This is a genomic window from Tardiphaga sp. 215_C5_N2_1, from assembly GCF_052076055.1.
GTDB lineage: Bacteria > Pseudomonadota > Alphaproteobacteria > Rhizobiales > Xanthobacteraceae > Tardiphaga > Tardiphaga robiniae.
The window spans coordinates 1,364,382-1,479,724 of the sequence record NZ_CP197240.1 but is presented as its reverse complement, the minus strand read 5'-3'; the positions used below and the strand labels follow the sequence as shown (position 1 = coordinate 1,479,724).

The following is a 115,343-nucleotide window of genomic DNA, read 5'->3' as shown; positions in this document are numbered from 1 at the left end:
GCTTTTCGTTGTTGCGTTGGAAGGCGCTTAGTCGCTGCCGAGGACGCGTGACCACCAGCCGGCTTTGCGCGGCTGGGCTTCGACCGCAGGGGCCGGTGCAGCGGCTGGAGCAGGTGCCGGCTCCGGGGCTGTAGCGACAGGCGCTGCCGCGGGCTGTGGCTCCGGAGACGTCGAACCGAAGTTGACCTTCTCGCGCACCGTCGAGCGACGACGTGCTGCAGCCTTGTCATCTTCCTGCGGTGCCGCGGCTTCCTGCACGGGGGGAGGTGCTGCGACAGGAGCAGGGGCAGCCGGCGCCGGCTCAGGCGCTGCCGGAGCGAACATCGGCACGGCGTTGTGACGGCTCTGTTCGGCCTCTGGCTGTGGTGCGGCATAGGACGTCACGGCGTCCGGAGCTGCGTGCTGGCGCGTGTCCTGACCTTCGAGATCGGCCACAGCATCGCTGGCTTCCGAGCTCTGCGTCGGTCCGAGTTCATCGGAAATCGATCCGGCGAGACCTTCGTCGTTACCACCACGCCGACGACGACCGCCACGACGACCACGGCGACGCGGACGTCGCTCGCCATCGGCCGGCTGGTCGGCGCGGGCTTCACGGGGCTGATCGTCGGCCTCGTCGTCTTCGCTGTCGTCGCCAACGGTTTCGACGTTACCTTCAACCGCGCCTTCAGCGGCGTTCTGGAGATCGCCGCCCTCGCGACCGGGAGCGCCGCCTTCGCGGGTTTCACCGGAGCGACCGCGACGGCGCCGACGGCGCTTGCGCTTGCGGCCATCGCCGTCTGCATCGCCGGTGGCGCTTTCACCCGAGGTCTCGTCGTCGGTGAGACCTTCGGTCTCCTCGGTTTCGATTTCGGCTTCCGTCTCGAACAGGTCTTCGTCGTCGAAGGGGTCTTCTTCCAGCGGCGGCGGGAAGGCCGCAACCTGAGCCGCGAGAAGCGCCTTGGCGGCTTCCAGCGTATGGACCTGTTCGCCGCGGTCGATCACGAAGGACTGCTGACCGCTGACATTCGGATCGGCGATGACGGCGAGCGTCACCTTGAAGCTATTTTCGAGATCGCGCAGATGGCCACGCTTGTGGTTCAGCACATAGAGCGCGACATCGGTGCGGGTGCGCACGATCAGGTTATGCGTGGCGCCCTTCATCAGGGTCTCCTCGAGGCCGCGCAGCAACTGCAGGGCTACCGACGAGACCGAGCGGACATGACCGCTGCCGCCGCAATGCGGGCAGATATCGGTGGAGCTCTCCAACACGCTGGCGCGGATGCGCTGGCGCGACATTTCGAGCAGGCCGAAATGCGAGATGCGGCCGACCTGAATGCGCGCGCGATCCTGGCGCAGGCAGTCGCTCATCTTGCGTTCGACAGCGCGGTTATTGCGCTTCTCGTCCATGTCGATGAAGTCGATCACGATCAGACCGGCGAGATCGCGCAGGCGCAGCTGACGCGCGACTTCCTCGGCGGCTTCGAGATTGGTCTTCAGCGCGGTGTCTTCGATGTGGTGTTCGCGGGTCGAACGGCCCGAGTTCACGTCGATCGAGACCAGAGCTTCGGTCTGGTTGATGACGATGTAGCCACCGGAGCGGAGCTGCACGGTCGGCGAGAACATCGCGTCCAACTGACTCTCGACGCCCATGCGCGAGAATAGCGGCTGGCCGTCGCGGTACTGCTTCACCGCGCGCACATTGCTCGGCATCAGCATGTGCATGAAGTCGCGCGCTTCCTGATAGCCGGCTTCGCCCGCAACCTGGATTTCGTCGATTTCCTTGTTGTAGAGGTCGCGCAGCGAGCGCTTGATCAGCGAGCCTTCCTCATAGACGAGGGTCGGGGCCTGCGACTTCAGCGTCATGTCGCGGACGGTTTCCCACATCCGGATCAGGTATTCGAAGTCGCGCTTGATTTCCGGCTTGGTGCGCGAGGCACCGGCGGTGCGCAGGATGATCCCCATGCCTTCCGGCACGTCGAGGTCCGACACCACTTCCTTGAGACGCGAACGATCCTGTGCCGAAGTGATCTTGCGCGAGATGCCGCCGCCACGGGCAGTGTTCGGCATCAGCACGGCGTAGCGGCCGGCGAGCGACAGATAGGTGGTCAGCGCAGCGCCCTTGTTGCCGCGCTCTTCCTTGACGACCTGCACCAGCATGACCTGGCGGCGCTTGATGACTTCCTGGATCTTGTACTGGCGACGCGGACGGAAGGCGCGCTCCGGGACTTCCTCGAGAACGTCGTCACCGCCGACGGATTCGACCTGATCCTCTTCGGCTTCTTCCTCGCCGTCGTCTTCGTCTTCCTCGTCGTCGTGTTCGTCGCTGTCAGCGGCAGCGGTGTGCTCGCCCTCGGCACGCTCTTCGTGGTGAACGTCCTCGGCATGCGCCGCGTTCTCTTCGGCGTGAGCGGCCTGAATCTGTTCGTCATGCGCGTGATCATCATGCGCCTCGGCGGCGACTGGCGCCGGCGTCTCCGCAACGGCTTCGACCGGAGCAGGCGAGAAGCCTGCCGAAACAGGCTGTTCGGTCACAGGCTCGGATGCAACGACCTCGGACACGACGACCTCGGGAGCCGCAGCTTCGGCAGCGACGCTCTCGGACGCGACCGGTGCGGCGGCATGATCGTGATGATCACGGTCGTGCGCATGATCGCCTTCGGCGTGCTCATGCGCGTGGGTGTGCTCGTGACCGTCATGGTCATGATGGTCGTGATCGGCAGCGTGGTGCCCGTCATCATGGGTATGGCTGTGGACCTCGAAGGCCGGATCGCGCGGCTGTTCGGCCTGCGACGGATCGATCGCCGTCGTATCGACGACATCGCTCTGCACCCGCTCGCCACGGTCGCGGCGACGGGAGTTGCGATGACGCGAGCGCTTACGGTTGGAGCGGTTTTCGGTCTCTTCCTCAGCTTCGCGATGAGCCCGTTCATCCGCCTCGATCAGCGCCTGACGGTCGGCGACCGGGATCTGATAATAGTCCGGATGGATTTCGCTGAAAGCGAGAAAGCCGTGGCGGTTGCCACCGTATTCGATGAAGGCGGCCTGCAGCGACGGTTCGACGCGCGTGACCTTGGCGAGATAGATATTGCCGCGGAGCTGCTTGCGCTGCGCAGTCTCGAAATCAAACTCTTCGACGCGATTGCCGCGAACCACGACGACCCGGGTCTCTTCCGGGTGGGTCGCATCGATCAACATTTTGTTTGGCATTTGGAAGCTCATGGAGGCGGACGGCGTGCGTGGCGGCAAGCGCGTATCGCGCAGCCGGGTGACGCAACGGTCCACCTGATTCGGGGGTGAGGGGAAGGCCGAAACACAGCCCTGAACGCCGTGCCGATCGCGAGGTCAGTGCGGGGCGACGCGCGAGGCTTGGGCCTCGCATCGGCATAGTTCCCACCTGGGTCTCGGTCGGCATCACAGTCTGGCGCATCAAGCGTCGGCCCGTCTGAACATCTTGGCGGCAAAGGCGCCGCCTTTTGCTGACGTCCGGCGCGCCGCAGAACGCGGTCACCGGCTGTCGCATACTCCGCCCGTAAGGCCGGAATAATCGGTCATGAAGTGTCTAAAGCCGCCCCGGGAGCGAGAAAGGACCTGGGACCGGACACCGCCTGGGCTAAGACCGCCTCTCTGGGCAACCGCGCGCTGCGCTGGTTGTAGAGAGGAGGCCGGAAAACGCTGGATCCACCGATAGATGGTCGGGGGAACGAGCGTTGCACCGGGAGGCTGAACGCGACACAACCGGGAGTTAAACCGTCAGCTCTTCGTACATACGAGGAATGGGGGTCGCATGCAAGGGAAGCGTCACAAGGCTGCAACACTCAGGCTTATTCGATATGGCCGACTTAAGCTCCGGTTAACCCTGCAATCCTATTGGGTTAATGAGGGGCTGCTTCGGAGGCAGTGGATTCGTTGACGAGCCGCGCAAATCACATCGTCAGGCTGGTCACGGTGCTCTTCAGTGCCGGTTTTGGGCTGTTTTGGTGCCCGAACTCCGCCCAGGCCGCCGGCGAGACGCCACGCGCGGAAGTCGAGGGCGTTTTCCCGATCGCCTCCGACGTGCGGATCGCCGGTGACGAGAAACAGACCCGTTTCATTCTCGATCTCGACCGGAAGATCCCGCTGCGGGCCTTTGCGCTGGCTGACCCGTATCGGGTGGTCATCGATCTTCCCCAGGTCAATTTCCATCTCGATCCCGGCGCCGGGACCGTCTCCCGCGGCCTGATCAAGGCGTTCCGCTACGGTCTGGTGATGCCGGGCGGGTCGCGCATGGTGTTTGACCTGACCGGACCTGCCAAGATCAAGAATTCCTACGCGCTCGATCCCGCCAACGGGCAGCCGGCGCGGATAGTGATCGAGCTCGAATCGGTCGATCGCACCACATTCGTACAGGCGCTGGCGGTTGAGAATCGCCCGGATCTGCGACCGGCCGTCGGAGCGACTGCTGCGGCATCTCCGGTTGCCACCAAGGTGGTCGCCAGCGCCGTGCCCGATGCCGCGCCGGACGCCCGTCCGGTCATCGTGATCGATCCCGGTCATGGGGGCATCGATAACGGCACCCAGGCCGGCGGTGAGAGCGAGAAGGGGATCGTGCTGGGCTTCGGTCTGGCCCTGCGTGACCGTCTGGAGAAGCTTGGCAAATACCGGATCGTCATGACCCGCGCCGACGATACGTTCATCCCCCTGGATGAACGGGTGAAGGTGGCGCGCAATCAGTCGGCTGCTTTGTTCGTCTCCATCCATGCCGACGCATTGCCGCGCGGCGAGGGCGATGCGCAGGGCGCCACTGTTTACACACTATCCGACAAGGCCTCCGACGCGGAGGCGGAGCGGCTGGCAGACTCGGAAAACAAGGCGGACGCCATCGCCGGCGTCAATCTGACGGAAGAACCAACCGACGTCGCCGACATTCTGATCGACCTGGCGCAGCGCGAAACCCGGACCTTCTCGAACCGCTTTGCCCGGCTTGTGGTGGGCGAGATGAAGACCACGGCGCGGATGCACAAGCATCCCCTCAAATCGGCAGGTTTCCGCGTGCTAAAGGCCCCGGATGTCCCCTCAGTGCTGATCGAACTGGGTTACGTGTCCAACAAGGACGATCTCCAGCAACTGATGTCCGAGAACTGGCGCTCCAAGACTGTCGGGGCAGTCGCCAAGGCGATCGACGGGTTCTTCTCCAAGCGGATGGTCTCTGCCGGCCCGGGAAACTGACGACCGGAACTGAAAATGACAAATCTTTCAGTACGAAAGCCTTGGTCTTCAGTATGAAAGCCCTAGTTTGGCCACAGCCGGCGCTCTATAAAAATTTCCGAGCGGCCGTCAGAATCGGTCAAGACTGACGGCCATTTCGGGTTGTCTCCTTAGCTGATTTTTGCCGCGGGACTTGTTGCTGACTTCGCGCCCATGGGGCCGCCGTATGCTATATTGCGGCACAGCGATTGAAACGGATCGTCGATAATGCGTCTGCTGGTACGGTTTCTGGGTTTCTTGTTCGCTGCAGGAACCGTGGTGTTCCTGGTGGGCGTCGCCGCCGCAGCAGGGCTGATCTGGCATTATTCGAAGGACTTACCAGACTATTCGCAGCTTCAGGATTATGAGCCGCCGGTCATGACGCGCGTCCATGCGGCAGACGGTGCACTGCTTGGCGAATACTCCAAGGAGCGCCGGCTCTATCTGCCGATTCAGGCCGTGCCGAAGCTGGTGATCAACGCGTTCCTCGCGGCCGAAGACAAGAATTTCTACGAGCATGGTGGCCTCGATTATTCGGGCATGGCGCGCGCGATGGTGCTTTACGCGCAGAACCTTGGCTCCAACCGCAGGCCGCAGGGCGCATCGACGATCACGCAGCAGGTTGCGAAGAACTTCCTTCTGACCAACGAGGTCTCCTTCACCCGCAAGATCAAGGAAGCCTTGCTGGCGATGCGCATCGAGCGCACCTATTCGAAGGACAAGATTCTCGAATTGTATCTCAACGAAATCTATCTCGGCCTCGGTGCCTATGGCATCGCCGCCGCCTCGCTGGTCTATTTCGACAAGTCGGTGAACGAACTGACCGTGTCGGAAGCGGCGTATCTCGCAGCTTTGCCGAAGGCGCCGTCGTCGCTGCATCCGATCAAGAACCGCGACCGTGCCATCGAGCGCCGCAACTATGTGGTTGATCGTCTGCTGGAGAACGGCTGGATCAAGCAGGCCGATGCCGACAAGGCGCGCAAGGAGACGCTGAGCGTCACCGGCCGCAACAGTTCGGGTCACATCTTTGCCGGCGAGTATTTTGCCGAGGAAGTGCGCCGCGACATCCTGGAACGCTACGGCGAAAAGAAACTCTATGAGGGCGGCCTGTCGGTCCGTACCACACTGGATCCCAAGCTGCAGGTCATGGCGCGCAAGACCATGACCAACGGCCTGATCAATTTCGACGAGGTGCGTGGCTGGCGCGGGGCGACCAACAAGATCGATATTTCCGGTGACTGGGGCGTGAAGCTCGCCGAGGTCAAAGCGCTGTCCGACATCGCGCCGTGGAAGCTCGCTGTCGTGCTGGATGTCAGTGATCAGTCGGCGCGGATCGGCTTTCAGCCGGGCCGTGAACTCGGCGGTGCCGTGCTCAAGGATCGCCAGACCGGCATCCTCACGTTGGATGGCGTGCGCTGGGCCAAACCCGCCGCCGGCCCGACAAAGGGCAAAACACCGACGGCCGTGTCGCAGGTTTTGGCCGCGGGCGACGTCATCTATGTCGATCCGCTCACAAACAAGGACGGCTCGGTCGTCGAAGGCCAGTTTCGGCTGCGGCAGTATCCGGAAGTGTCCGGCGCCATGGTTGCGATGGATCCTTTGACCGGACGTGTGCTCGCCATGGTCGGCGGCTTCTCGTTCGACCAGAGCCAGTTCAACCGCGCCACGCAGGCCTATCGTCAGCCCGGCTCATCCTTCAAGCCGCTGGTCTATTCGGCAGCGATGGACAATGGCTACACGCCGTCCACCGTCGTAGTCGACGCGCCGATCGAGATCGATCAAGGGCAGGGCGCCGGGGTGTGGCGTCCGGAAAACTATTCGACCGGCAAGTATTACGGCCCGGTGACGCTGCGTAATGCATTGATGCGCTCGCTGAACACCGTGACAGTGCGACTGGCGCAGGACGTCGGCATGCCGCTGATCGGCGAATATGCCAAGCGATTCGGCGTCTATGATGAATTGCCGAACTATCTCTCCTATGCGCTCGGCGCCGGTGAAACGACCGTCATGCGGATGGTGACGGCCTACTCGATGTTCGCCAATGGCGGTCGCCGCGTGAAGTCGACGCTGATCGACCGTATTCAGGACCGCTACGGGCATACGATTTTCAAGCATGACCAGCGCGAATGCCGCGGCTGCGACGCGCCGGAGGGTTGGAAGAACCAGGCCGAGCCGCAGCTCGTCGATCGCCGCGAGCAGGTGCTCGACGCCATGACCGCCTACCAGATCACCTCGATGATGGAAGGCGTCGTGCAGGGCGGCACGGCGACTGTGCTCCGCGAAGTCGGCAAGCCTATCGCCGGCAAGACCGGCACGACCAATGACGAGAAGGATGCCTGGTTCATCGGCTTCTCGCCTGACGTCGTGGTCGGTATCTATGTCGGTTACGACAAGCCCCGGAACCTCGGCAACAAGGCCACCGGCGGTGCGCTGGCTGCGCCGATTGCGAAGGACTTCATGAAGCTTGCGCTCGCCGACAAGCCGGCCGTGCCGTTCCGCGTGCCTGCCGGCATCAAGCTGATCCGCGTCGACGCCAAGTCGGGCATGCGCGCCGGACCGGGCGATGGCGGCCGCACCATCCTCGAGGCCTTCAAGCCGGGCACCGCGCCGCCGGACAACTATTCTGTGATCGGTGTCGCCGATGCGGACGGTCGTTCACTCTCGGTGTCGCCGGAAACCGACCGCAGTTTCATGCGACCGGGAACGGGCGGCCTGTATTGAGGCTCATCTGACCCACAGCAGATCCTTGCGGATTGCACTTTGCCGCGCACGCCGCTACATCCCGATCACCATTCGTATTGCGGCTGATGCCGCCAGATCAGAGTTTCCATGCGCGCTGAAATCGAACGCCTCGTAGAAGAGATCAAGCAGTCAGTCGGGCTGCTGAGGAGGCATCTTTGACGTCGATGCATCCACGGCACGACTTGCAGAGCTGAACGCTCTCGCCGAAGACCCCAATCTCTGGAACGACCCGCAAAAGGCCCAAAGGCTGATGCAGGAGCGCACCTCGCTAGAGGATTCGCTTCAGGGCATCGGCAAGGTCATGCGCGAACTCGACGATAATATCGAAATGATCGAGCTCGGCGAGGCCGAGGGCGATCAGGGCGTGGTGACCGAAGCCGAGAATGCGCTCAAGGCGCTGAAGAAAGAGGTCGCGCGCCGCGAGCTGGAGGCGCTGCTCTCTGGCGAGGCCGATCGCTTCGACACCTATCTCGAAGTCCATGCCGGCGCCGGCGGCACCGAGAGTCAGGACTGGGCCTCGATGCTGCTGCGCATGTATACGCGCTGGGCTGAAAAGCACGGTTTCAAGATCGAGTATCTCGAAGAGACGCAGGGTGAAGAAGCCGGCATCAAATCGGCGACCATCCAGATCTCCGGCCACAATGCCTATGGCTGGCTGAAGACCGAAGGCGGCGTGCATCGTCTTGTGCGTATCTCGCCTTACGACTCAAACGCCCGTCGTCACACCTCGTTCTCCAGCGTCGCGATCTTCCCGGTCGTGGACGACAGCATCAAGATCGACATCAACGAGTCCGATGTGCGCGTCGATACGATGCGTTCAGGCGGCGCCGGCGGTCAGCACGTCAACAAGACGGAATCGGCGGTGCGTCTCACGCATATTCCGAGCGGCGTGGCCGTGGTCTGTCAGGCCGGCCGTTCGCAGCACAAGAACAAGGCCCAGGCTTGGGACATGCTGCGCGCACGTCTTTACGAGATCGAGCTGAAGAAGCGCGAAGAGAAGGCTGCTGCCGATCAGGCCGCCAAGACCGATATCGGCTGGGGTCACCAGATCCGCTCTTACGTGCTGCAGCCCTATCAGATGGTGAAGGACCTGCGCACCGGCGTGCAGACGTCGGACACCTCAGGCGTGCTCGACGGCGACCTTGACGAGTTCATGGCGGCGACGCTGGCGCAGCGCGCCTTCGGCACGTCGCCAGGCGCCATCGACGACGTGGACTAAGCCATGCCCCAAGTTTTGCCCCATGTTGCGTTCATCGGTTTGGGACGCATGGGGCACGGCATGGCCGGCTGCTATCTCGAAGCCGGCTTCAGCGTTGCCGTCTGGAATCGCAGCAGGGCGAAAGCAGAAGATCTGATCGCACGTGGTGCACGCTGGGCAGCTTCACCGGCGGATGCAGCCGAAGGCGCCGATGCCATCGTCACGATGGTCGCCGATGACGAGGCTTCACAGACTGTGTGGCTCGGCATTGATGGTGCCGGGCGAACCGCGAAGGCGGGCGCGCTGGCGATCGAATGTTCGACGGTGTCGCACCAGCATGCGCTCGATCTTGCCAGGGCGCTGCAGGATCGCGGCCTGATCTATATCGATAGTCCGGTCACCGGTCTGCCGGATGCGGCTGCGAGCGGCAAACTCACGCTGCTGGTCGGCGCGGATGCTGCGGACCTCGACAAGGCCCGGCCGTTCCTAGCGCCGATCGGATCGACGATCCGGCATTTCGGCCCCGTCGGATCGGGTACGGTTTACAAGCTGATCAACAACCTGATGGGCGCAATCCATATCGCTGGGCTCGCCGAAGGTCTGGCCATCGCAGAACATGCCGGGCTGGACATGAAGCTGGTGCTGGAGTCCATCGCGAGCGGCGTCGCGGCAAGCCCACAGGTGCTGCGACATGCGCCGCGGATGGTGGCCCGCGATTATTCAGGTGCATCCTTCACCGCTGCATTGCGCCATAAGGATGCGGCCTATGCTGTGAGATTGGCGGAGCAGCTTTTGCAGGCGAGGCCCCTGGTCGGCGCGGCGGCTGTTGAAGCCTATGAAAAGGCAAAGGCTTTCGCGCCCGACGATGACGAAGCCAAAATGATCGAGCTCATCTCGCAACCGAGAGACGGCTGAGCAAGCTAACCGCCCGCCAAAGTCTGCGGCGTCTTGAAACAGTCGCGTCGCTGCGTGGCCGCTTCCGTTCTTCCTTTCACCCGATATCATCCCCATGCCGGAACTCAACATCCGGCGCTGGCTTATCCTGACGCCGCATGTCGCGGTGTCACGAATTCAACGGGGTGTGGGGCATGAACAAGATCATTCCAATTCTTGCTGTTGGCGTTGCATTGATGCTGGGCGGCTGCGGCCGCGATCCCGGACCAGCAGGTCCGAAGGGCGAAACCGGCGCGCAGGGGCCGGCCGGTCCGCAGGGGGCGCAAGGCGTTCAGGGCATTCCCGGCGCGCAGGGACAGGCGGGTGCACAGGGACCTCAAGGTCCGCAGGGCACGCCCGGCGCCAAGGGTGACAAGGGCGATGCGGCACCAGTGAGCTTCCGCGCGGTGCAGGCAGATGGCGCGATCAGCTGCGAGGCGACGGAGACGCTGGTGTCCGTTGTCTGCCCGAGTGGCGGCGCACCGGATGGCACCAAGTGCACCACGACGCCAACCGTTGGTCTCTGCCTGAAGAAGTAATTGTGTGGCAGATTGAAATCGGCTGCTAGCCAACAGGTCCCTCGCTCGCAGGTGAGCGAGGGCCTTCAAACTTGCGGACGCGTGCTAGGCCTTGCCGTCGCTGCGTCGTCCGTAACTCGGAGGCACCGAAATCACGAGGTAGTATTCACACCGGCGCGCAGTCTTGTTCTCGAACCAGTGCTCGACGTCGACTTCGAAATACAGCGAGTCACCCTCATCCAGAACCGTCTCGGTATCCTTGGTTCTCACGGTGACGCGTCCGTGGGTGGCAAGGACGTGTTTGGATGTGCCCTGCGGGTAGGCGGGCAATTTGCCGGTCGAGGTTTTCGGGGGCAGGTGATGCAGGACGACTTCCACTGCCATGCCGGCCATGACGGGCGACAGCAGGAAGCGCTCGAAGCCCGTCTTTGAATCGCGAAAGATCTGGCGTTGATCCTTGCGCACCACAGCGAAGGCGCGTCGTGGCGCGTCGTCGTCGCCCATCAGCGTCGAGAACGATGTTTCCAGAGCCAGCGCGATACGTCGCGCGACCCCGATCGTCGGGCTCTTCTCGCCGCGCTCGACTTTCGACAGCATCGCCCGACTGACACCGGACTGCTTGGAGAACTGCTCCAGGGTCAGGTTGGCCTGTTCACGCAATATGCGAACCCGATCGCCGAATGCGCGACTGACGGGGTCTTCACGAACGACCTTCCGCGTCGCCGGTTTCGCCATATCGGGTGCTGCTCCAATGTCATTCGCGGATGTAATCCGCCGGTGATTCCATCTTAGGCGCCGTTGCCCGCCATGTCACATCCTGCTGCGGCAGATGACCGCGTGCGTCTTCTAAAGAATAAATAGCCGGGATGATCAGCTTGCCAAAATCTTCTATCGAAGATAGGTGTATCTTTAGAAGATGCCGGCGATCCGGCCGACAAGCAGACATATCAGGAGGAAGAATGCACCTTGTTACTTTCCTGCATGAGGGCCGGGCCACGGTCGGCATTGCAGATCAGGCGCTCACTCAGGTCTCGCCGCTGCCGCGCGACGTTGCCCCCGATATGATTGCGCTAATTGCCAATTTCGATAGCCTGAAGGGTACGCTTACCGCTTCAGCGGGCGCGCCCCTTCCTATCGCCAGCGTTGAGCTTCTTGCGCCAATCCCGCGCCCGGCACGCAACGTGTTTTGCGTTGGCAAGAACTACCATGAGCACGCGAAGGAATTCGCGGGCAGCGGTTTCGACTCCTCGGCAAAGGAAGTCGTGCCGGAAGCGCCAGTCATCTTCACGAAGCCCTCGAGCACGGTGATCGGTTCCGGCAAGTCGATTCCGAATTATCTCGATCCGACCGACAGCACCGACTACGAAGGCGAGCTGACGGTCGTCATCGGGCGTGGCGGCCGCGGCATCAAGAAGCAGGACGCGCTGGCGCATGTGTTCGGTTACACGATCATCAATGACGTCACAGCACGCACGCTGCAGCACAAGCATCGTCAGTGGTTCATCGGCAAGGGCATCGACGGTTTCTGCCCGATGGGTCCGGCGATCCTGACCGCTGACGAGATGCCCGACCCGACGAAAATGCGACTGACGACATCCGTCAACGGCGAAAAGCGCCAGGATGCGTCGGTGACCGATCTCATCTTCGACATTCCGACGCTGATCGAGACGCTCTCGGCAGGGATCACGCTGGAGCCGGGCGATCTGATCGCGACCGGAACGCCGGCTGGCGTCGGCCTCGGCTTCACGCCGCCGCGCTTCCTGAAGAAGGGCGACGTGGTTACGATCGAGGTCAGCGGCATCGGCAAACTCGAAAACCCGGTCGGCTGATTAAGCCTACACGGGTTGCGGTTTTGATGAAGAGGCGCGGGGCATCATCTGCCCCACGCTCAATTCTGCGAGCTTCAGCAACTTAGAGCTTTGAGAGAGCTCCAGGGCGCCAGGCGCTGTCTCCCGAGATGGTGCGTCGTCCCCTGGATGCGACTGAAACCAATGAGTTGCTCAAAAACAAAACGGGAGACAAATATGAAACGTCGTGACTTCATTGCCGGCCTCGGGGGCTTGTCGACGCTCGCTTTGACCGGTCAGGGTGTAAGCGCGCAGGAAGCCTGGCCGAGCCGCAACATCACCATGGTCGTGCCATTTCCGGCTGGCGGGCAGGCCGACATCGCCGCGCGTCCGGTCGCGAGCTATATGCAGAAGGTCCTCGGCAAGCCGGTCATCATCGACAACCGCAGTGGCGCTGGCGGCTCGCTCGGCAACGCGACCGTTGCCCGCGCGCAGCCTGACGGGCATACGCTGCTGATGACGCTGTCGTCGCTTGCGGTTCTGCCCGAGTCGGATCGCATCTATGACCGGCCGGTCGCCTATGAGGTCGACCAATTGCAACCGGTCGCGCGCGTGCTCGCGGATCCGACCCTGTTCGCGGTGCCGGCCAGCGCGCCCTGGAAAACGATTCAGGAATTCGTCGCCGACGCCAAGGCGCGACCCGGAGCGATATCATACGGATCGTCGGGCCCGTTCGGTACGTTGCACGTCTCGATGGAGATGTTTGCGATCGCCGCTGGCATCAAGCTGCTCCACGTCCCTTATCGCGGCGCAACGCCTGCGATCAGCGATCTCCTGGGCGGCCAAATCCAGGCGCTGGCCTCGGCGCCGGGCACGCTCAAGCAGCATGTCGATGCCGGGACACTGCGTGTTCTCGCGAACTTCGGCGGTGAACGCCTCGCTGCCTTCCCGAATCTGCCGACGTTCAAGGAACTGGGCTATTCCGATGTCGAGTTCTACATCTGGGCCGGCCTGTTCGCGCCGAAGGGAATGCCAGCTCCTGTCGTGACCAAATTGCGCGAGACCATGAAGCAGGCGATGAGCGATCCGGAAGTCACGAAGACATTCGAGGCTGCCGGCAACATGCCCGCCTATCAGGACTCGGAAGAGTTCGCGGCGTTCGTGGCGAAGGACAGTGCGCGTCTGGTTGCCGTCGCAAGGAAGATCGGCAAGGTCTAATTGCGGCTGCGCGTCCACTCCGACAGCCAGGCCGTGAAGCGGCCGCTGTCGCGGGTGCCGCCATGCCAGGCGGCAGTCATCTGACCGTCGCTCGCAACCATCAGCACCACGTCGAGACCCGCCGAACGGCGCAGGGTCTCTACGGCCTGCTGCGGCGTCTGTGCGATCGGGCCAGCGACGTTGAATGAGGTATTCACCGAGAGCTCAACGCCGATATGGCGACCGAGCGCCTTGAGATAGGCATAGGTTAGTGGATCGTCCTCGGCGCGGACGATCTGGATACGGCCGGTGCCATCGGCATGGATAACGGCCGGAATTCTCTCCCGTGCATGAGGCTTCGATTGCGCCGTCAGCACCATGTAATTGTAGGCGTTGTAGTTCGCGTCAGACGCGCCTTCCAGCAAATCGAAATACTCGTGCGCCGCGTCAAGTGTCGCCATCGGCGCCAACGGGCGGATCGCCTCGCGATATTTCACGCGTTCATTGAGCCGTTCGCGCGTACCGGCGTCGCAGGGATTGGCGAGGATCGAGCGATGGCCGAGCGCACGTGGGCCGGTCTCCGCCGCGCCCTGATAGAGCGCGATGATACCATTCTGCGCGACCATGAAGGCCATCAGGTCGGCAATTGCATCGCAGCCCTCAGGCGTTGAGATATTGCCGATTGTCTGTGTCTTGATGTCATCAGCCTGCAGTGCCGCGGTGATGTCGCCCTGCGTCGGCGCATCACCGCAATAGAAAGCGTGCGTCATCGCGGCGCCGCGTGGCGCGCCGATGAGATGCGCGAACATCCAGGCCGCGCCGATAGTCACACCGGGATCGCCGGGCGTCGGCGGGATCCAGAGATGCAGTCGTTTTGCACGCCCCTGAGTCTGCTTGAACCAGTTCTCGTCGAAATGCTGCAGCAGTCGCATGTTGCCGAGCGCGTTCAGCGCCACGCCGCCGGTGAGCACCAGCCGATGCGCGCCGGTGGTGCGCAGTAGATGATCGACGACGTGCTTCATCGCGTCCTCGAACACAAGCTGCGTCGCTGCCGCTTTATCGAGACGGTCCTGCGTATCCGGCCGGTGCTGGATATCTTCGACGCGCAGCACGGCGTCCGGATTCCAGAGCTGATCTGGTTTGAGCGGCTCGCCGAGAATCTTGATCAATGCGGACTTATAAGGCGCCTCGAACGGGTCGCAGTACCAGTTGCCCATGGCGCGGTTGAGTTGGATCTCACCATTAGCACCGAAATGCAGCACCTCGCGCAAGCGTGCGTAATACGGATTGCTGGCGCGATCCATGTCGCCCCAGGCGGCCGCGCCCATATAGCGGCCCTCGCTGGAGAGCCAAGTCCAGCCGCCCTGGGTCGACGAGATGACGCTGTAGAACGCACCCAAGGAGTCGAAGACGCTGTTATTGCAATAGAGCCGCTGCATCTCGCCATGCTTGGTGACATATAGGGAGACCGAGCCCAGATCCCCTGTACCATCCAGCACGGCGATCGCGACCGGTTCGTCATCGGGGAAGGGCGATGCGGCAAAGGAGAACCAGGCGTGGTTGTCGTGATGGGGCACCATCAGCAGCGGGACACGCGCGGGCAGGCCGAATTGCTTGCGGAGCAGCTTCGGGGTCCGCGTCATCTGCTCGAGGCGCCGTGCGTCGAAGCTGACGGAGTTCTTGGTGCGCAGCAGCTTCAATCCGTCGGGCAGTTCTTCGACGATGCTTCGCACCAGGGTGCCGAGCAGATCGGGATAGTCCCAGGTCGTCAGCCATGCATCGATATCGGCGACGTCACGGCCCATCGCCTGCAGCGTGACGCGCATCGCATCGAGTGCTGCGCGGGGATATTGCGTAGTGTGCTTGTCGCCCGAGAAGCGTTCTTCTTCGTTGTTGACGATGAGGCGCGGGCCGAGAGCCTGCGTGACTTCGACCAGCGCCACGCCCGAATTGTGCGTGCCGGGCAGTCCGAGGCCGGCGAGCAGAACCGTCTCACCGCACGCAAGCTTGGCGCGGATCTCTACGATGCGACGGACCGTGAAATGGGAGTCGTTGGCGTGAAAACCTGCCAGCGTCATCGCCCAGGTCGCGACCCGTCGTGTGGCGCGGAAACAGAACCGGCCGAGGCGGGGGAAACGGGGACCGATGCGTCGGGGGGATTTCAACGGGCTGCCTCGGATTGACGGAGACCCGCTTCAATCACATCAGGGGCAGGGCAACAATGCCCCGCATGCTGCAATTAGCCTGCGTTGAGGCGCACGCCGGCACGGAGAAATTTCTGCGGGTCGACGGCCTCGCCGTCAATCCGGGTTTCATAGTGCAGATGCGGACCGGTGGAGCGGCCGGTCGAGCCCACTTGGCCGATCACCTGGCCGATCTTGATGATATCGCCGACCTTGACGTTGATCACGGACATATGGCCGTAGCGGGTCGACAATCCGTTGCCATGGTCGATCTCGACCATGCGGCCGTAACCGCCGGCATAGGCCGCGGAAACGACGCGGCCGTTGGCCGTGGCGCGGATCGGGTCGCCCGTGGCGCCGCGGAAATCGAGGCCCGTATGCATTGCGGGGCGGCCGAGGAACGGATCGCTGCGCACGCCAAAGCCTGAGGTGAATTCGACTTCGCCGACGACGGGCTTGCGATAGGGCACCAGCGCCATCGTCCGGTTGAGCTTGTCCATCTGCGCGCGGGTCACGTGGATGCGGTAGAGCTGGCGTTCGAACGGATCCGCGCTCGATGACAATTTGACCGGCACAAACGGGCCGCCCATGGGCGCGCGCGGTGTGGCGGATTCGAGTTTCGCCATATTCAGCCCGAGGTCCGAAATCGCGCCACGCATGCGGCGAACCTTGGAGTCCATGGATTCTTCAGCCGCGGCGAGTGTCGCAATCTGGCGGCTCTCGACCTGATCGAGCGAGGCCTGTAGACGACCAATCACATTGTCGACGCCGCCGAGTTTGGCGAACTGGTTAGGTTGCTGGGCGGTGAGCGCAGGCGTGCGAGACTCAAGCCGCGCTTCGCGATCCGGCGGCGCCACGAAGGTCACCGTGTCGCTGATCGGCGACGGCTTGGGGATCGATGTCGTAGGCTCGATCGCGGCGCCACGGGCCGGCGGCTTGCCGATCGAACCTGTAACAGACAGATCGGGCATGGTGCCGAGCGCCGTGGCGCGCGATTCCAGCGTGGTCTGCCGGCGCATGACCTGATCGAGCTTCTGGTCGAACTGCTCCTGGTCCAGCATCTGGCGGCTGGTGGTACGGTCGATCTTGGCGCGGAGTTCGGCGATGCGATCTTCGTAGGCATATTGCATGTCCGCCTGGCGCGCGATGAGCTTGGTCAGCACGTCGTCGCGAAAGGCAAAGTAAGTGGCTGTGGCCGCAGACCATGCTCCCAGCACGGTCACCGTGCCGACGACGATCCAGAACACCACAGGCCCGATGCGGACCTGCTTGCCGCCATGAGCAATCGTATAGTCGCTTTGATTGGCTTTCGGGGGCGGCGCCTTGACCGGCCCGACGCGGCGCGCCTGTGGCCGTCCATGGTCATGTGCGTGGTGCTGAGGGTACTCGGCATATTGGGTAGGGCGGTTCGACATCAGCACTCCTGATGCCAGCCGGAGACTCGTCGGCTGGCTCAACGGAGGCGATTTGAGCCCTTCATGGTTAATTTTGAGCAAATGACATTGATCAAATCCGACGTGCCTCTTCGAGCACCGCGTCTGCGTGTCCGTCCACTTTGACGCTGTGCCAGATCTTCGCAACGTTGCCTTTTGCATCGATCAAAACCGTGGTGCGAAGAACGCCTTCGAAGGTCTTGCCGTACATGGATTTCTCGCCCCAGGCGCCATAGGCTTTCAGCATCGATTGTGTCGCATCCGACAGCAGCGGAACTCCCAGCGCGAACTTGTCGCGGAACGACTCCTGAGCCTTTAGCGGGTCGGCCGAGACGCCAAGCACGGCGGCGTTGGCTGCCTGAAAGTCGGCGGACAGGCGGGTGAAGTCGATGGCTTCCTTGGTGCAGCCCGGCGTGCTGGCGCGGGGGTAGAAGAAGATCACGAGCTTCTGGCCGGCATAGTCCGACAGTGAGACCGTGGCGCCGCCATCGCGGGGCAACTGGAAGGCCGGAGCCTTGGCTCCCTCGGCTGCGACACTAGGCGCCGGTGCGATTTTCTCGCGAGTTGCTTTCGGTGCCGCCACGGAGGGAGGCGCAGGCTTCGCAACTGCTTTGGGCGACGCCTTCGCGGCGATCATCTTAGTCGCTGGAGCCTTTTTGGCGACAGGAGCCTTCGCGACTTTGGCGGCTGGCTTGGCTAGTGCCTTGGACACGGCTTTCGCCACAGGCTTGGCTTGCTTGGCGGCAGCCTTTTTGGCTGGGGACTTTGTCGCAGCCTTGGCAGGCTTCTTCGCCTTCGAGGGAGAAGCAGTCTTGGCCGTTTTCTTGGCGGCGGCCTTGGCGGGTTTCTTGCTGGCTTTCTTGGCCATGGATGTTCCTTTCTTCGCGTTCAGCGGTTCAATTGCGCGGCGCGCCCGACGAGGCGCTTGGCCGCAGTTTCCAGCGTCAATCCGGCTTTCGCGCCCGATGCGTTTTCTGCCACTGTACAGATGGCTCGTTTCGAGGGATTCTTGCGCGATTTCTTGGACATACGCCTTCCTTTCGTCGCTTTCAGCGGCTCAGTGTGATGACATTGCAAAGCACCGGCGATCGGGTGGCGGCACGTTGCGGTGCAAATGCGCTGGCCCAAATATGCTGGTCTCGGAGTATGGTTACAAAGGATTCGACGCAACACACGTTCCGTGCGCCATAGGGGCGCCGCAACGACCGCACGACGAGTTATAATTCAAACCGAGGATTGGCAGCGATGCCGGCAGAAAAGCGCTCGTCGGTTGTCGATGCGCGAAGGGCCGGTGACGATCATTCTCATAGTCAGCGCCAGCACCGAGAGGCAATGGCCAGAAATAAGCCGCCACAAGCGTATCGATCGCGCGCCGATGACGAGTCCTTGCAATGGGATGATGCCGATTGGGATCATCAGCATGACGAGGCCGGGCATCACCGTGCACGCCGCTTGCTGTCCAAGAAAGATAGTGGCTGGCACCGTTTCGGCGATCGACTCGTTGCGGTTCGCGATTGGCTGTTCGGCGGTCGATGGGTCAAGCGGATCGCGGCTGTTCTCGGCATCCTTCTGATTATTTTTGGCGTTTGCTTTGGCGCCTTGTGGGTCCGGCTGGGCGCAGGCCCGATCAATTTCGACATGGCCACACCGTGGCTGGTCGAGGCGATCCAGGACAATATCGGGCAGGGTAATACGGTCGAAGTTGGCGGCACGCAGATCGAACGCGCCGGGCGGGTCCGGATGGCTGTGCGTATCCGCGACATCGTCGTCCGCGATCGTGATCACGCCGTCGTGGCCAGTGCTCCGAAGGCCGAAGTCCGGCTCTCCGCTGCTGCCATGATGATGGGCCGCTTGCGCGCCGAAAGCCTCAACCTGGTCGATGTCGTGCTGGCTGTGCGCATTACGCCGGATGGGCAGGTGACCGTGTCGACAGGCGAGAATGCTCGCCCGATTGCGACGGGTGTCGCATCGCCGCGCACACCAGGGTCGTGGCTCGGTCCGGGCAGACAACCGGAACTGACCTTCCCGCGGCAGCCGCAGCCGCCGGTGGTCCAGATTCCGCAGCCCCCTGCTGACAAGCGCGAGGCATCCACCGGCTTGCTTGCGGGTCTCGATTGGCTCGACAGCCTGACCCTGTCGGGCCTCGACGGACAGAACCTCAACGAGATCGGCCTGAAGAACGGCAAGCTGGTGGTTGATGACCAGCAGCGCGGCAATACGTGGGACTTCAACAATATCAGCCTGACCCTGCGCCGACCGAGCGGCGGCGGCGTCATGATGACAGTGGGCGAAGGCGGCAAGGCCCCATGGACACTCGGCGTCACAGTCGGTGCGCCAGCCAATGGCGTGCGTGCGGTCAGTCTGCGGGCCGACAAGGTCTCGACCCGGAATATCCTGCTCGCGCTGCGCATGAAGGATCTGACTTACAGCGCCGATCTGCCGTTGACCGGTGAGTTGAGGGGCGAAATTGGGCGCGACGGCCTCCCGACCTATTTCCGCGGCAAGCTCACTGCAGGCGCCGGCAACATCATCGATAATGACACGCCGGATTATCCGATGCCGATCGATCAGGCGGAGCTGAGCGTCGAGTGGGATGCCGGCCGCCGTGTGCTGCTGGCGCCGTTCAAGTTCGTGTCCGGCGAGAACCGCGTCACTTCGCTTGCCCATGTCGAGCCACCCAATGGCGCGACCGACTCGTGGCAGGCAGGGATCAGCGGCGGCACCATCGTATTGGGTGGAGGTCCGGGTGAAGCGCCGCTGATCTTCAACAGCATCGACATCGGCTTGCGTTTCGATTCCGACAACCGCCGGGTTTTGCTGACGCGGGCGAATATCAGCAACGGCGAGATCGGCGTCGCCGGCACAGGCAGTATCGACTACGCCGGCGAGCCGCGCATGACCCTCGGCTTTGCGGGAACGCCGATGTCCGCCTCGGCGCTCAAGCGCATGTGGCCAATCCTGATCGTGCCTGAAGTGCGCGAATGGGTCACCGAACGCATCGAGGGCGGGCAGCTTCAGAGCATCGAGATCGGGGTCAATTCGCCGACCAAGAACCTGACACGGCGCGGGCCGCCAATCCCCGATGAGGGGCTGTCGGTGAAGATCCTCGCCAATGGGGTCGCGCTACGTCCGGTGGATGGCATGCCGGTGATCCGCGACGGCGATCTGCGCGCGCGCGTCACAGGACGGACCGCGACCGTGAGCATCGGTCAGGCAAACTCCGAGACCGCGGGCGGACGCAAGCTCAATCTCAGCGATATCGTGTTCGAAGTTCCGGATATGGCGCCGAAGCCATCGCCAGCTCGCGTGCGTTTCAAACTGGAGGGACCGGTGGCGGCGGTGGCCGATGTCCTCAACTCCAACCGTCTGAGCGAAGTCACCGGCAACATGCTCGACCCGGCGACCACAAAGGGCAATGTGACCGCTCAGGTCGCCATGGGCATGCCTATCCAGCACGAACTGACCAAGGCCGATACGACCTACAACATCACCGCGGATCTGACGGCATTTTCCGCCGACAAGCTGGTGATGAACCAGAAGCTCGAAGCCAATTCGCTGAAGGTCACAGCGAACAATCAGGGTTATCAGGTCAAGGGTGACGTCAAGATCAACGGGCAGGCGGCATCGCTCGACTATCGCAAGCCGACCGATGGCGATGCCGATGTGCGTCTCAACGCGACGCTCGACGATGCAAGCCGCGCGCGGCTCGGTGTGGACCTCGGACCGGCGGTGGTCGGCAATCTCCCGATCAAGGTTGTCGGCAAGATTGGCTCCGGGGACCGTGACAGCAAGCTCGGGGTCGACGCCGATCTGACGCCGTTGAAGCTCGACAACATCCTGCCGGGCTGGATGAAGCTGCCCGGCAAGAGCGCTCGCGCTGTCTTCAACGTCGTGAAGAAGGGCGACACAACGCGTCTGGAAGATATCGTCGTCGATGGCGGTGGGGCTTCGATCAAGGGCTCCGTCGAAGTCGATCAGAACGGTGACCTCGTCGGTGTGAATTTCCCGACTTATTCGCCGTCCGAAGGCGACAAGACGTCGTTGAAGGCAGACCGTGGTCCGGATGGCGTATTGAAAGTCACGATGCGTGGCGACGTGTTCGACGGCCGCGGCTTCCTGAAATCGGCGATTTCCGGCAAGGATGGGGATCCCAAGAGCAAAACCAAGTCGGTCGACTTCGATATTGATGTGAAGCTCGGCGCCGTTGCCGGTTACTACGGCGAGGCGGTTCGCAGTGTCGATGCCAAGATTTCGCGGCGCAACGGTACGATCCAGAAATTCTCCCTGAGCGGAAAGCTTGGACGCGACACACCGCTGACGGGCGATATGCGCGGACGCTCCCAGGGTGCCGGCCGTGACGTCATCTATATCGAGACCAACGATGCCGGCGCCTTCCTGCGCGCGACCGATACCTATTCCAAGATGTCGGGGGGGCAGCTCGCACTGGCAATGGATCCGCCATCGTCGGACGCCCGCGCCAAGGAAGGCCTGATCAACATCCGTGACTTCAATGTCAAGGGCGAGGCGCAACTGGCCAGTGTTGCCGGAGGCGGGCAGAACGCGGCGCAGAGCAGCGTCGCGTTCTCGCGGTTGCGTGCCGAGTTCACACGGCAGAACGGCCAGCTCACCATTCGGGACGGCGTTGTCAAAGGCCCGACCGTCGGTGCGACCATCGAAGGCAGCATCGATTACCCGCTCAACCAGGTTCGGATGAGCGGCACCTTTGTGCCGATGTATGGGCTGAACAACATGTTCGGCCAGATTCCGATTGTCGGACTGTTTCTCGGCGGCGGCAGCAATGAAGGCTTGATCGGCGTCACTTACGAAGTCGTCGGTACGCCCGGTGCGCCGGTGCTGCGCGTCAATCCGATTTCGGCCATGGCACCGGGCGTGTTCCGCAAGATCTTCGAATTCGGCACCGGCAAGCAGAACAATTCGGTCGAATTCCCGAACCAGAACAACAACAGCAACTAACGACGTCTGTGGCTCAAGCGCAGTGCTCGCCGCATTGGGCGGGGCTTAGCTTGACGCGAGTTCGGATGCGAATCTCTGTATCAGCTTCTGGATGATGGCTGCCGTTTCGGGACGCCGTGTCAGGCAGCGCGACGTCGGACCGGCAACCACCAGCGACAACCGGCGATGTTGCACCGGCAAGGGCACGGCGACGCCCGCAAGGTCAGCGATATATTCCGATGAACTCTGCTGATAACCGCGCTCGGCCGCCTCTCTGAGTTCGTCCTCGATCGCCTCTGCCGTTGTCGGTGTCGTATGGGAGAAGGCTTCGAACTTGATCTTGCGATAGATCGCCTTGCGTTCCTCGGGCGAATGCTGCTCGAGAATGGCGCGGCCCACCGAACTCGCATGGACCGGAACGCGGTCGCCTATCTGCGCGAAGTAGCGCACCGAATGCGTGGACTCGACGACATCTAGGAAGATTGCTGACGTTCCGGCGAGGGCGGCGACGCCGGTCGTTTCGCCGGTCTGGTCGGCGATTTCGGTCACCAGCGCATGGGCCGCGTCCGGGAGCGGCTCGGCATCTGCGACAGCGCGGGCAAGCATTAGCCAGCGGGGGCTGGGATAGTAGCCGTTGCGCGCACGGGGCTCATAGAGCCAGCCTTTGTCGGCGATGGTGCCGACGAGATTGAACGTACTGGAGCGTGGCCAGCCGAGGTCGTCCGAAATTTCGGCCAGCGTCGCGGGGCGTTTGCGCCGGGCGAAATACTCCATCAGTTCCAGGACGTTGGCAGCTTGTCTGACCAGCATTGAAATTCTCGTTCTTCCATTTGGGCACGCCACGAATGGCGAACTGTCCGCGTTTCCGCACGGTCTGGTTGGCCTCTGTATCGCTGAAATGGCTTTGAAAGCCATCCACATCGACAACGCTGGTCTTGACTTACAATTCACGTATAGGTCTTATAAATTCATAAACAAGAATTATTCACGTGATCGCTGGGCTGGCGTCTTGCCAGATGAATCATGGAATTTGTCAGGGGAGGAATAGATGACCATTCGCAATACTGTTGCCGTGTCAGCCGTGGCGCTGTCGCTCGGATTGCTGTCCGCGCAGATGGCGTCGGCACAGACGCCGGTGAAGCTCGGCGTCCTCGCCGACATGTCCGGCATTTTCTCTGATATCGGCGGTATGGGTTCGTTCGACGCCACCAAGATGGCTGTCGAGGATTTCAACAAGCTTCCGGGCGCCGACAAGTTCAAGGTCGAGGTGATCCAGGGCGATCCGCAGAACAAGCCGGACATCGCGCGCAACATCGCGCGCAAGTGGTACGAGACCGAAGGCGTCGACGTCCTCGTCGACATTCCGACCAGCGCCACCTCGCTGGCTGTCGCGCCGCTCACGGCGGAGCTCAACAAGGTCGCGCTGTTCACGGCATCAGGCACGTCGGACCTGACGGGCAAGGCCTGCACGCCGAACTCGGTGCATTGGACCTATGACACCTGGGCACTGGCGCACGGTACGGCCGACGCCATGACCAAGGCCGGCGGCAAGAGCTGGTTCTTCCTTACTGTCGACTTCGCGCTGGGCGCTTCGCTAGAGCGTGATGCTACAGCCGTCATCAATGCCAATGGTGGCAAGGTGCTCGGCAGCATCAAGCACCCGACCGATTCTAACGATTTCGCGTCCTATCTGCTGCAGGCGCAGGCCTCCAAGGCCGAGGTCATCGCACTGGCGAATGCCGGCGGCGATACCATCAAGGCGATCAAGCAGGCGTCTGAATTCGGTATCGTGCAGGCGGGCCAGAAGCTCGCCGGCATGCTGATGTTCATTTCGGATATCCACTCTCTCGGTCTCAACACGGCGCAGGGCCTGCAGCTCACTGAGGGCTTCTACTGGGATCTGAACGAGCAGACCCGCACCTTTGGCGAGCGGTTCGCCAAGCGCAACAACGGTCGCTATCCCAGTATGAACCAGGCCGGCGCTTATTCGGCGTCGCTCACCTATCTGAAGGCGGTCGCCAAGGTTGGCTCGCCGAAGGATGGCGCGGCGGTCGTGAAGGCGATCCGCGAGATGGGTACGTTCGACGATCCGCTGTTCGGCAAGACCACGCTGCGTGAAGACGGCCGCGTGCTGCACGACATGTATCTGCTCCAGGTCAAGAAGCCCGCTGAGTCGAAGAAGCCGTACGATTATTACAATGTTTTGGCGACGATCCCGGCCGACACGGCCTTCCGTCCGCTCAAGGACGGCGGTTGCCCGCTGATCAAGTAACGGCTGCAGCAACGAACGATGAGAACGCGCAGATGTCGGTGACCCCGCGCTGCGCGTTTTTCTTTTTCTGAACCGCGATATCAAAACCATCACAAGGACAACAGAATGCGTCTCGCCAATAAACTCGCCGCCGTCACCGCTGCTGCATCGGGCATGGGACGCGCCGGCGTCGAACTGTTCCTCAAGGAAGGCGCCAAGGTCGCCGCCATTGACGTCAATGCGGACGCGCTCGCGCAGCTCAAATCCGACATGAAGAAGCTGGGTTATGAGCTCACCACCATCCAGGCCGATCTGTCGAAGACCGAACAGATGAAGAGTTCAATCAACGACGCGGCTGCCGCGCTCGGCGGCATCGATATCCTCTGGGCCCATGCCGGCACGCCGGGTCCGGCCGGCGTCGAGAATCTCGACCTCACGGCCTATGAATTTGCGATGGCGCTCAACGTCACCTCGGCGACGCTGGCGGCCGGCGAAGTGATCAAGCACATGCGCAAGCGCGGCGGCGGCTCGGTGATCTTCACCTCGTCGGTGTCGGGCATTGTCGGCTCCATGATGAGCCCGATCTATTCGGCTGCTAAGTTCGCTGTGGTCGGCCTCACCAAGTCGCTGGCACAGGCATTCGCGCCCGAAGGCGTCCGCGTCAACGTGATCTGCCCGGGTCTTGCGGATACGCCGATGAAGCTCGGTTTCACCGGCCGCTCGGGCGTCGCAGCGGAAGCTGCGGCCAACGAGGCCAAGCTTTTGGCGGCGGTGCCCATGGGCCGTCTCTGCAAGGCCGAGGATGTGGCGCATGCCGCGCTGTGGCTCGGTTCGGACGATGCTTCCTTTATCACGGGCGTTGCGCTGCCAGTGGACGGCGGCTTCACCGCGCGTTGATCGGCAGTCACCCCTAAAATAGCAAAGGGCGCAGTCATTGCTGACCGCGCCCTTCGTGCTTGAGGGATATCTGCGTCAGGCGGCGCGAACGCCGGCGAGGAAGGTTTTGACTTCGCCGGACAGTTGCTCGGCCTGTTTCGACAGGCCGGTTGCCGCACTCAGCACCATGCCCGCAGCGTTGCCGGTCTCGTGCGCTGCCGAGCTGACACCGCCGATATTGGTGGTGACGTTCTGGGTCGCCTGCGCCGTCTGCGTCACGTTGCGAGCAATTTCCGCAGTCGCCGTACCTTGCTCCTCGATGGCAGAGCCGATCGTGGTGGCGATGGCGCTGACTTCTTCGATCGTGGCGGTGATGCCCTGGATGGCATCGACGGCTTCCTTGGTCGCGCTCTGGATTTGCGCGATGCGCGTGCTGATCTCCTTGGTGGCATCGGCGGTCTGCCCGGCGAGGCTCTTCACTTCGGTGGCGACCACCGCGAAGCCGCGGCCGGCATCGCCAGCGCGTGCAGCTTCGATGGTGGCGTTCAGAGCGAGGAGGTTGGTCTGGGCGGCGATGGTTTGGATCAGCTCGACGACATGTTCGATCTGCTGTGCGCCATCCGCCAGCGCCCGCACGATGGTATCGGTGCGGCGTGCGCTATCCACCGCGTGCGACGTGATCTTGGCGGACTGGGCCATCTGGCGGGCGATCTCGGTGATCGACGACGACAGTTCTTCGGCGGCAGATGCGACTGTCTGAACGCGTGTGCTGGCTTCGGTCGCAGCCGAGCTGACCATGGTGGCCTGCTGGTTGGTGCGATCGGCTGTGCCCGTCATGGACTGTGCGGTGGCTTCGAGCTCGGTCGACCCCGATGCCATCAGTCCGACAAGCTGGCCGACGGATGCGTCGAAGCGATTGGCAAGGGCGATCAACGCCTCGCGCTTCTCGGCTTCACTCATCTGCTTCAGCTTGGACTGCTCGGCTTCGAGAGACCGTGCCGTGAGTGAGGTCTGCCGAAGCATTTCCAGCGTTTCCGCCATGCGGCCGATTTCGTCGCCGCGATCGGTTTCCTCGACCTTGGCGTCGAGCGCTCCGTTGGCGATGTCATGCATGCGTGACTGCAACCGGCGAAGTGCACCGAGGATGTCGCTGGAAATGAGCCAGGACAACAGCGCCATCAGCGCGAGGACGCCAGCACCGATAGCGCCGAGGCGCATCAGCAGCGCATTCATGTCGGCATCGAGGTCGTCCACATAGACGCCGATGCTGATGACGACGTTCCACGGCGCAAATTTGCGCGCGAACACGACTTTCGGCCGAGGCTCATCCTGTCCAGGACGTGGATACAGATAGGTCGCGGTTGCACCTTCAGGCTTGCTGTTGGCGGCGGCGATGACGGCGGAGGCGATCAGGACGCCGTTGGAATCCTTGCCGTTGGTGATGGTGCCTTCGAGTTTCGGAAGCGTGCCGTGGACCATCACGGTGGAGTCGGCGCGATAGGCGAGCACGTAGCCCTGTCCCTTGTCGAACAACATGCGTCGGCTGCGCAGGCGAAGCTGATCTTCAGCTTCCGGCAGCTTCATCTTGCCCGCTTCAACTTCGTCCTGGAGCGATTGCGCGAGGCCAGTGACGAGATCGACGGCGGTGCGGAGCTGCAAAATCCGATCCTCCATCATCCGCTTCTGACTAAGCGAAGCGGCGACCGCGATGACGGCGCAGACCGCAATGGCAGAGACCGCGACCATGCTGACGAGCTTGGTGCGGATCGTGAAGTTACTGAGCAGACTCATCTGGACCTCGGCGTGAGAGTGACCAGACAATAATACCGTCAACCTGCTTACCAATGGTAAATCACGGGTTGCAATGCGCATCTTGAAGCGAGTTCAGCATGCGTCGCTTCGTCAGGTCCTGAAATGAAAAAGGCGCAGTCATTGCTGACTGCGCCTTTCATTTAATGGGGTTTAGTTCGTCATGCTTAGGCAGCCCGCACGCCGGCGAGGAATGTCGTGACTTCGCCAGACAATTGCTCGGCCTGCTTCGATAGGCCGGAAGCGGCGTTGAGCACCATGCCGGCAGCGTCGCCGGTCTCATGCGCGGCAGCGCTGACGCCGCCAATATTGGTGGTGACGTCCTGCGTCGCCTGCGCGGTCTGGGTGACGTTGCGGGCGATCTCTGCGGTCGCGGCACCTTGCTCCTCGATCGCAGAGCCGATCGTGGTGGCGATGGCGCTGACTTCCTCGATGGTGGCGGTGATGCCCTGGATCGCGTCGACAGCTTCCTTGGTCGCACTCTGGATCTGCGCGATGCGGGTGCTGATTTCCTTGGTGGCGTCGGCGGTCTGGCCGGCGAGGCTCTTCACTTCGGTCGCCACGACGGCGAAGCCGCGACCTGCATCGCCTGCACGGGCTGCTTCGATCGTTGCGTTCAGCGCCAGTAGGTTGGTCTGGCCGGCGATGGTGGAGATCAGTTCGACGACATGCTCGATCTGCTGAGCACCGTCGGCGAGGGCACGCACGATGGTGTCGGTGCGGCGGGCGCTGTCGACGGCGTGGGTGGTGATCTTGGCCGACTGCGCCATCTGACGCGCGATCTCGGCGATTGACGATGACAGCTCCTCGGCGGCGGCGGCGACCGTCTGCACGCGGGTGCTGGCTTGCAAGGCGGCAGTGTTGACGATGCCGGCTTGGTCATTGGTGCGGGCGGCAGTGCCACTCATCGACTGCGCGGTGGCTTCGAGCTCGGTGGAACCGGACGCCATCAGGCCGACCAACTGACCGACAGAGGAGTCGAAACGATCGGCGAGGGCAATCAGCGCATCGCGCTTCTCGGCTTCACTCATCTGTTTCAACTTGGCCTGCTCGGCTTCGAGGGAGCGGGCGGTCAGCGAGGTCTGGCGCAGCATTTCCAGCGTTTCGGCCATGCGGCCGATTTCGTCACCGCGATCGGTTTCGCCGACATTCTCATCGAGCGCGCCATTGGCAATCGCGTGCATACGAGCCTGCAGCCGGCGGAGTGCGCTCAGGATGTCGCTGGCCATCAGAAAGGACAGCAATGCCATCACAGCAAGGACGCCGGCGCCGAGCGAGCCGAGGCGGACGAGGAGAGCATTCACGTCGGCGTCGAGGTCATCGATATAAAGGCCGGTGCTGAAGGTGATATCCCATGGGGCATAGTAACGAGCAAAGACCATTTTGGCGGTCGGCTCGGTCTGGCCGGGACGCGGATAGAGATAGTAAGTGCTGCCGCCATTTGCGGTCTGGCGTGCGGCGTCGATGATGGCCCTTGAGATCAGAATGCCGTTGGAATCCTTGGCGCCCGTGTTCTTGTCTTCCAACTTCGGATTACCGGCATTTACCAACAGGACGCCGTCGGGCCTGTAGGCCACGAGATAGCCCTGCTTGTTGCCGAAGGTCATGTTGCGGGCGAGCTGGCGATAGCGCATCTGGGCGTCAGCCAGGGTGATCTTTCCGGCTGCAATTTCTTCCTGCATGCTGTCGGCCATGCCGACCATCAGATCGACGGCAGTGTGAAGCTGCTCCATGCGGTCTTGCTGCATGCGCTTCTGGCTCAGCGAAGCGGCCACCGCGATGATGGCGCAAATAGACGCAGCAGAGACCAGCACCATGCTGGTGAGCTTGGTGCGAATGGTGAAACGGCTAAGCAAACTCATGTCGACCTCTGATCGGAGCACTACTGGCAAAGAGATACCAGCGAGTCGCTTACCAATCGTGAAAGCTGACAAACTCAACGAGTTCGCTGCGCGAACGCGCGTGTAGCGATTTAGCGGCGCAATGCAGGGACGACGAGAAACGGGATCATGCCGATCACGACGCTGATCAAGGCAAAGGCGAGCAGCGCGTTATAGCTTTGGGTCCAGTCATGCAGCAGGCCGCCGGTCCATGAGCCAAGTGCCGCTCCGAGCCCGCTGCCGAAGGTGATCGTCCCATAAATGGTGCCCATCCGTTTGCCGCGAAAGATCTTCATGGCGGTCGCTGACAGCAGCGGGCCGCGCGATCCGATCATGCTGCCGAAGCAGACGACGAAGCCGGTGAGCAGCGCGTAGTTCGGATACCATTGCAGCAGCCACAGCATCACGATGCCGAGGATCGACATTGAATAACTGAACAGGATCGACGGCCGTCGACCGATTACGCCGTCGAGCCAGCTGACGCCGATCATGCCGAACAGCAGCGCTATGCCGCTGAAGCCCCAAGCCGTCGCTGCTTGCAGAGGCGGGAAGCCGACATCGACGAGATAGGCGACCACTTGCGGCGTGATTGCAAACATGCCGATGGCAGTGAAGAAGAATGTGCCGAATAGCGCCCAGAATGCGTGATGGCGCATGGCGCCGACCAGTGTCCATCCTTCGTCGAGGATGTCGTCGTGCTTCTCCGATTTATCGAGATGCGGCGACCCCGCGCTGATCTTACGCCAAGGTAGCAATATGGTGGGTACCAGCAGGGCCAGCGCGATCATGCCGAAGGTGCGGTAGGCGCCACGCCACTCGATGTGATCGATCAGAAGCTGGGCAAGCGGCAGCATCACCAGGACGCCTGCGCCGGTGGCGGAATAGAAAACCGACATTGCCAGCGGCAGTCGCTTGCCGAACCAGCGTCCCAGCAGCAGCGCATTCGGGACGTTGCCGATGCAGGCGACGGCAAAGCCGAAACAGGCACCGAGGGCGAGCTGAAACTGCCACAGGTGCTGGGCATAGGCGGCGGCCAGCAACGAAAGTCCAAGGACCGAAAGGCCGACGACGAATACCGTGCGCGGCCCCGAGCGATCGAACAGCCGGCCGATCAATGGAGATGACAGGCCGACGCACAGCGCCGTCAACGAATAGATCGAAACGACTTCGCTACGGTCCCAGCCGAATGATTGTGAAATCGGCAGCAGGAAGACCGAGAAACTCTCCTGCAGTCCCCGGCCGAACAGCGCAAAGGTGAAGCTGAGGCCGAGGACCGATAGTCCGATGCGTTGCGACGACTTCAAATCCATCTGGCTCTTCTTCACGGCGTTTGCGACAGCTGCGCCATGGAGCGCGTTTCACCGTGCATGAACAAGTGCGCTGGATGAATGTGGCTATGCAGGCTTGAGCAGGATGTGCCGCTTCTTCCCGAGCGAGAGCTTGATGACGCCTTCCGTCAGCAGCGCGGGAGTCAGCATCATCTTTTCGTCGGTGACCGCAACATCGTTGACGCGCAAGCCACCGCCCTTGATCTGCCGCCGCGCTTCGCCGTTCGACGCGACGAAACCGGCATTGACGAAGGCCGCGAGGACACCGATGCCTGCTTCAAGTTCAGCTTGCGGAATATTGACGGTCGGCAAGCTGTCGGCGAGCGCGCCTTCCTCGAAGGTCTTGCGTGCCGTCTCCGCAGCGGCATTTGCTGCATCGCGACCGTGCACCACGGCCGTCGCTTCGGTGGCGAGAATCTTCTTCGCCTCGTTGATCTCCGAACCGCTCAAGGCGGCGAGCTTGGCGATTTCGTCGAGGGGCAGGCGTGTGAAGACCTTGAGGAAACGGCCGACGTCTGCATCTTCGGTGTTGCGGAAGTACTGCCAGAAGTCGTAGGGGCTGAAGAGGTCACCGTTGAGCCAGACGGCGCCGGAGGCCGACTTGCCCATCTTCTCGCCAGATGACTTGGTGAGCAGCGGCGTTGTCAGCGCGTAGAGCTGCGGGCCGCCCATGCGGTGGCTGAGATCGACGCCATTGATGATGTTGCCCCACTGGTCGGAGCCGCCCATCTGCAGCAGCGTGCCGTAGCGGCGGTTGAGCTCGACGAAGTCGTAGCCCTGCATGATCATGTAGTTGAATTCGAGGAAGGACAGCGACTGGTCGCGGTCGAGGCGCAGCTTCACGCTGTCGAAGGACAACATACGATTGACCGAGAAGTGGCGGCCGACGTCGCGCAGGAATTCGACATAGTTCAGCTTCAGCAGCCAGTCCGCATTGTTGACCATCAGTGCGTCGGTCGGGCCGTCGCCATAGGTCAGCATCTTGCCGAAGATTTTCTTGATGCCTTCGATGTTCTCCGCGATCTTCTCGACCGTCAGCAGTTGCCGCTGGTCGTCCCGGAACGACGGGTCGCCGACCATCGAGGTACCGCCGCCCATCAGCGTGATCGGGCGGTGGCCGGTCTGCTGAAACCAGTACAACATGGTCACCGAGATCAGATTGCCGATATGCAGACTGGTCGCCGTGGCGTCATAGCCCACATAAGCCGTGACCGGTCCTTTGCAGCAGGCGGCGTCCAGCGCCTCGGCATCCGAGACCTGATGGATCAGGCCGCGGCTCTGGAGGACGTTGAGAAAATCGGACTTGTAGCTGGTCATCGGTTTACGGCTCGGTTCGGATAATTTTACGCTGTCTCAATGGATTGGCGGCAAGGTGGGGGCGTGCTGGCTGCCCCAAAGTGCCTGTGGCATTATAAGATTGGACGCTTCGACACAAGTTTTGACCGGAAATGAGGGCTTTGCCGTGTGCCTGATATGCTGACCGCGATCGGACTAATGAGCGGAACCTCGCTGGACGGGGTCGATGTCGCCCTGATCGAGACCGATGGCGAACGGGTCGGGTCGTTTGGTCCGTCGGGGTATCGGCCATATAGCGAGGCTGAGCGTGCCGTGTTGCGCCAGGCGCTGGCTGAGGCCGTGCAACTGAGCCGGCGCGATATTAGGCCGGGCAGTCTGGCCGAGGCGGAGCGGGTGGTGACATCGGCCCATGCCGAGGCCGTCGAGGCGTTTCTGACTGATCATGGCATCGCACGAGACAGCATCGACATTGTCGGCTTTCACGGCCAGACCGTGCTGCATCGTCCCGCCGATCGACTTACCGTGCAGATTGGCGACGGGGCGAGCCTTGCCGGGATGGTCGGCCTGCCGGTGATCCACGACCTGCGAGCGGCTGATGTGGCTGCGGGCGGGCAGGGAGCGCCGCTGGTGCCGGTCTATCACCGTGCGTTGGCGCAGGGACTGCATCGTGACGGGCCCATTGCCGTGGTCAATATCGGCGGCGTGTCCAATGTGACTTACATTGATGGCGACATCGCGTTGATTGCCTGCGACACCGGTCCGGGCAATGCACTGCTCGATGATTTCGTGTTGCGTGCAACGGGGCAGCCGTTCGATGCGGATGGCGCATTGGCGGCGCAGGGCCGCGTCGATGATGCGTGGGTCGCAAAGGGGTTGCAGAATCCGTTCTTTGCGGCAGCGCCGCCGAAGTCGCTTGATCGCAATCACTTCGTTGCATTGCAACTGAGCGATACGAGTCCGGCTGATGGTGCAGCGACACTGACGGCGTTCACCGCGGCGACCATCGCCAGCATTGCGCCGCTGTTACCGAAGCCGCCGCGCAGCTGGATCATCGCCGGCGGCGGCGCACGCAATCCGACGATGCTGCGCATGCTGCGGGAGCGATTGCCGGCCGCTAGCGTCGAGAGTGCGAATGACCTGGGCTGGTCGGCCGATGCGATGGAAGCGCAGGCCTTCGCGTTCCTGGCGGCGCGCTCGCTTGCGGGCTTGCCGTTGAGCTATCCGGCAACGACTGGTGTGCCGGAGCCGATGACGGGCGGTGTGAGAGCGGACTGCCTCGCGAGCTAGTGCGAAGTTCGTCATAGCTAAGGCGATTCGACTCACTCAACGAATCAGGTTGATCGCGAATAACGGCGTCGATGCCTGTGGTAGTCGGCAAGCTGCCGCGGACACGGATGCGTGATGGCATCATTAAATCTCGTGATAAGTTCGGTACGGAAATGCCGCGGCTTGCCGATTATGTTGCCGAAAGCACACAGCCGAAAAATGATGCTGCGACAATCGACCGCGCGCATTGTTTCGCAACATGATCTTCCACAACTCTGCCTCATGAATGGCACGCCCGGGGCAATCGCGCGTGCCGATACGATCGGTACGGAGGCGACATGATCACCATGATGAAGCAAATGATACTTGGTTCCGCAGCAGCGTTGCTGGCAGCGAGCACCGCCCAGGCGGCGGACCTTCCGGTGAAGGCCAAGGCTGTCGAATATGTGAAGATCTGCTCGATCTACGGTGCCGGCTTCTACTACATCCCGGGCACCGACACCTGCATCAAGATCGGCGGCGCGATCCGCCTCGATACGACTTTTAACGGTGGCCCGTACGACGCGCCGTTCTGGCAGGGCGGCGCCGGTGGCAACAATCTCTGGACCAAGGATAACTTCCTCACACGCGAACGTATCAACATTACGACCGATACGCGCACGGCGTCCGAATACGGCGTGGTGCGTACCTATGCGAACATGCAGCTCGACTTCACGCAGAACCGCGACAGCATCGCCGGCGGCTTCACGGAAGTGGATTTCGCATTCATCCAGTTCGCCGGCTTCACCTTCGGTAAGGCTGTCTCGAATTTCGATCCGCAATGGGCGCTGACCAAACCCTGGATCTCATCGGGCTTCCTTGCGGGTTCGAGCAATACGACCGGCATTCCCCAAATCGCTTACACAGCTGAATTCGGCAACGGCTTCTCGGGCACCATCGCGCTCGAGAATGCGTCGCCCTATCGCAATGCCGGCCTCTACAACACCGCAAACTTCATCGTCGCGCCGGGCGCGGGGTCGTTCACCGGTGCCTTCTACGGCACCAATTCGAACACGTTCTTCGGCAACGCCACGGGCGGCAACCATATTCCTGATGTCGTCGGCAACCTTCGGCTCGATCAGAAGTGGGGCTCGCTGCATTTCGCTGCGGCCATGCACACGTCGACGGCCGGCTTCTACGGGGCAAATGAATCCTTCGGGCATCCTGACGATGTCTACGGCTTTGCCGTCAGCGGCGCGGTGGAATTCAAGGTCCTGCCAACCGGTGCAAACGACAGCCTGAAGATCGAAGCGTCTTATGCCAAGGGCGCCGCGCGTTACGCCTTCACCGGCGGCTCGCTCGAAACCTCCGGCGGCGGTCGTTTTGCCAAATTCGATGGCAACACGGTTGGCTTCGGCTACGTGCTCGATGGTGTGTATTCACCGGGAAGCTCGATCCAGCAGAGTGATGCCTGGGAAGTCAGTGCCTTCTATGAGCACTACTGGAACACGGCATGGCGCACCTCGGTGTTCGGCAACTACAGCCATATCTCCTATGGCGATGCCGGCAACGCGATGCTCGCCGCGGCATTCAGCCCGGCCGGCGGTCGCCTGGGAACGAGCAGTTCGTCCAACCCGGGCTCTACGGCTGGCAGCATTACTGGCACGACCAACAATTTTGATTTCGGAATTGCCCAAGTCGGTACACGTACTGCATGGACCCCCGTCAAGAACCTGACCCTGTCGGCTGAATTCACCTATAGCCGCCTCGATCAGAATCTCGACGGCACCTATACCGGCACGGCAAGTGGCAAGCCCAATCAGGCCTACCAGATCAAGGATCAGAATCTTTACAACGGCTCGGTCCAGATCCTGCGCTCGTTCTGATCCCGATCAGGACCTAAAACTGAAACTGAAAAGCCCTCGGCCGATCCGGCCGAGGGCTTTTTGTTAGGTTGACATGAAGCGGCCGGCGTGAGGCCGATCGACGCCTTAGCGTACGTTGGCGAGGCGCATGTCGAGATAGCCGGTGACCGATTCCATCAGCGGCTCGAGCTTGTTATCGAAGAAGTGATTGGCACCCGGAATGATGTGCTGATCGATCACGATGCCCTTTTGGGTCTTCAGCTTCTCGACCAGCGTGTTGACGTCCTTCGGCGGCACGACCGCATCCTTCTCGCCGTGCACGATCAGGCCCGAGGACGGGCAGGGTGCGAGGAACGAGAAATCATAGAGATTGGCCGGCGGCGCGATCGAGATGAAGCCTTCGACCTCGGGGCGGCGCATCAGGAGTTGCATGCCGATCCAGGCGCCAAACGAGAAACCGGCAACCCAGCATGCGCGCGCTTCGGGATTGATCGTCTGTGCCCAGTCGAGCGCTGCCGCTGCATCCGACAACTCGCCGGTGCCATGGTCGAACGAGCCCTGGCTGCGGCCGACGCCGCGGAAGTTAAAGCGCAGCACCGAGAAGCCGCGATGCACGAAGGCGTAATAGCATTGGTAGACGATCTGGTGGTTCATCGTGCCCGCGAATTGCGGATGCGGATGCAGCACCATGGCGATCGGCGCGTTCTTCTGCTTGGCCGGATGATAGCGGCCTTCAATACGGCCTGCGGGACCGGTAAAAATAACTTCGGGCATAGTGATCCTTAGGTCCCGTTCTTGGCGTGATCAGCCGGTTTCGCGCAGGGCTCGGCGAGAATGGCTCGGAGGGGACCCTGCGAGGAAAGGGCGATCGGGCACCGTCAGGTTGATGGCGGGCGGCACCGGGTGAAGTTGAGGCCGCGTTCTACCATGAGCGCAGGGGCGAAAAGCAAGCATATTGAACGTGTCCGCGGCCGTGACATGCGTTGCCGCGGGCGCATTTGGTGAGCAATTGGGCTAAGAGAGACGGCGCGCGGCACCGGACGACGTCCGATGCCGCCAGCAGGGCTCCAAGTCCTTCAAGGTAAAGCAGAATTGGCCAAAGACCGGGTCTATCTCGACTGGAATGCGACGACACCGCTACGCCCTGAGGCGCGGGCGGCGATGGTGGCCGCATGGGATTTGGCTGGTAACCCATCATCGGTTCATACCGAGGGCCGTCAGGCCCGCCGGACCGTTGAGGACGCCCGTGCGGCGGTCGCAGGTGCCTTGGGCGCAGATTCGCGAAACGTCATATTCACCTCAGGCGGAACCGAAGCCAATGTGCTGGCGCTAACGCCCGGGCTGGTGCGCAATCCAGGCGCGGCCGTGCGGCGGCTGATCGTCTCCGCGGTGGAGCACGCCTCGGTGCTCGCGGGCGGGCGCTTCGCCGCGGAAGACCTCCAGGTGCTGGGCGTGGACCGCGATGGCGTCGTGAAACCGGATGAGTTGAGGGCGCTCCTGGCGGATGGGAAGCCGGCGCTGGTTTCCGTGATGTTGGCCAATAATGAAACCGGCGCCCTTCAACCGATTCCTGAGCTTGCGGCCATCGTGCATGACGCCGGCGGCTTGCTGCATGTCGACGCGGTGCAAGCGTTCGGAAAGATACCAACAAATATCAAATTATTGCAGGCTGATCTTCTATCAATTTCTGCGCACAAGATCGGCGGCCCAAAGGGCATTGGCGCGCTGGTCTTGGCCAATGGCGTCGCCGGGCTCAATGCGCTGCTCAGCGGCGGCGGGCAGGAACTGGGGCGTCGGGCGGGAACCGAGAATGTGCCCGCAATCGCCGGCTTCGGCGCCGCCGTGACGGCCGCTATCGCGTCGCTGGATGATATGAAGCGGGTTGACGAGCTGCGTCAGCGGCTTGAGGCGGGCTTGCGGCAATCCAGCAATGGACTTGTGTTCGCCCAAGATGTGCCGCGTCTGCCAAATACGGTCCTGTTCGGCGCCCCCGGATTGCGCGCCGAGACCGCCGTAATTGGATTTGATCTCGAAGGTATCGCGGTATCGTCGGGATCGGCCTGTTCTTCTGGTAAGGTACAGCCGTCTCACGTGCTCGAAGCCATGGGTTTCGGGCCGGAGCTGACCCGCGGTGCTGTGCGTCTCAGTCTGGGCTGGTCGACCACCGAAGCGGACGTCGATCGGTGCCTGGAGGCTTGGCGAAAGCTCTCGGGTACACTACTTAAACATAGCGACGAAACACAGCTTGAACGGTTCTAAGAGGGGTGATTTCCCCGCGGGAACATCGTAAAGAACCCCGACAAGCTTTGAGTTTCACGTTTCTGGATTGATCCACCGCGGTCCTTGAAACCGCGAGCGGAGGATAAAATGGCTGCCGTACAAGAGACCGTTGATCGGGTTCGCCAGATCGACGTCGATCAATATCGTTATGGATTCGAGACCATCATCGAATCCGAGAAGGCCCCGAAGGGCCTTTCCGAAGACACCGTTCGTTACATCTCCGCCAAGAAGAACGAGCCGGCATGGATGCTGGAATGGCGTCTTGAGGCGTATCGCCGCTGGCTGACCATGGAAGAGCCGAAGTGGGCGCGGGTCGAGTATCCGAAGATCGACTTCCAGGATCTCTATTACTATTCGGCGCCGAAGCCGAAGAAGACCATTGGCTCGATCGACGAGATCGATCCTGAAATTCTCGAAACCTACAAGAAGCTCGGCATTCCTCTCCGCGAGATCGAGGCGCTGGAAGGAGTCGTGCGTCCGGAAGGTGAGCGCAGGATCGCCGTCGATGCCGTGTTCGATTCGGTGTCGGTCGCGACCACGTTCCAGAAGGAGCTGAAGCAGGCTGGCGTGATCTTCATGCCGATCTCGGAAGCCATCCGCGAACATCCCGACCTGGTGAAGCAGTATCTCGGCACGGTCGTGCCGACCTCGGATAACTTCTATGCCACGCTGAACTCGGCCGTGTTCTCCGACGGCTCGTTCGTCTATGTGCCGCCGGGCGTGCGTTGCCCGATGGAGCTGTCGACCTATTTCCGCATCAATGAGCGCAACACCGGCCAGTTCGAACGAACGCTGATCATTGCCGACAAGGGCGCCTATGTCAGCTATCTCGAAGGCTGCACGGCGCCGCAGCGCGACGAGAACCAGCTCCATGCGGCTGTCGTCGAGCTCGTCACCCATGACGATGCCGAGATCAAGTATTCGACGGTCCAGAACTGGTACCCCGGCAATTCCGAAGGCAAGGGCGGCATCTACAATTTCGTCACCAAGCGTGGTGATTGCCGCGGCGACCGCTCGAAGATTTCCTGGACCCAGGTCGAGACCGGCTCTGCCATCACCTGGAAATATCCGAGCTGCATCCTGCGCGGCGACAATTCGCGCGGCGAGTTCTATTCGATCGCGATTTCGAACGGCTATCAGCAGGTCGATAGCGGCACCAAGATGATCCATCTCGGAAAGAACACGACGAGCCGGATCATCTCGAAGGGGATCGCTGCCGGCAAGTCGCAGAACACCTATCGAGGCCTTGTCACCGCGCATCGCAAGGCGACGAACGCACGCAACTTCACGGCCTGTGACTCGCTGTTGATCGGCGATCAGTGCGGTGCGCATACCGTGCCGTATATCGAGGCGAAGAACGCCTCGACGCTGTTCGAGCACGAGGCGACGACGTCGAAGATCTCCGAAGATGTGTTGTTCTATTGCGTCCAGCGCGGCCTGTCGCAGGAAGAAGCCGTCGGTCTCGTGGTCAACGGTTTCGTGAAGGACGTGTTGCAGCAGCTGCCGATGGAATTCGCAGTGGAAGCGCAGAAGCTGATTTCGATCTCGCTTGAGGGATCGGTGGGCTAAGTCCCGCCATCGCGGATGCCCGCACAGCGGCGCTTCCAGGATGTCGGCAAAATTGAAAACCATCCTTAGAGGCTCGCCGCGAATGGCGAGCACTCCAGGCTGAACCCAAGTGCGTTCAGGTGAGGATGACGATGATGATCAAAGGATAGAGACTGATGACCGCATTGCTTGAAGTGAAGGACCTGCAGGTTCGTGTCGAGGATCGCGAGATTCTCCATGGGCTGACGATGACCGTGAATGGCGGTGAAGTGCATGCCATCATGGGACCGAACGGTTCGGGTAAATCGACGCTCAGCCACGTCATCGCCGGCAAGCCCGGTTATGAGGTGACCGGCGGCGAGATCCTGTTCAAGGGTGAAGACCTGCTGGAAATGGAGCCCGACGAGCGCGCCGCCAAGGGCGTGTTCCTGGCGTTCCAGTATCCCGTGGAAATTCCCGGCGTCACGACGATGAACTTCCTGCGCACCGCGGTGAACGCGCAGCGCAAGGCGCGCGGCGAATCCGAATATCTGGTGCCGGACTTCCTCAGGAAGGTCCGCGAAGTTGCTGCTTCGCTGAACATTCCGATGGATATGCTGAAGCGCGGCGTCAATGTCGGCTTCTCCGGCGGTGAGAAGAAGCGCAACGAAGTGCTGCAGATGGCGCTGTTCCAGCCGAGCCTGTGCATCCTCGACGAAATGGACTCCGGTCTCGACATCGATGCGTTGCGCGTGGCTGCCGACGGCGTCAATGCACTGCGCAGCCCGGATCGCGCCATGGTCGTCATCACGCATTATCAGCGCCTGCTGAACTACATCGTGCCGGATCATGTGCATGTGATGTCGAAGGGCCGCGTCGTGAAGAGCGGCGGCAAGGAACTGGCGCTGGAACTCGAAGAGTCCGGTTATGCGCAGTATGAAGACGCGGCGGCCTGAGTGAGACAATCATGAATGTAGCTCTCGCAAAGACAACAACGGGCGCGGTGCTGGACGGCACATTCGCCGCTGCGCGCGGCCGGCTGCCGGGCGTCGGCACGGTGGCGGAAACGCGCCAGCAGGCGTTCGACGATTTCGCGCGTACCGGTCTGCCGACCCGGCGCATCGAAGAATGGAAATATACCGACCTGCGCAACCTGTTGCGTGACGTGGCGCCGCTGGCACCCGCGCCGGATCAGGCCGCGCTGGCCCAGGCCGCGAAGCTCGTCGAAACGCTTGGTACGGGTGATACGCAGAAGCTGGTCATCGTCGATGGCGTCTTCGCGGCAGGTCTCTCCGATCTGACGTCGGGCGGCGGCGTGACCGTGCATGCGCTCAGCGCCATGCTCGATGACGCGACCAGTGCGACGCGTGCCGACCTGCTGCGCTCGCGCATTGTCGATCCGATGATCGCGCTGAATGCTGCCTTTGCGACCGATGGCATGCTGATCGATATCGCGGACGATGCCGTTCCGGCCCGGCCGCTGCATATCGTGCATGTCGCGACACGCCCGAGCGTGGCCGCATTCACGCGGTCGCTGGTGCGTATCGGCAATCGCGCGCGCGTGACGCTGGTCGAAAGCTTCGTCGCGACAGAATCCGCGAAGGCGTATCAGGCCCATGATGCTGTCGTGATCTGGATCGGCGACGATTCCGATCTGCAGCATGTGCGCGTGATGGAAGACGCCGGCGATGCAGCGAATATCGCAACGGCCATCGTCACAGTCGGTGCGCGCACCAAGTTCAACACCTTCAGCCTGACCACTGGCGGTGGCGTCAGCCGCTATCAGAGCTTCATCACGCTGGCTGGTGTGGATTCGGAGCTGTCGACCAACAGCGTTCATCTGCTGCGCGACAAGCAGCATGGCGACTGTACCTTCGTGATCGAGCATGCGGCACCGAATTGCCTCAGCCGTGAGCTGTTCCGCGCCGTGCTCGACGATCGCGCGCATTCGGTGTTCCAAGGTCGCATCAACGTCCATCAGATCGCGCAGAAGACCGACGGCAAGATGATGTCACGGGCGCTGCTGCTGTCCGACGAGGCCGAGATCGACAACAAGCCCGAGCTCGAGATATTCGCTGACGACGTACAGTGCGGCCACGGCGCAACCATTGGCGCGCTGGATGACAGCCTGCTGTTCTATCTGCGGGCTCGCGGCCTGCCGGAGAAGGCGGCACAGGCGCTGCTGATCCAGGCATTCGTTGGCGAAGCGCTGGAGTCGATCGTGAATGACGATCTGCGCGACGTTGCGATATCGGCTGCGGAGCGCTGGCTGGAGACGCGCGCATGACATTGCATCCCGCGGTCTCGAACGGGTCATATGACGTCGCTCGCGTCCGCGAGGATTTTCCGGCGCTCGAGATGAAGGTCTATGGCAAGCCGCTGGTGTATCTCGACAGCGCGGCATCGGCGCAGAAGCCGTATGCCGTGCTCGACCGCATGACCGAGGCCTACAAGTCCGAATATGCCAATGTGCATCGCGGACTGCATTACCTCGCCAATGCCGCGACCGAGGCCTATGAGGGCGCGCGCATCAAGGTGCAGCACTTCCTCAATGCCAAGCGCCCCGAGGAAATCATCTTCACCCGCAATGCCACCGATGCGCTCAATGCTGTCGCGGCATCGTGGGGCGGCGACAACATCAAGCCAGGCGATGAGATCGTGCTCTCGATCATGGAGCACCATTCCAACATTGTGCCGTGGCACTTCCTGCGCGAGCGCCAGGGCGCCGTCATCAAGTGGGCACCAGTCGATGACGAAGGCAACTTCCTGATCGATGAGTTCGAGAAGCTGCTGACCGATCGTACCAAGATCGTCGCCATCACCCAGATGTCCAATGCGCTGGGTACGCTGGTTCCGGTCAAGGACGTGGTGAAGCTCGCGCATGCGCGCGGCATTCCGGTCGTGGTCGATGGCAGCCAGGCTGCCGTGCACATGCCGATCGACGTGCAGGATATCGACGCCGATTTTTACATCTTCACCGGCCACAAGCTGTACGGACCGACCGGCATCGGCGTGCTGTATGGCAAATATGACCGCCTGGTCGCGATGCGGCCCTATGCTGGTGGCGGCGAGATGATCCGCGAAGTGGCGAAGGAGTGGGTCACCTATGGTGATCCGCCGCACAAGTTCGAGGCCGGCACGCCGGCCATCGTCGAGGCCATCGGCCTCGGCGCTGCCATCGATTACGTCAATTCGATCGGCAAGGAGCGAATTGCCGCCCATGAGCACGACCTCCTGGTCTATGCACAGGACCGGCTGCGCGAGATCAATTCGCTGCGTATCATCGGCACTGCCAAGAACAAGGGCCCGGTGATTTCGTTCGAACTGAAGGGCGCGCACGCCCATGACGTGGCGACCGTGATCGACCGACAGGGCGTCGCTGTCCGCGCGGGGACCCACTGCGTGATGCCGCTTCTGGAGCGATTCAATGTGACGGCCACGTGCCGTGCATCATTCGGAATGTATAATACCCGCGAGGAGGTCGACCACCTCGCACAGGCGCTGATCAAGGCACGGGAGTTGTTTGCATGAGTGACATTGCAGAAGCCAAAACGCCGGACGCCACCCCCGAGGCTGAGAAGCCCGCTCACATGCAGACCACCTCGGCGCTCGATCCCGCCGAAACCGAACGCCTGGGCACCGAGATCGTCGCTGCACTGAAGACCGTGTTCGACCCGGAAATCCCCGCGGATATCTACGAGCTCGGCCTGATTTACAAGGTGGACATCAAGGACGATCGCTCCGTCCAGGTCGAGATGACGCTTACGACGCCGAATTGTCCGGCGGCCGAAGAGCTTCCGACCATGGTGGAGAACGCCGTGGCCAGCGTGCCCGGCGTCGGTCTGGTCAAGGTCGAGATCGTCTGGGAGCCGACCTGGACGCCGGACCGGATGACCGACGAGGCCCGTCTCGTTCTGAATATGTGGTGAGTTGCGTCCGGTTTGCTGAATACGCCCAAGTCGCTTGAATTCCTATGGCGGCCTTGAACCGCCGAAGGGACTGAACACATGACTGAGATGACACCGAACCCAACCATACCGGCTGCCAAGCCGAAGCCGCGACCCCGTCCGCAGGTGATGCGCCTGACGGATGCTGCCGCAACGCGGATCCGGGAGCTGACGGAGCGTGCGGATTCCGAGATCGTCGGCCTGCGCGTCGGCATCAAGAACGGTGGCTGCGCCGGCCAGTCCTACACCGTCGAATATGCCCACGACATCAAGCCGACCGACGAAATCGTCGAGGACAAGGGCGTCAAGATCCTGGTCGATCCTAAGGCCGTGTTGTTCCTGCTCGGCACCGAGATGGACTACAAGACCGACCGCATGCAGGCCCAGTTCGTGTTCAACAACCCGAACCAGATCTCGGCCTGTGGCTGCGGCGAGTCCGTGCAACTGACGCCGGCGAAGATCGACGGCTGAGAGTTGTCTTTTCGAAATTAAAACTCTGTCATGCCCGGGCAAAGCGCGAAGCGCGGCTTCGCTAGATGTCCCGGGCATCCATTTTTCTGGGCTTCGGTGAAAGCGAGGGAGACTGGATGGCCGGGTCAAGCCCGGCCATGACGTAGGGAGACGACGCGGACGGACCGCTTCCGCAATCGCGCGTCGCATCCTACACTTCCCCGATGGACCGCGAATTTCTCAGTGAACTTTTCGCCGGCTTTGGCCCGGTAACGATCCGCCGGATGTTTTCCGGCTTTGGCATTTCCGCCGATGGCATCAACTTCGCGCTGGTGCTGCGCGGCGCGGTCTATCTGCGCGCCGATGAAAACTCGATCCCGCGTTTCGAGAGCGAGGGCTCGCAGTGTTTTCAGTATGAGATGCGCGGCAAGCTGCGGATGATCGGATCCTATTGGCAGCTGCCGGAACGGCTCTATGACGATCCCGATGAAGTCACCGAATGGGCGAGGGTTGCGCATGCCGCTGCGATCCGTGCATCGCTGGCAAAAGCAGGCAAGAAGCGGACGGCGAAGAAAGCGAAGGTCGTGAAGAAGACCGCGGCGAAAAAGAGGGCCGCCAAGAAGGCTGCGGTCGGGAAAGTCGCTGGCAAGAAAGCCAGTAAAGCCGCAAAGAAGCGCAAATCCTCATCCTGAGTAGCCGTGCGCTTGCGTGGCATCGCCTTGCGAATGGTGAAGCCATTCGCTGGGGATAGCTACAGGAGCTGGCGCGCGAGCGCATGGTTCGAGACGCGCGAGGACGCGCTCCTCACCATGAGGACGGAGTGTGGGGCGTCACGCTACCTGAAACTGCAGCTCCGCCGAATACTCCGGATCGACTTCGCAGATCACGCGGTTGCGGCCGCTGCGCTTCGCGGCATAGAGACAGGCGTCGGCACGGCCGATGAGCGATTCCATATCGTCGCCGATCTGCAGCATCGAGACGCCGACGGAAATCGTGACGCGTCCCAGGATCTCGCCAGTCGATTTTTTCTTCAGCTCCTTTGACATCACGGCGCGGCGGATGTGATCGGCAACGGTAAGCGCCTGACGCAGCGGCGTGTTCGGTAGCACCACGGCGAATTCCTCGCCGCCATAGCGTGCGGTGATATCCTGGCCCTTGATGGTCTGCTTCAATGACTGGCCGACAAGACGCAGCACCTGATCGCCGGTGAGATGGCCGTAATTGTCGTTGAAGGACTTGAAGTGATCGATGTCGAGCATCAGGAGCGACAACGGTTCGCCGCGCTTCACCGCGGTATCGATTGCCGCCATCAGCGCACGGTCGAAATACTTGCGGTTACCGAGTGCGGTGAGGGGATCGGTCAGGCTCTCGGCGCGGATCGCCTCGAGGCTCTGTTGCAGCGTGTAGACCTCGCTCTTCGAGGACAGTAGCCGCTCTTCCAGCGCCTTGTTCGTGTCGTGCACTTCACGGGTAGATTTGACGAGACTCTCGATCACGGCTTTCACCGCAGCAGAATCGTGCGCCCGCGACAAATCCTTGCTGGCACCATCCAGACTGGCATTGAAATTCGTCGTCATGCCCAGAGCATCGGTGATGAGCGCCATCACGTCGTCGATCTCGCCGATGACGCGGGCGCCGACCTGATCGATGCGATCGGTGGTCCGAATCTGTGAGAGATAAGTGTCGTGGATCAGGTCGAGATCGGCTTCGGTCAGGCGGCCGTTGCGGGCCAGCGTCTCATTGATGACTTTGTTGAGCGCCGAATTGTAGCCAGTCGCGTAGACGTACCAGATCTCATAATTGCGTGGAATCGCCGTCTGACGCAGCGATCGGATTTGGCCCAGCGCGACTTCGGCAAAGGCCAAAGTCCGCTCTTGTTCGTCCAGGATGCCGGTCACGTTCTGTGCCCTCGTGGACTGCGGGTATACGCGGTCCTCTGAAATGCAAATTCGTTAAAAATATCGCATTCAGATTAGGGGACGAGAGTGAACGGCAAGTAAACGTTCGTGGCGCGATACTACCTATGCGCGTGCCCGGATCGGACGCAACAGAAAGGCCGGCAGGTGCGAATGATCCGCCGGTTCGTTGTCTTCGCGGCGCGGACGTGGCGCTTCGGCGCGGCCGATGGAGGGGGGACGCTGCGCCTGCGGGGCTGCCGCTGCCACGACCGGTGCTGCCAAAGCGGCTTCCGCGGGTTGCGGCTGCGGGCTGCGCTCGCCGCCTTCCGAACGACCACCTTCACGGCGTGGGCCACGCTCACGGCGCGGTTTGCGATCACGTCCGCCTTCGCGGGGCTGATCGTTGCGGCCGCCGCGCGGCTGTTCGGCATTGGCTTCGCGATTGCCGGTGCGGTTGCGCGACTGGCGCGACGCCTCAGCGGTTTCGCCTTCGACAGGCTCGGAGATCGCTATGGAAGTTTCGACCTTGGGGATCGACTGGCCGATCAGTTTTTCGATTGCCAGCATGGACTTCTGGTCGGACGGGCACACCAGCGAGATCGCGGAGCCGGTGCGGCCGGCGCGGCCGGTACGGCCGATGCGGTGCACGTAGTCGTCGGAATGATGCGGGACGTCGAAATTATAGACGTGGCTGACGGCGGGAATATCGAGGCCGCGGGCGGCGACGTCGGAAGCCACTAGGATCGGCAGCTCGCCCTTGCGGAACTGGTCCAGCGCAGCGGTGCGGGCCGACTGCTCCATGTCGCCATGCAGGGCGCCGACACTGAAGCCATGCTTCTGGAGCGACTTGGCGAGCAACGCGACTTCACGCTTGCGGTTGCAGAAGATGATCGCATTCTTGAGGTCGGTGGCTTCGCGGAGAAGGGCCCGGAGCACTTCGCGCTTCTCGTGCGGCTCGCGGCCGACGGCCACTTGCGACTGGGTCACGGTGACGGCGGTGGAGGCGGGCTTGGAGACTTCGATCTTCACCGGATTATGCAGGAAGGTCTCGGTGACGCGTCGGATTTCGGCGGGCATGGTCGCCGTAAAAAAGAGAGTCTGACGGGTGAACGGCACCAGCTTGCAGATGCGTTCGATGTCGGGAATGAAGCCCATGTCCAGCATGCGGTCGGCTTCGTCGATGACCAGCAATTCGACGCCGGTGAGAAGCAGTCCGCCGCGCTCGGTATGGTCGAGCAGGCGCCCCGGCGTGGCGATCAAGACGTCAACGCCGCGGGTTAATTTGGTATCCTGGTCGCCAAACGAGACGCCGCCGATCAGCAGCGCCACGTTGAGCTTCTGGCCGACGCCGTATTTGTCGAACTGTTCTTTGACCTGTGCGGCGAGTTCGCGGGTCGGTTCGAGAATGAGCGTGCGGGGCATGCGGGCGCGGGCGCGGCCCTTTTCCAGCATGGTCATCATCGGGAGAACGAAGGCAGCGGTTTTGCCGGTGCCGGTCTGGGCGATGCCGAGCACGTCTTTGCGCGCCAGCACATGAGGAATCGCTTGTTCCTGAATGGGGGTTGGGGTGGTGTAACCGGTGGCCGCAACGGCGGCGAGAACCTTGTCGGACAAGCCGAGATTGGAGAAGGACATTGAGCCTCTGTATGGGGGCATGATCTGATCCGGTATCCGGATGATCACCGTTCGGAATCACGCCTCAGGTCGAAACCGCCGCTTGGATTCTCGGGAAATACTGCAGCGCTTATCCCCGGAGCGGCACGCAAACATGCACGGAGACGCTGGGCGCTGACAGGCGGCTTACTCAAGATATCGCGTTTCGATACCGGGCCGCGTCGAGCCGGAACATAGGCTGGAATCGGCCAAAGTCAATCCGCCACACCCTGGAACATCCCAAAAAGCTTAATGTTTTAGCGGAAAAGGGCCAAAACCGGGATATTGGCGGGGGCTTGGGGCCCCGCCGGGCGGCCGCTACGCGACGTCGCGTGTGACGTCGATGCAGCGCTGACCGTTAATCGACCGGCCTGCGTTCGCGGCCGGGTGGACCGGCAATGGCGATGAGCGCGCCGCTCAGTAACAGCGCGGTCGAGATCACGGTGAACATCGCGATCGGACCGTGGCTGCCGAGCAGCGGCAGCAGCGCGATCGGTACCAGCGCCGATACGACGCGGCCGAGGCCCCATGCGCCAGCGGTGGCCGAGGCGCGCAGATGCGTCGGCAGCAGCTCGACAGCGTAGAGGCTAAGCACGGCGCTGTAGACGGCACTGGCGAGGTTGAACACGATGCCGGTGACGATGAGCGGCGTTAGCACCGTGCTGACAGCGAAAGTCAGCCCAGTTGCGATCATCGCCACGGCACAGGCGACCAGAGCGAGGCGCCGCGGGATACGATCGACGAAGGCCGATGCCGCCGCGATGCCGATCGATGGACCGAACATCGTAAGTCCCGCGAACAGCAGGGACTCGCTGACATGAAATCCCTTCTGCACCATCACCGCGGCGCTGAGCAGCGGGAAGCCAATGGTGGCCCAGGGTCCGAGTACATAGAGCGCGGCAAGGAGCGCTGTGCGCCGCAGGCTGATCCGATCGCGGGCGAGCGCTCGGAAGCCGCTGGATCTGGTCGCAATAGTTTCGGGAGCGGAGATCGCCGGCGGTGATGGCTGACGCGCGGATGCCTCGAAGCGGCGGCAGGCGGCATCAGCCTCGGCGTCGCGTCCGACCGATGCGAGCCAGCGCGGCGATTCCGGCACCAGGAAGAACAGCAGGGCTGTCAGGGTCGAGCACACGCTGCCGAAGATCAAAGCCCAGCGCCAGCCCTCGATGCCCCATGGCGCGATGGGCGTCAGCCAGCGGATCATCAGGATGATCGCCGGTGCGCCGAGAAAGGCGAGCGCGCCGCACAGCATCATCAAGAGGCCACGCCGCCGGGGCGGCAGCAGGTCTGACAGATAGGCCGAGGTCAAAGGCGGATAGCCGCCGATGGCGAGGCCGGAGATGAAGCGGAAGGCCGTCATCGTTGCCACATCGCGACTGGCGGCGACGGCGAGCGAGCTCAGCGCCAGGACGGCAAGCGCGCTCTGCAGCGCGATCTGGCGGCCATAGCGATCCGCAATCCAGCCGAACACAGGTGCACCAACGGCGCCGCCGGCAAAGACCGATGCCAACAACAGCGAGAGCTCGCCGCGCGAGATGCTGTAGGGCGGCGCGAGGAAGATGCCGGAAAAGGCATTGCTGAGCGCCACCTCGGCGATGTCTGCGAACAGGCCGAAGGCACAGAGCGCGAAGATGCCGAGGTGAAGCGGCGAGACTGGCAGCCCGTCCAGGCGTGCCGCAATAGTTGGTACGGCTGCGCCCGCTGGCGCCCCGTGCGTCCGCACCTGGTCGTTCATCTGACGCCCCGCATCTCATAGCGGCAACGCAATGCGCGTCCTCCGCTGCCCGCGCGGACCATATGTCGATGGAGCTGGATGAGTCGAGAGGAGGGTATGTGGCGGCGAACCGCAGCGTCTCAAATCTGCGTAGGCGTTGCCGCGCAGCCATACAGGATCATCTCGCAGGTCTGGCGATAGCGCGCCGAGAAGTCATTCGCTGCGATCGGAGGGAGTGCCTGATTGACAGCCCGTCCGCCGTCGGCCAGCGCCTGCGCGATCTGCGCGGCCGTAAAACGGCCGGTCAGGATCAGCAGCTTGCTGTAGTGGAAATCGATAATCAGCTTTTCCAGCTCCGCCTGGAAGGCGATTGCGGACTCGATCATGAGATCGCGGCAGCGCCGAAAGGCTTCCGCATTGAGCTCGACGGTATGCGGTGAGAATGTCAGCATCCGACGGGTTTCGCCGTATCTCAGGTCGATGATCGTCGCAAAGATGTCGAGTGCGCTGCCGCCACTTTCCCGGATCTTCTGGCCGGCCTCAAGTGCCTGCGCTATCGCGACTTCATTGCGATGGCCGATCGAGGCACGAAATGCCTCTTCCTTGTTGCTGAAATAGTAATAGAGCGCGCGCTGCGTGAAGCCGCACTCTCTCGCGAGACCGACCATCGACAGGCCGGCATAGCCGTGGTCGAGAAATGCCTTGTTGACCCGAAGCAGCAACTCGTGCCCGGGCGTAATCATCTTCTTTGCCATTGGTCGTCAGGTATCCAGTCGTAGCGGGCTTCGGGCGGGTGATTAAAACTGCCTGAAATCTTACAGTCTAAAAAATCCCATCCTCAAATCGCCAAGCTACGAGGAACGCAAAGTTCCTGAAGCGCGCTTCCTGACGTTGGTTGCCTGTAGCAGGAGCCGGTTTTAGCAATTGCTCCCCGGATTGGCTCCGGACCTGATGAATTGTCACATAGCACATGTCGGGGCAATCATGTCGATGATTGGCCGCGTAACCCTTATCCACAGGACTTCGCGACATGTGGTACCTCATCACCCCTGATCGAGAGCGCACACCGAGCCGTCCGGAAGTCGACTTATTCCGGCGCGCGTGAGAGGGATACCGCAGGCTGACTATTTGCCGTAAGTGCCTAGCTGCATCCCGAGATTCTGCATCACGAAAGCATTCATGCGCAGATGCACCTCGCTGCCGCTCTGTAGACGGGCATCGACCTCATACGTCGCCGGATCGACCTGGCGGATCCCGATGATCTGGTTGATATCCAGCACTTCCGGGGTGGTCTGTGCAGGCTTGGCGGCTACCGGGGCGCGCTTCGGTTTGGCGGTGGCAGCCGGCGGTTTCGCCGCGGTAGCGGGGGCCGCATCCTGCGCGAGTGCCATGGTGGGAAGCAACAGCGCGGCTGCGAGGACGAGTGATTTCACAACGATCTCCTGACTCTGATTGGGGCTCGGGCTAGCGGAGATTAAGGCGGAAAATGTGGCAGCGGGGCTGCAATCGGCAGGCAGATGATCTGCCTGAGCAGGCAGGACAAAATGGGTGGTAACGGCTAGACCTCGGTTTGAACCGGCCGCAGTTCTGCCTCGACCAAGGCAGACAATGACGCGGTCGAGTCACCACACGGATACATGTGCTGGTGGGGCGGGGATAGAACAATGCGACGGCTTTTGATTCTGCTGGCAGCGCTGGCAGCGGCGGTACTTTCGACAGCGCCGGCTTTTGCTGCAAAACGCGTGGCGCTGGTCATCGGCAATAACGACTATCGCAATGTGCCGAAACTGCAGAAGGCCGTGAATGACGCCCGCAGCATAGGGGACGCACTGAAGAATCTCGGCTTCAGTGTCATGGTGGCCGAGAACCAGACCCGGCAGGCCTTCAGTCAGTCGTTGCTTGCTTTCGATTCGACGATTGAAAAAGGCGACACGGCCTTTTTCTTTTTTGCAGGGCACGGCTTCGAGATCGCCGGCCAGAACTTCCTGCTGCCGACGGATGTCCCTGCCGCCACGGAAGGGCAGGAAGAGCTGGTGCGCGACTCAGCGATTCTCGCCGACCGGATTGTAACGCGGCTGCAGATGCGCGGCGCGCGGACGTCGATTCTGGTGTTCGACGCCTGTCGCAACAATCCGTTCGAGCGCGCTGGCACCCGCGCTGTGGCCGGCAGCGGTGGCCTCGCCCCGATGACCACGCTCCCGGAAGGCGTGTTTTCGATCTTCTCGGCCGGGCCGCGGCAGACCGCGCTGGATCGTTTGTCGAACAACGACACCGATCCGAATTCGGTTTTCACGCGCGCCTTCATCAAGGAGCTGCAGGAGCCATCGCTGAACCTCGTGCAGGTCGCGCAGCGCACCCGGCGGACCGTCAGCGAGATGGCAGAGACCGTGAAGCACCGTCAGGTGCCGGTGTATTTCGACCAGATGGTCGATGACGTCTTTCTCAATGGTGTGGCGCTCAAGCAGGCCGATGCGCGGCCGCCCGAACCGCTGCAGCAGGTCGCTGCGCTGCCCCCTGTCAACGTTCCGCAACTGCCGCCGGCCAACGATGCGGTGAACGCACCGATCGCCAGCTTCTCGCGCCACAATGGCGGCTGGACCGTGATGTTCTCGATCGCCGATCCGACGCTGGGTATCTCCTGGCGGATGGGCGAGGGAGGTAATTTCCGCGAGACCGGCTTCATGGACACGCTCGATCCGCGCACGCGCAAGCGAATGCCGAATCCGGCGATCCAGCTCGACGCCGATGCAGCGGCGGCGACGATCTATCTGCGTTACGTCGACGCGAACGGCGAGTTGCAGGGCCCGTTTCCGATCCGCTTCGATCCCGAGGCGGCGCTGGTTCGCGACCAGCGCAAGATCCTCGATATGACCGCTGGAAGCTGGCTTGCCTTCGGTGGCTACAACACGCCCCTGATGTATTATACGCATCTGATGTCGTATCGCTGTGCCATTCGCGAGGCCCGCGTCGGGATCGATAGCGCCGTGCCGGACAAGCTGCTGAAATTCCCGCCCTGCGACCTGCGCGACCCCATTGCGACGCCGTCGGATGCCGAGACCTACATCAAAATCCCGGCCTCGACGAAGTTCGTGTCGGTCGAATTGACGTTCCGGGACGGCAGCATCTCCGAAACCAAGAGCTTCCGACGTTCGGGAAATCGATGAGCATGATCGACACCGCCCTGCGAACCACGGCATTTCGACTATCGCAAGCTCGCATTCCTTGATCAAGAAATTCGACTCGCCGGAGGAGTAGCGAATGGCTGCAGGCGCGAACGAGAACTCGCTGACCGCGCGCTGCTGCATCGTTGGCGGTGGCCCTGCCGGAATGATGCTCGGCTATCTGCTCGGCCGCGCCGGCGTCGATACGATCGTTATCGAGAAACACGCCGACTTCTTCCGCGATTTCCGCGGCGACACCGTGCATCCATCGACGCTGCAGGTGATGGACGAGCTTGGCCTGATCGACGACTTCCTGAAGATCAAGCACGATCGTATCCAGAAGATGGATGGCTTCTTCGGAACGCATAAGCTGCGCATTGCGGATATCAGCCGCACCAGCGCGAAGTATCCGTTTATCGCCTTCATGCCGCAGTGGGATTTCCTCAATTTCCTGCGCGACAAAGCGCAGCGCTATCCGCATCTCAAGGTGATGATGAACACCGAGGCGACCGATCTCATCTGGTCGGGCGAGCAAGTGGTCGGCGTCAAGGCCATCACGCAGCAGGGCCCGGTCGAGATCCATGCCGATCTGACAGTGGCCTGCGATGGCCGGCATTCGATCGTGCGGCCGGCGGCGAAGCTGGAGGTCGAAGACATCGGTGCGCCCATGGACATCTTGTGGTTTCGCGTTGCCAAGGGTGCGGAGACCGAGAGCGTGTTCGCGCGGCTCGAGCCCGGCAAGATGATGGTGACCATCGATCGCGGGGACTACTGGCAATGCGCTTATGTGATCGCCAAGGGGCACTATGAGGAGATCAAGGTGCGTGGCCTTGAGGCTTTCCGTGCCGAAACGTCACGTCTGGCGCCGATCCTGAGCGCGCATATCGAAGAGCTGAAGAGCTGGGACGACGTCAAACTACTGACCGTCGCGATCAATCGGCTCAAGCGCTGGACCCGGCCGGGGCTGTTGTGCATCGGCGATGCCGCGCATGCGATGTCCCCGGTTGGCGGCGTCGGTGTGAATATTGCGGTGCAGGACGCCGTCGCGACCGCTAACCTGCTGGCGGCGAAGCTGGTGGAGGGACCGGTGACCGAGGACGACCTCGGCGCGGTGCGTCGCCGCCGCGAATTCCCGATGCGCGCGACACAGGGCATGCAGGTCGTGATGCAAAACAACATCATCAGCCGTGCACTGGCCAAGGGCGGCGAGCCGCTGACGCCGCCGCTGATCATGCGCCTAGTCAGCGCGTTTCCGCCGCTGCAGGGACTGACCGCGCGTTTCCTGGCCATTGGCGTACGACCGGAGCACGTGCAGTCGCCGGAAGCGTAGGAGAGGCTATCCCTGCACCGAGAAGCCGCCGTCGACGGGGATTGCCGTTCCGGTGACGAAGTCCGACGCGCGCGACGACAGGAACACCGCGATGCCCGCGAAATCTCCCGACGCGCCCCAGCGGCCGGCGGGCGTTCGTGCCAGGACTTTGTCATGCAGGCCGTCGATTTCACGGCGCGCATTCTGTGTCAATTCGGTATCGATCCAGCCCGGCAGAACGGCGTTGCACTGAATATTGTGAGGCGCCCATGCGACCGCGCAGGAGCGGGTGAACTGGACGATGCCGCCTTTGCTGGCGGCATAGGCTGGCGCGAAAGACGCGCCGAAGATCGACAGCATCGACCCGATATTGATGATCTTGCCACCGCCCGCGGCCTTCATCGCGGGATGCGCCGCCTGCGAACAGACGAAGGCGCTGGTGAGATTGGTCTTGATCACGCTGTCCCATTCGTCGAGTGCGATCTCGTGCGGCGGCTTGCGGATGTTGATGCCGGCATTGTTGATGAGGATATCGATGCGGCCCAGTTCTTTCAGCACGCGTGCGATCATTCCATCGACAGCGGTCTTGTCGGTCACATCGGCCGCAATGGCGACCGCCCTGGCGCCGCTCTCAGTCAATTCCGCGACGGCATCCTTGGATTTCGTCTGGTTGCGTCCCACCACCGCGATAGCGGCGCCGGCCTGCGCCAGACCCCGCGCCATGCCGAGCCCGATGCCGCCATTGCCGCCAGTGACGATGGCCACTTTGCCGGAGAGATCGAACAGTCCTGCAGTCATGGTGTTGTCCTCATTGCATCAGCCTTGAATTGAAAAGCCGCCATCGACCGTGAGCGCGGCACCGTTGACAAAGTCGGAAGCCCCGCTGGCCAAAAACACGGCCGCGCCCGCAAGATCATCAGGCCTACCCCAGCGCTGCGCCGGTACACGCCCGAGAATGCGATCGTGCAGTTCGGGTCGGATGTCCTTGGCGCGCTTGGTCAGGTCGGTGTCGATCCAGCCGGGGAGAATGGCGTTGGACTGGATGTTGTCCGCAGCCCAGGCAGTCGCCAGCGCGCGGGTGAATTGCAGGATGCCACCTTTGCTAGATGCGTAGTTCGCCGCGCCGCCGGCGCCGAGCGTGGCCAGCACCGAGGCGATATTGATGATCTTCCCGCGGCCTGCGGCTTTCATCGCCGGGTAGACAGCCTGTGCGCAGATGAAGGGCGCGGTCATGTTGACGTCGATGACCTTCTGCCAGTCGGCCAGCGTCATGTCTTCGATCGGCGCGGAGATGCTGATGCCGGCATTGTTGACGAGGATGTCAATGCGGTCGAACGCGTTCAACGTTGCGGATACCATCTGCGCGATCGAGTTCGGGTCGGTAACATCGGTCGTCAGTGCGAGTACCGGATGTCCGGACGTCTCCAGTTCGGCTTTTGCTGAAGCGGCAATATCGCGGTTGCGATCGGCGATCACGAGGGTCGCACCGGCATTCGCCAGCCCACGTGCCATGCCGAGGCCAATTCCGGTGTTGCCGCCGGTGACGATGGCGACCCTGCCGGTGAGATCGAAGAGATTACTGGTCAAAGATGTTCGTCCCGCATTGCGTTGTATCCGACGCGTTCTTGCGTCTGGGACGGATCATCGCAAGACTGGCGGGAAGATGGAAGAGGGCGTCAGCGCCGCGCGAGCGCCAATCCCATCAGTCCGACGCCAAGCGCGGCGAGGGCAGCGCCGTAATAGGCCCACTGCATCTGGCTGATCATGAAACTGGATTTCGGCCAGTTCACGAGCCCGGTGCCCTGGCCGATCCAGAGGGTGCCGATCAGAAAAGCGAGAATGCCGAGAGTGAGGAATGGTGCGCGCATGGGATAGATACAATGAACGGAGCCAAAGGTTTCAAGCGCCAGCTGTGGCGGTGACGAACCAACTGTTTGGTTCATCACCGCAGTTTCATTTCGGCAGGGCGATCAGAAGCGCTCGCCAACCATTTCCTCACTCTTGGCCCATAGCGCCTTGGCGCGTTCGGCATCGAGCGCGTAAGCGCGCACGCCTTCGCTGGCCGGATTGATCAGCCCGTCGACGATCTCCGAGACGTGGCAGTTCTCGCAATAGCGGCCGCCGATCTCGTCCGCGCTGGCGACCACGCCGGCCCACACCGAAGTCGCAGCGCCTTGCGGAATGGTCTTCCATTGAAACAGCGGTTTACCCTCGGCAGCGAGCTCGGCATTGATGCCGTCGAGCATGGCATCGATCGTTGCTTCGCCCATATGGCGGCCGAGTTCTGTCTTGATGCCGCCGGGATGCAGCGCGGTGGCGCGCACGCCACGTGCCCGATGCCGCCGGTCGAACTCGACGGCGAACAGGATGTTGGCGGTCTTCGAGCGGCCATAGCCGATGAACGGTTCGTAGGAGCCTTTGGTGAAGTTGGGATCATCGAGATCGACATCGGCGAAGCGATGGCCGGACGAAGCGACGTTGACCAGTCGCGCGGTGGGCGACAGCAGTGACGCGATACGGTTGACCAATACGAAGTGACCGAGATGGTTCGTGCCGAACTGGGTCTCGAAGCCGTCCGCGGTGAGGCCGAACGGCGGCGCCATCACGCCGGCATTGGCGATCACCAGGTCGAACGGGCGGCCAGCCGCGACCAGTGCGTCGGCGCAGGCCCGGACGCTGGCCAGCGAGCCGAGATCGAGTGCAATCAGTTCGAGGCCACCGCCACCAGTGGCATCGGCGCGCACTTGCGCGGTCGCCGTTTCCGCCTTGGCGAGGTCACGGGCGGCACCGACCACCTGCGCGCCCCGGGCGGCCAGGCTGCGCGCCGTCTCGACGCCGAGCCCGGCTGAGACGCCGGTGACCAGAATGCGCTTGCCGCGGAGGTCGACGCCAGCGAGCACGTCGTCGGTGGTGGAAGTGGCACTGAAAGGTCCTGCCATGATAGCTCCTTGTGTTTGGCACGACGCGCCTCCGAGCTGATCGAGCTTTGTCGAACGGCGCTTTGAGGGTATAAATGGAGGCCGTCTCCGTTTAAATACGGAGGCTCCCTCCGTTTATCAAGAGGTAACCCGTAAAATGGCACAGGAGGCCAAGCCGAAGGCCGTTCGCGGACCAAGGATCGATGCGCAGCGCAATCGTCAGCGGCTGTTGGAAACGGCAAAGGCGACATTCGCCGAAAAGGGCGAGGCGGCCGGTCTTGAGGAGATCGCGCGGCTCGCGGGCGTCGGAATCGGGACGCTATATCGCCACTTCCCCACCCGCGACGCATTGGTCGAGGCGGTCTATCGCAACGAGACACAGCAGCTTGCCGAGGCCGCTGCGGAACTTGCGACCACACATGCCCCGGTGGAGGCCTTGCGCGCCTGGATGCGAATCTTCGTCGATCACATTGCGACGAAGCAACTGATGGCGGGTGTGCTGGGTTCGATTGTTGGCGACTGTTCGGACCTCTATGCCGATGCTGGCACGCAGATCAAAACTGCGATGGCAATGCTGGTCGACCGCGCCGTTGCCAATGGGGACATCCGCCTCGATCTCGATCCGCTCGACATGTTGCGCGCACTGGCCGGCGTGGCCAGTGTCAGCGCAGGTCCGAATTGGGAAGCCAGCGCCAAGCGGCTCGTCGATATCCTGATCGCCGGCGTTCGCACGCCGGGCGGCGAGGGGCAATGACTAAATAGGGAATAAAAGATTGCTCCCGGCACGCGCCCGATGATTTCTGAAGCGTGAGCGCGTCCGAGAAACGAGCTTTTAAACGTCCAGCAATTCCTCGTTGGCGAATTCCGCCTTGTCCGAGATGAACGCAAACCGCGCTTCGGCCTTGGTGCCCATCAGGCGCTCAACGGAGTCAGCAGTGCCGTCGCGGTCTTCCGGCAGCAGCTGCACGCGCAGCAAGGTGCGGCGCGCCGGGTCCATGGTGGTTTCCTTCAGCTGCGCCGGCATCATTTCGCCGAGGCCTTTGAAGCGACCGACATCGACCTTGGCATTGGCGTTGAATTCGCTCTTCAGCAACGCATCCTTATGTGCGTCGTCGCGCGCATAGACGGTCTTGCTGCCATGGGTCAGGCGATAGAGCGGCGGCACTGCGAGATAGAGATGCCCTTCATCGATCATCTTTGGCATCTGCCGGTAGAAGAAGGTGATCAGCAATGACGCGATGTGGGCGCCGTCGACATCGGCGTCGGTCATGATGATGATGCGTGAATAGCGCAGGTCTTCTTCGCGGTAATGCGCGCCGGTGCCGGCGCCGATCGCCTGCATGAGGTCTGATATCTGCGCGTTGGCCGTCAGCTTTTCCTTGGTCGCCGAGGCGACGTTGAGGATCTTGCCGCGCAGCGGCAGGATCGCCTGGGTCTTGCGGTCACGCGCCTGTTTGGCGCTGCCGCCTGCCGAGTCGCCCTCGACGATGAACAGCTCCGAGCCTTCGGTCGCGGTATTGGTGCAGTCGGCGAGCTTGCCGGGCAGGCGCAGCTTCTTCACCGCGGTCTTGCGCGAGGTTTCCTTCTCCGCGCGGCGGCGCAGACGCTCGTCGGCACGCTCCAGCACGAATTCGAGCAGCTTGTTGGCCTGCACCGGATTGCCGGACAGCCAATGGTCGAACGGATCCTTGATGGCCTGTTCGACGATCTTCTGGGCTTCGGCGGTGGCGAGACGATCCTTGGTCTGGCCCTGGAATTCCGGTTCACGCACGAACACCGACAGCATCACGGCGGCGCCGACCATCACGTCTTCCGAAGTGATGGTGCCGGACCGCTTGCCCTGGCCGACGCGCTCGGCGTGGTCCTTCAATCCGCGCAACATGGCGCTGCGCATGCCGGCTTCATGGGTGCCGCCATCGGGCGTCGGCACGGTGTTGGTATAGGACGACATGAAGCCGTCGGCGTCCGCGGTCCAGGCCACAGCCCATTCGCAGGCGCCATGGGCGCCGTTGCGGCCGGATTTGCCGGAGAAGATTTCCGGATGCACCAGCGTATCGGCATGGATCGCCGCGGCGAGATAGTCCTTGAGGCCGCCGGGAAAGTGGAATTCGTCCTCGGTCGGAGTATCCTCAAGGCCCTTGAGCAGTTCCGGATCGCACTTCCAGCGGATCTTCACGCCGCCAAACAGATAGGCCTTGGAGCGCGCCATCTTGAACAGGCGCTGCGGCTTGAAGGCCGCCTTGGCGCCGAAGATGTCGGTATCCGGCTTGAAGCGCACGCGGGTGCCGCGGCGGTTATGAACCTTGCCGAGATCCTCGAGATTGCCCTGCGGAATGCCGCGGGCAAATGTCATCTTGTAGAGCTGCTGGTTGCGCGCGACCTCGACCTCGAGCAGCGAGGAGAGGGCGTTGACCACGGAGACACCGACACCGTGCAGACCGCCCGAGGTCTCGTAGACCTTGGAGTCGAATTTGCCGCCGGCATGCAGCGTGCACATGATGACTTCGAGGGCGGATTTCTTCGGATGTTTCGGATGCGGATCGACCGGGATGCCGCGGCCGTTGTCCGACACCGACAGAAAGCCGTCGGCGGTGAGTTCCACCTCGATGAAGGTCGCATGGCCAGCCAGCGCCTCGTCCATCGAGTTGTCGATCACTTCGGCGAACAGGTGATGCAGCGCCTTTTCATCGGTGCCACCGATATACATGCCCGGGCGACGCCGGACCGGCTCGAGGCCTTCGAGGACCTCGATGTCCGCGGCCGTATAGCCGTCTTCGGCATTGGCGGAGCGGGTGGACGCCTTCGGTACCGCAGCCGATTTTGGCGCGCTGGCGCCACCAAAAAGATCAGCTTTCGCGTTTGATTTCTGTGCCTTGGCCATATGTCTTAAAGTTTTGTCTCGGTTGGCGCCGCGCGAGGCACGGCGAATCGTTGCTGTGACTATGCCACGTTCAGGTTGGCAATGTGGCTGCGACCTCGGGCTCATGCGGCCGTGCCAGAGCGCTCGGTGCGTAGCACAATCACAACGAATAGGGCCATGGCCGCGAGCATGATCAGTGAACCGATGATCGGAATGGCCATATAGGCGTGGTTGGCGAGCAGGGTGATGCCGATGCCGACAGGGAACATGATGCCGCCGACGATGTGCATCGTGCCCTGGACCTTGGCCAGTAGCGAGCGTCCGGCCAGGGGAATCAGGCGGTAATACAACCCGAACAGGAACAGCAGCACGCCGCCGACGAGGTTGAGATGCGCATGCGCGGGGCTCAGCAGGAAGTCCTGGCGTATGCCCATCACGATGCCGGCGACCATGCCGATCAGCAATACCAGCGCACTCACGCACATCATCAGCGATCCGATCATCTTCAGTCCTTTGCGTTCTTGATTTTTGACAGCCGGGCGGGAAGTCAGCCCAACGGCGGTACAGAGTTGCCATTGGGTAAGCCGGTCTCTGACCTTGGACGCAGAGGCCTGGAAAAGGTTCAAATTTACCGGTGGGCGCCCGCACCGCGGCTATCGGCCCTCAGATGTTGTGACTTGATGTGATCGGCGCCGCCGGATTACCTGTCGCGGGCGTTTGAAGGTTAAAGCGGTTCGCGGCCAATCCGGCCGGGCCAGAGCCGTAAAGGGACACTCTCCATATGGAAGGCTGGATGCACGGGCTGATCGAATTCGTGCGCCAGAACCAGGTCTGGGCGGCGCCGATCGTCCTGCTACTGGCCTTCGGGGAATCGCTCGCTTTCATCTCCCTGCTGCTGCCGGCCTGGGGCGCGCTGGTGGCCATCGGCGCACTTGTCGGCGCGAGCGGGATCAGCTTCTGGCCGGTGTTGATTGCCGGCGCTCTCGGCGCGGCGCTCGGCGACTGGCTCTCCTATTGGTTCGGCTTCAAGTACAAGGACCAGGTCGCCCAGATATGGCCGCTGTCCAAATTCCCTGAGTTGCTTCCGCGCGGCGAAGCCTTCGTCCAGAAATGGGGCGTGCCCAGCATTTATATTGGCCGCTTCTTCGGCCCATTGCGGGCCTCGGTGCCGCTGGCTGCCGGCATTTTCGAAATGCCGTATTGGCGTTTCCAAGTTGCCAACTTCACCTCGGCCTTTATCTGGGCGGGCGTCCTGCTGCTGTTCGGCGACGGCCTGTCCGTCGCTATCGAATGGCTCTGGAAGCTGAAGTAGTCCGGCGGGGAATAACCGCCGTGTCCGGGTGTTGAACGGGCTGACATGTCGCGGTGTCTGCATGCCGCGACAACTCGCAGAAGTCATCGAACGCTGGTAGATAGTTCCGCCAGCCCCGCCTCTCACTGCTTCACCCAGGAGAACATCATGGACCTGTCACGTCGTCACGCCCTTGCCGGAGCCGCCGCGCTCGCCGTATCTCCATTGCTCACCGCAGGCTCTGCCAAAGCCTCTGCTCCGCCGGCCGACAAGCAGGCGCCGAGCTTCTATCGCTACAAGGTCGGCGATGCGCAGGTGAACGCGATCTCCGACGGCGCCAACACCTTTCCGCTGGCCGACACCTTCGTGCTCAACGCCAAGAAGGATGAGGTCAACGCCGCGCTCGACAAGGCCTTCCTGCCGAAGGACAAGATGACCATTCACTTTGCGCCGCTGGTCATCAACACTGGCGGCAAGCTGGTGGTGATTGATACGGGCAACGGCCCCGGAGCCCTCGCGGCGACCAAGGGCAATGTCGGCCAGTTCGCCAACAACATGGCCGCCGCTGGTATCGACGCCAAGAACGTCGACATGGTCGTGATCTCGCATTTCCACGGCGATCACGTGAACGGGCTTCTGGCCGCCGATGGCACGCCGGCTTTTCCGAATGCCGAAGTCCTCGTCCCGGCCGCGGAGTGGAAGTACTGGAACGACGATGGCGAGATGGCCAAGGCCGCCAATGACCGCATGAAGGGTCTGTTCGCCAGCAACCGCAAGCTCTTCAACGATGGGCTGAAGAAGAAGGTCACGCCCTATGAATGGGGCAAGGACGTCGCGCCAGGCCTGCTCGCCGTGGATTCGGTCGGCCATACGCCTGGCCACACCTCGTTCGTGCTGTCGTCCGGCAGCGACAAGCTGTTCATTCAGTCCGACGTCACCAACCATCCGTCGCTGTTCGTCACCAATCCCGGCTGGCATCTGATGTTCGACCAGGACCCGGCGCAGGCGGAAACCACGCGCCGCAAGGTCTATGACATGCTGGTGGCCGAGAAGATGCGTGTGCAGGGCTTCCACTATCCATTCCCGGCCAACGGTTTCGTCGAGAAGGATGGCAACGGTTATCGGCTGGTGCCGGCCCCATGGAGCCCGGTGATCTAAACGAAGCCTGGCAAATTTCCCGGCCTGCGCTGCAGTGCAGGCCGGCTGGCCTCGTAAACACCCATCGCCTCCGTCGGTGCGTCGTGCCAGTCTCTGCGCCGGAGTCGCGCCAACAGCGACCATGCAAAGCAAGGGGAGAAGACTTCATGGATCTGTCACGACGACACGCACTGGCGGGTGCCGCCGCGCTCGCAGCGACGCCACTGCTTTCATCGGCCCCGGCAAAGGCATCCGCACCGCCGGCCGACAAGCAGGCGCCGAGTTTCTATCGCTACAAGGTCGGCGATATCCAGGTGAACGCCATTTCCGATGGTGCGGCGACGTTTCCGCTGGCCGATACCTATATTTCCAACGCCAAACGCGATGATATCAATGCAGTGCTCGCCAGGGCATTTCTGCCGAAAGATCAGATCACCAACTTCTATGCGCCGTTGGTGATCAACACCGGCGGCAAGCTGGTGGTGATCGACACCGGCAACGGGCCCGGCGCCTTTGCGGCAACCAAGGGCAATGTCGGGCAGTTCACCACCAACATGATGGCGGCGGGGATCGATCCAAAGATGATCGACATGGTCGTGATCTCGCACTTCCATGGCGATCATGTGAACGGCCTGCTGACGGCGGACGGCGTGCTGGCGTTTCCCAATGCCGAAGTGCTGGTGCCGGCAGTAGAGTGGAAGTTCTGGATGGACGACGGCGAGATGAGCCGTGCCACCGGCGATCGCATGACCGGTCTGTTCAAGAACAATCGGCGGGTGTTCGAGGCCGGGTTGAAGAAGAAGGTTACGCCCTATGAATGGGGCAAGGACGTCGCGCCCGGGCTGCTGGCTGTCGCCTCGATTGGGCACACGCCGGGCCACACGTCCTATGTGCTGTCGTCCGGATCGGACAAGGTCTTCATCCAGTCGGACGTCACCAACCTTCCGGCGCTATTCGCCGCCAATCCCGGCTGGCACGTGAATTTCGACCAGGATCCGGTGCAGGCCGAAACCACCCGCCGCAAGGTCTATGACATGCTGGTCGCCGACAGGATGCGGGTGCAAGGCTTCCACTATCCGTTCCCGGCCAACGGTTTCGTCGAGAAGGATGGCAACGGCTACCGCGTCGTGCCGGCACCGTGGAGCCCAGTTCTCTGAGGTCCGCGCTCTGGTGATCTTGACGGATCGCGGGCGCGGCCCTATGACCGCGCCCATGATCAACCTTGCGACCAGCATCATCGCCCGCCGCCGCCGCATTCTCGCGGCAGGTGGAGATATGCGCGCATAAGCGTTTCGATCTCTCACTGCCGCCGGATATGGTCCGCGGCAGTCTTTCTCCCAAACAGCAGCGCGACCCATCCGGCGGCCTTCACTCAGGAAGGAGCCCGTCATGTATACGCCGCCCAAATTTCAGACCGACCGGACCGACGCACTTGCGTTTGCGAACGCGCGCGGCTTCGGCACGGTCTGCGCCTTCGATGGCAGGAAGCCGATCGCCTCCGCGGTGCCTTTCTGCCTCGACTACGGCAATGACGGCACGCCGCGTCTGGCCTTTCACCTTGCGCGACAAAATCCGCTGCTCAAGCTTGCAGACGGCGTGACGCCATGGGCCATGGCCATCCTGGGCGCTGATGCCTATGTGTCGGCCGACTGGTACGTATCGCCCGATCAGGTGCCGACCTGGCTCTATCAGGCGGTCCATCTCACCGGACCGGTGCGCATCCTGTCGGGTGGTGAACTGGGCCCGCATCTTGACGCGCTGAGCGCAAGGTTCGAAACACGGCTGGCGCCGAAGAAGCCTTGGACCTCCGATAAGATGGCGGCGGGGCGGCTTGAGGCGATGAAGAAGGCGATCGTCGGTGTGGTGATGACAGTGGACGAGGTGGAGGGTAGCTCCAAGCTCAACCAGCACAAGTCAGATGCCGATCATCTGGCTGTCATGAGCGCACTGGCGCTGCGGCCGGAGCCTGCCGCGTTCGAGATTTCAAATGCGATGCGCAAATTGCGGCCGCATTTGTTTGCGGAAGAGACGACACAATTGACTGCTATGGCTGAGGCCGAAGGATTTATGGGATGAGCACGAAGAAGAAAATCGGCATTCTCGGTGCGTCCGGCTACACCGGAGCCGAACTGGTGCGGCTGCTGCTGCGCCATCCCAAGGTCGAGCTCGTGCTGCTGACGGCCGACCGGCGCGCCGGGCAGGCGATGGGCGATGTGTTCCCGCAATTCGCACCCTATGAACTGCCGACGCTCGTAAGCATCGACTCCGTCGACTGGACGACCATTGGCCTCGATCTGGTGTTCTGCGCGCTGCCGCATGCGACCACGCAGAAGGTGCTGCAGGATTTGCTGGCCAGGGCGCCGGAGACCAAGGTGGTGGATCTGTCGGCCGACTTCCGGCTCGAGGACGCAGCCGCCTATGCGAAGTGGTATGGCCACGAACATCATGCGCTGGAGCTGCAGAAGGAAGCCGTCTACGGCCTCGTCGAGATCTATCGGCGCGACATCAAGAAGGCGCGGCTGATCGCCAATCCCGGCTGCTACACGTCGTGTGCGATCCTGCCGCTGGTGCCGTTGTTGAAGGCGCGCGCCATCGAGACCGACGAGATCGTGATCGATGCCAAGTCCGGCATGACGGGAGCAGGGCGTTCCGCCAAGGAAGAGATGCTGTTCTCGGAAGTGTCCGAAGGCTTCAACGCCTATGGCGTCGGCCATCACCGGCACATGGCGGAGCTCGATCAGGAGTTCTCCAAAGCTGCCGGCAAGGAGGTTGTCGTCAGCTTCACGCCGCATCTCTTGCCGCAGAACCGGGGTATCCTCTCGACCATCTATGTGCGGGGCCGGCGCGGCAAGACGGCGCAGGATCTCCACGAGGTGCTGGTTAAACAGTATGAGAAGGAGCCGTTCGTGCACATCCTGCCATTCGGCAAGACGCCGCATTCGCGGCATGTGCGCGGCTCCAACATGACCTTCATCGGCGTTGCCGCTGACCGTATCCCGGGCCGCGCCATCATCGTCTCGACGCTCGACAACCTCACTAAAGGCGCATCGGGGCAGGCGGTGCAGAACATGAATCTGGTGCTTGGCTTTGCCGAGACGCTGGGCATCGATCAGCCCGCGATGTTCCCGTAAAGGAATGCGTTTGCAGCCCGGATGGAGCGAAGCTAAATCCGGGCTGCAAAACGTCGGCTCTCACAGATCGCGCATCATGACGATCGACGTCTGCAGAAAGCCCTGGCGCTTGAAGAAGGCGTGAGCGCGGTGGTTGTCCACGCCGCTCTCCAGAAAGAAGCGTTGCGCGCCTTCCGCGCGGCATTGTTCGGCAAGCCAATCAAACAATGCGTTGCCTAATCCCCGGCCCTGTACCGACGGGGAAAACACAACATCATGCAAGGTCGCAAAGGGGCTTGCCGGATTTGTTCGTGTGATTTCCACCAGGGCGAAGCCGACGATCGTTGCATCGATCATGATCGTGGCCACGCGCCTTTCCTCTGCGTTTTCGGGCGATTCTGACAACATGGATGCAACGTATTGTCTAGTCCGAGCCGCCCGGTTGTCGGCCCAGCGGCCCAGATTGTCCGCGATGCCGTATTGCAGTTCGGCATGCGAGATATAGGCCGGGTCATCGATCGCCAGCAGCATCGCACTGATCGTTTCGGCCAGGTCGGGTTCGCGGCCCCAGCCGATTTGAAAAGACTGGGGCGCGTCTGGTTCGGAAGGCATTTGAAACTCGACGGGTTGGGGCTCAGATCTCGACGCCGAATACATCTCTCGCAAGCCTTTGGTGGCTGCGGCTAACACAAGATTGAGCGCCATCGGGTCAACAACGAAAACGGCCCGAACTTGCGTTCGGGCCGTTCATATTTGATCTGAAGTCAGACGCTTACGCGGCAGCCGACTTGGCGGTCGGGACTTCCGAGATGGTCTTCAGGATCTGCGAAGCGATCTGGTAGGGGTCGCCCTGGGAGTTCGGGCGACGGTCTTCCAGATAGCCCTTGTACTCGTTCTTGACGAAGGAGTGCGGGACGCGGATCGAGGCGCCGCGGTCCGCGATGCCGTAGCTGAACTTGTTCCACGGAGCCGTTTCGTGCTTGCCGGTCAGACGCTTGTCGTTGTCCGGGCCGTAGACGTTGATGTGGTCCATCAGGTTCTTGTCGAACTGGGCCATCAGGGCTTCGAAGTAAGCCTTGCCGCCGACCGTACGCATGTATTCGGTCGAGAAGTTGGCGTGCATGCCCGAGCCGTTCCAGTCGGTGTCGCCGAGCGGCTTGCAGTGGAATTCGATGTCGATGCCGTACTTCTCCGTCAGACGGAGCAGCAGGTAACGCGCGATCCACATTTCGTCAGCGGCCTTCTTGGAGCCCTTGCCGAAGATCTGGAATTCCCACTGGCCCTTCGCCACTTCGGCGTTGATGCCTTCGTGGTTGATGCCGGCTTCGAGGCAGAGGTCGAGATGTTCTTCGACGATCTCGCGGGCAATTGAGCCGACGTTTTTGAAGCCGACGCCGGTGTAGTAGGGGCCCTGCGGCGCGGGATAGCCATCCTCGGGGAAACCGAGCGGACGGCCGTTCTCGTAGAAGAAGTATTCCTGTTCGAAACCGAACCAGGCGCCGGCATCGTCGAGAATGGTGGCGCGCTTGTTGGTCGAGTGCGGGGTGACGCCATCCGGCATCATGACTTCGCACATCACCAGGGCGCCGTTCTCACGGGCCGCATCCGGATAGATCGCAACCGGCTTCAGCACGCAATCGGAGCTGTGGCCTTCGGCCTGCATGGTCGACGAACCGTCGAAGCCCCACAGCGGGAGCTGTTCGAGGGTCGGGAAATCTTCGAATTCCTTGATCTGCGTCTTGCCACGCAGGTTCGGAACCGGCGTGTAACCGTCGAGCCAAATATACTCGAGCTTATACTTTGTCATGCGGGTCTCTCATGAGTTGGCGATGCGTAGGGCGTGAGCCCTGAGCTTGCCGGCGGGCGGACGCAAAATCCGCCCCCAGCGGCGCTGCATATAAAGCACGTAGTATGCCAACTTGTCGCGGCGCAACGCTTTTGTGACGAAAACTGCGGCGCGTCCCCAACGGGGCTGTCATTCGGTGTCTGGAGAGGGCATCGGAGGCCGGGAATCGGTCCGAATTCGTGGAATTTTCAGAGAATTCGGCTGCGCACGAAAATACCGGCTGCCCAATTCCCTTGCAGGCTATTTTTGACCGGAACTTTTCTGCCTTTCAGACGCTCAAATGAGAGGTCAGACGCTGCGTATGCGGCTTTAAAACCTGCGCGCCCAAAGCGCATGTCCATCGAGTGCGCATATTGTAGCCATTTGGATGCTTCTTACGAGGCAGTCGGCACAAAAGAAGGGCGCCTCTGTTACAATGATGATCCGAAAGGAAAAAACAGATCAGAGGAAGGAATAGAAGCGATGCCGACGTCTCAAACGCATCACCCCCATACCGCTAAAATCTACCAATTCCCGGTTGGCGGCCGTGCGTCGGTCGGACCGCGGGGACGGCCCAGCAAGCCGCTGGACCTGCGTGCCTCGACCGTAAAAACCGTGGCCGACTATGACAGCTGGTACCACGAGGCTGCCATCCAGGAAGCCAACCGGACCTACGAACATTGACGGTGCTTGGCCGGACGCAAGGTTCACCGCCCCGGGCGCGGTTTATCGACGACGATCAAGGGCTGAAACAGCGATGTTTCAGCCCTTTTTCATGACTGGAAACCGGGTTGGCGTCAGACGCCGAAGATCGACCAGCCGAGCCGCTTCGTGAGCGCTTCGAGCGCAATGCGGCCGAGATGCGAATTGCCGTGCTTGTCGAGACCCGGCGCCCAGACTGCGATCGAGGCCTTTCCGGGGGCGACTGCGATAATGCCCCCGCCAACGCCGCTCTTGCCTGGCAGGCCGACGCGATAGGCGAACTCACCCGAACCGTCATAATGGCCGCACATCAGCATCAGCGCGTTGATACGGCGCGCCCGCTCCGACGACACCACCGAGAGCCCGGTCGATGGATTGCGGCCCGAATAAGCGAGGTAGCGCGTCGCCATGGCCAACTGCCGACACGACATCGCGATCGCGCAGTGGTGGAAATAGACGCCGAGCGTGAAGTCGACGGGATTTTCGACCACGCCGAACGACTTCATATAGTTCGCCAGCGCGGTGTTGCGAAAGCCGGTGCGTTTCTCGGACGCGGCGACCGTCTCATCGATCACGATAGAGCTGTCGCCGGACAGAAACTGCATGAAACGCAGGATTTCGCCGATCGCTTCGCGCGGCTGATGGCCGGACAGGATGACATCGGTGACGGCGATGGCGCCGGCATTGATGAAGGGATTGCGCGGCACGCCGCGCTCACGTTCGAGCTGGACGATGGAGTTGAACGGATTGCCCGAGGGCTCGCGGCCGACATGTTTCCACAGCCGGTCGCCGACCATGCCGAGCGCCAGCGTCAGCGTGAAGACTTTCGAGATGCTCTGGATCGAGAACGGCACATCGGCATCGCCGGCTGCTGCGACGTGGCCGTCGGCATCGATGACCACAAGACCGAACTGGTTGGGATCGACGCCCGCCAGTTCCGGAATATAGCTCGCGACGTCGCCGCGGTCCGTTCGCTGCGCCATCTCGTCGGCAATTTCCTTGACGACGAGATCGAGACTTGGGGCAGCGTGGTTCATTGCAGATCAATCTGGCGAGAAGAAGTGTTAGTACGGAATCCGCAGGATCGCGATGGCGAGGACCGCCTGGGCGATGAAGCCGACCACGAAGGCCAGCGTGCGGAAAATCGGCAGGCCGAGTGTGTAGACGATCAGATGCACCACGCGCGACCAAAAATAGACCGCGCAGGCCAGAACAGTAGTCGGGGTCGAAACGTCCGCAGCATTCAGGATCAGCACCAGCGGCGCGAAGATGATGAGATTCTCGACGGCATTGTCATGGGCGAACATCATCCGGTTGGCCCATTCGGCCTGCGGCCTGTCGGTGCGCGTCGGGTTGGCCATGACGCCGGTGACACCGCGGACCATGATGCGGTTCAGCATATAAGGCACCCAGAGCAGGCCTGTGAGAATCACGGTCAGCGTCAGCCAGAACAATTCGCGCGTCATCCGGGTATCCTTTCAGTCGAAATTCCCGCGGAAAACGCGGAGATGGTCATGCAAAACACACGCGCCGCAAGCGGATGCGACGCGTCCTAGCTGAAATCATAGACGTTTGCTGTGACGACGCCAAGCAAGCGCGGAGAGGCGGGCCGTTACGCCCGCACCCGCACATAACTGCCGGGGGCGTCTTCCAGTGCGGGGAATGCGTCGGTGCCGACATGCCGGGCAGGAACTTCCTCACCATCGATGCCGGAGAGCCACTCCCGCCAGTTCGGCCACCACGAGCCAGCATGTTCCTGCGCGGTCTTCATCCAGTCGGCAAGATCGGTGGCGTGGGCGTTGTCGTTGGTCCAGTACTGGTACTTGCCCGAGGCTGGCGGATTGACCACGCCGGCGATATGGCCGGAGCCGGACAACACGTATTTCACCGGGCCGCCGAAGAATTGCGAGCCGTACAGCACCGATTGCGCCGGCGCGATGTGGTCCTCGCGGGTGGCGAGATTGTAGACGGGCACCTTGACCTTGGAGAGATCGAGCCGGGTGTTGTCGAGGATCATGTTGCCGCTCGAGAGCTTGTTCTCAAGATAGCAGTTCCGCAGATAGAACGAGTGGTTCGCCGCCGGCATCCGCGTCGCGTCTGAATTCCAGTGCAACAGGTCGAAGGCCGAAGGCGGCTTGCCCTTGAGGTAGTTGTTCACGACATAGGACCAGATCAGGTCGTTGGAGCGCAGCATGTTGAAGGCCATGGCCATCTTGCTGCCTTCCAGCACGCCTGCCGCCTGCATGTCTTTTTCCAGCGCCGAGATCTGATCCTCGTCGACGAACACCATGAGGTCGCCGGCATGGGTGAAGTCGACTTGCGCGGCCAGGAATGTTGCCGATGCCACGCGGACGCGGCGCTTCTCGGCGAGCCAGGCCAGCGTCGAGGCGAGCAGGGTGCCGCCGACGCAATAGCCGATGGTATGCATGGTCATCTCGCCGGTGACCTTCTCGATGACGTCCATCGCGGTCAGCGGGCCTTCCTTCATATAGTCATCGAAGGTCTTGGCGCCTAGGCGCTTGTCGGGGTTGACCCAGGAGATCACGAACACCGAGACGCCCTGATCGACAGCCCACTTGATGAAGGATTTCTCGGGCTTGAGATCGAGGATGTAGAACTTGTTGATCCAGGGCGGCACGATCAGGAGCGGCGTGCGCAGCACGTTTTCGGTTGCCGGCTGATACTGGATCAGTTGCATCACCTCGTTCTGGAAAATCACCTTGCCCGGCGTCGTCGCCATGTTGACGCCGACTTCGAGGTTTTTCGGATCGGACTGGCGAATGCGCAGCGAGCCTTTGCCGGCCTCGATATCCTCGGCAAGCATGGTCATGCCGCGCATCAGGTTGCTGCCGTTCGACATCACGGTCTCGCGCAGTACTTCCGGATTGGTCAGCACGAAATTCGATGGCGCCATCGCATTGGTGATCTGCTGAACGTAGAATTCCGCCTTCTTGCGGGTATGCGCATCGAGCCCCTCGGCATTCTTGACGAGGTCGTGGGCCCATTGCGTCGTGAGCAGATAGGCCTGCATGACGAAATCGAAGAACTGGTTCGATTTCCACTCGGGATCGCTGAAGCGCTTGTCGCGCGGCGGTGCCTCGATAGCGGGCAAGCCGGCTTCGCCGACCATCCGGCGCATCGCCGAGCCCCAGAGGTCGAGATAGGCCTTGCCGAGCTTCATCTGCAATTCGGCGGCGCGCTTGTCGTCGGACAGCCAGTAATTGGCGACGATGCTGAAGGTCTTGATCAGCTCCGTCAGCTCGTTCGGCGGCTTGTCGACGGTCTCGCCACTTTGGCGCGGTTGCAAATAGGCGGCCAAGGCCTTGCCGCCATTCTCCATCGCCTTGGCCATGTTGAGCGCAAAAGCTTCGGGATTGAACGGTTTGGCGGACGCGTCGCCCGAGATTTTGTCGTTAGCAGCTTTGGCGTCGGCGGCAACTTCGGTCATGGCGCAACAACAGCTTCATTCCAGTCGGGCAACGGTACGTCGCCACGCAAAATCGATGATGGCACAGTTCGCGGATTGCCGCAGGATTCGATGTGCTGCACCGCGTCATGTATTCGGCTTTGGGTCTTGCTTCCGTCATATTGAAGATCCAAGCCTTTAGCGTCTTCTCCCGGCATTAATCGTTTGTGACCAGATTGGTTGAATGGTGCGCTGCGATAGGGATGAAATCGATTCTAATGCGATGTAGGGTTGTGGCGTGACGCGTAGAGGCACATTCAGGGCAATTGGTGGTCGCAGCGGGCGGGCGGCGACAGCGGCCGCCTTGCTGGTGCTGGGGCTTGGCTTGCCTCTGGGCGGCTGCGCCTCGACCATCGCCGACATGCCCATGGTGGGGACGCCGGCGGGCGCTCCGGCGCGTCCGGCCGAGGTGGGCACCTATCTGCCGGTTCATGATCTGCCGACCACCCGCGAAGGCACCGCCATGGCGCCGGCGGATCAGGCCAAGATGCAGGCCGAACTGACCGCCGCCCGCGATCGCCAGGCCGTCGTGCTGCCGCCCAAACCGGCGGCCAAATAGTCAAAACTGCCCGTCGTGACTGGTGTCACCGGGCTTCCGTGATAAAAAGAAGCGATTCAACCGCATGATGAAGCGGTTCTGGAGCCCGATCCCATGGAAGAATTCTACCGCATCCGCCGATTGCCGCCCTATGTGTTCGAACAGGTCAACCGGGCCAAGGCCGCCGCGCGAAACGCTGGCGCCGATATCATCGACCTCGGCATGGGCAATCCGGATCTGGCGACCCCGCCGCATGTGATCGAGAAGCTCAAGGAGACCCTGGGCAAGCCGCGCACAGACCGCTATTCGGCTTCGAAGGGCATCACTGGCCTGCGCAAGGCCCAGGCCGGCTATTACGAGCGCCGCTTTGGCGTGAAGCTCAATCCTGACACCCAGGTGGTGGCGACGCTGGGCTCCAAGGAAGGCTTCGCCAACGTCGCTCAGGCGATCACCGCGCCTGGCGATGTCGTGCTGTGCCCGAATCCGAGCTACCCGATCCATGCCTTCGGCTTCCTGATGGCTGGCGGCGTGATCCGCTCGGTGCCGTCCGAGCCGACGCCGGACTTCTTCGCTGCTGTCGAGCGCGCTATCATCCATTCGATTCCGAAGCCGATCGCGCTGATCGTCTGCTATCCGTCGAACCCAACGGCGCAAGTGGCGAGCCTCGATTTCTACAAGGACCTCGTGGCCTTCGCGAAGAAACACGAGATCTACATCCTCTCGGATCTCGCTTACGCCGAGGTCTATTTCGACGACAAGAACCCGCCGCCCTCGGTGCTGCAGGTACCGGGCGCGATGGACGTGACCGTCGAATTCACCTCGATGTCGAAGACCTTCTCCATGGCCGGCTGGCGCATGGGCTTTGCGGTCGGCAACGAGCGTATCATCGCCGCGCTGACGCGGGTGAAATCCTATCTCGACTACGGCGCGTTCACGCCCGTGCAGGTCGCGGCCACTGCTGCGCTGAACGGCCCGGACGACTGCATCCGCGAGATGCGTGACACCTATCGCAAGCGCCGCGACGCGATGGTGGAATCCTTCGGCCGCGCCGGCTGGGACATTCCGCCGCCCTCGGCCTCGATGTTCGCCTGGGCGCCGCTGCCGGAGAAATTCCGCGAGGTCGGCAGCATGCAGTTTGCAACGCTTCTCGTCGAAAAGTCCGGCGTGGTGGTATCTCCCGGCGTCGCCTTCGGCGAGCATGGCGAAGGTTACGTCCGCATCGCGATGGTCGAGAACGAACAGCGCATTCGCCAGGCTGCCCGCGGCATTCGCCGCTTCCTTGAAAGCGGTCTCGAAACGTTGCACAACGTGGTTCCTCTCGCCAACCGGCGATAGGCGTGATCCCCGAAAACCGGCAACCGGTTTTCGGACCGGTCATCGCTCAACAAGAATTCCGACAGGTCTGAAGCTTAATGGTCGCACCCCTCAAAGTGGGTATCGCGGGACTCGGCACCGTTGGTGCCGAAGTCGTCCGTCTCATCGAACAGCAGAACTCAATTTTGGCCGCGCGCTGCGGTCGTGGCGTCAAGGTAATTGCTGTCACCGCGCGGTCCAAGACCAAGAAGCGCGGCGTCGATCTGCGCGGCATCGACTGGATGAAGGATCCGCTCGCGGTTGCGCAGCATCCCGATGTCGAGTGCTTCGTCGAACTGATGGGCGGCGTTGGCGATCCCGCGCTGTCGTCGATCGAGGCGGCGCTGCGCGCCGGCAAGTCGGTCGTGACCGCGAACAAGGCACTGATCGCCAAGCATGGCCTGAAGCTAGCCGCATCGGCCGAGAAGCACGGCGGCGCGCTGAACTACGAGGCCGCCGTCGCTGGCGCCATTCCGATCATCAAGACCATCCGCGAAGGTCTCGTCGGCACCGATATCAATCGCGTCTACGGTATTCTCAACGGCACCTGCAACTACATCCTGTCCCGGATGGAGTTGGAGGGCTTGTCCTTCGAGGAATGCCTTAAAGACGCGCAGCGGCTTGGCTACGCCGAGGCCGAGCCGTCCTTCGACGTCGATGGCCACGACACCGCGCAGAAGCTGGCCATTCTCGCCAGCCTCGCATTCGGGACCAAGGTCGCGCAGAGCGCTGTTTCGGTCGAGGGCATTTCGTCCATCGCCGCTGAAGATCTGCGCGCTGCTGCAGAGCTCGGCTATCGCGTGAAGCTGCTGGGCGTTGCCATGCGCACCGCGACTGGCATCGAACAGCGCGTGCATCCAACCATGGTGCCGCTGTCGTCCTCCATTGCGCAGGTCATGGGCGTCACTAACGCCGTCACGGTTGATGGCGCAGGCATTGCGCCGATTACGCTGGTCGGTCCCGGCGCTGGCGGCGCCGCGACGGCGTCTGCGGTTCTTGCCGATATCGCCGATGTCGCACGCAATGTGCGCGCGCTGCCGTTCGGGCGGCCGGTCGAGAAGCTCAAGACCACCACCAAGGCGCCGATGGAACGCCACGAAGGTGGCTATTACATCCGCCTGATGGCGCGGGATCTCGCCGGCACCGCCGCGCGTATCGCAACGCGTCTGGCCGAACAGAAGATCTCGCTGGAGTCGATCGTGCAGCGCCATCCGAATGGCGGCATCGAGCCGGTCGGCAAGAGCACGAAATCGTCACCGGTGCCTGTTATCCTGATCACCTATGCGACGACTGAAGACGCGATGCGCCGCGCCCTACAGGCCGTGCAGAGCGACAAGGTGATATCGGGCAAGCCGCAGGTTATCCGGATCGAGAAGAACTAAACACCAGCGTTGAGAGTTGTACGGGGACATTCGTCCCACCGTAGAAGGAGCCCGCCAATGTCGACCCATATTACCGTCCCGCCGCAGCAACTGCTCGAGCGCATTCTGACGCTGGAGATCGTTCGCGTGACCGAGCGCGCGGCAGTGTCGGCTGCGCGGTTGCGTGGTCATGGGCAGGAGAAGGCGGCCGATCAGGCAGCGGTCGATGCGATGCGCCGCGAGCTCAACAAGATGCCGATCGACGGCACCATCGTGATCGGCGAGGGCGAGCGCGACGAAGCGCCGATGCTCTATATCGGCGAAAAGGTCGGCATTAATGCCGGCCCGAAGGTCGATATTGCCGTCGATCCGCTCGAAGGCACGACACTGTGTGCCAAGGACATGCCGGGCTCGATTGCCACCATGGCGATGGCCGACGGCGGCACGCTGCTGCACGCGCCCGACGTCTATATGGACAAGATCGCGATTGGTCCGGGCTACGCCAAGAACGTGATCGACATCGACGCATCGCCGGAAGAGAACATCAGGCGCCTCGCCAAGGCCAAGGGTGTGCCGGTGTCGGCGATCACCGCCCTCGTGCTTGAGCGGCCACGGCACGAAGCATTGATCGCAGCGATCCGCTCGACCGGGGCGGCGCTGCGTCTCATTCCGGACGGCGACGTCGCCGGCGTCATCCACACCACCGATCCCGCCAAATCTGGCATCGACATCTATCTTGGCATTGGCGGCGCACCGGAAGGCGTGCTGGCAGCTGCAGCACTGCGCTGCATCGGCGGCCAGATGCAGACCCGATTGATCCTCGATACCGACGAGAAGCGCGAGCGTGCGCTGAAGATGGGTGTCACCGATCCGAAGATGATCTATGGCATCGAGGACATGGCGAAGGGCGACTGCCTGTTTGCCGCCACCGGTGTTACCGACGGCGCATTGCTGTCGGGCGTCAAGTTCCGCGGCGACGTCATCGAGACCGAGACCATCGTGATGCGTTCGGTGACCGGCACGGTGCGCATCATCAAGGGCGAGCATCGCCAGCTCGAAAAATTCCACCTGGATTGAGTTCGGTCACATGGCGAAGGCGAATGTTGACATCCACCCGGTCGGCCCCGATGAGCGGGCTGCCTGGGAGCCGCTGTGGCAGGGCTATCTGACGTTCTACAAGGCGACGCTGCCACCGGCCGCGACCGATACTGCGTGGAAGCGTTTCCACGACGCCAATGAGCAGATGTTCCTGCTCGGCGCCTATGTGGGCGGCAAGCTCACCGGCATCGTGCAGTTCCTGTATCACCGCTCATCCTGGACGCCCGGCAATTACTGCTATCTGCAGGATCTGTTCGTTGACAGCAATGCGCGTGGGCTCGGCGTCGGCCGCGCTTTGATCGAAGCGGTTTATGCAAAGGCCAAGGCTGATGGCTGCAGCCGCGTGCATTGGCTGACACAGAACGAGAATGCGCAGGCCAGAATTCTCTACGATCAGGTCGCGGACAATTCCGGATTTATGCAATACCGGAAGATACTCTAATTAAAGGCAATCCGAGCGCGCCAACATGCGCTCCGATTATTCGAACTAAAAACCAAGAAAACAAAACGGGGATGAGACCATGAGCGAGACCGATAACGTCAAGGCTCTGGTGTTCGACGTGTTCGGCACCGTGGTTGACTGGCGTTCCAGCCTGATTGCTGACTGTACCGCGTTCGGCAAAGCGCGCGGCATCACCGCAGACTGGACTGCGCTCGTCGATGCCTGGCGGCAGGCCTATATGCCGTCGATGGATGTGGTGCGCCATCATCCCGAACGCGGTTTCGTCAAGCTTGATACGCTGCATCGGCAGTCACTCGATGTGCTGGTCGCCAAGTTCGGCATCAACGGGCTCTCGGACAACGATCTGCATTACATGACACTCGGCTGGCACCGGCTGCATCCGTGGGCGGATTCGGTGAGCGGTCTGACGCGCTTGAAGACCAAATACGTCATCAGCCCGTTGTCGAACGGCAATGTCGCGCTGCTGACCAACATGGCGAAATTCGCCGGCCTGCCATGGGACCTGATCATGAGCGCGGAACTGTTCGAACACTATAAGCCCGATCCCCAGGCCTATCTCGGTGCGGCCGCACTGCTCAATCTGAAACCTGCGGAAGTCATGATGGTCGCCGCCCATAACAGCGATCTCGATGCCGCACACAAACTCGGCCTCAAGACCGCCTTCGTGCCGCGTGTCACTGAATACGGCCCGCACCAAAACCGCGACTTCAAGGCCGAGGGCACGTGGGATGTCGTTGCCGAGGACTTCAATGACCTCGCCAAGCGGATGGGCTGCTGAACGGCTTGGGATTTGCCGAAAGCGGCTGCGCGGCCTATTGCTGATGCCATGACGCCACCGACCATCATTCCCGTCGAATCCCAGCAGGCCTTCCTTGGCGTTACCGAATCCGCCACCGGGCGGATCTGGCGCGACCGGGTGGATCAGCGCGGCGCGGCGCGGGCGCTGGCCATGGTGCAACGTTTTCAATTGCCGGAAATGCTGGCGCGGGTCATCGCCGGCCGCAATATCGAACTCGACGCCGTCGAAGACTTTCTCGATCCCACCATCCGCAAGCTGATGCCGGATCCCTTCACCATCACGCAGATGGAAGCGGCGGCAAAGCGCATTGCGGATGCGGCGCAGCGCCGGGAGAAAGTGGCGATCTTCGGCGACTACGACGTCGACGGCGCGACGTCATCAGCGCTGCTGGCTTGGCATCTCCGGCATTGCGGGCTCGACCCGCAGATCCACATTCCCGATCGCATCTTCGAGGGCTACGGCCCCAATGTGGATGCCATCAAGACGCTGGCCGGCAAGGGCGCCACGCTGCTCGTGACTGTCGATTGCGGCACGACCAGTTTTGAGCCGCTGGCTGAGGCCAAGAAGCTCGGCATGTCCGTGGTCGTCATCGATCACCATCAGACCGGCGAGGAACTACCTGACGTCGATGCCGTGGTGAATCCCAACCGGCTCGACGATATTTCCGGCCTTGGTCATCTCGCTGCCGTGGGCCTCGTGCTGATCACGCTCGTCGCGGTCAATCGCGAATTGCGCAAGCGCGGCTTCTGGACCGCCGAGATGCCGGAGCCGGATCTGCTCGGCATGCTGCATCACGTGGCCCTGGGCACCGTGGCCGATGTGGCTCCACTGATCGGCCTGAACCGCGCCTTTGTCGCCAAAGGTCTCATCGCATTACGTCGCCGCGATCACATCGGGCACACCGCGCTGATGGATGTGGCGCGTTTGAACGGCCCGCCGGAAGCATGGCATCTCGGCTTCATGCTGGGGCCGCGCATCAATGCCGGCGGCCGCATCGGGCGCGCTGATTTGGGCGTGCGGCTGCTGCTCGAAGGCGATATTTCCGAGGCCGCGAAGATCGCTGCCGAACTCGATCGGCTGAACATCGAACGACGCGTGATCGAACAAGCCGCGGAAGCGCAAGCCGAGGCCGAGGCTCTGGCGTCACTGGGGCTCGAAGACAAAGGCTCCGTAGTCGTGACCGCGTCTGAAGGCTGGCATCCCGGCGTCGTCGGTCTGGTCGCCTCGCGGCTCAAGGAGAAATTTGCGCGTCCGGCTTTTGCCATCGCGCTGGAGCCTGGCGGAATTGGCACGGGGTCTGGCCGCTCGATCTCCGGCGTCGATCTCGGCAAAGCCGTGCGGCAAGCTGTTGCCGATGGGCTTCTGATGAAAGGTGGCGGCCACGCCATGGCCGCGGGCATCACGCTACGCAAGGAACGGCTCGGCGAATTCCGCGCCTATATCGAAAGCGCGCTGGCTGCGGATGTCGGCAAGTCCCGCAACGAGAAAGAACTCTTCATCGATGGCGCTATCACTGCGCGCGGTGTGACGACGGATCTCGTGAATACGCTCAATCGCGCCGGGCCGTTCGGGCAGGCCAATCCCGAGCCGGTGATTGCGCTGCCGGCGCATCAGCTCGTTTATGTCGATGAAGTTGGGCAGGCGCATCTGCGGCTGCGCTTCAAGGCGTCGGACGGCGCCATGGTCAACGGTATCGCGTTTCGTTCAGTGGGGCAGAAACTTGGCAACGCGTTGCAGGAGCTGCGCGGTCAGCCCGTCCATGTGGCGGGCTCGCTGACCGTCGATCGCTGGCAGGGTGCCGAGCGCGTGCAGATGCGCGTGATCGATGTGGCGGAGCCGGATCCCGGGCCGAAGATGATCAGATGATAGCAATCTCAGTCTGTCGTCACCCGGCTTGACCGGCGCACTCATCCATTTGTGTCCTGCCGGCGGAGCAGCCTGGTCGAATACCGATACCGGTCCGCCGGATGAATGCTGAGCGAGACCTCAGCCAGCTCGTTTGACGCGAACAGATACTGCCGCCGGATCGACAGCGCATGCGCGCCAGTCATTGCTTTCAGTGGCTCCGCCATCGCGTCCGACACGCCAACCGCAGAGATGTCCTGGCGGATCTCAACGAAGCGTCGTCCCGAGATTTTCTCGACGAGCGTGCCGAAGATTTCGTGATGCCCGCCCATCTTCGCGCGCACCTCGTCGGCGAAGGCGCCGTCGATATACACGTCCGTCCAGCAGATCGGCGTCTGTGTGACGTCGCCCGGAATCGTGCGCAGACTTGAGATGCACAGCCAGCGCCGGCCGGGCCGGCATCCGAGCTGGCTGGCAAGCTCGCTGTCGGCGACGACATCCGCAACGCGCTGCACGTGGCGCTCCGTCTCGGTGCCGAACTGCTGCACCGCCTCGATCGTATTGAGTGCCTGCGTAAAGCCATCACCGCCCTTGGCCGGAGACGTCGCCTCGACACGCGTCCCGGCATTGCGCTTCCGGCTGACCAAGCCGGACGCCTGCAGCTCCTGCATCGCCGCGCGCACGGTTGATCGGCTCACGGCGAACTGGTCCGCCAGCTCGAACTCTGTCGGCAGCACAGACCCGACCGGATGCCGTCCGTCTGCGATGGCCTCGGTCAGTGCTCGGGCCACGAACGCGTAACGCTTTTCCACCGTCGTCCCTCGACCCCTAAGTCCCTGATCGCAGGATGGAAGCCTGATTGGCGACCATCTCGTCAAGGAAGGAGATTGACACACGGTTTATGTTCGGACAATTTAATATGTACGAACATAATAAGAGGAAGCGGTATGGGCAGCACGGTTTTCGATTCGGTCCTGTTTCGGGACATGTTCGGCACCGCGGAAATGCGGGCGGTCTTCGCCGACGAAGCCCTGGTCGGCCGCTACATCGAGGCCGAAGTCGCGCTGGCCCGCGCCCAGGCCCGTCTCGGCGTTGTCCCCAAGGAAGCCGCGCAGGCCATCGAGGCCGCCGCCAAATCGATCCGGATCGATTTCGACAAGCTCCGAGCTGAGACCGAAATCGTCGGCTACCCGATCTTGCCGCTAGTCCATCAGCTCTCCGAAGCCGCAGGAGAGGCGGGCCGCTACGTCCACTGGGGTGCGACCACCCAGGACATCATGGATACCGCCAACGTCTTGCAGATCCGCGCGGCCTTGCAGATCGTTACGCGCGATCTGTGCGAGGTCCGCGACATCCTCGCTACCATGGCGAAAAAATATCGCGACACGCCGATGGCCGGGCGCACCCATCTGCAGCAGGCGTTGCCGGTGACCTTCGGCTACAAGGCTGCCGTCTGGCTGTCCTCCATCGATCGGCACATTGAGCGCATCGATCAGGCATTGCCGCGCATCCTGCTCGGCGAGTTCTCCGGCGCCGCGGGGACGCTCGCGTCGGTGGGCGAGGGCGGCCTCGAGATGCAAAAACTGTTCTGCGAGGAGCTCGGCCTGCATCAACCGTCGATCACCTGGCATGTCGCCCGCGACGGCATCGCCGAAGCGGTCACGCTGCTCGGCCTGATCACCGGTACGCTCGGCAAGATCGCCACCGACGTGATGCTGTTGTCATCGTCCGAATTCGGCGAAGTGTCTGAGCCTTTCGTGCCCGGTCGCGGCGCGTCATCGACGATGCCGCAAAAGCGTAACGCGATTTCAAGCGAACTGATGCTCGCCGCTGCCAAGGCGGTGCGCCAGCACGTCGCGACCATGCTCGATGGCATGATCCATGACCTGGAACGTGCAACGGGGCCGTGGCACCTCGAATGGGTGTCGTTGCCGGAGAGCTTCCTGCTCACTGCCTCGTCGCTGGCAAATGCCAAATTCATGCTGGCCGGACTCGTGGTTCACGAAAAGCGCATGCTGGAGAATCTGGATCTGACACGCGGCCTTATCGTCGCCGAAGCGGTGATGATGGCAGCGGCGCCAAAACTCGGCCGCCAGCACGCGCATGACGTCGTCTACGACGCTTGCCGCAAGGCCATCGAAGGCGGCGGACAGCTTGCGGATATCCTCGCCGAGGTCCCGGAAATCACCGAAGCGCTTGGTGGCAAGGAGGCCATCCGTCGTCATTGCGACCCGGCCAACTATCTCGGCCTGTGCGGTCCGATGGTCGATCGCGTGCTGAGCATGAGTGGACGCTGAAACAACACACATAACAGGGGAGGAATTTCGATGAAGAAGAACATTTTGACGACCGCATTCGTGCTCGCCGGTGCACTGCTGGCTGGCCCAAGTCTGGCGCAGGATTATCCAACCCGCACCATCACCATGAACATGCCGTATTCCGCAGGCGGCCCCGGTGACACCATCGCGCGCCTGCTGGCGCAAGCCATGAGCGGCCCGTTGAAACAGCAGGTGATCGTCGAGAACACGACGGGCGCCGGCGGCTCCATCGGCAGTGCCAAGGTCGCCGCATCTGCGCCGGACGGTTACAATCTGCTGCTGATCCATATCAGCCATGCGACCAATCCGGCGCTGTATCCTAAGCTCAAATACGATCCGATCAAGGACTACGAGCCGATCGGTCTCGCGGTCGATCTGCCGTCGGTGTTCGTGGCACGCAAGGATCTCCCGGCCGCCAATCTCGCCGAGCTGATCGCCTGGATGAAGACGAACAAGGAGAAAGTGAACTACGCGCATGCCGGCATCGGCTCGGCTTCGCATCTGTGCGGCCTGCTGCTCAATGCAGCGACCGGTACGCAGCCGACCCAGATCGCCTATCGCGGCGCTGGTCCGGCGATGAACGACATGATGAGCGGGCAGGTCGACGTTATGTGCGACCAGATCGTCAACGTGGTCGGCAATGTCGACGGCGGCACGATCAAGGGTTACGCCGTCACCAGCACCGAGAAGGCGCCGGCGCTGCCAAAACTGCCCACGACAGCCGAAGCCGGCTTGCCGGGCTTTACCTACACCGTCTGGTACGGCCTGTTCGCTCCGAAGGGCACGCCCAAGCCGATCATCGACAAACTCGTTGCCGCGCTGAACGTGGCGCTGAAGGACGAGACCGTGAAGAGCCGGCTTGCCGGGCTCGGCGTGCAGCCGGTGGCGCCGGAACGGGCGACGCCCGATGCGCTGGCCGCGCACCTGAAATCCGAGATCGACAAATGGACGCCGATCATCAAGGCAGCGGGCGTTGTCGGCGCGCAGTGAGCCAGACTAGTGAGTGACGTTCGCACGGAACATGACTCCTTCGGCAGCATCGCGGTGCCGAAGGACCGCTATTGGGGCGCGCAGACCCAACGCGCACTTGAGGTCTTCCAGGTCAGTGACGAGCGTTTTCCGATCGCGCTGATCCGTGCATTCGCTCTGCAGAAGATCGCGGCCGTTCGCGCCAATCTGCAACTCAGGACGATCGCACCGGAGATCGCGGCGCCGATCGAAACAGCGGCACTCGAACTTCAGCAGGGCCGTTTCGACGATCATTTCCCGTTGCCGATCTGGCAGACCGGCTCCGGCACCCAGACCAACATGAACGCCAATGAGGTGATCGCGAACCGGGCGAATGAATTGATGGGCCAGCCGCTCGGGACCAAATCGCCCATTCATCCCAACGATCACGTCAATTGTTCGCAGTCATCGAACGACAGCTTTCCGACCGTGATGCATGTGGCAACGGCACTGGAGTTGCGCGGGCGCTTGCTCCCGACCTTGCAGGTGCTGCGCGACGATCTCCGCGCCAAGGCGGACGCATTCTCCGACGTCGTGAAGATAGGCCGTACGCATCTGATGGATGCCGTGCCGATGACGATGGGGCAGGCCTTGGATGCCTTCGCCCGTCAGATCGGCCATGCGATTGACCGCATCGAAGCAGTGTTTCCGCGCCTGCTGATGCTGCCCCAGGGCGGCACGGCCGTCGGCTCGGGGCTCAATGCGCCAAAGGGATTCGACAGCGCCTTTTGCGAGCACCTGAACGCACTGACTGGCGTTACGTTCGTCCCGAACCCGAGCAAGTTCGAAGGCATGGGCGCGCATGACGCGCTTGTCGAAGTGTCCGGCGCGCTCAATGGCCTTGCCGTCACGTTGCTGAAGATCGCGAACGACGTGCGCTTCCTAGGCTCGGGTCCGCGCTGCGGGTTAGGTGAGCTCGTCATCCCGCATGACGGGCTGACGTCGTCGATCATGCCTGGCAAGCGCAATCCCACCATCGCCGAAATGCTTGCGCAGGTCTGTTTTCAGGTGACGGGCAACAACGCCGTCGTCACCGCAGCCAGTGCGTCCGGCAATTTCGAACTCAACGTTGCCAAGCCGGTCATCATCTACAACGTCTTGCAGTCAATCCGCATCCTCGCCGACGGCATCGATGTCTTCACGTCCCGATTGATCCGCGATCTCGACGTCGATCGGCGACAGCTCGCCGCGAATGTCGCCAACGCTCCGCTGCTCGCGACAGCGCTCAATCCCGTGATCGGCTACGACAAGGTCGCACTCATCACAGCCAAAGCTTTGGATGAAGCCATCACACCGCGCGAAGCCGCGATCGCGCTGGGACTGCTCTCAGGTGAAGACTATGATCGTTATGTCGATCCGCAGCGCATGGCGGGGATTTGACGGAACGGCTCAGCCGCCCTGGCGCAACCGCGCGAGTACCTTCAGCCCGCCATAGCCATCCGCCGGCAGCAGTCCTGCCTTCGTCTGGAAATCACGCACCGCTTTCATCGTGTCATTTCCGACGCGGCCGTCGGTGCCGCCGGTGTCGAAGCCGGCGCGGGTGAGGCGGGTCTGCACTTCCTGCACTTCGGCCAAAGTCAGCGCGCGTTCCGAGCCGGGGAACGGCTGGATGAAAGGCGGTGCGCCGAGAATGCGGTCGCCGAGATGGCAGATCGCCAGCGCATAGTTCATCGACGGATTATAGCTGCGCACGGCGTAGAAGCCCTGGCCGAGCAGGAAGGCCGGGCCGCCTTGCACCGGCACCCACAATTTGGCGTTGGCATTCGGCTGCGGAAACGGCTGGCCATCGGCGCGGGTGACGCCGGCTGCGGACCATGCTGCAAAACTGCGATTGCTATCCGATGACGGCGCGCCGCTCGCATGGACCTCATAGCCCCAGTGCTCGCCGCGCGGATATTTGCCGCGATTGACAAGGAAGCGTGCGCTGGAGCCAAGTGCATCATCGGGCTTGCCGAACGGCGAGACGCGGCCGTCGCGGTCATAGTCGATGCCGACATTGAGCCAGACTTCCGGCATCCATTGCGTATGCCCCATCGCGCCGGCCCAGGAGCCGCGCATCTCGTCGGGCGTGCCCCAGCCCTTGTCGACGATCTTCAGCGCGTTGATGAGTTCGGTTTCCCAGTAGGCGCGGCGGCGCGGCTCGTTCCACGCCAGTGCGGCCAGCGACGGAAACACCGGGCGCATATGGTTCTGCTGCACGATGGGATCGCCATAGGCGGACTCGACGCCCCACAGCGCCAGCAGCGTGCCGCGCTCGACGCCGAAGTCGCGCTCGATACGGTCGAACACGGCTTCGTTCTTGCGCAGCGCGTCCTTGCCGGCGGCGATGCGCCAGTCGGAGGCGCGGCGATTGATGTATTGCCAGAGCTGCTCGTGAAATTCCGGCTGCTTCTGCATCTTGGTGAACACGGACATGTCCGGCTCGATACGGCCCATCACGCGCGAATAGGTCGCGTCGGAGACGCCTTTGGCAATTGCCTTAGCACGAAAGCCGTCGCGCCACGCGTCGAAGCCCGCGGGGGCCGCAAAGGCGGTCCCGGGCATGGCCAGCAACGCGCCGGCACCCAGGCCGGAGCGGAGCAGGCTGCGTCGGTCGATCAGGGAATCGCGTGCGGTCATGCGCCACTGTAGCCGCATGATTTGCGCCATGGCAGGGGCAATGCGTCGCGGCGCGTCAACGCAATCAACGGATTGATATCATGTATAAAAAAGACCGCCGGAAGCCATTTTCGGGCGTCCGGCGGTCTTGCGAAAAACTTGCGGCAGTCTTGCGACAGCCGGGATCCTTTAGTCCTTGGCGCGTTCGATGTACGAGCCGTCCTCGATCAGCACCACAATGCGGGTGCCGGTGCCGACATGCGGCGGCACGTTGGTGCGGACGCCGTTGGACAGCATGGCAGGCTTGTAGGACGACGATGCGGTCTGGCCCTTGGTCACCGGCTCGGTATCGACGACTTCGAGGGTCGCGCGCTGCGGCATCTGGATCGCCACCGGAACGAGGCCGTGCAGCGACAGCTTTACGGTCATGTTCTCCTGCAGATAGGGCTCGGCATCGCCGATGACGTCCTTCTGCACTTGAACCTGGTCGTAATTGTCGTTGTTCATGAAATGGAAGCCGTCGGCATCCTTGTAGAGGTAATTGAAGTTCTGGTCTTCAATCGTCGCCTTTTCCACCTGGTCAGTGGTCTTGTAGCGCTCCGAGATCTTCACACCGTCGCTGATTCGGCGCATTTCGATCTGGCTGACCGGGGTTCCCTTGCCGGGGTGGATGTTCTCCGCGGACAGAACCACGTAGAGCTTGCCTTCCTGCTCGATGACGTTGCCCTTGCGAATAGAACTGGCGATGACTTTCACAGATATGTTTCCTAGATTTCAGGCCCGGGACCGATCCGGACGTGTGTGTCCTGTGGCCAGCGAAGCGGTTTCGGGGGGCAACATACTGATTTCACGCGGCGATGCCAGCGTTTTGCAACCCAAAAGGGCCGTTTGCCGATGACTGGAACCGACCGTCCGTCGCCCTGGTGGAGCCCGGCGCGACATCAGGACCGCCGGGGCTTCCTGCTGGCGCGGGGCGCGATCACGAAGGGTATCCGGACGTGGTTTGAGGCTCAGGGCTTCCTGGAGGTCGAGACTGGCGTCCTGCAGGTCTCGCCGGGCAATGAGACCCATCTGCATGCGCCAAAGACGACTTTGATCGACCGCGATGGCGAGCGGTTCTCGCGGTATTTACGAACATCGCCGGAATTCGCCTGCAAGAAGCTGCTGGCGGCGGGGGAGACGAAAATCTTCGAATTCGCCCGGGTGTTTCGCGACCGCGAGCGCGGCGACAAGCACCTGCCTGAATTCACGATGCTCGAATGGTATCGTGCCGAGGAGAGCTATGAGGCTGTGATCGCCGATTGCGTGGCGATCATTGCATGCGCGGCGCAGGCGACAGGCATCAAGCAGTTCACGTTTCGCGGTCATGTAGCGGATCCATTTGCGGAGCCGGAGATGTTGACCGTGGCAGCGGCGTTCACGCGTTTTGCGGATATAGATTTGCTTGCAAGCATCGATGGCGCCGAGGGGGATTGCGCTACGCTGGCGGCTGCTGCGACTGGCAAGGTGCGGATCAGCGATGACGATACCTGGTCGGATATTTTCAGCAAGATTCTCGTCGAGCATGTCGAGCCGCATCTCGGGCAGGGACGGATGACCGTGCTGTTTGAATACCCGTCGCCGGAAGCGGCATTGGCGCGCACCAAAGAAGGTGACCGACGCGTGGCCGAACGCTTCGAGGTCTATGCCTGCGGTGTTGAACTGGCCAATGGCTTCGGCGAGCTGACCGATGCCGATGAGCAGCGCCGACGCTTCACGGAAGCGATGGACGAAAAAGAGCGTCGCTATGGCGAGCGCTATCCGCTCGATGAGGAGTTTCTTGAAGCCGTGGCGGCAATGCCGGCAGCATCCGGCGTAGCACTCGGCTTCGACCGGGTGGTGATGCTCGCCTCGGGCGCGACGCGGATCGATCAGGTGGTGTGGACGCCGCCGGCAGGTGTGTCATGAACCGTCACGTGAAAGTTGCGACGACCCTGCGGCAAGCCAGCGACCTCATCGAAAACGGCCTCGCGCCGGCGTCGACGCTGGCCGATCTGGAGAAAGTCGCCGCGCGTTATGCGGTCGCGGTGACGCCGGCCGTAGCCGCACTGATCGACAGCAGCGATCCCGACGATCCGATCGCGCGCCAGTACATACCGAGTGTGGATGAACTGAACGCGCAGCCCGAAGAGAACGCTGATCCGATCGGTGATCACGCCCACGCGCCCATCGACGGCATCGTGCATCGTTATCCCGACCGTGTGCTGTTCAAGCTGGTACATGTCTGCGCGGTGTATTGCCGGTTCTGTTTCCGCCGCGAGATGGTGGGGCCGGGCAAGGAGACCGCGCTGTCGCGTGAGGCTTATGCAGCGGCGCTGGATTACATCCGCAGTCATGACGAGATCTGGGAGGTAATCCTCACCGGCGGCGATCCCCTGATGCTGTCGCCGCGGCGATTGAGCGAGATCATGGCGGATCTCGCTGATATCCCGCATGTAAAGATCATTCGATTGCATACGCGGGTCCCCGTGGCTGATCCCGGCCGCGTGAGTGCGGAAATGGTGGATGCATTGAAAGTCACGGGTGCCAGCACATGGGTGGCGCTGCATGCCAATCATCCGCGCGAGCTGACGGATGCTGCACGTGCGGCCTGCGCGCTGATGGTGGATGCCGGCATTCCCATGGTGAGCCAGTCGGTATTGCTGCGCGGCGTCAATGACGATGCGGCGACGCTGACGGCACTGATGCGCGGTTTCGTCGAGTGCCGCATCAAGCCCTATTATCTGCATCACGGCGACCTCGCGCCTGGCACCGCACATTTGCGGACCAGCATCGCGGAGGGACAGGCCTTAATGCGCGCCATTCGAGGCAATGTTTCCGGATTGTGCCAGCCGGATTATGTGCTCGATATTCCCGGCGGTTATGGCAAGGCGCCGATCGGTCCCGAATATTTGTCTGAGAATTCTTCAATCAGCCTCAAGCCTGACGGTGAAGCTTCTGCGGAATCGGTCTATCGTGTTGTGGATTACTGCGGCGACGTTCATATCTATCCACCGAAGCCGTAGCGATCGGCTTACACGCGCCACCTGGTGTCGGAGACAAAAAATGAAAACATTGTTCGTGATGACGGCAGGCCTGTTCGTTCTCGGCCATTCGCTGGCTCTGGCGCAGGATTCGTCCCGCAACCTGCCACCCAAGGGCCTGCGCTCGCAGCCGACCACACAGACCAACAGCGGCGGTGCTCTGCCAGAGGCTCCCGTCGGCCATCGCCAGCCGCGCCCGGGCGATCTCCCACCGGAGACCGGCAAGAACGATCCGTCCCGCATCGACGCGCAGGATCGCGAACTTGATCGCATGATCAAGAATATCTGCAAGGGCTGCTGAGCCCCTGCAGACAGTTGGCGGGGTCAGGCCTTGTTGCGGGCGGCCATCGCCAAGCCGATCAGCGAAGCGCCGCCGATCACCAGATTGATGCCGACCATCAAGCCGATGGCCCAGGCTGCCGTGCCGGGCAGGCCCGAGATGATGATGAAGGCGATCACGATATCCATCAGACCGGAGAAGGCCATCCAGCTCCAGCGCTCGGACAGCTCCTTGCGATGCTGGAGCGCGTACATGATGGTCGCTACGCCCTCGGCGAGGAAATAGACGCCAACCACGAATGTCAGTGTCAGCGTGCTTTCGGCCGGGCGCGTAAGCAGAATGATGCCGGCGCCGATGCCGAGGATTGCTGAAATCAGCGACCAGATGAAGCCTGGTGTCTGACGGGCCCAGAAGGTCATCAGCAGCGCTGCAACGCCCGAGATGAAGAACATCCAGCCCAGCATAACGGTGACGGCGATGCTGGCCACCTGCGGCACGATCATTGCGGCGAAGCCGAGGATCACCAGCACGATGCCCTCGATTAGAAATGCCTTCCAGTGCGCGCGCACGGCGTCGCTCATCTTCGATTGCAGCTCGGCGAGGTTGGGCGGCATGGTCATGGCGGCAATGTCCTGATCGGGCCGGCAGCATGCTGGCCGTAGCTTGCATTTATCCGCTCACACGCGGAAGCGTGCAAGTTTGTTGATCGGGAATAGCTCGAATGTCGCGTGAGGTCTTGAACGTTACGACTGCGCGGTCATGGCCGGTGCGGCCGTGCGCATGCGGTTGCGCCCGAGAATATAGGCTGTCGTCGTCAGCACCAGCAGCACGGCGCCGATGGCGATCGATGCCAGACCGAGCGGGATCAGCACCATGGTGACGTTGCGCGCCGGGTTCGTAAACCAGTGATGAATCGAAGTCAGCAAAAAGGCCGTGCCTGCAAAGCCCGCACCGCCGCCGGCAACCAGCAGTGCCCACATGCCGCGCAACTGGCTGAGTCTCTCGCGTGACACCTCCGTATGCGGTGCATGATGCGCGCCGATCCGCCGGACCAGCCGCGCCGCCAGCGCAATGGTGCCGAAGCCGATCACCACGCCGGCGGCCTCCAGCGCGCGGCGCATCACGCCGACGATTTCCGGATGTCGCTGCAGCGTCAGCAAAGGAAGATCGAAACAGGCATGCAGCGTCACTGGCGCGAGAACAATGAGCATGGGCGTGCGAATGAAGGCCCAGCCGTCGCGGCGATGGGCGCCGAGCGCACGGCCGGAGCGGGTGATGGCGATGTAAGCGCCGGCGATGACGCCGAGCGCGCCGTGAAATGGTACGGTCAGTACGCTGCGCAGCACCGCGAGCGTCCGCCACATCTCGGGATATTGCAGGAGATAGACGAGATTCTCGTAGGCGGCGAAGCCGAGGCCGGCGGCGGCGCCATAAACCACCGTGTCCATTGGATCGGCCGTCCGGGCGCGCTGGGTGGACACCGCGATGATGACGAAGATCTTCACGATCTCCTCCGGCGCGGCGACACCAAACACGGCGTGGAGCACCATGGCCAGGGTCGGGTTGTCCGTAAGACCCGGAATTGCTGCGAACAGCGCGCGGGCATAGCCGAGCAGGGAGATGCTGGCGGCGCCCAGCAGGAATGACGCCCAGACCAGCCCGGGCGGTCCCGGCCGTTCATCGGCAGCAATCACCAGCCACAGCACCAGCAGAGCTGGTGCCACGGCGGCGATACCGATCACGGTGGGGAGCGATTCGAGCAGGTTCATGGAACTTAATTATAGACGGCCGGGCAGACCGGAAAGAGTGACTCTTGCGGGAGCCGTCTGCGACAAAAGAGAAGCTAGCGGGCCCGGGCCAGGGCCGGAACCAATCAGTGTTCGGTCGATTGGGCTGACACAGCTCATACTGCACGGGAAATGACCATGGCCGACGACGCAAAGACACCCCCCTACATCTACGAAGGCGTCGAGCCCGTGCCTGAGGCCAGGTCGACAATCACAGAAACGATCACGGATGTGAAAGAGGCGGTGACCGAGACCGCGCACCGCATCGGCGGTGCCATCGAGTCCGGCAAGAAGCCAGGCATGCCCTTGAGCATCCTGGCCAATGTTGCGCGTGAAGCGCCGCTGGGGTCGCTGCTGGTTGCTTTTCTGCTCGGCGTCGCCGTGGCGCGCCGGCGCTAGGCGTCAGCGAATCCGGGCCGGCACCAGATTGACCGGCTTCGTGGTCCGTAGCGATGCCGGCTGATAGGCCGAGGCAGGCGCAAAGACCGACTTGCAGCCATCGCTTAGCTGAGACTTGTTGCGGATCATGCAAGCCGTGACGCGATCGACATCCGGGATTTCCGAACTGCACAGTCGCATCGCATCGCCCGTGCAAAGCTGTTCCTGTTCGGCGCTGTAGGCGTGGCAGACGGTGGTCAGCATGCCGAATGCAAGAACGGTGGCGGCGGCGAGCTTCGCGGTGGTGAATATCATCGTGTGTCCCTCGATCTTGTGTCCATCCGTGCGCCGATCGGCGCGTCGTTGGAGTGATGGGATAGAGGGCGTTCGCTTCAGGCGGTTTGCGCGGAGGCGAGGAAACGGTTTCTTCGACCGCGGTTTTGTTTCATTGCTGGTGATGGACGAAACACAGCCTGAACACAGCGTGCCGGTCGGAATCCCACCCTGATGGACATTATTCAGAAAATCTCGGCGCTGATCGCGGCGCAAGCCGATTTGGCTGGACCGCTCGGTTTCGTCATCGCCTTCTTCGGATGTCTAGTCGGCTCCAGTTTCGTCGTTCCGGCTGCGGCCATCGTGACGGCGACGGGGGTGCTGATCGGCGCCGGCGTGGTGTCCTGGACTTTCGTCCTTTGGGCCATCGGCGGCGCGGTGCTCGGCATGAGCGTGTCCTATGAGCTCGGCAAGCGGTGCGGGCCGCGACTGCTGGAGATGCGGATGCTCCAATCGCGTCAGCAACTGGTGGCGCGGGTACGCGGGCTATTCGAGCGCTACGGCATCGCGGCGATCATGGTCGGCTACCATATCGGGCCGGCGCGCGCGTTGGTCACCAGCGTCGCGGGCATCGCCGGCATGCCGCGTCTGAAGTTCGAAACCGCCAGTATCGTGTCAGCAATGGTCTGGATCGTCGATCACGCCTTGATCGGCGTCATCCCCGGCACACTCATCGACGCCGACAGCCCATGGTTGCTCCCGGTGACATTCGGAGCACCGGTCGTCGTGATCGTGCTGACCGTGATGTTGCTGCGCAAGGCGTTGTAGCCCCAGCGCCAACGTCTCGCATCACGCGGCCTTCGAGATCTTCTTCTTGAGATGTCCGGTGTCGTGATCGCGGCGGAGCTGACTGAGCGACGTGTCGTTGAGCTTCGGCAGCACTTCACTGAGGGTGAGCGTGTCGGGGTGCCCGGCTGCGAAGAACTTGCCGTAGATCTTGCGGAGTGTTGCCAGTGTGGTGCTGCCGAATTTCTCGGTCATCGCGCTGTCGTGCGCGTGAAGGTGATCGCCGCCGTCATGCTTCATGTCTCGCTCCCTGCCGGTATCGCATGATCTCGCACCTTGAGCAGTGCAGATTGCGTTCGGCCAGACAGACTAGGCGCGGTGCTGTGGAGAGTACAAGCAGTTCACGTGTGCTCGGGAGCAATCGCGCGGGATGGCTTAGCCGCGTGCCCCGGGGCGCTTGCGCTGCACAACGATCTTCATCTTCTGACGGCCCTTGCTCGCCGCGGCGCGGGATCGTGAGCGGCGCGGCTGCTCTCGCGCGGCAGGCTTGTCGTCAGTCGCCGAGGTGCTGGCAAAAGACTGCCGGAGAGTGTCGAGCGTGGAGGTGAGGGCGCCGACCTGTTCGTTGAGCTTGCGCGCTTCGTTCTGCTGCGCCGTCATCAGACGCTGCATAGTCTGCAGCTGATCCTGCACGACCTGGAGTTGGTCGATGGACTGTTGCTGGGTGGCCTCGATGCCCTTGGTCTTTTCGATCAGCTGTTCGGACGCTTGTGCCACACGGGCCTGTTGCAGGCGTGATGCGGTGAGCCGCTCCGGCTCCGGCGTTGCGCCGCTGTAGCTGCGCCACGTGAATATGCCGCCGATGCCGATCACGACCAGAAACAGGGCCGCAGCCGCAACCATGATCGGCTGCTGGCTAATGCGCCAGGTGTGACTGGGTTCGGACGCGTAACTGTGCTGGGAAGCGCTCGGCATGATTTCGACCATGAAGCTCGAAGTCCTATGGCGTGTGATCGTTCCAATCCGCGACAAAACCATCCAGAACGCGTGAATTTCGGGAGGTTCGCGGCCAAGTTCAACGAAAATAAGGCTCGGGTGGCAATAACGTGGCCTGACCCAGGGCAGTGCGCGAATGGCGCTCCCTAGCAGTGCCAACGAGCCTGTGCATAACATCTTGAATTAACGAAGAAAAGTGCGAATTTGTTGACTTTTTTTGGGCCATCGCCGACAAAAACGTCCAACAAAACGTCCAACATGGGGCAGGGATGGGCGAGCATCTGACTAAGCGCAACGGGACCTGGCACTTCGTGCGCCGCGTGCCGGAGGAGTTCGCGCGTTATGACAAACGCGGCATCGTGAAGCTGTCCACCAAGGTACGGATTGCTCGTGACAGGCACGGACGGCGCGCCTCCCTGATCGCCGATCGGATGAATCTGGACCTTGAAGGCTACTGGCAGAAATGCGCCGCCGGTGAAGCCGGCAAAGCGACCACGGACCACGCCGAAGCGGTTCGGCGGGCACGCATCCTCGACCTTTCATACCGCCCCGCTGCGGCCGTCGCGTCGGAAGCGCCGGCCGAGCTGAAAAGACGCATCGAAACCCTAGCCGAGGGCGACCGGCTGCATGATCCCGTGACGCGAGCGGCCGTGCTCGGTGGTGTTGCTGAGCCGGTTATCAAGCTTTCGACTCTGTTCGCCGAATTCGAGGCGGCCACGGCAACCGAGCGGATGAACTATTCACCGAAGCAGCTCAAGAAATGGAAGGCCGGCAAGGAGCGCGCCATTGAGATCCTGATCGAAGTGGTGACCGATAAAGCCCTGCAAGAGATGACCCGCGACGATGCCCTAAAGTACCGCGATCACTGGCAGGCCCGCGCCGTGAAGCGTGAAGTTGCCATCGGCACCGCAAACAAGAACATCACTCATATTCAGCGCATGGTTCGAACCGTCAGCCAGCGGCATCACCTGGACAAGGAAAGCCTGTTCGGGGGCCTGCGTCTCAGCGGCGGTGAGCGCGGGCAGCGCAAGCCGTTCGAGACGGCGTTTATTGTCGACACGATCTTGCGGCCGGGTGGCTTCGACACGCTGAACGACCAGGCGATGGCCGCAGTGCACATCCTAATCAACACCGGCGCGCGCCCCTGCGAGGTGTTGAACCTGCTCCCGGCGAATATCGTGCTCGATGCCAATATCCCCTATATCCGAGTGGTTCCTGACGGACGCGTGCTGAAGACGGAATCGTCGGAGCGCGACATTCCTCTGGTCGGCATCGCTCTCGAAGCGATGCGACGCTTTCCGAAAGGCTTTGCGCGCTACTTTGACAACGAGGACAGTTTCTCGGCGGCGGTCAATAAGCACATGAAGAAACATGGCATGAAGCCATCGCCGCGCCATTCGGTCTATTCGTTCCGCCACAGCTTCAAGGATCGGCTGCGGGCGGCGGAATGCCCGGACGAACTGACGGACGAGCTAATGGGGCATTCCAGTGGAAAGCCGCAATATGGCGACGGGCACGGCCTCAATCTCAAGCTGAAATATCTGCTGAAAACCGCGCTTGCACCCGTCGAGGCGAGCGAAGTGTTGAAGGCTGTTGGTTAGTCGCATATTGCGACCGGCTAGCGTCGTGTCGCGAGTAAATCATTGCATTGTCGCTGCGCGGTCGCAGGCATTTCGCGATGCAGCATGAAACGTTAGGGTTGCGTACAAGACGGGAACCTCTAAGTTCGCTGGCATTGCGATACCTTGCTTTGAAATCGAGCTTAACAGTAATGTCGTCTGAATTATTGAATTCGCCTAACGTTGAACGATTGCTGCAGCTAGTAAGTGAATCTGTCCGCGCAAGCCGGGAGGGCGTGAAGTTCTTCTTAGAGCCGAGCCCCGGCGTGCTGTCGAAGGCAAAAAGCAGGCGTCATCACTTAATTTTTGGACGGCGAGGTTCGGGCAAATCGAGCTTGCTACAGAAGCTGATCGCTGATCTTACCGTACAGCGCACGCCTATCGCGTTTGTTGACCTCGAGGCATTCAAAGGTCACAGCTATCCCGACGTTCTTGTCAGCATCTTGATCAGAACGCTCGTTGAGACCAAGGACTGGCTGGATACCGCAGCTACAAGTCCGGCATCCAAGAAATCGCTTTGGATGAGGTTTTTCGGGGCGAAACCGTCAAAGCCGGCGTTTCCGAAAACGCCAACCCACAAGCTGTCTGAAGAACTGGCGAAGCTCATCACCGAATTGGATCAGCTACTACATTCCGCAGAGGAAATCGGAAAGAAGGACACACAAAAAGCTGAAGAATCGTTAGACGCCAAGCTGGCGACTGGCCTGAAGTCTCCGCTTGCCAATGTGGATGCATCTCTTGCCGCGTCCCTCAAGGGTGCGGCGGAGCAGGTGTCAGAATATAAATCTCGCAAGATCGAAGTTCTTCACCGAAATATCATGGTGTACCAAAAGCTCTTTGGTGAGTTGACTAGCCTTGCGGACGGGCCGGCTTATCTGCTCCTTGATGATCTGTATCACATTCGTCTCAGCGACCAAGCGCAGGTGATCGATTACTTCCATCGTATCGCGAAAGGTACCAACGTTTGGCTGAAGGTTGGCACGATCCGTCATCGATCAAAATGGTACTTCTTCGGCAATCCATCGATGGGCATGAAGCTCGGCGATGATGCAGACGAAATCGATCTAGATGTCACTCTCGAAAAATTTGAGCTGACCCGTGGCTTTCTTATGAAGATTCTAGGTCAGTTCGCGAAGGAGGCGGATGTTGATTTGAAAGAGTTGCTCGCCGATGGAGCGCCCGACCGCCTCGTTCTAGCCAGTGGAGGTGTTGCGCGAGACTTCCTCACTTTGTTCGCGAAGTCGGTTTCGACCGCCCAAGAACGTGTGGCGCGCGCCCGGGGTACCGGACGAGGCCCGAAAGTTGGAGCGGAGGATGTGAACGTCGCAGCTGGCGAAGCCGGGGCATTCAAAGAGGAGGACTTCGCCCGAGACACAGGAGATGATCGCGGCAGGCTCACGTCCGAATTCGAAAAGATCTTCGCGTTCTGCACAGAAAAGAGCAATGCGAATTGCATTTTGGTAGAGAAGGGAACGGGCGCCGAAGACAGTTCGATCATCAATGAATTGGTAGATTTGAAGTTCCTGCATCGAGCGAAGTCACGCGTAACTGTGCGAGATCGAGTTGGTAAGCAATACGACGCCTACATGCTGGACCTGAGCCGGTATGTGGGATCGCGTGCGCGCCGCAAATTCGAGATTGTGAAATTCTGGGGCTCATCTTCCGAGGATGCTCTGCGGCGCGCCAGTCTTGTGTATTTTGAGCGCAGTTCGTCTCCTGAGACGAAGAATGGCTAGGCGAACGAGTTGAACTACGCCGCGACCAACGGTCTGCAAGCTGACCGCCACGCGCTATAGTATTATTAAGCGCGCTTGCGCTTTGCGGCACCGCTCGTCGCACTGAGTTCAGAGCAAAGATGACGTGACGATCAGGGCAGGTCGTGCACATGGCAGTAAATGAGTGGTCCTTTCGAGGGAAGAATGGTTGAACCGCAAGAGTTGGTGACGTGGCCCTGCCTCGATTATATTTTTCGAGTGAATGAGATTAACAACTTTGCCTCGTTCTTCTTTGGCATTGTTGGATCGCGAGATGCCATAGCAGGTGCGATGACGCAGGAGAGTTGTGAACGCTTCGCGCTAGAAGCAGATAAATACTCGGAAGAATCAACTTCGCTTGACCGGCAGATGGTTCAACAGATGCTGCTATCGAGGATGGTGGAGTCGTTTAATCACTACGTAACTTCTATGCTCGGAGACATCTTTCTTTCTAGACCTGAGATGCTTTCGGCTGATGGCGATGTAAAAATCGGTAAGATCCTAGAACTCAGAACATTCGACGAGATAGTTCGGCATTTGGTCGAGAAGCGAGTAAATGAAATTTCCTACTCATCGCTTTCCGACCTTCGCAAATACATTCGACAGCGCACCAACATCGATCTGTATCGAGATGATGAGCAATTCGCGGTCGTTCTCCTTGCAACGGAGGTCCGCAACCTGATTGCTCACAACGATTGTATCGTGAATGACATATTTCTGCGCAAGACAAACCTGACGATGACGGACTTGCCGCTGTCCGAAACGGGGCGTTATCGAATAACGGACGAATGGCTACACCAAGTAATTGACTGCTTGGCGAGTGTGGTATTCGCGTTTGATGATGCTGCCGCCAAAAAATTCGACTTAGCAGTGCGAAATCGGTTTCATACGTTTGTTATGAGAATTTAAGAGCAGTTCGTCACCTACAAATTAAGCGTGGCGAATGATAACGATATTAATCCATCGCGCATGAGCTGCTAGACAGTAGCGTTACGGAGATCCGTCGCGAAAGCCGCGCTCAATGGCGGCGCAATGCTCTGAATCATCGGCGATGATGAGCTTCCTGATGCAGGATAGGGGAGTACGTCTGTGTTTATCTCTGCGGCCCCGATAGGTTCACCTCACGCTCAGCCCGGAAAACATTGCTGTGCAGGCTGGCGATCCACTGTCGGCCGCTAGAGGTAACATTGAGATACCGGATCGCAAGCTGGATCTGCGGTGCAACGTTAGTCCAGTAGAACTGAGGAAATTTATAGACGATGTCAGCTGGCGTTGCATAGCCGAGTGCCTTGTTCAGTCCGATCTCCTCGAACTCATGGAACAGAGCATTTGATTTCCTGATGTAATTAGGATCGCCGAGCTGGCCAATCAGATCTGCAGCGCGCAACAGCAATCCTTCTTCCTCATCGAGGTCATCACCTCCTCCGTTTGTTGCATCACTGTAGGGAAAGCGCGTGTATTCGATGGCCCGGGCAATCCGGGCGGCGTCGACTTCCTCCACGGCATGGAGCCGCTCAATCACAAAGAGCTTTGAGCGGTCGACATGGTAGGGTGCGAGCGCGGCATCGGAGGATCCAACCGGCAATGCAATTTTGCGCCCAGCAAGGTCCGCAACATAAGCGCCGTCTTCATCGCCTTGGATAATGCCCCGCACATATCCAATGTCATGGGTTAGGCAGGCCATAATAAAGTTCGCATAGTCGGTTGCGGTGGTGGTACGTTGCAGGGCACGCCCTGCCAGGATGTCGTTCCCGACCAGCGTAACCAGCATGGTATGTTCGATATTGTGATAGAGTGCGTCACTATTCCCGATGCACTCCAATGCCAGCCTAGCTGCAAAGGGCAGCAATTTAGTCAGATCGGAATGCGAGGAGCGGAAGCGGTCTTCGGTTTCCCGCGCAAGAAAAGAGCCAAGGGCTTGCGCCGTCAGTTGAGGAATTGTGATCATCTCGGCTCCCTATCTTGCCTCGTTGTTGTTGCACCATGATCGCCGGTCCTCAGCGGTATCCTTCACCTTCAGCATCGTCAAAACCCTGAGTGCCTACGGATTTCAACGGATGCTGCTAGCGAGCAGTCCCCTGAGAGTTGATTTCAATCAATGCTCTGAAAGCCAGAATCTCGAAGCGGTCGATGTCAAATGGAGCTGAGCGCTAGCGGCCCGCTGTCCTCACCGAGCGCGTACTTCACCCCGCTCCTTGGCCCGTCGGCGGGACTACATACAGCGTCAGTGCAAAAACTGCATAAATGAAGATGAGCAGGGCGCCGACGAACCAAGCCGAGCGGCCGCTGCTCGTAATGAAGCTCGCTGTCACGGTCGCAATCATGACCATGGTGACGGCGCCGGGCCAGAATTGCAGGCTCATCGGCATTGGTCCGACGACATAGCTGAGTAGCACCAGGGCGGGGGCGACGAAGAGCGCAATCTGGGAGGCGCTGCCAAGCGCGATGCTGACGCTCATGTCGAGGCGGTCCTTGCGTGCCGCAGAAAAGGCTACGGCAAACTCGGCGGCGGCCCCGACCATTGAGACAATGATAAAGCCAACGAAGGCCGGACTCATTCCAAATGTTGCTGCGGCCTTCTGTACGGACTCGACAAAAATCTCACTTACAAGTGCAACCAGCACAGTGACAACAAGCAGTGTGCCCACCGCAAGGGCAATCGGCCAATGTTCCTCGCCTTCGCTATGCGCGGCGCCTGCGAACAATTCCTTGTGGGTCTTCAGCGAGAATAGCAGGCCTAGTGCGTAGGCAATGATGAGCAGGATGGCCAGGCCAATGCTGAGCTTCTGCATGACGGTCTCACCCTGCACAAGGTCCAGGTCGGCGACCGCGGATGGGGCAAGCAGGGCGACGGTCGCCATGAGTAGGAGACCGGAGTAGAGCCGCGCGCCGGAACGATTATATTCTTGGACATGGTAGCGCAGGCCGCCGAGGAGCAGACAGGCACCGAGCATGAAGAGGGCATTGGTGACAATCGCACCAGCAATTGACGCCTTCACCAGCATGTACTGGCCGGCACGTAGCGCGGTGATCGCAATGATCAGCTCCGTTAAGTTTCCCAGCGTCGCATTGAGCAATCCGCCGACGGCATCACCGGTCTTGGCGGCAACCGCTTCGGTCGCGTGGCTGAGCAGGGCGGCCAGCGGCACGATGGCGAGAACCGAAAGCATGAACAGCAGCGTATGGGAATGCGGCGCTATTGCTTCCGTGACAAGTACGGCAGGCACGAAGATCAACATCCAAAGCAGCGGTGTGTGCTGAATTTGCTTGAGCAGGGGGTTCATGGCGGCGCCGTCTCCATATCGAATGCGACGGCGGAAACTCCGATCCCATCGCCGGACCGGTATTGATCTAGCTCAACAAGACCTCGAAGCTGGAAGAACGCGAACGTACTTCGACCGCTCTTCACCACATCCCCTACAAAATGCCGGCGTTGCGTCAGAAGCCGTCGGGAGGGTCGGGTTTCTTCTGACGGCGCGAGGGCTATGCACATCATCAGTATCTAGATGCGTTAGGATTTGCCGGCCTTGGATCTTAAGTGAGTGTGAGCATCAGGCTGACGATCTGCGGATCTTTCCTCGGGGCTGCCTTGAAGCCGAACCTGGTGAAAATCTTTCGCATCGCAGTGTTCTCGGGCAGAACTTCTGCGGTCAATTCTTTTAGCCCGGCATCGCGCCCGAGATTGATGAGGTGGCGCATGAGGATCGAACCCACTCCGCGCCCTTGCCAGCCATCGACGACCATAAACGCCATTTCGGCCCGATCTGGCTCCGAGACGATATATCGGCAACCGCCGATCAGGATATTTTGGCCGGTTTCCTCGACCCGCGCGATCAGTGCGACATGGTTCTCAAAGTCGACGTCCATGAAGAAAGCGCGCTCCTTGTCTGAGAAATGGCGCTTCATGACGAAAAAGCGCCGCTGCAGCGACTGCACGCTGGCCTGCGCCAGCGCGGCGAGCATGTCGGGCTCGTCTTCGGGGCGAAGCGCCAGGATATTCACCGGGCGGCCATCGCGTAACTGCTCTTGCGCGGCGTAGGTGGCGGCATCGGACATGGGAACTCCGCTGGCTGGTCGGGTATACTAGTTCGGACCAGTGCCAAGCAAACTGCGGTCGACGGACGGGTGCTTGATCTGGATCAAGACCGCGGGCGACTGCAACGGCAACGCTCGCACGACCTGCACAGATCAAGGCGCGTCCGTGAGAACCGTCCGTCAATTTCTATCCGGAGACGTCATCATCCAGCTTGTAGTCCGGCTGGGACTGCTGGCTTTGCTGGTGACCTGGACATTTATCGTGATCCGTCCCTTCGTGCCAATTCTGGCCTGGAGCGGTGTTCTTGCAGTCGCCTTCTACCCCGCTTTCAACTGGCTGGCCAAATTGCTGGGCGGTCGTCCAAAGACCGCCGCAGTCATCCTCACCATCGTCAATCTTGCAGTTGTCGTCGGGCCGGCGACATGGCTAGGCTTGAGCGCAGTGGAGGGGGTGAGACAACTCGCCGGTGAACTGACCGCCGGGAATTTAGCCATTCCGTCACCGCCCGAACAGGTCAAGGAATGGCGGATTGTCGGGCCCAAGCTCTACGAATTCTGGGGGCGGGCATCCAGTAACGTCCGGGCGGTCTTGCGTGAGGTTGCACCGTATTTGAAGCCCTTGGCGGGGACGATGCTCACACTTGCGGGCAGCGCCGGTGTCGGGACGCTCAAATTTCTCCTGTCTGTTCTTATAGCCGGCTTTCTCTTTCCCTACGGTCCTCAACTGGTCTCGGGCGGGAGGCGCCTTCTGTCACTTATCGTCCATGAGCAAAGCGAACATTTGCTGGATTTGGCGGGGGCGACAATCCGCGCCGTCTCGCAAGGCGTGATCGGCGTCGCGGTCGTGCAGGCCCTGCTGGCGGGCATAGGCTTCAAGATGGCCGGCATCCCCAGCGCCGGCCTTCTGGCCTTCGCGGTCATGTTGCTGACCATTGTTCAGATCGGCGCAGCAATCGTCCTCTTTCCCGTGATCATCTGGATCTGGATGGACAAGGATTTCACCACAGCGCTGCTTTTGACATTATTCCTCACCGCCGTCGGCATTCTCGACAACATATTGAAACCGCTCGTGATGGGGCGCGGGCTCACGACACCGACGATCGTCATCTTCATCGGAGTCATCGGCGGAACGCTCGCGCACGGAATTGTCGGCCTCTTTATCGGGCCAATTGTTCTCTCGGTTGCCTGGGAGTTGATCGCCGCATGGATGCGTGAGGATCGTTCCCAACCCGCGCCGAACTGACTTAGACCCTTGACCTAGATCAACGTTGCGGGCCGGGAAACCCCTTGAATGAGCTTGCGCGACGATGAGGTCGGAACATGTCGATGGAAACGCCAAACCTGCCAGGCGGCCCCATGTCCGGGCTTGTTGCCTCGGCAGTGGAGTACATGGTCGATGCGGGGCAGCGGAGCATGCTGTTCCTGGACGTCATGCGCCAACGCGGCGATCAGTATCGTGAGCACGTCGCGCAGACAGCGCCGCATGTATTGCAATATGCAGCTGAATTGATCATCGATGGTCGCGAACTGATCGAACCCGTCAACTATGCACTGGTCCGCATCGTTCCGCCAGACGACGTCGAAATCGATATCGAGCGGCGCCCCTTCATCGTGATCGATCCTCGTGCTGGTCACGGTCCGGGAATCGGCGGATTCAAGGCCGACAGTGAGATCGGCGTAGCGATGAGAGCGGGGCACTCCTGCTATTTCATCGGCTTTCTCCCCGAACCTATGCTGGGACAGACCATCGAGCGCATTGCGCGCGCCGAGGCGCAGTTCATCGAGAAGGTCATCAGCCTGCATCCCAAGGCCGACGGCAAGCCCTGCGTCATCGGCAATTGCCAAGCCGGTTGGGCCGTCATGATCCTGGCGTCACTGCGACCCGAGCTATTCGGGCCTCTGATCATTGCAGGGGCTCCGCTGGCTTACTGGGAAGGCGTGCACGGCAAATATCCGATGCGTTATTCGGGTGGCCTCATGGGTGGCAGTTGGCTCACCGCAATGACCAGTGATCTCGGTGCGGGAAAATTCGATGGCGCGTGGCTGGTGCAGAACTTCGAGAGTCAGAACCCTTCGAACACACTGTGGACCAAGCAGTATAACGTCTACTCCAATATTGATACCGAGGCGGATCGCTATCTCGAGTTTGAGCGCTGGTGGGGCGGGCACGTTAATCTGAACGCCGAAGAAATCCAGTTCATCGTCGACGAGCTTTTCATCGGCAACAATCTTGCCGCCGGTAAAGTCGAGATGTCAGACGGACAAAAGGTGGATTTGCGCAACATCAGGTCACCGATCCTGGTGTTTTGTTCCGAGGGTGACAACGTTACGCCGCCGCAACAAGCGCTGAATTGGATACTGGATTGCTATGCTGATGTGGATGAGATCAGGGCGTATGGGCAGACGATTGTCTATACCGTTCACCAAAGCATCGGCCATCTCGGCATTTTCGTTTCCGGTGGCGTCGCCAAGAAGGAACACGCTGAATTTTCTAGCAATATCGATCTCATAGACGTGCTGCCACCTGGTCTCTATGAAGCGACCTTCGAGGCGAAGGGCGAGGAGACCACCAACTCCGACCTTGTCGTAGGCCAATGGGTGATGCGCTGCGAGGCGCGGACGCTCGATGATATCAGGGCCATGGGTGGCAATTCGCCTGAGGACGAGCGGCGTTTCGCTGCGGCCAAGCGCGTCTCTGAGATGAATCTCGCAGCCTACCAAAAATTTGTTCAACCCTGGCTTAAGAACGCAGTGACGCCGCAGATGGCGGAGATGATGCGTAATCTGCACCCGTTACGACTGCAATATGAAGCCTTCAGCAGCAAAAATCCGTGGATGAGCGCCGTAAAGTCCGCAGCCGAAGGCATTGAGGATAACCGTAAACCGGTCTCGAAGAACAATCCCTTCCTGGCATTCCAGGAGCAGATGGGAGAGCAAATCGTTCATCTGCTGGATAGCTGGCGTGACTCTCAGGAGGCGCTGAGCGAAGCCATGTTCCTCAACATCTATGGTTCACCGGCGTTGCAGGCGGCCGTCGGCATTGATCCGAAGTCCGAGCCGTCGCGTCGTCGGGAGATGTCGGATGAACACCGCGTGATGCTCGACAAGAGGATCGCTGAGTTAAAATCGAAGATTTCCCAAGGGGGCTTACGCGAAGCGACCTTGCGCTCATTGCTCTATGTAGGTTCTGCGCGGGGAATGGTCGATGAGCGAAGTATCGAGGCACTGCGTCAGGTTCGGAGCGATCACGCTGGAGCACGACTGACGCTGCCTGAGTTCAAGATGTTGGTGCGTGAGCAGTTTTTTATGTTGTTGCTCGATTCCGAAGGGGCGCTGGCCGCTATTCCGAAGTTGTTGCCCGCGGACGGTGCTCAAAAGCGATCGGCCTTTACGGGTATGCGTGAGATTTTGTCCGCCAGCGGTGACATCGCGGGTGAACGCGCGAGCCGTTGGGCGCGGATCGCCGGGTTGTTCGGCGTCGACGCAGGAGAGGCGGGGGCGTCAAACGTTGCCGCGTTCGACCCTGAGGCACGAGCGTCGTAAAGAAATTTCAAACGGGGGGAGCAACATCATGTCAACCGATGCAAGCCAGGCACAATCTCCCAGTAAATATGATCGATTGATCGCGTTGGCGCAGGCCGTGCCGCCGGTTTCAACCGTCGTCGTGCATCCTTGCGACGAAACCTCACTACGCGGAGCTGTCGACAGTGCGAAGGCCGGCATCATTCGGCCAATCCTGGTCGGTCCCGAGCAGAAGATCAGGGACACCGCGGCCAAGGGCGGATTTGACATCACGGGCTTTGAAATCGCCGATGCCGCGCATAGTGAGGACGCTGCTGCCAAAGGCGTCGAATTGATCCACGCAGCCAAAGGCGAAATGCTGATGAAGGGCAGCCTGCACACCGACGAGCTGATGCGCGCGGTGACGGCAAAGGCGGGCGGCTTACGCACCGACCGGCGCATCAGCCATGTCTTCGTGATGGATGTGCCGGCCTATACCGAGACCATTTTCGTCACGGATGCTGCGATCAACATCTTCCCGGACCTTGGTGCCAAGCGAGACATCATCCAGAACGCCATCGATCTCTACAATCAGGCCGGGTTCGGCCAGTCTCCTCGCGTGGCGATCCTGTCTGCGGTTGAAACCGTTACCGCCACGATTCCTTCGACGATCGATGCGGCAGCGCTGTGCAAAATGGCCGACCGAGGTCAGATCACCGGGGGATTGCTCGACGGACCGCTGGCGTTCGACAACGCCATCGATGTTGAGGCGGCGCGGATCAAGGGTATCAAGTCCGAGGTCGCAGGCCGCGCGCAGATACTGGTTGTTCCTAACCTTGAGGCTGGCAACATGTTGGCAAAGAACCTGGCGTATTTCGCCAAGGCCGATGGTGCGGGAATTGTGCTCGGTGCCCGGGTGCCTGTTGTGTTGACGTCACGAGCCGACACGGCACGCGCGCGGATGGCGTCTTGCGCCATCGCGTCGCTCTATGCGCATGCCAGGCGTCAACGCGCGCCAACAGTTGCTGGGTGATGGCCATGGACACAATCCTTGTCGTCAATGCTGGCTCGTCGAGCGTCAAGTTTCAGGTCTTTTCGGTCGAGGGAGAGGGGAACTTATACAGGCGGATCAAGGGCCAGATCGATGGAATCGGCAGTCGTCCGCGGTTACGTGCGAACGGACCTAATGGTGAGCCGATGGCCGATCGTGCCTATCCGATCGAGGCCGTGGCTGACGTGCCAGCTGCGATGTCCGTTGCCGGCGCGTGGCTCCGCGAAGAACTCAATATCAACCCCGTCGCCGTCGGCCATCGCGTCGTCCATGGCGGGCCGGATTATGCAAATCCGGTATTGATTGATCACGGCGTCGTGGGGCGCCTGGAGCGATATATTTCGCTGGCCCCGCTACACCAGCCGCATAACCTGGCGCCAATCAAAACGATCCTGAACAACTTCCCGGCTCTGCCGCAGGTCGCCTGTTTCGACACCGCCTTTCATCGCGATCACAACGCTCTCGCGGACCACTATGCGATTCCGTACCAGCTCCATGCCGAGGGCATCAGGCGCTATGGCTTCCACGGCTTATCATACGAATATATCGCCAAGCGCCTGCCGCAGGTTGCGCCCGACGTCGCTGGCGGGCGCGTGATCGTCGCCCACCTCGGCAGTGGCGCCTCGATGGGCGCGATCAAGAATGGAAAGAGTGTCGAGAGCACAATGGGCTTTACGGCGCTCGATGGACTCGCGATGGGAACGCGTGTCGGCCAACTCGATCCGGGAGTCGTTCTGTATTTGATTGCGGAGAAAGGCATGTCGATATCGAAAGTGCAGGATTTTCTCTATCGGGACTGCGGCCTGAAAGGGCTATCCGGCGTCAGCAATGACATGCGTGAACTTGAAAGCAGCGAAGATCCGCGCGCAGCGTTTGCGATTGAATACTTCGTCTACCGGGTGGGGCTCCACGCCGGCATGCTCGCTGCCGCGCTGCAGGGCCTCGACGCCTTCGTGTTCACGGCCGGAATCGGTGAGAACTCGGCATCGATCCGCGCGCGTATTGGCGAGAGGCTTGCCTGGCTCGGCGTCGTGCTTGATCCAGGAGAGAATGCTGGACACGCCAGCAGGATATCGCGATTCGACAGCCGTGTTCCCGTCTATGTCATTCCCACCGATGAAGAGCTGATGATTGCGCAGCATACGCTGTCGTTGTTGGTGAATCCGAAAACGCACGATCAGAAACATGAGAGAGTGTCATGAAGATTCCGGTATATCCCGAGACCAGTATCGCGTTGAAAGGCAAGAAGGGACTCGTCGTCGGTATAGCCAACGACCAATCTATCGCGTGGGGCTGCGCCAAAGCGTTTCGAGCGCTCGGCGCCGATGTTGCCGTTACATATCTGAACGAAAAGGCCAAGAAGCACGTCGAGCCGCTTGCGGAAGCGCTGGAGGCTCCAATCTTCATGCCGCTTGATGTGATGGTTGAAGGAGAAACCGAAAAGGTGTTTGAGCGGATCGGCAAGGAATGGGGGCAACTCGACTTCCTTTTGCACTCCATCGCTTTCTCACCCAAGAATGCATTGCACGGCCGTGTTGTCGACGTGGACCGTGAGGGGTTTCAGAAGACAATGGACGTTTCCTGCTGGTCGTTTATGCGGATGGCGCATCTGGCAGAGCCGCTCATGAAGAACGGTGGTACGATGTTCACCATGACCTATTACGGTAGTCAGATGGTGGTGAAGAACTATAACGTCATGGGTGTCGCGAAAGCGGCCCTTGAGGCCGCGGTGCGCTATATCGCCGCCGAGCTCGGACCAAAAGGCATTCGCGTACACGCGATCTCGCCTGGACCACTGGCAACGCGCGCTGCGTCCGGCATTCCGGAATTCGACGAACTGATGGACAAGGCGCAGTCGCAAGCGCCGTCGCGCAGTCTAGTCAGCATTGACGATGTGGGGAGGGCGACTGCATTCCTTGCGCTCGACGGTGCCAAGCTGATCACTGGAAGTGTGCTTTATGTCGATGGCGGCTACCACATTATCGATTGACGGGTGGTGGTTTTGCTTCAGCTGAAGTGTAGACCGATCACCTCAGCGACGCAGGCAGGGCGCTTGCCGCCCTCGATCTCGATTGTCACGCGATAGTGGGTGCGCAAGCCGTTGGGTGGCACTTCCTCGGCTTCCGCTATGCTGACGCGGCCGCGCAATTTTGAGCCGGCCGGCACCGGTGAGAGATAGCGGATACGGTCTGCGCCATAGTTTAGGGTATTCTTCAGCCCCTTCAGACCCATCACCGAGCGGATGAACATCGGCGTTAAGCTCAAGGACAGCAGGCCGTGAGCGATGGTCTTACCACCCGGCATCTCCGTTTCCGCGCGCTCCTGGTCGACATGAATCCATTGCTCGTCGCAGGTCGCTTCCGCGAACTTGTTGATGCGATCCTGCGTTACCTCAATCCAGTCGCTAACGCCGACCTCTGTACCGACGGCGGCCTTGATTTCTTCAAACCCGTTGAAAATCCGCATGAATGTGATCCGATTCCACAGGTTACAGTTTCATTTCGGGAACTTTGTCTGGAACGACGAGCTCGGCCTCCGTCACCGCCAGTACCTCGGCGATGGTGACGCCGGGCGCCGTCTCCTGCAAAGTTGCGTTGCCGCCAGGAAAGGCGATGACCGCCATATCGGTAACGACGAGATCGATTGGCCGAACCGAGGTGAGTGGTAGGTTGCATTTGGCAACAATCTTAGACTTTCCCTTGGCTGCGTGTTGCATGGCAACGATTACACGTTTGGCACCACTAACGAGGTCCATCGCGCCGCCCATACCTGGCACCATCTTGCCGGGGATCGTCCAGTTGGCGAGCCGCCCGCCGGCATCTACCTGCAGACCACCGAGTACGGTGATGTCGACATGGCCACCGCGGATCAAACCGAACGACATCGCACTATCGAAGGTGGCGGCGCCGGGCAGCGCGCTAATCGGCTTGCCGCCGGCATCGGTCAGCAGCGGATGAGCCATGCCCTGCTCGGGGATGGGACCGGTGCCAATCAATCCGTTCTCGGACTGAAAGAAAATGTTCAACCCTGGCGGCACATAGTTAGCGACCAGCGTCGGAATGCCGATGCCTAGATTGACGAGGTTGCTCGGCCGAAGCTCTTGCGCCACGCGGCGGGCGATAATGGTTTGTGCATCCATAGATCACCCGTTCGCGACGAGGTAATCGACCAGGGGGCCGGGGGTAATAACGTGGTCGGGCGCGATGACGCCGACCGGGACGATATGCTCCGCGGTGACGATGACGGTGTCCGCCGCCATCGCCATGACCGGATTGAAGTTGCGGGCCGTGAGGGCGTAGGACAGGTTGCCGGCGTAGTCGGCAAGAAATGCGTGCACAAGCGCAAAATCGGCGCGTAGGGCGGTCTCGAGCAGATAGCTCTTCCCGCCCACGTCGATCTTTTGTTTGCCTTCCTCGACCAGCGTCCCGACGCCAGTCGGCGTCAATACGCCACCCAACCCACAGCCACCGGCGCGAATGCGCTCGACGAAAGTGCCCTGCGGGATCAGATCAACGGTGATCTGTTTGCCCAGCATTTGCTGTTGAGCCTTCGGATTGAGGCCAATGTGGGTCCCGATCATGTGGGCTACCTGTGCGCCCTCGAATAGTTTCCCGACACCTTTACCGGGGGTGGCCGCATCATTGCTGATGAGAGAAATGTTCGACTTCTTCTGCCGCACTAGTTCGTCGAGCAGGCGCTCCGGCGTTCCCACACCCATGAATCCGCCGACCATGATGCTTGCGCCGGTCGGGATCATCGCAATGGCATCTTCCAGAGAAACAGCCTTCATAATGGAGCTCCGTCAACAGTCGATCAGGAGAGCCGATGGTGAAGAAGTGTCGGTGTACCAAGCCGGTGCTCCTTTGATCTGCGTCAAGACTTGTCATTATTTCCTTCGCGAACAGAGACTCCCACGCCCTCGAGGGCTTCCGCCCAGAGCTTGCGGATCTCTGCGTGGCGCTGTTCGAGAGTAGCGCTCACGGCTTCACGGAAGGGCGTCAGATCCGGGCTCTTTAGAAGAAGGATCTGTGCTTGCAGCAGGCGGCCGCTTTCAAATTCAATACGGCGCAGCGCCGTGACGAATGGATCATGCGTGTCGGCTTCGACCGGCAAGAGGGCGGCGGGCCGAATTCCAGCATGTATGGCATGCGCGCGGGCAGCCAAATCACCCGCCAGTGCCAGGGGGGGATCGTCAATGCCCTCGATGGGCTTTGGGAGCCATGTCGTTTCCCAAGACGCTGCCAAATAGCTCAGTGCAAGATCGGGTATCCATGATGTCGCGCGCAGCAACAGGGAAACGATTTCCGCTTCTCGATAGAATTGCGCATTCAATTCGGTCTGCCAGGCGGATTTGAGCTTGAGTGGCAGGGCGAACGCGAAGTGTCGCGCCAACGCGCCGTGGGCCGAGATCAAGAATGCTGCGACGCGTGTTTGCTGATGTAAGGGCACGCGGCCTTCGGGGTCGAGTGGTCCGAAGAACGCCCTCATCGTATCGTTTCCTGTACTGGTATCGCTCGCAGATGGTCGTAGCCGGCTGGAAATGGAACGAGCTGCCCGCCGGCTTCTTCCGGAGCAATCCAGACAGCCTTGTTGCCTTGCCAGCCCCCCGCCAGCACATCCTCTGCAAAGCGTGCGAGCAGGTCGGCGGTGAGCGCGGGTTTCTCCAGCGTAAAGGCATGGTAGGCGCGTTGAACGATGACAAGCGAGCTGTCTGGAATTTGGATACGCAGGGTCTCGTGGAGTGCACGTGGCGTCAGAAAGTCGAATTCACCGTTGAGGATCATCGTTGGTACGCCGATTAGAGGGAGTTGCGGCGTCAAAGGCTGGAAGTCGAGGAAAGACTCCATCAGATTCTGCAGGGCGTAAACGTCATTGATAAGCCAGCCTTGCCGCTTGACGTTGTCGAGCGTTTCCAAAACCGGCTTCAGCCACTGGTCGCTGACGTTCATTGGCAGCAGTAGGTCCTGAAGATAGCTGGTACCGCCAAGGACCAGCCCGGTTCGCAAGGCATTGCCGAGCAGATACAGTTGAGGCGGTAGCTCGGCAAAGCAGCTCATCGGCACCAAACCAGTCAGCCGATGGCCATGTTCGATCGCGTAACGCAGTGCGATAAGGCCGCCGAAGCTGATGCCACTCAGAAAAATGGGACCGTCGCCGAGTTCTCCAATCAGGAGATGCAATGCGGCGACGTGGTCATCCTGACGGATGAACAGCGCGGGCTTGTCGGACGCACCTTGGCCGAGCAGATCGAACGTCGCGACGCGAAAGTGACGCGCCACCAGTGCGTCGCGATAGGCCGTCCACAATTCCGCGTATTGCGTCAGTCCGTTGACTAGAACGTAGACAGGCGCGCCCGTCGGTCCGTCGAGCTCATAACGTATCCGATATGAACCGTAGCTAAGGAAGGGCATTGCGCTGACCGGTTGGCGATTTGATCGCCGCAATAATCAGTGGTCGAAGACGAATTCTATTGAGCTAGATCAAGCATTTCCTGATTGAGCCCCTCAACATATGCACAAAACATCATCCGGAGGGAGACCGTCATGACCGGTAGATCTGCCATGAAACATTGCTTCGTTAGCCTGATCCTGTTGCTGGTTGGTACTGCAATTTCGGCCGCACAACCCTTCACACGCCGCTCGTCGCAAGTGCAGCATGATGGGCTGAAGAAGTACTATGACGTGTCAAACTTCAGGTTGGGCGGTAAGTATGATCTGAACGATCCGACAAAGTGGGAGAACGGCGGAGAGGGCGGCGTCACGCTGGAGTCGCTCGGTGGCGGAAAACTGCGCACCGCGTATGTCGCGATTGGAAATGCGCGCCGCAATGCGGCCGGCGAAATCACCAATGCGGTGGTGATCAACTCTTACTATTCCGGCGACTCCACTGACATGTATGAGCAATGGGTCAAGGGCGCTGCCCTGTCGGGCGGCGTGCCGATCATTGGTCCGGGGCGACCGATCGATACCGACCGATACTATGTCATTATGGTCGATCCGCTGGGGACCTGGGGTGCCAGTAAGCCATCAGACGGTCTCGGTATCAAATTTCCGCAGTACAGCTATTTTGATATGGTGCAGGCGAACTACCGGATGCTGCGTGACCACCTGAAAGTTGCGCGCGTGGCGCTGGTCGCTGGCGTCTCGATGGGCGGGACGCAGACCTACGTCTGGGGTGTGCTGCATCCAGAGTATATCGGCGCGCTTATGCCGATCGGCGGCACGACCCAATCCGACGCCGAAGATCCCGTCGGAAATTGGACTTTTCAGTTGATGACGGCTGCGATCCAGTCTGATCCGGTATGGCAATCCACAAAAGGTGATTACTACAAGCTTCCCAAGGAAAAACATCCCTTGCCGGGCATGGCCTTCGGCTGGTCGGTGCTGGGCCTGACCGGATATGATTTCGGCTACAGGACGACCCAGAGTTTTGCATCGGTCCAACCCGAGGTGTTCTACTGGGATCCGCCGAACGAGAAGGCCGGTCTCAATGTGAACAACCGTTCCAAGCTGTATGATGCGGTTGATCTGGTTTGGCGGAATCGCGTCGGCGAAACCTACAACGTCAATCCCTACCTCGGCCGCATTCAGGCGCGTACCCTGGTGATGCATATCACCAATGACCTCTGGCTGAACTTCAAGCTCGCCCAGCGCGCCGTCGATCGCGTACCCGGCGCGGACCTGATCTCAGAGGAAAGCCCGGTCGCCCATTACGGCGTATTCCCGATCATCAACAATCGTAAGAACGATCCGAAGTTCGTCTCGTTCATGGATGATGTGGCAAGCCTCGATCGAGCGCAGAGATTTGTCGACAAGAATTATCGAGTGCCTGCCGTTGCCGATAATATCGACAAGACCAGGTCGTTCTGGAAGGACTACGTAACCTATCCTTATCCGGTCAAATACGCGACCGCAAAGGACAAGCGCGGAACGTCATGGCAGATCGGTTACATGGATGAGTATGCCGGCACGGATAAGGATCCTAAGGTGCTCGTCATTATCCACGGGAAGGGCGCGTTTGGTGGGCACTACGGCAATGTCATGCAGTATGCGCTGCGCAGCGGCCTGCGCGTGATCGTCCCGGACCTTCCACATTACGGCATGTCCGGCCCCGGCAATATTGATAAGAGCCCGGCGCGCACCATGCAGGATATGCGCGAGGTAATCTATGATCTCGTCGTCAATCAGCTCGGCGTAAAAAAGGCATACTACCTTGGACACTCGCTTGGTGGTCAGTTCGCGATGGGTTACGCGCTGACCTGGCCGGACGCAGTGCAAGGCCTTGCGCTCGAGGCGCCTTCTGGCCTCGAGGAGTACCCGCGCGACATCACGATCGCCAAAGACAAGAAAGCGCGCTTGTTCGATGAGGCCTTCGGCCGTGATTTCGACAGGTGGAAGCAGGGGTGGGAGCAGACCGGAATACTTAAAGCTGAAATCGGGCGGTCTGAGCAGAACATCCGCGACTTTTTTTACTTTAAGAAACGTGACGCTGAGACTGGAGTGGTGTCAGCAGCCAAGAGCGGATATTTTTTTAATGACAGCGAGTATGCCCGCTTCCATACGGACCAACGTGTTGGGTTGACGAAGGGAGATCCCAAGGAACTCGAGCAGTGGTGTAACGTCTTCATCTTCGACGTCTATACGATCGGGGCAGAATTGCAGCAGGACGATCCGAAGAACCTTTACGAACGGCTGACGGAGATCAAGGTGCCGATCTTCCTCGCGTTCGGTGACAAGGAGCCATTTATCCCGACGCCTGCTTTTAACGGGCTAACCGACCTGGGACGTGACGTCATTACGCCGTTCATGTCGCGCATGACCAATGCCGGCAACAGGCCGTTGCTCAAAATCTATCCGGAGACCGGACACTTCATCCATACGGACAATCCAGTTGAATACTCCGCAGACGTGGTCGATTTTGTAACGAAGGGAACCCTCGACACCAGTTCACCACTCGGCACTGACCGTATGATCAGGGGAGCTGTCGCGTCAGCCGTCCCTGTAGCACCGACGCCGCCGGGAGCCGCGCCGACTGCCGGCCTGAACAAGTAGGGTGATACATGCCAAGAGTGCGGGCAGGTGAGGTCTCTCTGGGCTGGCGGGAGTGGGGACGAGGCGACGTTAGCGTCGTCTTCGTTCACGGCAACCTCGCCAGCAAGGATTGGATCGAAATCGCCGCACCACTGTTTCCTTCCGGACTGCGCGTGATTGGAATCGACTGGCGCGGTTGTGGCGACAGCGACCAACCGGAACCTGCAGCCCACTATAGCAACTACTCCATGCAGCAGCACGCGGAGGATATGTTAGCCGCGCTCGACGCTCTGGACGTCAAATTCTGCCATCTTGCTACGCACTCAACGGGCGGCATCATTGCCGCGCGTATGTTGTTGATGCAACCGGAGCGCTTTGGGAGCGTATTCTCTCTCGATCCAGTTTCACCGCTCGGTATGGCCTTCAACGCCGATCAGATCGGCGTTTTTCGGGCGATGATGGCAAGCAAGCAACTCACGCGGACGGTAATGGCCAGCGCGGCGTCCTCGCTATTCTTGCCAGATAGCCTGACGCCAAATGCGATCCCACGTTTTCGCGAAGGGCTCGGGGAAATTCAGGCGCTGTTTGAGCGCATCATCGAACAGACCTTCGGTGTTTCTGAAGGGATCTGGATCGGCACGCCGGTCAATCTTACCCGCGAGCGAGAAAGTGGAGAACTCAAACGCCGCATGCCGGATATCCAGCATCCCCATCTGGTGTTGTGGGGCGAACAGGATGGCTGGATTCCGCCAGCCGATCTCCGGGCGATGGCTGCGGTAATGCCAGATTGCCGGCTCGTGGTTGTGCCCGGTATCGGGCATTCGATGAATCTTGAACTACCCGCGCTCTATGCAGGCTATTTCGGCGCATGGTTCGGAGGGCGTTCGAAATAGCAGGGATCTGGGCGGGCAATGGCAATTCAGCTCCTCGTCGGCACGATCGTTACCGTGATCACCATCATGGTTCATGCGCTGGTCACCGTTGGTGCGGTGGGCATCGCCCGCTCAGCAGGGCTACGGCACACCACGCGACCGAGACTTCACCTGATGGCCGTGATGGTCGGGGTCGCTGCCGTGCTGATGATTGCACATACGCTGGAAATGCTCGCTTGGGCGCTGGCCTATGCAATAGTCGGCGCTGCCCCAGACGACAGCGACCTTCTTTATTTCGCATTCGTAAATTACACCACCCTCGGCTACGGCGATATAACGCCGGTGCAAGCTTGGCGGCTGATCGGGCCGATGACCGCCATGAATGGCATTCTGATGTTTGGCTGGTCGACTGCGGTCCTCTTCGAAGTGTTGCGTAAGACGCTGGATCATCTTGCCGCGATCGGTGCGCGCGGCTTCAGCCCTGTAGATCCAGACTAGCGAGTCTGCTTCGGTCCAAGAGTACAATCTGGCGCTGAGTGTTGCCGATGAAACCGAGAGTCCTCAGTTCGTGCAATCGCGACAGTACGCGGGAAACAGTTTCCAGCGTCAAGCCCAGGTAGTCGGCGATATCGCGGCGTGACATCGGCAGGGCCATAGTGCCCGCCGCAGACAACCGCTTGTCCATCTCAAGCAGGAAGGCCGCGACCCGCTCCAGCGAGGTCTTGCGGCCAAGCAGAAGCATGTGATCCTCCGCGTGTTGCAGATTGCTTGTGGTCATACTGAGCAAGTTGCGCGCGACCATGGCGTCGCTTTCGGCCACGATCTCTAAACTTTGTCGCTTAATGAGGCGAACAGCGGTGTCTACAATCGCTTCCGCAGTGAATCGATGCTCGGCACCGTTCTCAAGCCCGAAGATGTCTCCGGCGAGGTGAAATGCGCCGATCTGACGGCGGCCGTCGGAGAGCAGCTTGTAGCTTCGCACGGCACCGGATTTCACTTGGTAAACGTATTCTGCTGGCTCCTTTTCCCCGTAAATTTCTGAGCCTTTTTTGTAGGTGAACTCGTTCAAACTGACAATAGGATCAGAATCGCTGGCCATGCCGAGTTCACGGAGAGAATTGGCGCGCGGCGTGGGATTCGTCGTCGTGCGAGCAAACATGGGTCACCCCCGTCACTGAGCGCTTCGAATGTTGTTGCACTGCGAGGATATTGCTTTTTCTCGCTCTGGAGCGATTTAAGAGTAGAATGACAATTGCGACCATTGTCTCAAGGTGCATTGTACCAAAGGACGACATAACGGCCCATAATGTGGGAGCCGACTCCTACGCTCGCCGCGAAGTAGTATTCTCATTTGGACCGGCTTCTTATCATTTGAAAAGGCGCATACTAATAATCTCATCGCTCGAAATAATTGGAGCTCGGAAGCCAAATGCTCGGCCTCGTCCACGTGGTAGACGACGATGCTTCTTTTCGAACCGCGATCGAGCGGAGGTTGAAGGTCGCCGGGTATGAAGTCGCGGTATACCCATCAGCACAGCTGCTACTGGATCAGCTGCCCATGGTTGAGATCCCGGCGTGTATCCTGCTTGACGTGCAGATACCCGGGTTAAGTGGTCCGGAGTTGCAAAGCCAGTTGATCAGTCTAGGGTCAAGCATACCGATTGTGTTCGTCACTGGGCACGTTGACATCGCGACCACTGTGCAAGCCATTAAGGACGGGGCAGAGGATTTTTTGACCAAGCCAGTGACCTCCCAGCAGCTTATCGATGCAATCGATCGCGCGCTGCTGCGCCACAAAGCGGCAATCGTGCAACGCAGCCGGCTCATCATATTGCATCATCTAGTGGCTTCCCTGACGCCGCGAGAGCGGCAGGTGTTCGATTTGATGGTACTGGGGAAGATCAACAAACAGATAGCCTATGAGCTAGGAACTGCAGAGCGGACGGTCAAAGCGCATCGCCGTCAAGTGATGGAGAAAATGCAGGTGTCTTCATTTGCGGAGCTTGTTTCCATCGCCGAGCGGCTCGGAGTAAGAGATGCGCAATGCATCATCGGTGAGGATAGGCGGTTATCTCCTAATATTTGACATGGGAGGTCCACGACTGTGTCAGAGCTATCCGTGTTTGTAATCTTGAGGGGCATTGCGGTACTGCGCCGATCTCTTGCGGATAGAGGCGTCAGCCCGCCCGCGATTCACATCACCGGGAATGATAGGCATGCGGACCGCATGGCCGCGATTGAATCCGGATGCATGCCTATCTAAAGAAGCCATTTAAGGCGACGTCTCTCATTGCGGCGATCGAACGTGCTCGAGCGCTCCAGAGTTAGATTTGGAAGGGGGCCGTTTATTCATCTATACGCTGTTCGAATGTCTGCGTGGGCGAGCCCCTGTGAACGGTAGAAAACTGACCGAGCGGCAAAGATGTCACGAGTGACAAGAGGCTCGAATCAATGAACTGTAGCCGCAGAAGCCGCCCCTGACTCATTTCAGTTACGAGCAGTGGCTTCGCAATAGCGCCTGCAATGCAAGAATTGGTCAGGCACCAAGTGTATGGCACTCGGTAAGGCCTGCCCTGATCAATTGTGAGTTCAACTGGGTTCGGCAGGTACATGCCGACTGGGGAAAATATCTGTATCCTCTTGGTAGCATCGTCTTCACGTTCGACGATGTCCAATCGAACGGCCATTTGACCGGTCGGGAAAGTGCCAGTGATCGATGTGCGACAAAGCGCTTTCGCCCCGCCTGGCTTGAAGCAGAGTTTCTTCCAATCCCCGAAGGTAACGTCCTTCACTTCGCGCTGACCGCGGGGGCGAACTTCCTTCCCGGGAACGGTCACCGCCGGCTCTTGCTGCGATGCGGCGGGCTCGTTCAACGCGAGGTTCGATAGCGCCGTGAATAGCAACGCTCGGAAGAGAGTCCATTCATACTCGCGTTTGCTTCGACCCGAATATGTCACGAGTGACCTCCCGGCATTGGCCTCATTTCTGGTTATCCAAGAACTTCGCTACAATTGGCGACCAAATCGGGATAGCTTTTGGCGATCCGATGAAAAAGTGCCCCTCATCGCCAAAGGGCGGTATCAAGTGGTACTCGGCTTTTCCGCCAGCGGTCGTGAAGGCATTGTGCATACGTTTTGATAGTTCTGGACCGAAGAACGTATCGTTCTCAATGTAGATCCACAGCATCGGTGTGCGTGATGTGCGGCCGAAATCTGCCGTCGCTTCGACGAGCCTGTCCGGCGCGCAGTTGTTGTTTGGCTTGCCGTCGACGCGGCCACCGCGGCCGGCGGCGAAAGTAATGATCGCTTTAACCTGTGGTGGATTTACGCTCGATAGCGCAATGGATGCCCAACCTCCGGCGGATTGTCCAACGACGATGACATCTTTCGGCACGATGCGGTTTTCTGCGATCAAATAGTCAATAATCCAGAGGTTAACTTTTGCGACTGCAAGCCCGGCGTCGTGGAAGTTTGGATTTTCGCATTTTCCGATCTTGGAGAAGAAAGGGCCGTAGATGGCACGCTCGGGAATGTCGATGGCGGATGCCCCATATCCGGTGCCCACCGGCGCCACCACCAGATAACCGCGCCTCGC

104 protein-coding genes (1 of these 104 only partly in view) are annotated in these 115,343 nt (G+C 61.1%); 56 read left to right on the top strand and 48 right to left on the bottom strand.

The window, feature by feature from the left end; all coding sequences use genetic code 11:
* Positions 1–27: 27 nt before the first annotated feature.
* Positions 28–3,186 (bottom strand): Rne/Rng family ribonuclease, encoded by a 3,159-nt coding sequence (locus tag AB7828_RS06940; RefSeq protein ID WP_441229767.1) that lies wholly within the window; start codon positions 3,184–3,186, stop codon positions 28–30.
* Between the two features lie 699 nt (positions 3,187–3,885).
* Between AB7828_RS06940 and AB7828_RS06935 the strand changes: the two genes are divergently transcribed.
* The 5 genes from AB7828_RS06935 to AB7828_RS06915 all read left to right on the top strand — a co-directional run bounded on the left by AB7828_RS06935 (position 3,886) and on the right by AB7828_RS06915 (position 10,614).
* Positions 3,886–5,184 (top strand): N-acetylmuramoyl-L-alanine amidase, encoded by a 1,299-nt coding sequence (locus AB7828_RS06935; protein WP_441229766.1) that lies wholly within the window; start codon positions 3,886–3,888, stop codon positions 5,182–5,184.
* A 246-nt stretch (positions 5,185–5,430) separates the two neighbouring features.
* A complete protein-coding gene (locus tag AB7828_RS06930) occupies positions 5,431–7,923 on the top strand; it encodes a penicillin-binding protein 1A (protein WP_093758405.1) in 2,493 nt (830 codons plus the stop codon).
* A gap of 108 nt (positions 7,924–8,031) precedes the next feature.
* A protein-coding gene (gene prfB, locus AB7828_RS06925; RefSeq protein ID WP_139285829.1) for a peptide chain release factor 2 occupies positions 8,032–9,163 on the top strand; the annotation gives its coding sequence in 2 pieces (ribosomal slippage) (positions 8,032–8,100 and positions 8,102–9,163; 1,131 coding nt in all).
* Positions 9,164–9,178: 15 nt separating this feature from the next.
* Positions 9,179–10,057, top strand: coding sequence for an NAD(P)-dependent oxidoreductase (locus AB7828_RS06920; protein ID WP_441232205.1), 879 nt, complete (start codon positions 9,179–9,181; stop codon positions 10,055–10,057).
* Positions 10,058–10,230: 173 nt separating this feature from the next.
* The gene (locus tag AB7828_RS06915) at positions 10,231–10,614 is read left to right on the top strand and encodes a hypothetical protein (protein ID WP_068736651.1); all 384 of its coding nucleotides are present in this window, start codon (positions 10,231–10,233) and stop codon (positions 10,612–10,614) included.
* A gap of 84 nt (positions 10,615–10,698) precedes the next feature.
* Here the strand turns inward: AB7828_RS06915 and AB7828_RS06910 are convergent, their stop codons facing one another.
* Complete coding sequence (locus AB7828_RS06910) at positions 10,699–11,328, bottom strand: helix-turn-helix domain-containing protein (RefSeq protein WP_089264128.1); 630 nt, start codon at positions 11,326–11,328, stop codon at positions 10,699–10,701.
* Positions 11,329–11,552: 224 nt separating this feature from the next.
* Here AB7828_RS06910 and AB7828_RS06905 point away from each other — a divergent pair, with 224 nt between their 5' ends.
* Together AB7828_RS06905 and AB7828_RS06900 are read left to right on the top strand one after the other, a co-directional pair.
* Entirely contained in the window at positions 11,553–12,422 is an 870-nt protein-coding gene (locus AB7828_RS06905; protein WP_093758407.1) for a fumarylacetoacetate hydrolase family protein, read from the top strand.
* A 195-nt stretch (positions 12,423–12,617) separates the two neighbouring features.
* The gene (locus AB7828_RS06900; RefSeq protein ID WP_441229765.1) at positions 12,618–13,598 is read left to right on the top strand and encodes a tripartite tricarboxylate transporter substrate binding protein; all 981 of its coding nucleotides are present in this window, start codon (positions 12,618–12,620) and stop codon (positions 13,596–13,598) included.
* On the opposite strand, the gene AB7828_RS06895 is transcribed toward AB7828_RS06900, so the two are convergent.
* From AB7828_RS06895 to AB7828_RS06875, 5 genes are all read right to left on the bottom strand, one after another.
* Positions 13,595–15,742, bottom strand: coding sequence for a carbamoyltransferase C-terminal domain-containing protein (locus tag AB7828_RS06895; protein WP_441229764.1), 2,148 nt, complete (start codon positions 15,740–15,742; stop codon positions 13,595–13,597). The two genes, AB7828_RS06900 and AB7828_RS06895, sit on opposite strands and share 4 nt — an antisense overlap.
* Before the next feature lie 74 nt (positions 15,743–15,816).
* Complete coding sequence (locus AB7828_RS06890) at positions 15,817–17,175, bottom strand: M23 family metallopeptidase (RefSeq protein WP_439077234.1); 1,359 nt, start codon at positions 17,173–17,175, stop codon at positions 15,817–15,819.
* A 91-nt stretch (positions 17,176–17,266) separates the two neighbouring features.
* Positions 17,267–18,061, bottom strand: coding sequence for a peroxiredoxin (locus AB7828_RS06885; RefSeq protein WP_441229763.1), 795 nt, complete (start codon positions 18,059–18,061; stop codon positions 17,267–17,269).
* 20 nt (positions 18,062–18,081) lie between these two features.
* A complete protein-coding gene (locus AB7828_RS06880; protein ID WP_158005733.1) occupies positions 18,082–18,222 on the bottom strand; it encodes a hypothetical protein in 141 nt (46 codons plus the stop codon).
* 195 nt (positions 18,223–18,417) lie between these two features.
* Positions 18,418–18,978, bottom strand: a complete 561-nt coding sequence (locus tag AB7828_RS06875) for a hypothetical protein (protein ID WP_309946059.1) — start codon at positions 18,976–18,978, stop codon at positions 18,418–18,420.
* Here AB7828_RS06875 and AB7828_RS06870 point away from each other — a divergent pair.
* Entirely contained in the window at positions 18,934–22,167 is a 3,234-nt protein-coding gene (locus tag AB7828_RS06870; protein WP_441229762.1) for a YhdP family protein, read from the top strand. The genes AB7828_RS06875 and AB7828_RS06870 overlap by 45 nt on opposite strands.
* A gap of 45 nt (positions 22,168–22,212) precedes the next feature.
* Here AB7828_RS06870 and AB7828_RS06865 read toward each other — a convergent pair whose 3' ends face one another.
* Positions 22,213–22,956, bottom strand: coding sequence for an IclR family transcriptional regulator (locus AB7828_RS06865; protein ID WP_175368901.1), 744 nt, complete (start codon positions 22,954–22,956; stop codon positions 22,213–22,215).
* 238 nt (positions 22,957–23,194) lie between these two features.
* Between AB7828_RS06865 and AB7828_RS06860 the strand changes: the two genes are divergently transcribed.
* Together AB7828_RS06860 and AB7828_RS06855 are read left to right on the top strand one after the other, a co-directional pair.
* On the top strand, positions 23,195–24,418 hold the full coding sequence (locus AB7828_RS06860) for an ABC transporter substrate-binding protein (protein ID WP_089264135.1): 1,224 nt from the start codon (positions 23,195–23,197) through the stop codon (positions 24,416–24,418).
* 105 nt (positions 24,419–24,523) lie between these two features.
* Complete coding sequence (locus AB7828_RS06855; RefSeq protein ID WP_439071821.1) at positions 24,524–25,294, top strand: SDR family NAD(P)-dependent oxidoreductase; 771 nt, start codon at positions 24,524–24,526, stop codon at positions 25,292–25,294.
* Positions 25,295–25,369: 75 nt separating this feature from the next.
* On the opposite strand, the gene AB7828_RS06850 is transcribed toward AB7828_RS06855, so the two are convergent.
* The 4 genes from AB7828_RS06850 to tyrS form a co-directional block, all read right to left on the bottom strand.
* Positions 25,370–27,064, bottom strand: a complete 1,695-nt coding sequence (locus AB7828_RS06850) for a methyl-accepting chemotaxis protein (RefSeq protein ID WP_093758414.1) — start codon at positions 27,062–27,064, stop codon at positions 25,370–25,372.
* Positions 27,065–27,249: 185 nt separating this feature from the next.
* Positions 27,250–28,944: a methyl-accepting chemotaxis protein gene (locus AB7828_RS06845; RefSeq protein WP_120290292.1), complete on the bottom strand. Its 1,695-nt coding sequence runs from the start codon at positions 28,942–28,944 to the stop codon at positions 27,250–27,252.
* A 110-nt stretch (positions 28,945–29,054) separates the two neighbouring features.
* Entirely contained in the window at positions 29,055–30,272 is a 1,218-nt protein-coding gene (locus AB7828_RS06840) for an MFS transporter (RefSeq protein ID WP_441229761.1), read from the bottom strand.
* Between the two features lie 84 nt (positions 30,273–30,356).
* Positions 30,357–31,607, bottom strand: coding sequence for a tyrosine--tRNA ligase (tyrS, locus tag AB7828_RS06835; RefSeq protein WP_120289408.1), 1,251 nt, complete (start codon positions 31,605–31,607; stop codon positions 30,357–30,359).
* 156 nt (positions 31,608–31,763) lie between these two features.
* Here tyrS and AB7828_RS06830 point away from each other — a divergent pair, with 156 nt between their 5' ends.
* Both AB7828_RS06830 and AB7828_RS06825 read left to right on the top strand, forming a co-directional pair.
* The gene (locus tag AB7828_RS06830) at positions 31,764–32,873 is read left to right on the top strand and encodes an anhydro-N-acetylmuramic acid kinase (protein ID WP_441232204.1); all 1,110 of its coding nucleotides are present in this window, start codon (positions 31,764–31,766) and stop codon (positions 32,871–32,873) included.
* A gap of 317 nt (positions 32,874–33,190) precedes the next feature.
* Positions 33,191–34,717 (top strand): porin, encoded by a 1,527-nt coding sequence (locus AB7828_RS06825; RefSeq protein WP_441229760.1) that lies wholly within the window; start codon positions 33,191–33,193, stop codon positions 34,715–34,717.
* Positions 34,718–34,822: 105 nt separating this feature from the next.
* On the opposite strand, the gene AB7828_RS06820 is transcribed toward AB7828_RS06825, so the two are convergent.
* The gene (locus tag AB7828_RS06820; RefSeq protein ID WP_068736626.1) at positions 34,823–35,470 is read right to left on the bottom strand and encodes an alpha/beta hydrolase; all 648 of its coding nucleotides are present in this window, start codon (positions 35,468–35,470) and stop codon (positions 34,823–34,825) included.
* Positions 35,471–35,788: 318 nt separating this feature from the next.
* On the opposite strand from AB7828_RS06820, the gene AB7828_RS06815 reads away from it, so the two are divergent.
* From AB7828_RS06815 to AB7828_RS06780, 8 genes are all read left to right on the top strand, one after another.
* A complete protein-coding gene (locus AB7828_RS06815) occupies positions 35,789–36,955 on the top strand; it encodes a cysteine desulfurase family protein (RefSeq protein WP_441229759.1) in 1,167 nt (388 codons plus the stop codon).
* A gap of 108 nt (positions 36,956–37,063) precedes the next feature.
* A complete protein-coding gene (sufB, locus tag AB7828_RS06810) occupies positions 37,064–38,545 on the top strand; it encodes a Fe-S cluster assembly protein SufB (RefSeq protein WP_093758420.1) in 1,482 nt (493 codons plus the stop codon).
* Between the two features lie 155 nt (positions 38,546–38,700).
* Positions 38,701–39,459, top strand: coding sequence for a Fe-S cluster assembly ATPase SufC (gene sufC / locus AB7828_RS06805; protein ID WP_089264143.1), 759 nt, complete (start codon positions 38,701–38,703; stop codon positions 39,457–39,459).
* An 11-nt stretch (positions 39,460–39,470) separates the two neighbouring features.
* A complete protein-coding gene (gene sufD, locus AB7828_RS06800; RefSeq protein WP_120289418.1) occupies positions 39,471–40,790 on the top strand; it encodes a Fe-S cluster assembly protein SufD in 1,320 nt (439 codons plus the stop codon).
* Positions 40,787–42,034, top strand: coding sequence for a cysteine desulfurase (locus tag AB7828_RS06795; protein WP_441229758.1), 1,248 nt, complete (start codon positions 40,787–40,789; stop codon positions 42,032–42,034). The genes sufD and AB7828_RS06795 overlap by 4 nt, the downstream gene beginning before the upstream one ends.
* Complete coding sequence (locus AB7828_RS06790) at positions 42,031–42,432, top strand: SUF system Fe-S cluster assembly protein (protein WP_170849663.1); 402 nt, start codon at positions 42,031–42,033, stop codon at positions 42,430–42,432. The genes AB7828_RS06795 and AB7828_RS06790 overlap by 4 nt, the downstream gene beginning before the upstream one ends.
* A gap of 78 nt (positions 42,433–42,510) precedes the next feature.
* On the top strand, positions 42,511–42,921 hold the full coding sequence (locus AB7828_RS06785; protein ID WP_120289422.1) for a HesB/IscA family protein: 411 nt from the start codon (positions 42,511–42,513) through the stop codon (positions 42,919–42,921).
* Positions 42,922–43,124: 203 nt separating this feature from the next.
* On the top strand, positions 43,125–43,592 hold the full coding sequence (locus tag AB7828_RS06780; protein WP_441229757.1) for a TfoX/Sxy family protein: 468 nt from the start codon (positions 43,125–43,127) through the stop codon (positions 43,590–43,592).
* A gap of 138 nt (positions 43,593–43,730) precedes the next feature.
* On the opposite strand, the gene AB7828_RS06775 is transcribed toward AB7828_RS06780, so the two are convergent.
* The 5 genes from AB7828_RS06775 to AB7828_RS06755 form a co-directional block, all read right to left on the bottom strand.
* A complete protein-coding gene (locus AB7828_RS06775; RefSeq protein ID WP_315842317.1) occupies positions 43,731–44,798 on the bottom strand; it encodes a GGDEF domain-containing protein in 1,068 nt (355 codons plus the stop codon).
* Positions 44,799–44,921: 123 nt separating this feature from the next.
* Positions 44,922–46,433, bottom strand: a complete 1,512-nt coding sequence (locus tag AB7828_RS06770; protein ID WP_441229756.1) for a DEAD/DEAH box helicase — start codon at positions 46,431–46,433, stop codon at positions 44,922–44,924.
* 376 nt (positions 46,434–46,809) lie between these two features.
* Complete coding sequence (locus AB7828_RS06765; protein WP_441229755.1) at positions 46,810–48,186, bottom strand: MFS transporter; 1,377 nt, start codon at positions 48,184–48,186, stop codon at positions 46,810–46,812.
* A gap of 119 nt (positions 48,187–48,305) precedes the next feature.
* The gene (locus AB7828_RS06760; RefSeq protein WP_089264150.1) at positions 48,306–48,920 is read right to left on the bottom strand and encodes a TetR/AcrR family transcriptional regulator; all 615 of its coding nucleotides are present in this window, start codon (positions 48,918–48,920) and stop codon (positions 48,306–48,308) included.
* Between the two features lie 369 nt (positions 48,921–49,289).
* Positions 49,290–49,598 (bottom strand): hypothetical protein, encoded by a 309-nt coding sequence (locus AB7828_RS06755; protein ID WP_441229754.1) that lies wholly within the window; start codon positions 49,596–49,598, stop codon positions 49,290–49,292.
* 231 nt (positions 49,599–49,829) lie between these two features.
* Here AB7828_RS06755 and AB7828_RS06750 point away from each other — a divergent pair, with 231 nt between their 5' ends.
* Complete coding sequence (locus tag AB7828_RS06750) at positions 49,830–51,329, top strand: caspase family protein (RefSeq protein ID WP_441229753.1); 1,500 nt, start codon at positions 49,830–49,832, stop codon at positions 51,327–51,329.
* A gap of 94 nt (positions 51,330–51,423) precedes the next feature.
* Entirely contained in the window at positions 51,424–52,656 is a 1,233-nt protein-coding gene (locus AB7828_RS06745; RefSeq protein ID WP_441229752.1) for an FAD-dependent oxidoreductase, read from the top strand.
* A gap of 6 nt (positions 52,657–52,662) precedes the next feature.
* Here AB7828_RS06745 and AB7828_RS06740 read toward each other — a convergent pair whose 3' ends face one another.
* From AB7828_RS06740 to AB7828_RS06725, 4 genes are all read right to left on the bottom strand, one after another.
* The gene (locus AB7828_RS06740) at positions 52,663–53,433 is read right to left on the bottom strand and encodes an SDR family NAD(P)-dependent oxidoreductase (protein ID WP_231080603.1); all 771 of its coding nucleotides are present in this window, start codon (positions 53,431–53,433) and stop codon (positions 52,663–52,665) included.
* Between the two features lie 18 nt (positions 53,434–53,451).
* The gene (locus AB7828_RS06735) at positions 53,452–54,222 is read right to left on the bottom strand and encodes an SDR family NAD(P)-dependent oxidoreductase (RefSeq protein WP_441229751.1); all 771 of its coding nucleotides are present in this window, start codon (positions 54,220–54,222) and stop codon (positions 53,452–53,454) included.
* Between the two features lie 89 nt (positions 54,223–54,311).
* Positions 54,312–54,578, bottom strand: a complete 267-nt coding sequence (locus AB7828_RS06730; protein ID WP_441229750.1) for a hypothetical protein — start codon at positions 54,576–54,578, stop codon at positions 54,312–54,314.
* A 27-nt stretch (positions 54,579–54,605) separates the two neighbouring features.
* Positions 54,606–55,574, bottom strand: a complete 969-nt coding sequence (locus tag AB7828_RS06725; protein ID WP_441229749.1) for an SDR family NAD(P)-dependent oxidoreductase — start codon at positions 55,572–55,574, stop codon at positions 54,606–54,608.
* A 136-nt stretch (positions 55,575–55,710) separates the two neighbouring features.
* Here AB7828_RS06725 and AB7828_RS06720 point away from each other — a divergent pair, with 136 nt between their 5' ends.
* Positions 55,711–56,307 (top strand): TetR/AcrR family transcriptional regulator, encoded by a 597-nt coding sequence (locus tag AB7828_RS06720; protein ID WP_089264157.1) that lies wholly within the window; start codon positions 55,711–55,713, stop codon positions 56,305–56,307.
* Between the two features lie 78 nt (positions 56,308–56,385).
* On the opposite strand, the gene parE is transcribed toward AB7828_RS06720, so the two are convergent.
* Positions 56,386–58,434 (bottom strand): DNA topoisomerase IV subunit B, encoded by a 2,049-nt coding sequence (gene parE / locus AB7828_RS06715; protein WP_441229748.1) that lies wholly within the window; start codon positions 58,432–58,434, stop codon positions 56,386–56,388.
* 101 nt (positions 58,435–58,535) lie between these two features.
* Entirely contained in the window at positions 58,536–58,916 is a 381-nt protein-coding gene (locus tag AB7828_RS06710) for a hypothetical protein (RefSeq protein WP_175368921.1), read from the bottom strand.
* A gap of 278 nt (positions 58,917–59,194) precedes the next feature.
* On the opposite strand from AB7828_RS06710, the gene AB7828_RS06705 reads away from it, so the two are divergent.
* The 5 genes from AB7828_RS06705 (at position 59,195) to argC (ending at position 63,972) form a co-directional block, all read left to right on the top strand.
* Entirely contained in the window at positions 59,195–59,725 is a 531-nt protein-coding gene (locus AB7828_RS06705; RefSeq protein ID WP_089264160.1) for a DedA family protein, read from the top strand.
* 147 nt (positions 59,726–59,872) lie between these two features.
* Positions 59,873–60,862: an MBL fold metallo-hydrolase gene (locus AB7828_RS06700; RefSeq protein ID WP_441229747.1), complete on the top strand. Its 990-nt coding sequence runs from the start codon at positions 59,873–59,875 to the stop codon at positions 60,860–60,862.
* A 146-nt stretch (positions 60,863–61,008) separates the two neighbouring features.
* Complete coding sequence (locus AB7828_RS06695) at positions 61,009–61,998, top strand: MBL fold metallo-hydrolase (protein ID WP_089264162.1); 990 nt, start codon at positions 61,009–61,011, stop codon at positions 61,996–61,998.
* A gap of 232 nt (positions 61,999–62,230) precedes the next feature.
* A complete protein-coding gene (locus AB7828_RS06690) occupies positions 62,231–62,917 on the top strand; it encodes an FMN-binding negative transcriptional regulator (protein ID WP_441229746.1) in 687 nt (228 codons plus the stop codon).
* A complete protein-coding gene (gene argC, locus AB7828_RS06685) occupies positions 62,914–63,972 on the top strand; it encodes an N-acetyl-gamma-glutamyl-phosphate reductase (RefSeq protein ID WP_441229745.1) in 1,059 nt (352 codons plus the stop codon). The genes AB7828_RS06690 and argC overlap by 4 nt, the downstream gene beginning before the upstream one ends.
* 60 nt (positions 63,973–64,032) lie before the next feature.
* On the opposite strand, the gene AB7828_RS06680 is transcribed toward argC, so the two are convergent.
* Positions 64,033–64,656, bottom strand: coding sequence for an N-acetyltransferase family protein (locus AB7828_RS06680; RefSeq protein WP_441229744.1), 624 nt, complete (start codon positions 64,654–64,656; stop codon positions 64,033–64,035).
* Positions 64,657–64,723: 67 nt separating this feature from the next.
* Entirely contained in the window at positions 64,724–65,758 is a 1,035-nt protein-coding gene (locus AB7828_RS06675; RefSeq protein WP_089264165.1) for a glutamine synthetase beta-grasp domain-containing protein, read from the bottom strand.
* Between the two features lie 501 nt (positions 65,759–66,259).
* On the opposite strand from AB7828_RS06675, the gene AB7828_RS06670 reads away from it, so the two are divergent.
* Positions 66,260–66,460 carry a DUF2735 domain-containing protein gene (locus AB7828_RS06670; RefSeq protein WP_441229743.1) on the top strand — a complete coding sequence of 67 codons (201 nt, stop codon included), beginning with the start codon at positions 66,260–66,262 and terminating at the stop codon, positions 66,458–66,460.
* Positions 66,461–66,573: 113 nt separating this feature from the next.
* Here AB7828_RS06670 and AB7828_RS06665 read toward each other — a convergent pair whose 3' ends face one another.
* The 3 genes from AB7828_RS06665 to AB7828_RS06655 all read right to left on the bottom strand — a co-directional run bounded on the left by AB7828_RS06665 (position 66,574) and on the right by AB7828_RS06655 (position 69,830).
* A complete protein-coding gene (locus tag AB7828_RS06665; protein ID WP_175368928.1) occupies positions 66,574–67,515 on the bottom strand; it encodes a glutaminase in 942 nt (313 codons plus the stop codon).
* Positions 67,516–67,542: 27 nt separating this feature from the next.
* On the bottom strand, positions 67,543–67,944 hold the full coding sequence (locus AB7828_RS06660; RefSeq protein WP_089264168.1) for an MAPEG family protein: 402 nt from the start codon (positions 67,942–67,944) through the stop codon (positions 67,543–67,545).
* 146 nt (positions 67,945–68,090) lie between these two features.
* The gene (locus AB7828_RS06655; RefSeq protein WP_441232203.1) at positions 68,091–69,830 is read right to left on the bottom strand and encodes a PHA/PHB synthase family protein; all 1,740 of its coding nucleotides are present in this window, start codon (positions 69,828–69,830) and stop codon (positions 68,091–68,093) included.
* Positions 69,831–70,182: 352 nt separating this feature from the next.
* Between AB7828_RS06655 and AB7828_RS06650 the strand changes: the two genes are divergently transcribed.
* The 7 genes from AB7828_RS06650 to recJ all read left to right on the top strand — a co-directional run bounded on the left by AB7828_RS06650 (position 70,183) and on the right by recJ (position 77,422).
* Positions 70,183–70,503, top strand: a complete 321-nt coding sequence (locus tag AB7828_RS06650; protein ID WP_441229742.1) for a hypothetical protein — start codon at positions 70,183–70,185, stop codon at positions 70,501–70,503.
* 93 nt (positions 70,504–70,596) lie between these two features.
* Entirely contained in the window at positions 70,597–71,817 is a 1,221-nt protein-coding gene (locus AB7828_RS06645; RefSeq protein ID WP_089264170.1) for an LL-diaminopimelate aminotransferase, read from the top strand.
* A 77-nt stretch (positions 71,818–71,894) separates the two neighbouring features.
* On the top strand, positions 71,895–73,217 hold the full coding sequence (locus AB7828_RS06640) for a homoserine dehydrogenase (protein ID WP_120289462.1): 1,323 nt from the start codon (positions 71,895–71,897) through the stop codon (positions 73,215–73,217).
* A gap of 57 nt (positions 73,218–73,274) precedes the next feature.
* Complete coding sequence (gene glpX / locus AB7828_RS06635; protein ID WP_441229741.1) at positions 73,275–74,273, top strand: class II fructose-bisphosphatase; 999 nt, start codon at positions 73,275–73,277, stop codon at positions 74,271–74,273.
* 10 nt (positions 74,274–74,283) lie between these two features.
* Entirely contained in the window at positions 74,284–74,736 is a 453-nt protein-coding gene (locus tag AB7828_RS06630; protein WP_441229740.1) for a GNAT family N-acetyltransferase, read from the top strand.
* A 79-nt stretch (positions 74,737–74,815) separates the two neighbouring features.
* Entirely contained in the window at positions 74,816–75,535 is a 720-nt protein-coding gene (locus AB7828_RS06625; RefSeq protein WP_441229739.1) for a haloacid dehalogenase type II, read from the top strand.
* Positions 75,536–75,583: 48 nt separating this feature from the next.
* Positions 75,584–77,422, top strand: coding sequence for a single-stranded-DNA-specific exonuclease RecJ (recJ, locus tag AB7828_RS06620; protein WP_441229738.1), 1,839 nt, complete (start codon positions 75,584–75,586; stop codon positions 77,420–77,422).
* A 41-nt stretch (positions 77,423–77,463) separates the two neighbouring features.
* Here recJ and AB7828_RS06615 read toward each other — a convergent pair whose 3' ends face one another.
* The gene (locus tag AB7828_RS06615; protein WP_309946133.1) at positions 77,464–78,213 is read right to left on the bottom strand and encodes a GntR family transcriptional regulator; all 750 of its coding nucleotides are present in this window, start codon (positions 78,211–78,213) and stop codon (positions 77,464–77,466) included.
* A 135-nt stretch (positions 78,214–78,348) separates the two neighbouring features.
* Between AB7828_RS06615 and AB7828_RS06610 the strand changes: the two genes are divergently transcribed.
* The 3 genes from AB7828_RS06610 to AB7828_RS06600 are packed head-to-tail and all read left to right on the top strand — an operon-like array spanning position 78,349 to position 82,107.
* Entirely contained in the window at positions 78,349–79,698 is a 1,350-nt protein-coding gene (locus tag AB7828_RS06610; RefSeq protein WP_441229737.1) for a class-II fumarase/aspartase family protein, read from the top strand.
* Between the two features lie 30 nt (positions 79,699–79,728).
* Entirely contained in the window at positions 79,729–80,709 is a 981-nt protein-coding gene (locus tag AB7828_RS06605; RefSeq protein ID WP_120289474.1) for a tripartite tricarboxylate transporter substrate-binding protein, read from the top strand.
* A gap of 9 nt (positions 80,710–80,718) precedes the next feature.
* Positions 80,719–82,107, top strand: coding sequence for a class II fumarate hydratase (locus tag AB7828_RS06600; protein WP_441229736.1), 1,389 nt, complete (start codon positions 80,719–80,721; stop codon positions 82,105–82,107).
* 9 nt (positions 82,108–82,116) lie between these two features.
* On the opposite strand, the gene AB7828_RS06595 is transcribed toward AB7828_RS06600, so the two are convergent.
* On the bottom strand, positions 82,117–83,346 hold the full coding sequence (locus AB7828_RS06595; RefSeq protein WP_441229735.1) for a lytic murein transglycosylase: 1,230 nt from the start codon (positions 83,344–83,346) through the stop codon (positions 82,117–82,119).
* Between the two features lie 168 nt (positions 83,347–83,514).
* Complete coding sequence (efp, locus tag AB7828_RS06590) at positions 83,515–84,081, bottom strand: elongation factor P (protein WP_068736546.1); 567 nt, start codon at positions 84,079–84,081, stop codon at positions 83,515–83,517.
* 138 nt (positions 84,082–84,219) lie between these two features.
* Here efp and epmA point away from each other — a divergent pair, with 138 nt between their 5' ends.
* The 3 genes from epmA to AB7828_RS06575 are packed head-to-tail and all read left to right on the top strand — an operon-like array spanning position 84,220 to position 86,688.
* Positions 84,220–85,272, top strand: coding sequence for an EF-P lysine aminoacylase EpmA (gene epmA, locus AB7828_RS06585; RefSeq protein ID WP_441229734.1), 1,053 nt, complete (start codon positions 84,220–84,222; stop codon positions 85,270–85,272).
* On the top strand, positions 85,269–86,369 hold the full coding sequence (locus tag AB7828_RS06580; RefSeq protein WP_089264181.1) for a lysine-2,3-aminomutase-like protein: 1,101 nt from the start codon (positions 85,269–85,271) through the stop codon (positions 86,367–86,369). Before epmA ends, AB7828_RS06580 begins: the two co-directional genes overlap by 4 nt.
* Positions 86,370–86,409: 40 nt before the next feature.
* Positions 86,410–86,688 (top strand): hypothetical protein, encoded by a 279-nt coding sequence (locus AB7828_RS06575; protein WP_081422013.1) that lies wholly within the window; start codon positions 86,410–86,412, stop codon positions 86,686–86,688.
* 23 nt (positions 86,689–86,711) lie between these two features.
* Here AB7828_RS06575 and AB7828_RS06570 read toward each other — a convergent pair whose 3' ends face one another.
* Both AB7828_RS06570 and AB7828_RS06565 read right to left on the bottom strand, forming a co-directional pair.
* A complete protein-coding gene (locus AB7828_RS06570) occupies positions 86,712–87,287 on the bottom strand; it encodes an HdeD family acid-resistance protein (RefSeq protein ID WP_068736541.1) in 576 nt (191 codons plus the stop codon).
* A gap of 123 nt (positions 87,288–87,410) precedes the next feature.
* Entirely contained in the window at positions 87,411–88,436 is a 1,026-nt protein-coding gene (locus AB7828_RS06565; RefSeq protein ID WP_441229733.1) for a PrsW family glutamic-type intramembrane protease, read from the bottom strand.
* A 156-nt stretch (positions 88,437–88,592) separates the two neighbouring features.
* On the opposite strand from AB7828_RS06565, the gene AB7828_RS06560 reads away from it, so the two are divergent.
* Complete coding sequence (locus tag AB7828_RS06560) at positions 88,593–88,853, top strand: hypothetical protein (RefSeq protein WP_068736902.1); 261 nt, start codon at positions 88,593–88,595, stop codon at positions 88,851–88,853.
* Between the two features lie 3 nt (positions 88,854–88,856).
* On the opposite strand, the gene AB7828_RS06555 is transcribed toward AB7828_RS06560, so the two are convergent.
* Positions 88,857–89,147, bottom strand: a complete 291-nt coding sequence (locus AB7828_RS06555) for a hypothetical protein (protein ID WP_441229732.1) — start codon at positions 89,145–89,147, stop codon at positions 88,857–88,859.
* 192 nt (positions 89,148–89,339) lie between these two features.
* Between AB7828_RS06555 and AB7828_RS06550 the strand changes: the two genes are divergently transcribed.
* Positions 89,340–89,933, top strand: coding sequence for a DedA family protein (locus tag AB7828_RS06550; protein WP_441229731.1), 594 nt, complete (start codon positions 89,340–89,342; stop codon positions 89,931–89,933).
* A gap of 21 nt (positions 89,934–89,954) precedes the next feature.
* On the opposite strand, the gene AB7828_RS06545 is transcribed toward AB7828_RS06550, so the two are convergent.
* Positions 89,955–90,191: a hypothetical protein gene (locus AB7828_RS06545; protein WP_089264185.1), complete on the bottom strand. Its 237-nt coding sequence runs from the start codon at positions 90,189–90,191 to the stop codon at positions 89,955–89,957.
* Positions 90,192–90,326: 135 nt separating this feature from the next.
* Positions 90,327–90,878 (bottom strand): hypothetical protein, encoded by a 552-nt coding sequence (locus AB7828_RS06540; protein ID WP_309946149.1) that lies wholly within the window; start codon positions 90,876–90,878, stop codon positions 90,327–90,329.
* 278 nt (positions 90,879–91,156) lie between these two features.
* Between AB7828_RS06540 and AB7828_RS06535 the strand changes: the two genes are divergently transcribed.
* The 3 genes from AB7828_RS06535 (at position 91,157) to AB7828_RS06525 (ending at position 95,169) form a co-directional block, all read left to right on the top strand.
* Positions 91,157–92,488 (top strand): molecular chaperone, encoded by a 1,332-nt coding sequence (locus tag AB7828_RS06535; RefSeq protein ID WP_441229730.1) that lies wholly within the window; start codon positions 91,157–91,159, stop codon positions 92,486–92,488.
* A 170-nt stretch (positions 92,489–92,658) separates the two neighbouring features.
* Complete coding sequence (locus AB7828_RS06530; RefSeq protein WP_441229729.1) at positions 92,659–94,242, top strand: P-loop NTPase fold protein; 1,584 nt, start codon at positions 92,659–92,661, stop codon at positions 94,240–94,242.
* Between the two features lie 183 nt (positions 94,243–94,425).
* Complete coding sequence (locus AB7828_RS06525) at positions 94,426–95,169, top strand: hypothetical protein (protein WP_441229728.1); 744 nt, start codon at positions 94,426–94,428, stop codon at positions 95,167–95,169.
* Positions 95,170–95,353: 184 nt separating this feature from the next.
* On the opposite strand, the gene AB7828_RS06520 is transcribed toward AB7828_RS06525, so the two are convergent.
* The 3 genes from AB7828_RS06520 to AB7828_RS06510 all read right to left on the bottom strand — a co-directional run bounded on the left by AB7828_RS06520 (position 95,354) and on the right by AB7828_RS06510 (position 98,316).
* Positions 95,354–96,208: a metal-dependent phosphohydrolase gene (locus AB7828_RS06520; protein WP_441229727.1), complete on the bottom strand. Its 855-nt coding sequence runs from the start codon at positions 96,206–96,208 to the stop codon at positions 95,354–95,356.
* 235 nt (positions 96,209–96,443) lie between these two features.
* On the bottom strand, positions 96,444–97,544 hold the full coding sequence (gene cax / locus AB7828_RS06515; protein ID WP_441229726.1) for a calcium/proton exchanger: 1,101 nt from the start codon (positions 97,542–97,544) through the stop codon (positions 96,444–96,446).
* A 250-nt stretch (positions 97,545–97,794) separates the two neighbouring features.
* Complete coding sequence (locus AB7828_RS06510; RefSeq protein WP_439071793.1) at positions 97,795–98,316, bottom strand: GNAT family N-acetyltransferase; 522 nt, start codon at positions 98,314–98,316, stop codon at positions 97,795–97,797.
* A gap of 145 nt (positions 98,317–98,461) precedes the next feature.
* On the opposite strand from AB7828_RS06510, the gene AB7828_RS06505 reads away from it, so the two are divergent.
* The 5 genes from AB7828_RS06505 to fabI all read left to right on the top strand — a co-directional run bounded on the left by AB7828_RS06505 (position 98,462) and on the right by fabI (position 104,837).
* Positions 98,462–99,538 (top strand): AI-2E family transporter, encoded by a 1,077-nt coding sequence (locus tag AB7828_RS06505; RefSeq protein WP_441232202.1) that lies wholly within the window; start codon positions 98,462–98,464, stop codon positions 99,536–99,538.
* A 77-nt stretch (positions 99,539–99,615) separates the two neighbouring features.
* Positions 99,616–101,838 carry a DUF3141 domain-containing protein gene (locus AB7828_RS06500; protein ID WP_441229725.1) on the top strand — a complete coding sequence of 741 codons (2,223 nt, stop codon included), beginning with the start codon at positions 99,616–99,618 and terminating at the stop codon, positions 101,836–101,838.
* 28 nt (positions 101,839–101,866) lie between these two features.
* Positions 101,867–102,829: a phosphate acetyltransferase gene (locus tag AB7828_RS06495; RefSeq protein WP_441229724.1), complete on the top strand. Its 963-nt coding sequence runs from the start codon at positions 101,867–101,869 to the stop codon at positions 102,827–102,829.
* Positions 102,830–102,834: 5 nt separating this feature from the next.
* The gene (locus tag AB7828_RS06490) at positions 102,835–104,049 is read left to right on the top strand and encodes an acetate/propionate family kinase (RefSeq protein ID WP_441232201.1); all 1,215 of its coding nucleotides are present in this window, start codon (positions 102,835–102,837) and stop codon (positions 104,047–104,049) included.
* On the top strand, positions 104,046–104,837 hold the full coding sequence (fabI, locus tag AB7828_RS06485) for an enoyl-ACP reductase FabI (protein ID WP_441229723.1): 792 nt from the start codon (positions 104,046–104,048) through the stop codon (positions 104,835–104,837). The genes AB7828_RS06490 and fabI overlap by 4 nt, the downstream gene beginning before the upstream one ends.
* Positions 104,838–104,854: 17 nt before the next feature.
* Here the strand turns inward: fabI and AB7828_RS06480 are convergent, their stop codons facing one another.
* The 5 genes from AB7828_RS06480 to AB7828_RS06460 form a co-directional block, all read right to left on the bottom strand.
* Entirely contained in the window at positions 104,855–105,313 is a 459-nt protein-coding gene (locus tag AB7828_RS06480; protein ID WP_441229722.1) for a MaoC family dehydratase, read from the bottom strand.
* Positions 105,314–105,335: 22 nt separating this feature from the next.
* Positions 105,336–105,986, bottom strand: a complete 651-nt coding sequence (locus AB7828_RS06475; RefSeq protein ID WP_441229721.1) for a 3-oxoacid CoA-transferase subunit B — start codon at positions 105,984–105,986, stop codon at positions 105,336–105,338.
* Between the two features lie 3 nt (positions 105,987–105,989).
* Positions 105,990–106,637, bottom strand: a complete 648-nt coding sequence (locus AB7828_RS06470; protein WP_439066445.1) for a CoA transferase subunit A — start codon at positions 106,635–106,637, stop codon at positions 105,990–105,992.
* An 83-nt stretch (positions 106,638–106,720) separates the two neighbouring features.
* On the bottom strand, positions 106,721–107,335 hold the full coding sequence (locus tag AB7828_RS06465; RefSeq protein ID WP_441229720.1) for a hypothetical protein: 615 nt from the start codon (positions 107,333–107,335) through the stop codon (positions 106,721–106,723).
* Complete coding sequence (locus AB7828_RS06460; RefSeq protein WP_441229719.1) at positions 107,332–108,258, bottom strand: alpha/beta fold hydrolase; 927 nt, start codon at positions 108,256–108,258, stop codon at positions 107,332–107,334. Before AB7828_RS06460 ends, AB7828_RS06465 begins: the two co-directional genes overlap by 4 nt.
* A gap of 132 nt (positions 108,259–108,390) precedes the next feature.
* On the opposite strand from AB7828_RS06460, the gene AB7828_RS06455 reads away from it, so the two are divergent.
* From AB7828_RS06455 to AB7828_RS06445, 3 genes are read left to right on the top strand one after another with little or no spacing between them, the layout of a single operon-like run.
* Complete coding sequence (locus tag AB7828_RS06455; protein ID WP_441229718.1) at positions 108,391–110,898, top strand: alpha/beta hydrolase; 2,508 nt, start codon at positions 108,391–108,393, stop codon at positions 110,896–110,898.
* Positions 110,899–110,906: 8 nt separating this feature from the next.
* The gene (locus AB7828_RS06450) at positions 110,907–111,770 is read left to right on the top strand and encodes an alpha/beta fold hydrolase (RefSeq protein WP_441229717.1); all 864 of its coding nucleotides are present in this window, start codon (positions 110,907–110,909) and stop codon (positions 111,768–111,770) included.
* An 18-nt stretch (positions 111,771–111,788) separates the two neighbouring features.
* The gene (locus AB7828_RS06445; protein ID WP_089264203.1) at positions 111,789–112,247 is read left to right on the top strand and encodes a potassium channel family protein; all 459 of its coding nucleotides are present in this window, start codon (positions 111,789–111,791) and stop codon (positions 112,245–112,247) included.
* Here AB7828_RS06445 and AB7828_RS06440 read toward each other — a convergent pair.
* On the bottom strand, positions 112,225–112,908 hold the full coding sequence (locus AB7828_RS06440; RefSeq protein WP_441229716.1) for a helix-turn-helix domain-containing protein: 684 nt from the start codon (positions 112,906–112,908) through the stop codon (positions 112,225–112,227). The genes AB7828_RS06445 and AB7828_RS06440 overlap by 23 nt on opposite strands.
* 270 nt (positions 112,909–113,178) lie before the next feature.
* On the opposite strand from AB7828_RS06440, the gene AB7828_RS06435 reads away from it, so the two are divergent.
* Positions 113,179–113,835, top strand: a complete 657-nt coding sequence (locus tag AB7828_RS06435; protein WP_441229715.1) for a response regulator transcription factor — start codon at positions 113,179–113,181, stop codon at positions 113,833–113,835.
* Positions 113,836–114,094: 259 nt separating this feature from the next.
* On the opposite strand, the gene AB7828_RS06430 is transcribed toward AB7828_RS06435, so the two are convergent.
* The gene (locus AB7828_RS06430) at positions 114,095–114,622 is read right to left on the bottom strand and encodes an invasion associated locus B family protein (RefSeq protein WP_441229714.1); all 528 of its coding nucleotides are present in this window, start codon (positions 114,620–114,622) and stop codon (positions 114,095–114,097) included.
* 106 nt (positions 114,623–114,728) lie between these two features.
* Positions 114,729–115,343: the 3' portion of an alpha/beta hydrolase family protein gene (locus AB7828_RS06425; RefSeq protein WP_441232200.1), read on the bottom strand. Its footprint extends 225 nt past the window's final position; the window shows 615 of its 840 coding nt (coding positions 226–840); its start codon lies off the right edge, out of view; it ends in the stop codon at positions 114,729–114,731.

Excerpts from the sequence above, each read along its gene's own strand:
- AB7828_RS06525 (WP_441229728.1), top strand. The coding sequence starts at position 94,426 with ATGGTTGAACCGCAAGAGTTGGTGACGTGGCCCTGCCTCGATTATATT.
- AB7828_RS06850 (WP_093758414.1), bottom strand. The coding sequence starts at position 27,064 with ATGAGTCTGCTCAGTAACTTCACGATCCGCACCAAGCTCGTCAGCATG.
- AB7828_RS06605 (WP_120289474.1), top strand. The coding sequence starts at position 79,729 with ATGAAGAAGAACATTTTGACGACCGCATTCGTGCTCGCCGGTGCACTG.
- AB7828_RS06520 (WP_441229727.1), bottom strand. The coding sequence starts at position 96,208 with ATGATCACAATTCCTCAACTGACGGCGCAAGCCCTTGGCTCTTTTCTT.
- AB7828_RS06450 (WP_441229717.1), top strand. The coding sequence starts at position 110,907 with ATGCCAAGAGTGCGGGCAGGTGAGGTCTCTCTGGGCTGGCGGGAGTGG.
- AB7828_RS06885 (WP_441229763.1), bottom strand. The coding sequence starts at position 18,061 with ATGGCCAAGAAAGCCAGCAAGAAACCCGCCAAGGCCGCCGCCAAGAAA.
- AB7828_RS06580 (WP_089264181.1), top strand. The coding sequence starts at position 85,269 with ATGAACCGTCACGTGAAAGTTGCGACGACCCTGCGGCAAGCCAGCGAC.
- AB7828_RS06665 (WP_175368928.1), bottom strand. The coding sequence starts at position 67,515 with ATGAACCACGCTGCCCCAAGTCTCGATCTCGTCGTCAAGGAAATTGCC.
- AB7828_RS06740 (WP_231080603.1), bottom strand. The coding sequence starts at position 53,433 with ATGACTGCAGGACTGTTCGATCTCTCCGGCAAAGTGGCCATCGTCACT.
- AB7828_RS06495 (WP_441229724.1), top strand. The coding sequence starts at position 101,867 with ATGTCAACCGATGCAAGCCAGGCACAATCTCCCAGTAAATATGATCGA.
- AB7828_RS06475 (WP_441229721.1), bottom strand. The coding sequence starts at position 105,986 with ATGGATGCACAAACCATTATCGCCCGCCGCGTGGCGCAAGAGCTTCGG.
- AB7828_RS06570 (WP_068736541.1), bottom strand. The coding sequence starts at position 87,287 with ATGACCATGCCGCCCAACCTCGCCGAGCTGCAATCGAAGATGAGCGAC.
- AB7828_RS06720 (WP_089264157.1), top strand. The coding sequence starts at position 55,711 with ATGGCACAGGAGGCCAAGCCGAAGGCCGTTCGCGGACCAAGGATCGAT.
- AB7828_RS06910 (WP_089264128.1), bottom strand. The coding sequence starts at position 11,328 with ATGGCGAAACCGGCGACGCGGAAGGTCGTTCGTGAAGACCCCGTCAGT.
- AB7828_RS06750 (WP_441229753.1), top strand. The coding sequence starts at position 49,830 with ATGCGACGGCTTTTGATTCTGCTGGCAGCGCTGGCAGCGGCGGTACTT.
- epmA (WP_441229734.1), top strand. The coding sequence starts at position 84,220 with ATGACTGGAACCGACCGTCCGTCGCCCTGGTGGAGCCCGGCGCGACAT.
- AB7828_RS06820 (WP_068736626.1), bottom strand. The coding sequence starts at position 35,470 with ATGCCCGAAGTTATTTTTACCGGTCCCGCAGGCCGTATTGAAGGCCGC.
- AB7828_RS06840 (WP_441229761.1), bottom strand. The coding sequence starts at position 30,272 with ATGGATTTGAAGTCGTCGCAACGCATCGGACTATCGGTCCTCGGCCTC.
- AB7828_RS06655 (WP_441232203.1), bottom strand. The coding sequence starts at position 69,830 with ATGGCCAAGGCGATGGAGAATGGCGGCAAGGCCTTGGCCGCCTATTTG.
- AB7828_RS06870 (WP_441229762.1), top strand. The coding sequence starts at position 18,934 with ATGGCTGTGCGTATCCGCGACATCGTCGTCCGCGATCGTGATCACGCC.
- AB7828_RS06500 (WP_441229725.1), top strand. The coding sequence starts at position 99,616 with ATGTCGATGGAAACGCCAAACCTGCCAGGCGGCCCCATGTCCGGGCTT.
- AB7828_RS06845 (WP_120290292.1), bottom strand. The coding sequence starts at position 28,944 with ATGAGTTTGCTTAGCCGTTTCACCATTCGCACCAAGCTCACCAGCATG.
- AB7828_RS06790 (WP_170849663.1), top strand. The coding sequence starts at position 42,031 with ATGAGTGACATTGCAGAAGCCAAAACGCCGGACGCCACCCCCGAGGCT.
- AB7828_RS06675 (WP_089264165.1), bottom strand. The coding sequence starts at position 65,758 with ATGACAAAGTATAAGCTCGAGTATATTTGGCTCGACGGTTACACGCCG.
- AB7828_RS06630 (WP_441229740.1), top strand. The coding sequence starts at position 74,284 with ATGGCGAAGGCGAATGTTGACATCCACCCGGTCGGCCCCGATGAGCGG.
- argC (WP_441229745.1), top strand. The coding sequence starts at position 62,914 with ATGAGCACGAAGAAGAAAATCGGCATTCTCGGTGCGTCCGGCTACACC.
- AB7828_RS06785 (WP_120289422.1), top strand. The coding sequence starts at position 42,511 with ATGACTGAGATGACACCGAACCCAACCATACCGGCTGCCAAGCCGAAG.
- AB7828_RS06860 (WP_089264135.1), top strand. The coding sequence starts at position 23,195 with ATGACCATTCGCAATACTGTTGCCGTGTCAGCCGTGGCGCTGTCGCTC.
- AB7828_RS06660 (WP_089264168.1), bottom strand. The coding sequence starts at position 67,944 with ATGACGCGCGAATTGTTCTGGCTGACGCTGACCGTGATTCTCACAGGC.
- AB7828_RS06560 (WP_068736902.1), top strand. The coding sequence starts at position 88,593 with ATGGCCGACGACGCAAAGACACCCCCCTACATCTACGAAGGCGTCGAG.
- AB7828_RS06435 (WP_441229715.1), top strand. The coding sequence starts at position 113,179 with ATGCTCGGCCTCGTCCACGTGGTAGACGACGATGCTTCTTTTCGAACC.
- AB7828_RS06890 (WP_439077234.1), bottom strand. The coding sequence starts at position 17,175 with ATGTCGAACCGCCCTACCCAATATGCCGAGTACCCTCAGCACCACGCA.
- AB7828_RS06730 (WP_441229750.1), bottom strand. The coding sequence starts at position 54,578 with ATGAACCAAACAGTTGGTTCGTCACCGCCACAGCTGGCGCTTGAAACC.
- AB7828_RS06565 (WP_441229733.1), bottom strand. The coding sequence starts at position 88,436 with ATGAACCTGCTCGAATCGCTCCCCACCGTGATCGGTATCGCCGCCGTG.
- fabI (WP_441229723.1), top strand. The coding sequence starts at position 104,046 with ATGAAGATTCCGGTATATCCCGAGACCAGTATCGCGTTGAAAGGCAAG.
- AB7828_RS06545 (WP_089264185.1), bottom strand. The coding sequence starts at position 90,191 with ATGAAGCATGACGGCGGCGATCACCTTCACGCGCACGACAGCGCGATG.
- AB7828_RS06490 (WP_441232201.1), top strand. The coding sequence starts at position 102,835 with ATGGACACAATCCTTGTCGTCAATGCTGGCTCGTCGAGCGTCAAGTTT.
- parE (WP_441229748.1), bottom strand. The coding sequence starts at position 58,434 with ATGGCCAAGGCACAGAAATCAAACGCGAAAGCTGATCTTTTTGGTGGC.
- AB7828_RS06830 (WP_441232204.1), top strand. The coding sequence starts at position 31,764 with ATGCTGACCGCGATCGGACTAATGAGCGGAACCTCGCTGGACGGGGTC.
- sufD (WP_120289418.1), top strand. The coding sequence starts at position 39,471 with ATGAATGTAGCTCTCGCAAAGACAACAACGGGCGCGGTGCTGGACGGC.
- AB7828_RS06725 (WP_441229749.1), bottom strand. The coding sequence starts at position 55,574 with ATGGCAGGACCTTTCAGTGCCACTTCCACCACCGACGACGTGCTCGCT.
- AB7828_RS06710 (WP_175368921.1), bottom strand. The coding sequence starts at position 58,916 with ATGATCGGATCGCTGATGATGTGCGTGAGTGCGCTGGTATTGCTGATC.
- AB7828_RS06855 (WP_439071821.1), top strand. The coding sequence starts at position 24,524 with ATGCGTCTCGCCAATAAACTCGCCGCCGTCACCGCTGCTGCATCGGGC.
- AB7828_RS06540 (WP_309946149.1), bottom strand. The coding sequence starts at position 90,878 with ATGGTCGAAATCATGCCGAGCGCTTCCCAGCACAGTTACGCGTCCGAA.
- AB7828_RS06915 (WP_068736651.1), top strand. The coding sequence starts at position 10,231 with ATGAACAAGATCATTCCAATTCTTGCTGTTGGCGTTGCATTGATGCTG.
- cax (WP_441229726.1), bottom strand. The coding sequence starts at position 97,544 with ATGAACCCCCTGCTCAAGCAAATTCAGCACACACCGCTGCTTTGGATG.
- AB7828_RS06550 (WP_441229731.1), top strand. The coding sequence starts at position 89,340 with ATGGACATTATTCAGAAAATCTCGGCGCTGATCGCGGCGCAAGCCGAT.
- AB7828_RS06940 (WP_441229767.1), bottom strand. The coding sequence starts at position 3,186 with ATGCCAAACAAAATGTTGATCGATGCGACCCACCCGGAAGAGACCCGG.
- recJ (WP_441229738.1), top strand. The coding sequence starts at position 75,584 with ATGACGCCACCGACCATCATTCCCGTCGAATCCCAGCAGGCCTTCCTT.
- AB7828_RS06760 (WP_089264150.1), bottom strand. The coding sequence starts at position 48,920 with ATGGCAAAGAAGATGATTACGCCCGGGCACGAGTTGCTGCTTCGGGTC.
- AB7828_RS06640 (WP_120289462.1), top strand. The coding sequence starts at position 71,895 with ATGGTCGCACCCCTCAAAGTGGGTATCGCGGGACTCGGCACCGTTGGT.
- AB7828_RS06465 (WP_441229720.1), bottom strand. The coding sequence starts at position 107,335 with ATGAGGGCGTTCTTCGGACCACTCGACCCCGAAGGCCGCGTGCCCTTA.
- AB7828_RS06690 (WP_441229746.1), top strand. The coding sequence starts at position 62,231 with ATGTATACGCCGCCCAAATTTCAGACCGACCGGACCGACGCACTTGCG.
- tyrS (WP_120289408.1), bottom strand. The coding sequence starts at position 31,607 with ATGACCAGCTACAAGTCCGATTTTCTCAACGTCCTCCAGAGCCGCGGC.
- AB7828_RS06780 (WP_441229757.1), top strand. The coding sequence starts at position 43,125 with ATGGACCGCGAATTTCTCAGTGAACTTTTCGCCGGCTTTGGCCCGGTA.
- AB7828_RS06770 (WP_441229756.1), bottom strand. The coding sequence starts at position 46,433 with ATGTCCTTCTCCAATCTCGGCTTGTCCGACAAGGTTCTCGCCGCCGTT.
- AB7828_RS06705 (WP_089264160.1), top strand. The coding sequence starts at position 59,195 with ATGGAAGGCTGGATGCACGGGCTGATCGAATTCGTGCGCCAGAACCAG.
- AB7828_RS06595 (WP_441229735.1), bottom strand. The coding sequence starts at position 83,346 with ATGACCGCACGCGATTCCCTGATCGACCGACGCAGCCTGCTCCGCTCC.
- AB7828_RS06610 (WP_441229737.1), top strand. The coding sequence starts at position 78,349 with ATGGGCAGCACGGTTTTCGATTCGGTCCTGTTTCGGGACATGTTCGGC.
- AB7828_RS06455 (WP_441229718.1), top strand. The coding sequence starts at position 108,391 with ATGACCGGTAGATCTGCCATGAAACATTGCTTCGTTAGCCTGATCCTG.
- AB7828_RS06905 (WP_093758407.1), top strand. The coding sequence starts at position 11,553 with ATGCACCTTGTTACTTTCCTGCATGAGGGCCGGGCCACGGTCGGCATT.
- AB7828_RS06865 (WP_175368901.1), bottom strand. The coding sequence starts at position 22,956 with ATGCTGGTCAGACAAGCTGCCAACGTCCTGGAACTGATGGAGTATTTC.
- AB7828_RS06530 (WP_441229729.1), top strand. The coding sequence starts at position 92,659 with ATGTCGTCTGAATTATTGAATTCGCCTAACGTTGAACGATTGCTGCAG.
- AB7828_RS06745 (WP_441229752.1), top strand. The coding sequence starts at position 51,424 with ATGGCTGCAGGCGCGAACGAGAACTCGCTGACCGCGCGCTGCTGCATC.
- AB7828_RS06555 (WP_441229732.1), bottom strand. The coding sequence starts at position 89,147 with ATGATATTCACCACCGCGAAGCTCGCCGCCGCCACCGTTCTTGCATTC.
- AB7828_RS06825 (WP_441229760.1), top strand. The coding sequence starts at position 33,191 with ATGATCACCATGATGAAGCAAATGATACTTGGTTCCGCAGCAGCGTTG.
- AB7828_RS06765 (WP_441229755.1), bottom strand. The coding sequence starts at position 48,186 with ATGAACGACCAGGTGCGGACGCACGGGGCGCCAGCGGGCGCAGCCGTA.
- AB7828_RS06795 (WP_441229758.1), top strand. The coding sequence starts at position 40,787 with ATGACATTGCATCCCGCGGTCTCGAACGGGTCATATGACGTCGCTCGC.
- AB7828_RS06470 (WP_439066445.1), bottom strand. The coding sequence starts at position 106,637 with ATGAAGGCTGTTTCTCTGGAAGATGCCATTGCGATGATCCCGACCGGC.
- AB7828_RS06930 (WP_093758405.1), top strand. The coding sequence starts at position 5,431 with ATGCGTCTGCTGGTACGGTTTCTGGGTTTCTTGTTCGCTGCAGGAACC.
- AB7828_RS06700 (WP_441229747.1), top strand. The coding sequence starts at position 59,873 with ATGGACCTGTCACGTCGTCACGCCCTTGCCGGAGCCGCCGCGCTCGCC.
- AB7828_RS06645 (WP_089264170.1), top strand. The coding sequence starts at position 70,597 with ATGGAAGAATTCTACCGCATCCGCCGATTGCCGCCCTATGTGTTCGAA.
- AB7828_RS06460 (WP_441229719.1), bottom strand. The coding sequence starts at position 108,258 with ATGCCCTTCCTTAGCTACGGTTCATATCGGATACGTTATGAGCTCGAC.
- AB7828_RS06480 (WP_441229722.1), bottom strand. The coding sequence starts at position 105,313 with ATGCGGATTTTCAACGGGTTTGAAGAAATCAAGGCCGCCGTCGGTACA.
- AB7828_RS06510 (WP_439071793.1), bottom strand. The coding sequence starts at position 98,316 with ATGTCCGATGCCGCCACCTACGCCGCGCAAGAGCAGTTACGCGATGGC.
- AB7828_RS06440 (WP_441229716.1), bottom strand. The coding sequence starts at position 112,908 with ATGTTTGCTCGCACGACGACGAATCCCACGCCGCGCGCCAATTCTCTC.
- AB7828_RS06535 (WP_441229730.1), top strand. The coding sequence starts at position 91,157 with ATGGGCGAGCATCTGACTAAGCGCAACGGGACCTGGCACTTCGTGCGC.
- sufC (WP_089264143.1), top strand. The coding sequence starts at position 38,701 with ATGACCGCATTGCTTGAAGTGAAGGACCTGCAGGTTCGTGTCGAGGAT.
- AB7828_RS06575 (WP_081422013.1), top strand. The coding sequence starts at position 86,410 with ATGAAAACATTGTTCGTGATGACGGCAGGCCTGTTCGTTCTCGGCCAT.
- AB7828_RS06670 (WP_441229743.1), top strand. The coding sequence starts at position 66,260 with ATGCCGACGTCTCAAACGCATCACCCCCATACCGCTAAAATCTACCAA.
- AB7828_RS06680 (WP_441229744.1), bottom strand. The coding sequence starts at position 64,656 with ATGGCGCTCAATCTTGTGTTAGCCGCAGCCACCAAAGGCTTGCGAGAG.
- AB7828_RS06445 (WP_089264203.1), top strand. The coding sequence starts at position 111,789 with ATGGCAATTCAGCTCCTCGTCGGCACGATCGTTACCGTGATCACCATC.
- AB7828_RS06880 (WP_158005733.1), bottom strand. The coding sequence starts at position 18,222 with ATGTCCAAGAAATCGCGCAAGAATCCCTCGAAACGAGCCATCTGTACA.
- AB7828_RS06695 (WP_089264162.1), top strand. The coding sequence starts at position 61,009 with ATGGATCTGTCACGACGACACGCACTGGCGGGTGCCGCCGCGCTCGCA.
- glpX (WP_441229741.1), top strand. The coding sequence starts at position 73,275 with ATGTCGACCCATATTACCGTCCCGCCGCAGCAACTGCTCGAGCGCATT.
- sufB (WP_093758420.1), top strand. The coding sequence starts at position 37,064 with ATGGCTGCCGTACAAGAGACCGTTGATCGGGTTCGCCAGATCGACGTC.
- AB7828_RS06900 (WP_441229765.1), top strand. The coding sequence starts at position 12,618 with ATGAAACGTCGTGACTTCATTGCCGGCCTCGGGGGCTTGTCGACGCTC.
- AB7828_RS06625 (WP_441229739.1), top strand. The coding sequence starts at position 74,816 with ATGAGCGAGACCGATAACGTCAAGGCTCTGGTGTTCGACGTGTTCGGC.